This window comes from Bacillus sp. LSHTCR4, assembly GCF_057197025.1.
This window is the reverse complement of record NZ_JBXUNO010000001.1, coordinates 184,451-299,793: the sequence shown is the minus strand read 5'-3', so window position 1 is coordinate 299,793 and position 115,343 is coordinate 184,451. Positions and strand designations below refer to the sequence as shown.

Below are 115,343 nucleotides of genomic sequence, written 5' to 3'. Positions count from 1 at the left end.
CTGCATCTCTCCCTTATGATGGAGATAATATATCTTTATACTGTTCTACAAACACTTTTCGATCTTTCTCATATGTATCCGCATCAAATTCATCTCCGTTATAATGAATACACCATAAATTTGATTGATTTGGGATACCGATTAAATAACCAGCCCTTTGAAACTCTAAAGACTGTGATACATCATAAAAGTGGAACCCTTGAAACAAATCTTCTCGCCACGGAATATCATACTGCGTTGCCATGAATAAGCCATCGATTGCCTGCACCGACATAAAAGATTGGCTTCCATAAAACCCCTGATCTAAATTTAATAATTGATAATTCCGTCTTCTATACTCAATCACTTTCCCTACTAAATTTTTCCCTTCCCACCATATCCCGTTACTCGGTAAAAATTGGGCTCCAGCTACTCCAATTAAGCCGAGCTTTTCATTATCTTTAAAAAGGGAAATAAGTGTATAAAACATCTCTCGATTAATAAGATAAGTATCCTGATGTATATAAACCTTATACTTCGCGGGATATGAAAGTGCTCGGTTATATGCGCTTGCCATACTTTTCGCATCTCGTATCGGAAAAATTTGTACGACATAATCTGGGGGAACAAAAAGGTTTTTTATTTGTCTCTCGCATTGTTCAAATAGCTCTTCATTATTTACACAAACAACAACTAATATTGTGCGATCCTTCATTTTGTAGCCCCTCTATTCGTCTTGATTTACATCTGACATATAGTTCTCCACAAATATCTTTCTATACTTGTCATAGTTGGTCATATTCACATCAATATGATAGTGAATGCACCACGCATCACGCTGTACAGGAACCCCAACTGTATAGCCTGCTTTTCTAAATTCAAATGACTGAGATACATCATAATAGTCAAATCCATCAAACAAGTCTTCTCGCCACGGAATATCATATTGCGTGGCCATCAATAAACCATCAATACATTCCACCGGCATAAATGTTTTTGACTCATGGTACGGCTGTTCTTGAGTTGCCATATAAAATAAATCGTTCATATAACCAATTACTTTCCCAACAACTCCCTTGCCTTCATTCCATATCCCGTTTGGAGGAACATATTGGGCTCCAATCATTCCAATCATTCCAAGATGCTCATGTTCGTTAAATAATTGAAGTAATCCGTATAAAAATGCCACATTCATAATGAAAACATCTTGGTGTATATATACTTTATATTTCGCTGGATGCGAAATCGCTTGATTATATCCGCTCGTCATACTTTTCGCATTCCGAATTGGCATAAATTGTACAGTATACCCTGGAGGCACTGCTAAGCTCAATATATGTCGTACACACTGTGCATACATTTTCCGATCATTTATACATGTAACAAATAATATTGTTTTTTCAGCAGCACTCATAGCTGTGATTTTTCTGCTTCAATAATATACTGAAATACGACCGTCTCAGCCATGAAGCCACTTCCAAGACGATATTTCTTACAAATTCCATATAATTCCTCAATTAACGGTTCATACACTTTATAATCAACATATACACGATCTACTTTACTAATCGAATAGCCTGCTTTTAAAAACATTCGGAGCATTTCATTAAATGTAAAGAAACGAATATGTGTTTTATCTAATAAACCATATTCTGTATACGTCCAATTTCCAGCAAGTAACGGCGCTAATACTGAAATGTGAGCAACGTTTGGTATACTTGCTAAAATCACACCATTTTCTTTTATATATGGCTTTACTTTTTCTATTACAGCCCAAGGATTAAATAAATGCTCTAATACGTCACCAAATATAACGCAATCAAATTGTTCCTCCTCGTACGGCATATCCATTGTTTCTATATCGCCTAAAACAACATGATCTAGTTTTTCCTTTGCTTGTTCTGCCGCCTCTGGGAATGCCTCAATTCCTGATACACGTGTGCCATTTTCTTTTATGGCAGCTCCCAACGCACCACTCGAGCAACCTATATCAAGAACTTCTTTCCATTCCTTTTTTATATGCTTTAATAAATTCGGATTCACTGCATTATAATAATGCCCAGACTTTTCTTCGTATAAAGAATTTTTTGGGGAATTCATTTTACACACTCCTTATGCAAATTGAATTTGAAATATAAATCTCATCTAAAATCTATAGATATAACCAGTACTAGTTACATTGCAGATACTTTACTATATAGCCAATCTATTAGAGTTAGAATCGCGATGAGCCATTTCTAAAAAAAGCTGCCTATAACGATTTATATTGTTTATCAAAAACACTCCGAAAATATTTGCGGTTATATTCGATTGCAGCATTATTTGGAACATAAGCAGCCGCTAATTCGTTGTAATAATAAGCTTTGTCTTGCTCTCCTAACTTGCTATAACAAATACACATTTGTAAATAGGGAAGCCATGTGTAGCTCGCTGGACTATGAAATGGACTCTCCGTCGCCATTGGTACTTCCGTTGCAAGTTTAAACCAAAATATCGCTTCGTTATATTTTTGTTGTTCCATATATATATATCCTATTCTTGTACAATTCTCTCCTCTAGGAACATCATATCGAAACGACTTCACGCAAGATTCAATTGCCTTTTCCCATGATCCAAGCTTTGCATAGCAATCTCCTAACTTACCACATGCATAAATTTTCTCTTCATACCATCCTTCGTCTTGATTAAGAAATGTTTCATATAGCATAACTGCATCATCATATTTTTGGTTATCCATAGATTCATTTGCGTAATAAAATAAATCTCTCGGACTCAATTCTTCTCCTGCAGCTACAGCATTTTGAAAAATTTTCAAATTACGATTTGTTACCTTTTTTTCCTTTTTATGTGTAATAGCAACATTACTACTAAAAGTTTCACCAGAAATAGCTAAATACTCATGAACCTTTCCAAACCATTGGAATTGTTTTTCACGCTTTACAAGTCGATTTCTTTTTGTACAATATAAAGGTTTCCCGCTAGAATCCAATGCAAGATGATAAGGCATCGAAACAGCATCAATTTTAGGATCTAATTCTCTTTTTAAGAGTTTCAATGCTTCTTGAGCATCTTCTAATAATACGTCATCTGCATCTAGCCACAATATATACTCTTGCGTTGCTTTTGAAAAAGAAAAATTTCTCGCTGCCGCAAAATCATTAATCCATGGAAAGTCATATATGTTAGAGGTATATTGAGCTACAATTTCTTTCGTTCGATCAATGGAACCTGTATCAACTATAATAATTTCATCAACAATTTTTCCGACTGCATCTAAACATCGACCTATTGTATCTTCCTCATCTCGAACAATCATACATAAACTAATTGTAATTCCTTGCTTGTTCAACATAATCACCCTCTTCCAAATCAATCATATGTTATACATACAATAAACTTTCCACTTTTTTAACTTGCACAAGCAGTTTAAGATTTCTTTTCAATAATTCAAATGTCCGTGTCATTTTCTTCCGGTTTTGCATCTACTATATAATGAACGCTTTATGGAGGTGAATTTATGTCAAATAATAATTATTCAGATGGATTGAATCCCGATGAATCTTTATCAGCTAGTGCATTTGACCCTAATCTTGTAGGACCAACATTACCACCAATACCACCGTTTACCCTTCCGACTGGGCCAACTGGACCGACTGGACCAACTGGGCCTACTGGGCCTACTGTGCCAACTGGGCCAACTGGGCCGACTGGACCGACTGGACCAACTGGACCGACTGGGCCTACTGGACCGACTGGTGACACTGGTACAACTGGACCAACCGGGCCAACTGGTGACACTGGTACAACTGGACCAACCGGGCCAACTGGTGACACTGGTGCGACTGGACCAACTGGGCCAACTGGTGACACTGGCGCGACTGGACCAACTGGTGACACTGGCGCGACTGGACCAACTGGGCCGACTGGACCGACTGGACCGACTGGACCGACTGGACCGACTGGACCATCAGGGCTAGGACTTCCAGCAGGATTGTATGCATTTAACTCCGCTGGGATTTCTTTGGATATTGGGCTTAATGCTCCAGTACCATTTAATACTGTTGGATCTCAGTTTGGTACAGCAATTTCTCAATTAGATCCTGATACTTTCGTAATTAGTGAAACTGGATTCTATAAAATTACCGTTATCGTATACACTGCAGCAGTAAGTCTATTAGGAGGACTTACAATCCAAGTAAATGGGGTATCTGTTCCAGGTACTGGGGCCACTTTAATCTCAGTTGGAGCACCTATCGTTGTTCAAGCAATTACGCAAATCACGACAACTCCATCATTAATTGAAGTAATCGTTACAGGGCTTGGGCTATCATTAGCTGTTGGTACAAATGCATCTATTATTATTGAAAAAATCGCTTAATTTTTTACTTAGCAGTAAAACTGATATCAGTTTTACTGCTTTTTCATTGGTAAATTCAATCATTAAATCCTTCTTTTCTACATAGTCATAATGTTGTATGACATTCTTCAGGAGGCACTTATATGGAAAATAAATCGGCTGTCCAGCTTTATCTTGAGTTATTAAAGAAAACAATTTTATTTGAAATATGGTTAGAATACGAACCATACTTACCTGCTTCGTTACATATATCTAAAGAACTATTATATGAACCAGTTACGGTTCCACTTCCTTTATTCCTTAAGCAGTATATAGAAAATCACAATTTAAAAATCGTTAATCCTAACGTTTCAAACAATGAGCGTCAAGGTGGCAAGGATTGGCCAAGAGCTGCACACAGTATGGTTGGTCGAAAACGTATGAATCAATTACAAGAGGCGATGGAAACTGTAGTCAGGGAAAATATAGAAGGCGATTTTATTGAAACTGGTGTATGGCGCGGAGGATCATGCATTTTTATGAATGGGTTTTTACAAGCAAACAACATTAAGGATCGTACTGTATGGGTTGCCGATTCATTTGAAGGTCTGCCCGCACCTAACTTAGAACAATATCCGAAAGATTACGGTGATTATTTACACACATTCGATTACTTACGAGTTTCTTTAGAAACAGTGCAAGAAAACTTTAGAAAATATGATTTATTAAATGATCAGGTGAAATTTTTAAAGGGTTGGTTTAAAGATACATTGCCTTCAGCACCGATAGAAAAAATTGCAATTGCCCGCCTTGATGGTGATATGTATGAATCAACGATGGATAGTCTTGTAAATTTATACGATAAAGTTTCAACAGGTGGCTTTATTATTATTGATGATTATGGATTGATAACATGCGCAGAGGCTGTAACAGATTTCAGAAGTGAAAGAAACATAAAAGCTCCTATGACTCAAATTGATGATTTCGGTATTTATTGGCGAAAGGAATAGAATACAATTTTATTCTTTTGAGGGGTTCTATCACACTACGGATTCATAAGAACCAATCGTGTAAAGTTCCCCTCACTATAAATGATTAACTTATATATGCAATAAAAATTTCTTACTTTACTACAAGGACGGAGTGAATGTATGAACGAAAATGAGAAAAAAACCACATTAATTCCACCCCCAGAACTCGTTCAATATGTAGGTGGTGACTTTGAAGAAGTCGGAAAAGAGTTTATGCAGTATTTTATTGAAATTGGCAATTTAAAATCAAATGAAACAGTGTTAGATGTAGGCTGTGGTATCGGCCGGATGGCTGTTCCATTAATGAACTATTTAAGCGATGATGGTACTTATTATGGATTTGACTTATTTAATAAGGGAATTACATGGTGCAAAAATAACATTTCAACACGCCGTAACAATTTCCATTTTGAACATGTCGATATATATAACCAATTTTACAATCCCGATGGAAAAAAAGATGCTTCTCAATACAAGTTTCCATATGAAGATGAATCATTTGACTTTATTTTTTTAACGTCTGTATTTACCCATCTTCTTCCGAAAGAATTAGAGCATTACTTAAGTGAAATTTCTCGAGTTTTGAAAAAGGATGGGAGATGTTTTATTACTTTCTTTTTAATTAATCCTGAGTCTTCCTATTATTTAAATGCAGGTCTAAGTGCGTTAGGTTTTTATCATCAAATTGACAATTGTTATGTTCTAAATAAAGAGATCCCAAATTTCGCAGTTGCCTATCCTGAGGAAGATGTTCGTACCCTATTAAATAAGTATGGACTAGAATTGCAGACTCCTCCCCATTATGGTTCATGGTGTAGCAGAACTGAACACACAAGCTATCAAGATATTATTCTTACACAAAAAATTTCCGAAAGGTAGTTGTATATGAATAATATAAAAAATCCACCTCTCGTTTCCATCCTTATTCCAACCTATAATCGGCCTCATTATTTTAAAATCGCTCTAGAAAGTGCATTAGCACAAACCTATCCAAACATTGAAATTATTGTAGGGGACGATAGTACAAATGATGAAATAGAGATTCTAATGCAGACAGATTATTTACCTAATCATAAACACATAACGTACATTCGAAATGCCACTACTCTAGGACAATTTAATAACTCACTTATGCTATTAGAGCAGTCCCATGGAGAGTACATAAATTTCTTAATGGATGATGATATATTTTATAATAGTAAAATTGAAAAAATGATGTTTTATTTCCAAAAAGACTTAGATCAAAATCTCGCACTTATTACATCTTATCGTACTTGGATTAATGACGATGGAGAGATAATTGAACAACATCCCTCCATGAAAAGATTATATGATGAAGATACTCTACTAAATGGGACAGATCTTGGAAACCATATGCTTATACTAGGACAAAATATTATCGGTGAACCTACGACTGTACTCTTTCGAAAACGCCTATTAACAGAACCTTTCGGTACTTTAAATGGGAGAAATTATAATTGTAGTGTTGATATGGCCTCTTGGATCAATTTACTTTCCAAAGGTGACGCGATCTACATCACGGAACCTTTAAGTTCCTTCCGCCTTCATACTGGACAGCAAGTACATCACAAATACCTTGAAGGCTGCGAAGATTTTTCACATCTCGTTTTAAATTCAAAAAAATATGGTTTCCTACAAGAGATTGACTATTACAAAACGAGTCTGTTAAAGGCTTGCGAATGGTATAAAAATGCTACAACATTTTATCAGCTATATCCAGAGCTCATTCCAACGACCGATACACATATACGCCTTTCTCATTGTTTGAATATAGTTACAAAAGAACTCCGTGCCATATAGTCCATCACACGGTAGGTACTATTCCTTCCGTGTGATGTATGACTTCCCACAAATAGTGGAATAAATGTATGCATAGTCTGCTTGTATATTATTTTTATCATGACATGATCCGTATACTTACTAGGCGATAGAAAGGAATACACACATTGAAAGATCCAAATTCTCAATATCAAATAGACTACGTATTACTAATCATTTTATTTGCCATTGGGATTGTTAGTTGCTTTGCAATTGCAAGTGCACAAGCCTCTTTACCACCATTTTTGCAAAATGTAAATTTTGTATTAAAACAAATCCAGTGGTACTTCATTGGATTCATAGCCATTGGCATGATTATGATTATTGATTTCGATCGTTATCAAAAAATTGCTTGGTATTTATATAGCTTTGCATTGGTACTACTTATTGGGCTAGAATTTCAAGTACCAGGTGCCATTACAATTAAAGGTGCGACCGCTTGGTACAGGCTCCCAGGCATCGGAAATTTCCAGCCTTCCGAAATTATGAAGTTGTTTTTAATTATCGTCACCGGACGAATTATAGCCAATCACAATGAGAAATATTTTTATCGAACAATACACGCTGATTTTTTATTACTCGGAAAAATATGCGCAACAAGTTTGCCACCCCTGCTCCTTATTGCAAAGGAACCTGATTTAGGAAACACAATGGTAATTTCAGCTATGCTCGCAGCAATGATACTAGTTTCTGGTATACGTTGGCGTTTTATTTTCGGGTTAGTTTCCGGTATTTTTGCAGTTGGCGTTACATTAACCTATATTTTTTTTACTCATACAAAATTCTTTAAAGCACACATTTTACAAGAATATCAACTAAATCGCTTCTATGGCTGGTTAGCGCCATACAAATATGATGCGCAAGGCTATCAATTAAGACAAGCTTTCTTAGCTACTGGATCTGGAGAAATGCAAGGAAAAGGTTGGGAAAATGGACAAGTATACTTTCCAGAACCACATACAGATTTTATTTTCACTAATGTCGCTGAGCAATTTGGATTTTTAGGCGCAAGTGTCATTATTGCACTTTTTTTCCTACTTATTTTCCGCATGATTCATATCGCTTTAGAAAGTAATGACCCTTTCGGTAGTTACATCTGCGCTGGTACAATCGGAATGTTTACTTTTCAAGTATTTCAAAATATCGGGATGACAATCGGATTACTACCTATTACAGGAATCACATTACCCCTTATGAGCTACGGAGGAAGTTCCTTACTCACGTACATGATAGCGATTGGATTTGTTTTAAATGTCCGCTCAAGAACGAAAATCTTTATGTTCAACTGAAGCACAAAAACATGATATTTTTATCTCTATCCTTTTTTAGATATACTAATGAAAAATATGATGGAGGTTTACATATGAAATATGACATTATAGGGGATATTCACGGATGCTTCCATGAGTTTCAAGATTTAACGAAGAAACTCGGATATAGCTGGAATAGTGACCTGCCGATTCACCCTGACCGACGCAAACTTGCGTTTGTTGGTGATATTACAGATCGCGGCCCTCATTCATTACGTATGATTGAAATTGTATGGGAACTTGTCATAAATAAAAAAGTCGCTTATTACGCTCCAGGAAATCACTGTAATAAACTATACCGATTTTTCCTTGGACGTAATGTAACAATCGCTCATGGACTCGAAACAACTGTTGCCGAATATGAAACACTACCTTCTCATAAACAAAACATGATAAAAGAAAAATTCATCACACTTTACGAGCACTCCCCTTTCTATCACGTACTCGATGAGAAAAAGTTAATTGTGTGTCACGCCGGCATTCGGCAAGATTACATAGGAAGACAAGATAAAAAAGTACAAACCTTTGTATTATATGGCGATATCACAGGAGAAAAACATGCTGACGGCTCACCTGTCCGTCGCGACTGGGCGAAGGAGTATAAGGGAACAGCTTGGATTGTATATGGACATACACCCGTAAAAGAACCTCGCTTTGTAAATCATACAGTCAATATTGACACTGGCGCTGTATTTGGTGGCAAACTAACCGGACTACGTTATCCTGAAATGGAGACTGTTTCCGTTCCTTCCTCCCTGCCTTTTGTCCCAGAAAAATTCCGCCCAATTTCATAACCCCTATGCAAGACTTACGAAGGATTGCCTTATCATTTAGGCGTCTCTCATATAAAAATTGGGTAAAGTCATTAAAAAAAGATGCAATAAAGTGCATCTTTTTTTAATGACACGGCATATACTGTCGCAGGAGGTGACAGAATGAAGAAAAAATCTTCTAAACAAAAGAGAAAATGCCCGCCTTTTTATCTGCCCATGTACGGAATTAACAACTGGTGCAGCATTCGAGCTGCAGCTTTAGAAGAATTGGAGGGACAAGAGGCTTCCCCCAAAAACAAAGCTAGACCCAAATATGTCTCTTTAGAAAATGCTGTAATGAGCCGCATAATTGATAATCGAAAAACAAAGATGAAGCAAAAAACTACCCCTCTTCCTACTCATAATGAACAGATTGTGCCTTCTGAGCAAACAGAGAAGAATATAGAAGAAAATATCCCTGTAGCAATAAATAAAAAAGCGGAATCAGAAATTCCAGCTGCTATTATAAAACAAGTAAAAAAAATAAAAGAAGCACTAGCACCATCAGGTGATATACAAACAGAAAAGACTATCATAATTCAAACCCCTACACCTGAAAATACAAAAGTAAAAAAAGGGGGACGGTATGCACATGCAGAGGGGCTTCACTCTAATGCAGAGGGTACAGCTTCACATGCAGAAGGGCTTCTGACACATGCAAAAGGGTCTTTCTCTCATGCAGAAGGATCAAAAACGAAAGCAACTGGACATAGTTCCCATAGTGAAGGAAGTGAAACGACAGCAGGTGGCTCTTATTCTCATGCGGAAGGTAAACATACAATCGCTTTAGGCGAAGCAGCACATGCAGAAGGAACCGCTACTATCGCTAACGGATTCTCTTCTCATGCGGAAGGTAATCATACATCCACAGCTCACTTTGCAGGTAGCCATATTATGGGACGCTTCGGCAAAGCAGAAGAATCTTATTCGTGGTTTATTGCAAATGGAACAAATGAAACCGATCATAATATCGGTGCAAAGTGGCTTGCTCATAATGGAGAAATGTACATTGATGGCGCTTCTTACAATGCAAGCGGAACTGATTTTGCACAAATGTTTGAAACAGTAGACAATACTCTTATTGATGTAGGCTATTTCGTTACATTTAGTAGCGAAGAAAAAATTCGAATCGCTACTTCAAACGATTCATTCATTTTAGGAATATCTAGTGCAACCCCCGCTCTTATAGGAAATAGCGGTGCTTTAAGTTGGCAAAAGCGCTACAAAACAGATAGCTTCGGAAAACGCCAATATGTACGTTCGGAATCGCAAGACATACAACCACTTTTAAATACAGAATGGGATCCAGCTTGCAAATATATAGCAAGGAAAGATCGTACCGAGTGGCTTCCTGTCGGATTAATTGGACAAATGTTAGTACGTGATGACGGTACTTGCGAAACGCATGGATATTGTCGTCCAAATGATGATGGCATTGCTACAAAATCCGAAAGTGGATTTTTCGTTATAAAGCGCACGAGTGAAAATCAAATTTCAATATTATTCCGCTAAGAAAAAAGGGAACAAAATTCTTCGTTACATAAGAATTTTGTTCCCTTTTTAAGTATGTCTTACTACCGCTTGCATATCGTTTGGAATTGTTGTAGTGAAAGACATTTCCTTCTCTAAAATAGGGTGATAAAACGCCAAAGATGTACTGTGAAGTGCTTGTCGTTTCATTTCATCCCTTTTTCCACCATATAAATTATCGCCAAGTAGCGGGTGTCCTATATGCGCCATATGCACACGAATTTGATGCGTTCTTCCTGTATCAAGCTCAAGCGATACATGCGTCTTATGATTGGCGCTATCAATCACTCTAAAATGAGTAACGGCTCTTTGCCCCTCCTCACAAACGGTTCGCTCAATAATGCTATCGGATTTTCGTCCAATCGGTGCGTCAATCGTTCCTTCCCGTTCTACCATCTCACCATGAACGATCGCTTCATACGTTCTTTTCACAGCTTTTTGTTGATGCTGTTTCGATAAAAGATGATGCACGAAACGATTTTTTGCAATAAGCATAAGCCCTGAAGTATCACGATCTAACCTCGTTACGATGTGCACCGTACTTGCAAGATGTTGCTTATCATAATGAGATAAAAGCGCATTCGCAACACTTCCTGCCGGATGTTCTCTAGACGGAATCGTTGACATGTTCGCCTCTTTGTTTATGACAAGAACTGCATCATCTTCGTATACAATACATAAAGGAATATCTTCTGCAATCATCCCTTCACTTCTTTCCTCCACCGGAAAAAAGACACGTAATTCTTCACCAGCTTGCAACTGATGACGGACACTCGCATATTGACCATTTACTTCAATAGCTCCGCCTTGAAACTTTATATCCGTTAATGCGGCCTTGGAAATCCCTTTTGTTTTTAAAAATTCTCTTACTAAAGTTCCTTCCTCAGCCAAGTCTATATCCCATTTCAATGTAAATCTGTTCAAATATATAAACCCTTTCTATTTATCTGCAACAAACGAGTCACGAACTCGTTTCCAGAACGGAAATGGACGAAAACGAACAAATCGTACTTTCTCGTTTGCCACGCGATACTGAATTGATTTCACATCTTGATGAACCATCGTTAAATGGTCCACCGTAATTTGCAAGTTCATTCCTGCAGTCGGCTTCAATACACATGTATGATGTTTCGGCAATACAAGCGGCGAACCTACCGTACGAAACACACGGTTATTGATAGATGCCATTTCTGCAATTTGAATCGCTTCAATAGAAGGGTGAATAATTGCTCCGCCAAGCGCCTTATTATACGCAGTACTTCCCGAAGGAGTAGAAATACAAAGGCCATCCCCGCGGAATGTTTCAAAGTACTCTCCGCGTATTTCCACTTCTGTTACTAATGTACCTTCTGCACTCTTCACAGTCGCTTCATTCATCGCTAAATACTGTGACTCTTTACTCCCATTCACATAGCGAATAATCACTTCTAAAAGCGGATATTCCACCACTTGGAATGGTGTTTTAGCAATTGCAATTACTAATTTCTCTACTTCTGTCGGTAACCAATCTGCATAGAAACCTAAATGCCCTGTATGTACACCAACAAATGCTGTTTCATCCAATCGATTATAATAACGATGAAACGCATATAAAAGCGTTCCATCTCCCCCAACAGAAATTACAATATCGGGTTCCTTTTCATCCATTATAAATCCAAAATCTAGCAAGTACTCTTTCATCGTACTTGCCAGTGCATCTGATGATTGATCTCCCTTTGACATAATTGTAAATTTCATCGCCCAACACCCTTTAGTTTATGATTCGGAATCTTTCGTTTCTTGCTTTCTTGAAAAAGCTTTCTGCGCTTCTTGAATTTCAAGACGAATAGAAGACATTTCTTCATCTAATAAAAATGCTGCCTCCGCTGCACGTTGTAAGCGTATTTTTATATCTTCAGGAAAACGTCCACTATATTTATAATTTAAAGAATGCTCAATCGTTGCCCAAAAATTCATTGCTAACGTGCGTATTTGGATTTCTACCAATACTTTTTTTTCTCCCTGAATCGTTTGAACTGGGTAACTAATGACAACGTGATAAGAGCGATAACCGCTATCTTTCTTTTGCGTGACATAATCACGTTCTTCCACGATTTCAAAGTCATTTCGTTTTCGAAGATATTCTACAACAGGCTTAATCTCATCAACAAATTGACACATCATTCGAAGGCCCGCGATGTCTTGCATATCTTCTCGTAGCCGGTCTAGCGGTACATTTCTCTTCTCTGCTTTATCAATAATACTTGCAACCGACTTTACCCTTCCTGTTACAAACTCAATTGGAGAATGCTCTGTTAACATTGCAAATTGAGTACGCATTCCTTTTAGTTTCACTTTCAGCTCTGCCACCGCTTGGTGGTAAGGTGCTAAAAACTCTTCCCAATTTCGATTCATTTCAACCACCACCAAAATCAATCCATTTGCTTATAGAAATACTTTTTCTACAGCAGTTACTAGTTCTTCTCCGTAATTTGCATTACCTTCAATATTTTCAACTAAATATTCTACTTCTTCTTTTAATCCTTCTAATTCCATTTCAATGTCATTTACGCGAACGAACATGACCATATCATTATTCATCGCTTCATGCATTGCTTCCCAGCATGTATGCGGAATGCTTACATAAATGAAAGATGATTCGTTTTCTAAGATATATAAAAATGATAAATTGTCTGAGTCTACAAGTACGTGATTACGCGCACTTAACTCCTTTACCTCTATTTCACTATTTTCCGCACAAAAAATAAGAGCATTCTCTCTCTTTTCTACGCTCTTAACTTGGATTTTATTTTGCATGCTCTAACTCCTCCATCTCAACTTCCTGTCTTACTTAACAGTATTATTGTATCATAACATGGACGCAAACAAATAAAACATTGAACCAAATTTGTGAAAAAGCGATAATGTGTAAAGAATTATTTTTCAAAAGGAGCGCATACAATGACACAAGAAATTGAAATTGAATTTAAAAATATGGTTACAGAAGAAGAATTCAATACATTATGTAAATCATTCTCTATTGAAGTATTTACGAAACAGGTGAATCACTACTTTGAAACACCGAACTTCTCATTAAAAGAAGCTGGCTCTGCACTTCGTATTCGTCATAAAGGAGAAACTTATACATTAACATTGAAACAACCTGCAAAAGTCGGCTTGTTAGAAACACATCAAGTCGTAACAGAAAACGAAGCAAGAATGATGATGGAAACAAACGTAATTATTTCAGGGGCTGTACTGGATCAACTACGCAAACTACAAATTCCTGTTTCTGCTTTAACTTATATGGGTAGTTTAACAACTGAAAGAGCTGAAACGTTATTTGAAGGCGGAACGCTTGTCTTTGATCATAGTTTCTATTACAATCACGATGATTATGAAATTGAATTTGAAGTGCAAGATGAAGAAACAGGAAAAGCTGCCTTTATTCATTTATTAACGCAGCATAACATACCTATCCGTCATACAAATAACAAAGTAAAACGCTTTTTCCTTGCCAAACAAAACAAAGCACGCTAAAGTGAAAATTCCACTAGTGAATACGTTCTACTAGTGGATACATCTCACTTTTTGAAAAAGAAAAGATTCTTTTACATCTGTAGAATAAGCAAAGAACGTTATGAAGGCTGTTTATTTGCCCTCCCTAACATTCCATTGCTACAATAGATATACATTTCATGGAAAAAGGAGTTTAAAAGGATGAGCAAGCAACCGATGACACCATTTGAAGCAATTGGCGGTGAACAATGCATTGCAATATTAGTAGACACATTTTATTCCTATGTCAGTAAACACCCTGACCTATCTCCCATCTTCCCGGATGATTTAACAGAAACAGCTAGGAAGCAGAAGCAATTTTTAACACAATATTTAGGTGGTCCTAATTTGTACACTGAAGAACATGGTCATCCTATGTTAAGAGCACGCCATCTCCCGTTTGAGATTACTCCAAAACGAGCAGAGTCTTGGCTATCGTGCATGGAGCAAGCAATGGATGATACAGGAGTGCACGGTCATATAAGAGAGTTCGTTTTTGAACGTTTAGCATTAACTGCTCAGCATATGGTTAATACTCCAGACGAAACAGGTGAAATATAATGGATAAACAGGAAGCAAAGCATATCAATATGCCCTCTCCTTCCGCATGTGAGCATAAGTCTGTAGAAGCATATTTATTTATTGATCCACTTTGTAAAGATTGCTGGGAAATTGAGCCCTTTATTATTAAACTATGGCTTGAATATGGGAAATACTTCTCTATTCGTCATATCGTAACAGGAAAAGTGGACGGAACGAACGCTTCCTCACACAAATGGAATAAACCTGCTAATATTCGATTTGTGTGGGAAAAGACAACAAGTTTACAAGGTTTTTCATGTGATGGAAAGGTACATATGCAAGAGGCATCGTCAACACCATATTTAGTTTCGATGGCAATTAAGGCAGCGGAGTTGCAAGGCCGAAAAGCAGGTTCGAAGTTTTTGCGAAAACTCCAAGAATACATTTTCCTTGAAAATGTATCAAATCCTAACTGCGAATTATTACTTGCATGCGCAAAAGATAGCGATATTGATGTAGAAGAATTTAAAAAAGACCTATATTCAGCTAGCGCAAAAAAAGCTTTCCAATGTGACTTGAAATTTACAAATGAGATGCATATTACAGAAATACCTTCTCTCGTATTTTTTCATGCAAATTCAGATGAAGAAGGTATTAAAATCGCTGGAACGTATTCCTATGACGTATACGTACAATTATTAAAAGAACTTGTAAAATGTGAAATTGAGCCAGAACCATTACCATCTTTAGAGGTATTACTAGAAGCAACGCAATTTATATCTTCAAAAGAAGTAGCATTTATATATGACTGCTCGAAGCAAGAAATTGAGCGTGAACTAAAAAAATTACAACTGAAACGAAAAGTACAAATGATTGATGTAAAATGTGAGCGTTATTGGAAATGGATAGCAAAAGAAAAAGACCTGGTGTAAACACCAGGTCTTTTTCTTTACGGCTTATAAAAATATTAAAGGGGATGGGAGAAATTTTCACGTTCAAACAAAGGGGTATATGTTTGTATGTGAATTCGTTCACGCTTATTATATTACAAGATTCGACGTCAGATGACAACCCCTTTTGTCGAATTTCACACTTTTGTCACATTCTAAACGTTTTCATTTTTGAATAAGCTATAAAAAAGCTATTTTGGAGGTGTTCTGTATGAAAAAAACGTATATTTTACTTATCATTCTAGCTATCATTGTTTCTTTTTTCTTGTACATCCTCTCTCTACTACAAGCTTTTCCTAAAATGATTGCCTTCCCTCTTTTATTTGGAGTCATTGTCATCGCTCTCTCTTATTTCAACCATAAGAAACGATTTAAAGGGTTTTAATGGACTGTAAAACTGCCTTCTAATTTAGAAAAAAGAAGACAATTCACTTTATTTTCTCGACAAATATCGACAAAATGACATTAAGAAAAAGACGAGGCAAATTCCTCGTCTTTTCTATTACTTCTCTTCAAATAATAATGCTTCTAATTCATTTAATTTCTCTTCAAATACTTGCAATGCTTCTTTTACTGGTTCTGGAGATGCCATATCTACTCCAGCTTTCTTCAGCACTTCAATTGGATAATCTGAGCTTCCTGCTTTTAAGAACTCATTAATGTAACGTTCTACTGCTGGTTGCCCTTCTTCTAAAATTTGTTTAGATAGAGCCGTTGCTGCACTAAATCCTGTTGCGTATTGGTATACGTAATAGTTGTAGTAGAAGTGCGGAATACGAGACCACTCTAAACCAATTTCTTCATCAATTACTAAAGCATCACCGAAATATTTCTTATTTAAATCATAGTAGATCTCCGTTAACATGTCTGGCGTTACCGCATGTCCCTCTTGTACTTTCTTATGAATCATATGCTCAAACTCTGCGAACATCGTTTGACGGAATACAGTACCACGGAATCCTTCTAAATAATGATTTAATAAGTATAGACGCTCTTTCTTATCTTCTGTCGTTTTTAATAAATAATCGTTTAGAAGCGCTTCATTACAAGTTGATGCTACTTCCGCAACGAAGATTGAATAGTCACCGTATACGTGCGGCTGCGTTTTTCTTGTGTAGTAACTATGGACAGAATGGCCAAATTCATGAGCAAGTGTAAATAAATTATTTACATTATCATGCCAGTTCATTAAAATATAAGGATTTGTTCCATATGCACCAGATGAATATGCTCCGCTTCGTTTTCCTTTATTCTCATACACATCTACCCAGCGATTTTCATATGCTTCTTTCAAAATATCAACATACTCATCACCAAGTACATGTAAAGACTTTAATAACATGTCTTGCGCTTCTTCATACTTCACATTCATTTTCACTTCTGGTACAAGTGGTGTATATAAATCATACATATGAAGCTCATCAAGCCCTAGTGCACGCTTACGAATATCAATGTAACGATGTAGCAAGTGTAAATTATCATTTACAGATTCAACGAGTTGATCGTACACCGCTTCAGGAATATTATTATTACTTAATGCTGCTTGACGTGCAGAGTCATATTTACGAACGCGTGCATTAAAATTATTACGCTTTACAGCTCCGCTTAACGTACTTGCAAATGTGTTCTTATATTTTCCGTACGTTTCATATACAGCTTTGAACGCATCTTCGCGCACACGACGATCATCACTTTCTAAAAACTGAATGTAACGACCATGTGTGATTTCTACTTCTTCTCCATCCTCACCTTTAATAGATGGGAATTTCAAATCCGCATTATTCAACATACCAAATGTATTACTTGACGCACTCATTACTTCAGATGCTTCTGCTAATAAAGCCTCTTCCGCTTCAGATAATACGTGCGGACGTTGGCGCGTAATTTCTTCTAATGCATGTTCATATACACTTAAGTCTCTATTTTCTTTTAAAAATGTTTGTAGCGTATCTTCTGATATCGATAAAATTTCAGGCACAATATATGCTGTGCTACTAGATACTTGTGAATATAAATTTGTCGCGCGGTCATTTAATGCTTGATACACAGAGTTTGTTGTATCTTGATCGTAACGCATATGTGCATATGTATATAGCTTACCTAATCGCATTGAAATTTCATCTTCATATTGCAATGCTTCAAGTAAATTGTTCGCAGAGTCACCAAGTTTCCCTTTAAATTCAGTTAACTTCGGTAATAGCTCTTTAATAGCTTGGAATTCTTTTTCCCATTCTGCATCTGTTTGAAAAATATCTTCTAATCGCCAAGTATTTGATTCTTCAATCTCGTTACGATCTGGTAATGTTTTTGCTGTGTTTTGTTCAGACATCCTTTAAGCCCTCCTTTAAATATCTCTACTTACATACAATTCGATTTTTCTTATGTAATTCCTTCACGATCAGTCTTTATTATATCCCCTTTTCCTTCTCCCATGTTGTACTTTTCCTCAAATAAAGATAAGGCATACGCTAAGCAAACTTCATCATATTTCATAACTTCCTCCTCTGTTTTCAGCATAACTATCCTCCTTTTTTTCCGGTACTTATACGTCCCTACTTTCTGCAATACACCTACATAGCATAAAAATGTCATATATTCAGTAACTGCCACTTTCCATATATGCTGTGAAAAGTATGGGAGCATACGCCTTTTCGTATACTTTTTTATATAACTACACACGTATGGAAGGGAAATATAATCCCCTACCGCAAGCTCACCTATACACTTCATATATAAAAAAGCTTGCCATATAAATGGATTTGTTTGAAAAGCAAATGAGGACGGAAGCGGCACACCAATTTCAGAAGGGAAATTTGCTGGGGTATATTTACATTGATACAAGAGGCGTAATAGTGACTTATGATTATAATTCCAAATAGGCAAAGCATTTTTTCGAAAATAGTCCTTTCGCTTCTTCCATTCTCGTTCTAATATTTCCTTTTGAAAAGGAACAGAAGAAAAGAGCATTTCAAAAGTAGTCGTTTCAGTTGGTAAATATATAATATGTGAGAACGAGACGCTTGTAGAAAATGAAGTGAGAAACGTGCATTTCATAAATGATTTTTGTTTAGAACAGAAGAAAATAAGAAGTGGCTGAGGATAAGATTGTAAGGAGAAAGCCATAAGTGAGGAAAATTTCATCCAATATGCTGATTGCTTCTTCAATTGATTTCCACCAATGATCCAAACGACCTGTATACTGGCTCGCCAATACGAATGGGTTCGTTTGTACAGCTGTTCTATAGAGAGATTTGCGCACTGGTATTCAATCGCGATTTTTCTCCCTGCTCTCTCTATGAAAATATCCGGTCGTTGCTGAATCGCTGGCAGATAATGCTCTATCTCTACATGAAAGTTTTGACGTTTTAGCCATCTATATAACAATTCTTTACCGTGGATATGGTATATCGATTCTGCTTCATAAAAAGCCAAACATGAATCCACTTTCTTATGAGCAAAATGCCACTTTTTTTGTTTCCCTAATCTCATTTGTACTTCCTTCCCGCAAGCTGTGCAAAAGAAACTCTCCCTTTTACGCATACGGTGTAAAAGCTCTTCATCATGATGATCGAGTAGATGAATTTTTTCTCCGTTTTCTCTTTTGGCGATAAACATCGTAATCACACCCTTTCAGCTCCTTATATTCTACAATTTATTACAAATTCCTTTTAAAAAAGAGATGTCCCAATTTCGGACATCTCTTTTTATAATAAAGGCGATAATAACCGGTACGTTGATTCAACAATTCGTCTATGAAGACGCCTTTTATGAAAACGATCAACATGAATTTCACTTGATTCTTCTAAATCATCTTTAAAATCTTGAACAAGTTTTCGAATGCTATCTGTATCATATAAAAAGGCATTTACTTCAAAGTTCAAATGAAAACTTCTCATATCCATATTAGCAGTCCCAATTGAAGCTAAATCAGAATCGACAATAACAACTTTACTATGGAGAAAACCTTTTTCGTATTCATATATCTTTACCCCTGCATCTAAAAGCTCTGGGAAGTACGATCTCGATGCGTAAAAGACAGTTCGTTTATCAGGCTTACTCGGCATTAACAACCGAACATCAATACCAGCAAGTGCCGCTACTTTTAATGCGGATAAAATATCATCATCCGGGATAAAATACGGCGTTGCAATCCAAATGGATTTCCGCGCAGAAGCAATCATGGCAAAATATAAATGTTTAATTGTTTCCCATTTATTATCCGGCCCACCTGCAACGAGCTGCACGCCGCCCCAATGCTCGCCCTCAACTGCTTTCGCTTGTAAATATTCAGGGGCTAGCACAGCCTCACCAGTCATATAAAACCAATCCTGAAGGAAAATAAGCTGCAAACTTTGTACAGCTTCACCACGCAAATATAAATGCGTGTCTCGCCAAAAGCCGAAGTACTTATCCTTCCCTAAATATTCATCACCAATATTTAATCCACCTACAAATCCTTCATTCCCATCAATAATAACGATTTTCCGGTGATTTCGATAATTAATCTTATCGTTTAAAATCGGAAAGCGCACAGGGAAGAACGGAATCATTTCTACACCTGCATCGTTTAATTCTTCAATATACGATTTTGATAATTTAAAACTTCCAACCGCATCATATAAAAAACGAACGACTACGCCCTCTTTTGATTTTTGTATTAAAATATCTTTAATTTCTGTTCCAAGCTTATCATCACGCACAATGTAATATTCCATATGAATGTGATGTTTCGCTCGTTTTAATCCATCTAAAATGGCCTGAAACGTTTCATCTCCATTTGTTAATGTTCTCGTTTCAGTTTGAAATGAAATATTTAAAGCGCCTAAGCGATCCGCTAAACGAAATAACAGCTCTTGATGCTTATGATTGCGCAAAATCCGCTCTTCGTAATCTTCATGCCCCTTATATTGTAAAAACGCTTGTTCATCGAGCAACGCCTTCTTTTGGAACATTCTCTTCCTCCGAAAGTTCTGTCCGAATAATAAATAAGCGAAGAATCCAAATACCGGAAAAATACCTAACACAATGAGCCATGTAAGTGTTTTTGAAGGATGACGGTTCTCTAAGAAAATAACGCAGCCAATTAAAAATGCAGATACCGTAAATAAAATACTAATAATACCTAAAATCGAAACATCCTTTATCCCAATTACATCCGAATAAAATGCTACATCAATAAACATACGTAATGAAACAAATAATGCGAACAATAGTAAAACAAAGAAAATCAACTTTAACGTATTTTTCATCTCTTACCTCCTTACTAAGAAAGCTTTCCTATTCTTCATATAAAAAGCCGATTTCATACTACAGAAATCGGCCTACGTTTTAGCAGGAAAATTATTGCGAATTGTTTCAAGCGCATGCTCTTTCACAATTTGTTTCCCATACTCACTTACACGATGAATGGTTAAAGTTGATTCTTCTCCGTATTCTAAAACAATACTTAAAATGCGGTCAATTTCTTCTTCATCATGTAGCACTTCATCGAATTCCACATATACATAATAGCGGTTCTCAAATGAATACAGCTCATCTTTTATATCTTCAAAGATAAGACGGTGGCTTAAGGAAATGACATCTTCAAAATCATTAAACTTAATTAAAAAGCCAAACGTACCATCTTCGTTAAAGTTTGTACCTGCTTGTTCTTCTACCTCTTCCACTAATTCTTGCTGGAATAATGATTCAATGCCTTCATCTAAAGGAATGTCTATAATTTTATCTACACCTATTGGCAGTTCTAGCTTTTGTCCATCCTTTGAAAGTTCTGCTTTCGTTACAAGTACTTCAATCCCTTTATCGACTGCTTGCACTTGAATCCATAACGGCCCATCAATAAAGAAATCGTCATGATCACGAGCTTCGTCCATCATTTCCCAAAAGAGCTCTTCGCTTCTTTCGCGGTCATACCAAATTTCCTCACGATTAAAGCCTCTGTCCTCTATATCAATGTACGTAATAAAAAATTTCATCGTATGATCATTAATTCTTTCAATATCCAAAATACAACTCTCCCTTCCTGCTTAGAATTGTTATGAAGGGATTCCCCACTCATATGACAAATCAATAGATTCTTGTACTCTCATTTTATGATAAGATTCTCCATAATGGAAATAAAATCGATTTATTTTACAAAAATAGTTATATGCCTATCTTCATTTGATGGTATACACAAATATATCATTATGGCGATTTCTCACTCATAAAAAATTTGGACATACATTTCCACCTTCCCCCGTACACTGTAATAAAGTGAAACTTTTACTAGATCTCTCTTCACCACATACATATAGTTCGCTTATTAAAACATCATAAATGGAGGCAGACGAATGGACTTAGAGTTTTTAACATCCGTACTAATGATTGTCGGTATCGATGTTGTATTAGGTGGTGACAACGCAATTGTCATCGCACTAGCTAGCCGAAATTTACCTGAATCAAAACGAAATAAAGCCATTTTGATCGGTACTCTTTTAGCAATCGTACTAAGAATTGTCCTTACTATACTAGCTGTCTATTTACTCGACATTCCATTTCTGCAACTTATCGGCGGCGTTTTACTTACATTAATTGCAGTAAATTTACTAACTGATAATAGCAACGATCTTTCTTCTATTCAAGGAAAAACAACTTTATTTCAAGCTGTGCGTACAATTGTATTCGCGGACCTTGTTATGGGATTTGACAACGTTATTGCTATTGCAGGGGCAGCTCACGGAAGATTTTTACTCGTCATAATCGGCTTACTCATTTCTATCCCGATCATTATTTGGGGCAGCAAACTCATTTTAATACTTATGGAACGCTTTCCATTCCTCATCTATTGCGGGGCCGCAATTCTCGCTTATACAGCAGGAAAAATGGTCACACATGAAGACAGACTTGCAACCTTTTTTCATAACAATCCAAGTTTCACTGCAAGCATTCCGTACTTGTTTATTTTCACCATTTTATGCATCGGTTTTATCGTTCAACAAGTTCGATTACGAAATGTGAAACATTAAAAAAAACCTTCTACTATATAATAGGTAGAAGGTTTTCATATTATTATAATTAATTTACAAGACGCTGTGCTTCACGCAATTGGAACGTTCTTACTGTACGCGGTAAGAAGCGGCGGATTTCGTCTTCATTGTAACCTACTTGAAGGCGTTTCTCGTCAATCATAATCGGACGACGTAAAATCCCTGGATAGTCACGAATCATCTTATATAAATCTTGAAGTGGTAAAGACTCTAAGTTTACATTTAATTCTTGGAAAACTTTCGAACGAGTAGAAATAATCTCATCCGTTCCGCTTTCTGTCATACGCAAAATCTCTTTAATTTCCTCGATCGTTAATGGATCTGAGAAAATATTACGTTCTGTATAAGGAATATGATTTTCCTCTAGCCATAATTTCGCCTTTCTACAAGACGTACAGCTTGGAGAACTATATAATGTTACCATACAAAGCTCACTCTCCTTAAAGAGTACAAATTCTGTACTAATTACAGTTTAAATTTCTAAATTCAGCAATTTTTCGCGATACCTTGTCTTAAAACAAAGTAAAAAAATCGCATTTCATGTAAGCAACAACTTTTAGCAAACAACAATTACTTTTAATAAGTAACTTCTATAATCATTATACAATAGATTTTGCAAGAAATATACAGTAAATTTCCTTCTAATTGAGAAAACTCTTCCGTGTATTCCACTGCTATGTAACATGATCACACTTACATCAACTGTCTTTTAACAATAACCTTCAATCCTCTTAACACTTGCTTTTCATAGATTTTTCATGTGATATATAGTTATTTTCTCATAATCTTCCCTATGAAAAAGAGAACGTTTTCTTACCTTTTCCTGATAAATCAATTATGAAATGTAAGACTATCTAAGTGAGAACCACAAAGAACATTTGTTCTTATTTTAACAAACATTCGCATCCATGTCTATAAGATTTCTAAAATAAACCGAACATTTTTCTGACATTTCTTTCTTTTTTATCTTTTATCTCATACAATAAACATACAGACAGGCAAAGGGGGAATTTGCGAATGATTGCTTTTTTTATTGATTTTGTCACTGTTGCTGCCCTCATCATCGGAATAACAGCATTGATTGGCGTCATTACAAATAGTATTGGTGAAAAACTCTTTGGCGGAAAAGAAAAAATGAAGTTTGTTAATAAAAGTTTGGATGTCCAATCCGGCTGGAACGAAGTTGGCGGGAAAGGTATTTATAAGAAACGTACGTATTAAAAAAAGCAGGTAATCACCTGCTTTTTTCTTATTTCTCTACTGACGCCCATTTAAAGCTTAAATCGCCGCCATATTTATGGTTGTACATATTTTTAATTGATTCTCTTTGTAAGTATGCTCTACCACGTTGATATACCGGAACAATCGCAGCGTCATCAAGTAACATTTTTTCTGCTTCTAGTAAACTTTTCCAACGAGCATTTACATCACTTCCATCTTTTTTCGCTTTCATGATGATCTCATCATATTTCGGATTAGAATATTTCATTTTATTTTGTGATCCATCAGTTACAAACATATCAAGATATGTAATTGGATCTGGGAAGTCTGCACTCCATCCAGAGAATGACATGACGAAATCGCCCGCATCTTCTAATTTTAGTTTTTGCGCAAATGGTTGTTGTTTAATTTTCACTGTTAAGCCTGGTAAATTCTTTTCTAATTCACCTTTTAAATACTCACCTGTTTTCTTCGATAATTCAACGTCTTCATTTAATAGCTCTAATTCGATTTCATTTTTGCCAAGCTCTTTTTTACCAGCTTCCCAATATTTCTTCGCTTCTTTCACGTTTGGTTTTACAATATCTCCATTTACAGCACGGAAGTCTTTTTTATCCGGTCCTTTAATGAAGTTATCAGGAATTAATCCTGTCGCTGGCTTAGAACCGTTATTTAATAAGGTATCAACGAACGGCTTACGTTCAAAAGCAAGTGAAATTGCTTTACGAATATTTTTATTTGCTAACGCTGGATCTTTTTGATTTAAACGAAGGAAGAATACAGATGTATCTTCTACTGTTTGGAAATCTGGTTTTCCTTTATATTTATCGATGAACTCTGCTAATAACGTCGCTCGATCGATTGCATTTGTTTCATATAAATTAATTGGCGTAGACGTATCTTTTACAATATTAAAGTTTACTTCCTCAATTTTCACTTCTTTATTGTCCCAATATGACGCACTCTTTGTCATTTTAAAGCTACGTTCATGTTGCCAATCACTTAATGTAAATGGTCCGTTATAAAGTGTTGTATTCGCTTCCAAACCAAACTTTGTACCTTGCTCTTTCACAAACTTTTCATTCACAGGATAGAAGATTGGATATACCATTAAATCTACAAGGTATGGAATTGAATTATCTAATTCCACTTCTAATGTATAATCATCAATTGCCTTTACCCCTAATTGATCCGGACTCATCTCTTTTTTATTAATTTTTTCTGCATTTTTTATATCATACATAATGTACGCTGATTTCGCAGCCGTATCTGGGTTAATCGCTCTTTGCCATGCGTATACGAAATCTTTCGCCGTCACAGGCTCACCATTTGACCATTTTGCGTCTTCACGTAATTTAAATGTATATTTTTTACCGTCTTCTGACTTTTTGAATTCCTTCGCTACACCAGGAACTAGCTTATCATCTTTTCCTAAACTGTATAAGCCTTCCATCGTATTACCCATTACTCTTGAAGAAACTGCATCAGCTGATAACGCTGGATCCATCGTTGGAATTTCTTGCGTTTCAATTAAGTTAATAACTTGCTTCGCACCGCTTTTCCCGCTATCCCCTTTTGCGTTCGCTTGCGGTTCATCTTTTTGGTAGCTACATGCCCCTAACATCATGCTCATTGCTACTGTTGATACTACAAAAACTGGCATCTTTTTTTTCATACTTCCACCCTCCACAAAAATGTTAGCCCTTTCATTTTCAAACAAAAAGAAATATATATATATGTTCTAATAATTCATATTATACACACAAATATATTTTTTGTATATTTATATTTCTATTTTATTAAAATTTTCTGTTAAAAAATAAACCTTTGTAAACGTTTTATATTGCTGATTATCCTTACTGAAGTGTTGAAAATAACTATTTTTATATTTTTCTAAATTATCAGAGAAAAATGAATTTTATATCTCATAATACTTTCTGTATAATTATCCTCCTCTTTTTTATCATAAAATAGCACTCCCTTCATAATAAAGATATGTAGGTTAAAATGAGTGCAAAGGTTAAGAAAGTATGTTACGATACACTTTGCTAAAAATAGATATCGGTAAAGAGGGGACGGACATGACAGCAATTCAGGCAAAAAACGGGCCTACTGAGAAATTAAGTTTATTCTTATTAACATGGCCTATTTTTCTAGAAGTTTTTCTATTTATGTTAATGGGGATCGCTGATACTTTCATGTTAAGTGCATTATCAGACGATGCTGTATCTGGGGTTGGTGCAGCGAATCAATATCTCCATATCGCTATTTTGGTACTAGAAGTCATCGGGAACGGCGCAGCGATCGTCGTATCTCAATACCTCGGTTCCAAACGTTTTATGGAAGCATCTAAAATATCAGCTTTAGCCGTCACATTAAATTTAGTGGTCGGACTCGTAATAAGCGCTGGTTTTCTTTTATTTTCAAAACATATGATGATGGCGATGAACTTACAAGGCGATGTACTTATGTATGCACAGAGCTATTTATCCATCGTCGGAGGCGCTATTTTCCTTCAAGCTATTATTAATTCATTAGCCGCAATTATCCGCGTACATGGCTTCACAAAGCAAGCGATGTTTATTTCTCTTGGAATGAATATTATTCATATCGCTGGAAACTACGTACTCATTTTCGGAAAATTTGGTTTCCCAGAGCTAGGTGTACAAGGGGCTGCCATTTCTTCTGCTGTCAGCCGACTTATAGCGCTTATCGTTTTCTTCTGGTTACTGTACCGCGTTATGGAGTACCGTGTAAAATTACAATATTATTTCACCTTATCAAAAGAATATATCGGGAAAATTTTAAAAATCGGGATTCCATCTGCATTTGAGCAGGTTATGTACCAAGCTTGCCAAATTGTCTTCTTATACTATGCAACATATTTAGGAACGGAATCGTTAGCGGCTAGACAATACGCTACGAACATTTCTATGTTCACTTATTTATTCGCTATTGCAATCGGTATGGGAACTGCAATTATTATCGGACGCCTCGTTGGCGGTGGTGAAAAAGATGAAGCGTATGAACGTGTATGGAAAAGTGTAAAGTGGGCAATTGGTGTCACTTTATGTATGGTTGCTCTCGTTATTACATTCCGCACACAATTAATGGGACTATTTACAGATAATCCACACATTATTACATTAGGTGCTTCGGTTCTTTTACTAAGTGTACTACTTGAAACAGGGCGTACGATGAACATCGTCATCATCAATTCACTTCGCGCAGCTGGTGATGCAAAATACCCAGTTTTAATCGGCGCATTCTCTATGGTGTTAATGAGTTTACCACTCGGTTACTTTTTCGCCTTCCATTTAGATATGGGACTCGTTGGTATTTGGCTAGCAATAGCTATTGATGAATGGACACGTGCCATTATTATGTTCTTCCGCTGGAAAAGTAGAGCGTGGGAGCGTTATGCACTTGTTAAACCTGAAGAACAAGAGGAGATTGTTTCGCTTCAGGTGCAATAATACTCGTTTAATTAAGGCGTAGTCTTTAGTATAGGAAACTTATATCTGCGATTCTTTAAATATATCGACTTACCGAAAAATATTTACAACTCTTGTATATAGTAGAAAAAAGCCATTCTTCCGTAACGGAAGAATGGCTTTTTTATTATTGATAAATCTCTTTATATTTCTTATACTCCGCTTCAGAACATAGTACGAAATGTCCTGGGCGAATTTCACGCATTGTCGGTTCTTCACTACCATAATTGTGCTGAGATGGATCGTATACGATACGTTTACGATTGCGCTCATAATCTGGATCTGGAAGTGGAATTGCTGATAATAGTGATTTTGTATATGGATGAATTGGATTCGCATATAACTCATCACTTGTTGTTAATTCAACGATTTGACCACGATACATTACGCCAATGCGGTCACTAATGTATTTTACCATCGATAAATCATGGGCAATGAATAAGTATGTTAAACCTTTTTCTTTTTGTAACTTTTTCAGTAAGTTTACAACTTGCGCCTGGATTGATACGTCAAGTGCTGAGATTGGCTCATCGGCAATGATAAATTCAGGTTCTACAGCAAGCGCACGAGCGATACCGATACGTTGACGTTGTCCACCTGAGAATTCATGTGGGAAACGGTTTGCGTGCTCTTTATTTAAACCAACTGTGTTTAATAGTTCATGAACACGGTCCATACGCTCTTTTTTGTTTTTCGCTAATCCGTGAATATCAATACCTTCTGCAATAATATCCCCTACTGTCATACGAGGATTTAATGATGCATATGGATCTTGGAAAATCATTTGCATTTTACGGTTGAATTTCTTCAATTCTGCGCGTGATTTTTTACCATGTACATTTTCACCATCAAACAATACTTCACCAGCAGTTGCATCATATAAACGAATAATCGTTCTTCCAGTTGTTGATTTACCACAACCTGATTCTCCTACAAGACCAAATGTTTCTCCGCGGTAAATATCAAATGAAATATCATTAACCGCTTTGACAACACCACCACTCACGTCGAAGTGCTGCTTTACATTTTTTACTTCAATTAATTTCTCACGTTGTTTAGTCATGTTGTTCACCTGCTTTCATTTGAAGAATGCGTTTTTCAACGACTGCCGGCGGTTTTACTTCTGGAGCTTGCTCATGAAGTAACCAAGTTGCCGCATAGTGTGTATCACTTACTTTAAATAAAGGTGGGTCCATTTCAAAATCAATTTTTAATGCCTGTGGGTTACGTGGTGCAAAAGCATCTCCCTTTGGCGGCTTCAATAAATCTGGAGGCGTTCCAGGAATTGCGTATAATTCTTCCTCTGAACCATCTAAACTTGGCATAGATGCAATTAAGCCCCAAGTATACGGATGTTTTGGATTGTAGAAAATTTCATCTACAGTTCCAATTTCAACAACTTTACCAGCGTACATAACTGCTACGCGGTCCGCAACGTTTGCCACTACACCTAAGTCATGTGTAATGAAAATGATTGCTGCTTCTGTTTTTTGCTGAATGTCCTTCATAAGTTCTAAAATTTGCGCCTGAATTGTAACGTCTAGCGCTGTTGTCGGCTCATCGGCAATCAATAATTTCGGGTTACAAGCTAACGCCATCGCAATAACTACACGCTGTCTCATACCACCAGAGAATTGGTGCGGATATTGTTTTAACCGAGCTTCTGGATTTGGAATACCTACAAGGTCGATTAATTCCAACGCAACTTTACGTGCGTCTGCTTTACTCATCCCTTGGTGTTTAATAAGGCCTTCCATAATTTGATTTCCAATTGTCATCGTTGGATTTAATGATGTCATTGGATCTTGGAAAATCATCGCGATATCTTTACCACGTACTTGCTGCATTTCTTTTTCTGTTAATTTCGTTAAGTCACGACCTTCAAATACGATTTCACCATTTTTAATGCGTCCAGGAGGATTCGGAATTAATCCCATTAACGCTTTAGAAGTAACTGATTTCCCAGAACCAGATTCTCCTACAATCGCTAATGTTTCTCCTTTTTTCAAATCAAAAGTAACGCCGCGTACAGCTTGTACTTCACCTGCATGTGTATCAAAGGAGACTTGTAAATCTTTTACCTCTAACAATGTTTTCATCTTTGCCTCTCCCCTCTTTTACTTACGCATTTTTGGATCTAACGCATCGCGTAATCCGTCTGCCATTAAGTTAAACGCTAAAATTAATATACTGATGACAACCGCAGGGATGAACATCATATGCGGATACGTTTGAATTGATTTATAACCGTCATTTACAAGAGAACCAAGTGATGCGAATGGTGGCTGAATACCTAAACCGATGAAGCTTAAGAACGCCTCACCAAACACCGCTGTTGGGATTGTAAACATTGTCATTACGATAATTGGTCCCATTACGTTCGGGATTAAGTGTTTTACAATTAATTGTGTATTTGTTGCACCTAATGTACGAGATGCTAATACGTATTCTTGATTTTTTAATTTTAGGATTTGTCCACGAACGATACGAGACATCCCTATCCAACCTGTAATTGCCATTGCGAGTGTAATTGACCATATACCAGATCCCATAATGATTACCATTAAAATAACGATGATTAAGTATGGAATACCGTTAATAATCTCCATAATACGTTGCATAATGTTATCTACTCTACCGCCATAGAATGCTGAAATACCCCCATATGCAACCCCAATTACTAAGTCAATTGCTGCTGCTAAAAGAGCGATATATAATGATACACGCGTACCTTCCCATGTTCTTGTCCATAAATCACGGCCAAGATCATCTGTACCAAACCAGAAATACTCTTTAATATCACGTTTTTCATATTGGTCAACACCATATTGATCAGTACCGTCAAATGGTAACCAATGAACATTTTCAATAACTGGAATTTTCGGTGGTAATTTCGCACGTCCTAAATCTTGCTCTTTATACGAGTGCTTACTTACCATCGGTCCTAAAATTGCTAGTAAGATAATAAGCGTTAATAAAACGAAACCGAACATTGCTCCTTTATGTTGGAACAAACGTCTTCTTACATCTTGCCAAAACGTTAAGCTTGGACGGGCAATGACTTCATTATCCACATTATTTTGATTGGCTTGTTGAAATAAATCTGGAGATAATTTTTGTACATCTTTCATCATTTTTTCCCTCCCGCTAAACGAATTCGAGGATCAATAATTCCGTATAAAATATCAACAATGAAAATAACTAAGATGAAGATTGCACTATAGAAAATTGTAGTTCCCATAATAACTGTATAGTCATTCACTGTAATAGATTTAACGAACTGTTCCCCTAGTCCTGGTACAGCATAGATTTGCTCAATAACTAATGTACCTGTAATTAATCCTGCAACCATTGGTCCTAAAATTGTTACAACTGGAATTAACGCGTTACGAAGTGCGTGTTTAATAATGATAACACCTTGGCTAATTCCTTTCGCTTTCGCTGTTAAAATGTAGTCAGCTTGCATAACTTCAATTAACTCTGCACGAGCGAAACGTGCGATTGTTGCGATAACTGCCATCGATAAAGCGATTGTAGGCATTACTGTAAACTCTGGTCCTTTCCAGAATGCTACTGGGAACCATCCAAGTTTTACCCCTACGAAATATTGTAGTAATGCGGCGAATACGAACGATGGTACCGACATCCCGAGTACGGAAATAATTGTCGCTCCATAATCGACCCACGTATTGTTACGAAGTGCCGCAACGATTCCTAAAATTAAACCGATAAATGTTCCTAATATAATCGCTTGTAAACCAAGTTGTGCTGATGGTCCAATGCGATCCACAATCATATCTGTTACTGGACGGTTATCATATTGGAATGATACCCCTAAATCACCTTTTGCTAAGTTACCTAAGTAACGTGCATATTGAACTGGTACTGGATCATTTAAACCATATTTTTCAAGAATGATTTCTTTTTGTGCCGGTGATAACTTCTCCTGGTTTTTAAGCGGAGAACCCGGAAGTAATTTCATCAAAAAGAAAGTCAGTGTAGTAATTAAAAATAATGTCAAAGCCATGTACACGAAACGTTTTAATACATAACGTCCCATAGTCAAGCACCTCCCCGTTTTTCTCAAAAGCAATAAGATAGTTTAAAATATTCTTACTTTTATTTTTTTAAAATAAGAGCATATGCCCATCATAGGCATATACCCTTATTCATGATGGAAACCATTTTTAATTTTTTAGTTCAACCCACTTATAGCTAAATTCCCCGCCATATTTATGTTCTAATAGGCCAGTAATTGAGCCACGTTGTAAATAAGCTTTTCCTGGTTGATATACTGGAGCAATCGCTGCATCTTCAAGCAGTTGTTTTTCTGCTTGTAATAATGCATCCCAACGAGCTTGTACATCAACTTCTGTTTTTGCTTTTTTAATTAAATCATCATACGCTGGGTTTGCGTAATGTACTTTGTTTTGCGCATTACCTGTCGTATACATTTCAAGGAATGACATTGGATCCATATAATCTGGACTCCATCCCGCATATGACATTGCATAATCTCCACTTGCTTCAAGTTTTAATTTTTGTGCAAATGGCTGCATTTTCGTTGGAACTGTTAAACCTGGTAAGTTCTTTTCAAATTGGCCTTTTAAATACTCTCCGATTTTTTTAGCATCATCAGTATCAAAGTTTAATAGCTCTAACTCTACTTTGTCTACACCAAGTTCTTTTTTACCAGCTTCCCAGTATTTTTGTGCTTCTTTCATATCCTCTTTTATAAGCTTTCCGTTTTCTTCACGGAAGTCTTTTCCAGTCGGACCTTTTGCTAAGCCTTTCGGAACAAAACCATATATCCCCTCTGAACCATCGTTTAAGATCACTTTTCCGATGTTTTCACGTTCAAAGGACATTGCAATTGCTTTTCGGATATTTTTATTTGCTAAAAATTTATTCTTTTCATTTAAGCGAATAAATTGTGTAGATGGTCTCTTAATCGTTTTAAAGTCAGCATCTGATTTGTATTTATCTACAAACTCTGATGTTAAGACTACACGATCAATTGCTTTCGTTTCATATAGATTTATAGCAGTTGAACGATCCTTAACAATATTGAAGTTTATTTCCTCAAGTTTTACTTCTTTATTTTCCCAATACGTTGGATTCTTCTTAAGTTGGAAACTTTGTTCGTGCTTCCATTCATTTAATACGAATGGACCATTATAAAGTGTCGTATTGGATTCTAATCCAAATTTTGCTCCTTGTTCTGTTACAAACTTCTCATTCAAAGGATACAATGTTGGATAGACTGTTAAACTTACAAAATAAGGAACAGGGTTATCTAATTCCACTTCAAGTGTATGATCATCAATTGCCTTTACACCAAGTTCTTCAACTGGTAACTCTTTTTTGTTAACTTTCTCCGCATTTTTAACATCAAATAGTATGTAAGCAAACTTGGCACCCGTGTTTGAATCTACAGCTCTTCGCCAAGAATAAACGAAGTCCTTCGCTGTTACAGGTTCACCATTAGACCATTTCGCATCTTCACGTAACTTAAACACATACTTTTTGCCATCCTCTGATTTCTCATAAGATTTAGCGACACCCGGAACAAGTTTATCATCTTTCCCCAGACGATATAACCCTTCCATTGTGTTATTCATGATATTAGAAGATGTTGCATCTGTTGATAACGTCGTATCCATAGTTGGGATTTCAGCTGTCTCAGTTAGATTTAACACTTGCTTGTTTGAGGATTTTTCTTTCGCGCCTGCTTTATTATCCTCTTTTTGGTAACTACAAGCTCCTAACATACTGACAGTCAACGTCGATGCAAGTAATAACGGTATCTTTTTCTTCATGTTGTGTTGCCTCCCCTAATTGCACTTCCTGTACCCTCACTTGTAAAAAAGTAGAATTGAAAGAATAATCTCCAAGTTTCTACAATTTTCATTATACATATAATATAACAATTGTGAATATAGTTTTTTGTTTTTTTGTTAAAATTTTTAATAAAATGTTTATTTTTTTATTTTTTCGTAAAGGGATACGTTAACATTGCTACCATCATCTTGAAATCAGACCTTTAATTGCGTATAATTTTCAAAAAATTAATTCTAGTACATATTATAGCTTTTATAGTATAATAATTCTAGTAATATTTTGACGGAGGGGAACATTTTGAATAAAGTTTTTTTTCATACTTGTATACTAATTTTCATAGCGATAATCGCTTCTAGTATTGGCGCATTCCTCGTTTCATCGCATTTTTTGTTGAATTTTGTCAACATCTCGTTTTATATTGCACTATTTTTTATTCTTATAGGCGGTTTTTTATTCATATTTCAAAATGGATTTTTTAACGTAACAATTTACGCCTTCCAAAGAGTCTTTGGTACGAACAAAAAAATTGACTCTTTAATTGAAGAAGTAGAGGAACCTGTCGATAAGAAAGAACGTATTTATAAAACATATTCATTCAAATGGACGTATCCAATTTGCATTACCGGTATCGTTCTTGGGTTGTTCTCGACCTTCATTAGCTTTACTATTTTGATGTAGTTTGCAAACACTATCCCATATGATATAATAATCAGCAAAACATTTTGTTATAAAACTTTAGTTCTTTCATATTTAAAGAGCTCAGGTAACAATAAATAAATTTATATGTATGCGATGATAAAGAAGAGTACATATTGAGGCAATTTCAGAGAGCTTGTGGCTGGTGTGAACAAGTAATTGTACAGTATGGAATGGGCTTTTGAGCTCCAAACCGAACCGAAAGTAGTAGGCTTTGGCGTTATATCCAAACGTTATTATGGATTAGAGAGATTTCACAGTAGTGAAATAATTAGGGTGGTACCGCGGTCCATTCGTCCCTATAGTTTTTTGGGATGAATGGGCTTTTTTGTTTGCCTTCTCTTCTCTATCACGCATTCAAATTTAGGAGGAATTACTTATGTCAGTTATCTTTTCTGGTATTCAGCCGAGTGGAACGATCACACTTGGAAACTATTTAGGAGCTATGAAGCAATTTACAGAGCTTCAAAATGAACACGACTGTTATTTCTGTATTGTAAATCAACATGCGATTACAGTGCCTCAAGATCCCGTACAACTTCGTAAAAACATCCGCAGTCTTGCTGCACTTTATGTAGCATGCGGTATCGATCCTGAAAAAGCTACGTTATTTGTACAGTCAGAAGTACCGGCACACGCTCAACTAGGATGGATTATGCAATCAGTTGCTTACGTTGGAGAATTAGAGCGTATGACGCAATATAAAGATAAAGCATCAGGTAGAGATTCAGTTCCAGCTGGATTACTAACGTACCCACCATTAATGGCTGCTGATATTTTACTTTACAACACTGAAATCGTGCCTGTTGGTGATGACCAAAAGCAACATATGGAATTAACACGTGACCTAGCAGAGCGTTTCAACAAACGCTTCCGTGAAGTATTCACAATTCCTGAAATTCGCATTCCAAAAGTAGGAGCTCGCGTTATGTCACTAACAGAGCCTACGAAAAAAATGAGTAAATCTGATCCGAATCCAAAATCAATGATCAGCATGCTTGATGAACCAAAAACAATTGAAAAGAAAATTAAGAGTGCTGTAACTGACTCTGAAGGTATCGTGAAATTCGATAAAGAAAACAAACCTGGCATCTCTAACTTATTAACAATTTACTCTTCATTCTCTGGAAAAACAGTTGAAGAAATCGAAGCAATGTACGAAGGAAAAGGATATGGCGACTTCAAAGGCGACCTAGCACAAGTAGTCGTAGAAGCGATTCGTCCAATCCAAGACAAATATAACGAACTAATCAACTCACCAGAACTAGACGAAATTCTAGACAAAGGTGCCGAAAAAGCAAACCGCGTTGCATTCAAACAACTACGCAAAGTAGAAAACGCAATGGGATTAAGTAGAAAACGTAGGTAACATATAAAGCGGAGGCGACTGCTTAGCCCTGACGGCTAAGGTTCTTTCCCACAGAAGGTGCTTTTTACCTTCTTGTTGGGAAGGTTCTTAGACGCGAAGGGTTAGGAGCCGGAGCTGGATTTCATATAAAGCGGAAGCGGCTCGTTTAGAATGTGAGGGGGATGGAGCTCCTGACGTAGAGGCGCTTTTTGCCTCGCAGGAAGGCGCGAAGCCACCGAACATTCTTGCCGCCGGAGCTGGATTTCTATATAAAGCGGAGGCGACTGCTTAGCCCTAACGGCTAAGGTTCTTTCCCACAGAAGGTGCTTTTTACCTTCTCGTGGGGAAGGTTCTTAGACACGAAGAGCTTGCTGCTGAAGCTAAGTTACAACAAATTAAAAAAACCGCCAATCGGCGGTTTTTTTAATTTACCTTTTGCTCGTTTTCCATTTCCCATAACTTTTCAAAAAATGGCTGTCCTTTTACGAGACGCTCGCATAATTGTTCGTGCTTCTCAGACCAACCTGATTTCGCTTCATCATACAGCTTAGCCCAAATATCTTCAAATTCCATATGCTGAACCATTCCGTATGCTGATGGATCCCACTCTGTGAACCAATAGCGAATTTCTGCTGTGTTTTTCGTTGTATGTAATTGATCTAATGCCATAAACAATAATTGTTTAAGCTGTCTTTCTTTACGAGTTAAGCCATTCATAATGAAAGGAGATGGCGATAAAATATGATGTTCTTTTTCCATTTCTTCTACTTGGAACTCATACTTTTCTGCTTGTACGTTTTCTACCATCTCATATACCATCTGCTCTTGGCGCGGTATAAGTCTACTTTTTCGAATCGGTACATTGTAACCAATTGTGTCGATCGCAATAATTCCTTTTCCATCTGTAACTACAAAGCAATACTCTTGCTGCAAACGTTCATGATTTTTACGAATATAAGCCTTATGATGTACGTCTTCCAACATTTTTTGCGGAAGCTCTAACAATTCGTTCTCGATGTAATGATATAATGTGGAATCTACTTTTAATAATGGCACTTGATCTAATAGCTCAATCGTATCATCTTTCCGCCATTCGTAAAAATGACAAACGTTATACCCATTCTCTTCACCTTCAAACCAATTTACCCATACATCATGTAGATATAACATTCACTACCCCTCACTTCACTACTGTTTGTATCAATCATTATGTTCAATTTTTCTTAACTTTATTCCACCTAAGGAAATATATTCTAATTATTATTTTTTCTTCTATTAATACTAAAAAAACAGGAAAGAGACTCCTGTTTTTTTATATATGAAATGTATTTGCTTTATTCAATATTTCTTTTGCATCTATAGGTAATAAAGAAAGTGTATCTTCTCCTTCCAAAGTTACACAATCTTTGACAATATGAAATCCAAGCGCATAGCCAAGCATCTTCGGATAAGAGTGAAATCCATTTAATAAGATGTCATGCTCCCTTGTTCCTCGCTTTATACTTATTCTTTCATGTACAACGTTTTTCCAATAATATATAGCCTCTTCTTTTGAAAGATACGTCGTCCACGGTGCATTGTTTTTTTCTGAATATCTTTCCGTTACCGCTTGCTCAGCCAATCCTTCCATAATCATCGTATCAAGTAATGTATATTCCGTTTCTTTCGTCTCAATTTGATGCAACCTGCATATGTGATGATATTCATGCGCCAATAGCACTTTTAATTCTTCCACCGAATTCCGTCCACATACGAATAAGAAAATAACGTGACGCATAGATAATCCAGCCCTGCCGTTATACTCTTCTTGTACAGTTCGATTATAGGAATCTGATAATAAAATAAAGACAGGGACATCTGGACCTTTTAGCCAATTTTTCAGTTTCTCATACTCCGCACGTAACTCTTTCCAAACTTCCTTTTTCTCTAACTCTTTAATTTCTCGTTCTCCTCGCATAACAGGGCGATACATACCTTTAGAAATTAAAAAGCGATACAACCTTTCTTTTGGCAGCGGGATATACTTCGTAAACTTCTCACACAGCTTTTCTGGCCGTCCATAATATAGATGTAACCACTCAGCAGTTTCAACAACCCCCATCTTTATCCCTCCTTTTTCTTATATATATGCAAAAGGAGAAAAAGACGTAAAAATAAATAAGGAGTTTTTTCGCAATATATTGCGAAAAAACTCCTTATTTTATCTATTATTTATACGATTTAAATACTAATACTGCGTTATGACCACCGAATCCTAATGAATTACTTAACACCGCGTTTACTTCTTGATGTCTCGCATTATTCGGTACGTAATCTAAGTCACATTCTGGATCTGGTGTCTCATAGTTAATTGTTGGAGGAATTACTCCGTCTGTAATTGATTTAATAGAGAAGATTGCTTCAACAGCACCAGCTGCTCCTAATAAGTGACCTGTCATTGATTTCGTTGAGCTGATTGCTACTTTATACGCATGCTCACCGAACGTTTCTTTAATTGCCATCGTTTCATACTTTTCATTCGCATCCGTACTTGTACCATGCGCATTAATGTAATCAATATCTTCTGGCTGTAGACCTGCATCCGCTAAAGCTTGACGCATTGCGCGCACGCCGCCTTCACCGCCAGGAGCTGGCATTGTAATATGGAATGCATCACCAGTTGCACCGTAACCAGCGATTTCCGCATAAATGTGAGCACCACGAGCTAATGCGTGCTCTAATTCTTCAAGAATTAAAATACCTGAACCTTCACCCATTACGAAACCACTACGGTTTTTATCGAATGGACGGCAAGCTGTTGCTGGATCTTCATTGAATGTTAATGCTTTCGCTGAGCTAAATCCTGCGAATGCCATACTTGTTAACGGTGCCTCTGCTCCGCCTGTAATCATTGCATCAGCATCCCCGCGCTGAATTGCTTTAAACGCATCACCAATTGAGTTTGCACCAGATGCACAAGCCGTTACAGAACAAGTGTTAATTCCTTTTGCCCCTGTTGCGATTGATACTTGGCCTGCTGCCATATCTGGAATCATCATCGGTACGAAGAATGGGCTGACGCGGCGCGGGCCTTTCTCAGTAAAAATCTTAAATTGTTCTTCGTATGTTTCCATACCACCAATACCAGAACCAATCCATACACCAATTCGAGGTCCATTTTCTTCTGTAATCTCAAGCTTTGCATCTGCAACTGCCATTTTCGCTGCTGCTACTGCATATTGTGTAAAGCGATCCATACGGCGCGCTTCTTTTTTATCAATATATTTCTCGACTTCAAAGTCGTTAATTTCTGCTGCTACTTTTGCTGGAAATAGTTCCGGATCAATTCTTGTAAGTCGTCCGATTCCAGATACACCCTTTTTAATGTTTTCCCACGCTGTTTCAACATCTGTACCGACCGGTGTAACAGCTCCTAGTCCTGTAATTACGACCCTCTTTTTTTCCATACAAAATACACTCCTTTTTTTCTCTCAGTCCTTATTTACCCCAACGAAGAGCGACTGCTCCCCATGTTAATCCGCCGCCAAAACCAACAAGTATAATTAAATCACCATCTTGAATACGTCCGTTTTGCAATTCCTCTACCATTGCAATCGGAATGGAAGAAGCTGATGTATTACCGAACTTCTCAATTGTCATACTCATTTTTTCTTGTGGTAAATTTAATCTCTCTCTTGCAGATTCCATAATACGAATATTCGCTTGATGCGGTACTAAGAAATCCACATCTTCTTTCGTAAGACCAGCTTTATCTAAAACGCGAAGACAAGAATCCCCAAGTTGACGAACAGCAAATTTAAAGACTTCTCTGCCATTCATCATAACATACTCATCTTGATAAAGATGCTTACCGCCACTTCCGTCCGCTCCTAATTCGAAAGATAGAACGCCTTTACCTTCTGAAACAGCTCCCATTACGATCGCACCGGCTCCGTCTCCAAATAGTACTGCTGTATTTCGATCGTTCCAGTCTACAATTTTAGATAGTTTATCACTACCAACTACTAGTATATTTTTATAAGTTCCCGTTTGAATAAATTGCTGCGCTGTAATCATTCCGTACATAAAACCAGCACATGCTGCACTTAAATCCATTGCTGCTGCATGTTTTGCGCCAATTGCTTCTTGAATGACACAAGCCACTGCTGGAAAAGCACGATCCGGCGTTACTGTTGCCACTAAAATAAGATCGATATCCTCTCCGCTAACCCCTGCATCTTCAAGCGCTTTTTTAGAAGCCTCTACGGCCATATATGAAGTATCTATTGTATCATCGGCAATGCGTCTTTCCGCAATCCCTGTTCTCGTACGAATCCATTCATCGGATGTATCCATTATTTTCTCTAAATCGTGATTTGTGACTACTTTTTCCGGCACATATCTTCCGATCCCTAAAATGCCCACGCTCACATCGCAGCCCTCCGTTTTATATCAATTATTATGACTTGGTACTAATTTTAAAACATAAATGTATTTTTGTCTAGAATATATTTCAGCTAAAACATAAAGCGAACGCATTATTCACCTTATTGTTTATGAAAAGAAACGGAAACATACCTTTCCCTCTTTCTTTCGAAATATAAAAAAGCCCGAACCGTTTCTACTTACAGTTCAGGCCTCTCTTCCATCTAAATTTTTATTCTTTATCTGCTTTCCTTCTAAACTAGAGGGTTCTCCTCACTACTTTCCCTTTAGCCTCTTCATATATCTGGTTTTCCCCCAGGCGAGAATAAAAAAGGCCCTGACCGCTTCTATCCACGGTTCGGGCCTCTCTTCCATCTTAAAAAGATGCTTTTTGTGCTTTTTATTCTTGATCTGCTTTTCCAAGCTCATATGCTTCGCTCATAACTTTCATCAATAACTCTAATACTGGCTGAGCTTTCTCCATGTCAAGCGCAATTCCATTATCATCTAAAATGGCCTTTGCTTCTGGTAAATGCTTCATTGCGATTTGTAAAAATTGCATGCTTTTCTCATTCATATTATGTTCTTCCTCTCCATTAAAACTTTCACATACATAGTGTAACACGCTCGCTATCCTTCGTATAACTCTTTATATTTTTTCATATGTGCCAATTGTTTATTTAAACCGTATTCTAACGGAGTATTTCTTTTTATCGAAATAACCTCTACAGTTCCATCTCTTTCTTCCACATTCTCTTTCTTCACTTTATCCTCTGCACGTAAAAGGTTCATACCTTTTTTCCATAATGATTTTTTACCACTAAGTAAATTATATATACCGAGATGCTCCTCGTTCCTTCCATTTTCCCATAAGTATTCACATACATCTTCAACGTACAGTAGATCACTGGCGTTTTCCTCACTCGTATAATGGCACTCTTTCTCACCCAGTTCTGATAAAATGAGCTGATGATACATCATAAAAGATGGTTGCCATGGCCCATATAATGTGGGAACTCGAAATACACTATATTGTACCTCTCCTTTTTTCAATCCTTCTTCCACTTTCGCAAATAGACGTTTATTTTCGGACTCATCTACGTTTCCTACTTCAATAGAAGAAATTAGATTTAACTTCACTTTATGTTCTTCACACAGTCTTATAATTCGCTTTAAATACTGTAATATAACTCTTTCATTTCGAAAGCCATTTTGTTGGTTAGGCTCATACAGACAAAAGTAAACGGCATCAAATTTTTCTTCCTCTACGGATCTCCATCCATCTTCATCTCTTATCGAATAATACGTAAATAACGCATTTCGCCCAATTAACAATAACTTCTCTTCATTAATTTTTGTCATACTATCGAATTCATCAAAATCAAGACCATATACTTCTACTTCTTCTGCAATCATTTTATTCACAAGGTGATAACCTACAAACGTAAGTGCACCTATAATTAGCACGCGTTCCATACCACCAACCCTTTCTCCTTGAAACAAATAGCTCCTCATTTATGTATATGGGAGCTTCACAATTCTTCTTCATATTTTTTAAAGAAATCAGTCGTTTGCCTAACCATTTTATATTTCACATCTTGCAGATGGAATAAGACAGAAGTATCACATTGATTGAATTGCCTCATTTTCTCATATTTACGTAACAACTGTTTTCTTCCTCTTTTTTCTTGTGTTGATACGAAAACTTTAACAGGTACACAAGACGGAAGAAGCGTAAATGATTTCTTATTTATTTTGGATTCTAATTCTTCTTCTTTGGAATCATACGCTAAACATAATTCCTTCACGAGTCTCTTGTAAAAAAACTTATGCTCTTTCTCAAACTCGACATATTCTGGTAAATCTAAACAAGGATTCAGCATAATGACAGAGCGTATACATTCAGGGTATTTATTCATCATTTCAAGTGCTACAAGTGCCCCCATACCATCTGCCATAATGTGCATTTTCGCATTCAATGTCTCTTTTCTCAAAACAACGTCATATAGGCGTTTTGCTAGACGAACAGATTGATCGTTTCCCCAATGTCTTCCGTATAAATTAGAAGAAAAGACCGTATAGCCTTCCTCAATAAGGCCATGTAAAAAATAAGATCTACCCGCATGCTGTGTCCATAAACTTGTACCATTCTCAATAAAGTAGTTGTAATCACCAAGAAGCATGACAGAAAATCCATTTGGCTTCTCCGGTAAATAAATGACACATGGTTCTTTTTCTAAGTAAAAAAAACGTTCCGTAATACTCATTTTTCCCCCGCCTTATTTTCTAAACGTATAAAAGTACTCTTTTATAATGTATGAACGGAATGCAAATTTGCGTTGAAAAATCTACAAATATTTTTCTATATTCTTTTTTCAATTGTGTTACAATAAGGACAGATTGAACGAATAGAGGTGTAAAATATGCGTTTCATTTGGGCATTAATTTGGTCGTTCTTGCTTGTACATATGATGAGCTACGTAATCGGCTCTATGACTGGCGGTACATACGATTTTAACCAAGCGTCTATTTTCTCAGTTGTTCTTGCGGTATTAGTACTAGCAATTTCAGCTGCAATTCCAAACGAGCCAGTAGAACAACACTAAAAAAAGAGTCCGGATTTTATCCGAACTCTTTTTTATTTTACTTCACATGCACAACTAATTCGTTATTTTCTACATCAACCACTACATGACTATTGTCAGTGATCGTTCCTGCAATTAATTCTCTCGCTAATTTCGTCTCAACTTGACGCTGTACATATCGTTTTAACGGACGAGCTCCGTACATTGGATCAAAGCCAGCTTCGACAACAAACTCTTTCGCTGCGTCTGTTAATTCTACCGTAATATGACGGTCAGCTAAACGGCCTTGTAATTCTTTTACAATTTTATCAACAATACCTTTAATTTCATTCGTTGTAAGAGGTTTGAATAAAATAATTTCGTCGACACGATTTAAAAACTCTGGTCGGAAATGTCCTCTTAATTGCCCCATGACAAGTTCTCTTGATTCCTCTTTAATGGAGCCATCTTCTTCTAATCCATCTAATAAATGAGCAGATCCAATATTTGACGTCATAATAATAACTGTGTTTTTAAAGTCTACTGTACGTCCTTGCGAATCTGTAATGCGTCCGTCATCTAACATTTGTAATAAAATGTTGAATACTTCTGGATGTGCTTTTTCGATTTCGTCTAACAAAATAACGGAATACGGTTTACGTCTTACTGCTTCTGTTAATTGACCACCCTCTTCATATCCAACATATCCAGGAGGTGCACCAATTAAGCGTGACACAGCGTGTTTCTCCATGTACTCAGACATATCAATACGAATCATTTGCTCTTCACTATCAAATAAAGACTGCGCTAACGTTTTTGCAAGTTCTGTTTTACCAACACCTGTTGGTCCTAAGAAAATGAAGGAACCAATTGGACGGTTCGGGTCTTTAATACCAGCACGAGCACGAAGAACTGCGTCTGATACTAGGCTTACCGCTTCTTCTTGTCCGATAACACGCTCTGATAAAATTTGCTCTAAGCGTAATAATTTCTCACGTTCACCTTCAACGAGTTTTGCGACAGGAATACCAGTCCAGCGTGAAACAATATCAGCAATCTCTTCTTCACTTACTTCCTCACGTAATAAACGATTTTCTTGTTTATTATTCGCACCCATTTCTTCTGCTTCTTTTAACTCTTTTTCAATTGCAGGAATTTTTCCGTGGCGAAGTTCCGCTGCTCTATTTAAGTCGTAATTACCTTCTGCTTCTTCTAATTCACGGCGCAGACGCTCTAAATGTTCACGTAAGTCACGAACTTTGTGAATATCTTCTTTTTCTTTCTCCCATTTGGCTCTCATACCACTTGCCACTTCTTTTAAATCCGATAATTCACGTTGCAATGTTTTTAGACGTTCTTGGCTACCAAAGTCTTTCTCTTTTCCAAGAGCTGCTTCTTCAATTTCCAGCTGCATAATGCGGCGCGTTACTTCATCTAATTCTGTTGGCATAGAATCAATTTCTGTACGAATTGTTGCGCACGCTTCGTCAACAAGATCAATTGCTTTATCCGGTAAGAAACGATCCGAAATATATCGATCTGATAAAACTGATGCTGCTACAATCGCGCGGTCATGAATATTTACACCGTGATAAATTTCAAAGCGCTCTTTTAAACCACGTAAAATAGAAATTGTATCTTCAACAGTTGGTTCTTCTGCTAATACTTGTTGGAAACGTCTTTCTAGCGCTGGATCTTTCTCAATATATTTGCGATATTCATCTAGTGTTGTCGCCCCGATACAATGCAGTTCACCACGCGCAAGCATCGGTTTTAACATATTTCCTGCATCCATCGCACCTTCTGTTTTACCAGCGCCGACGATTGTGTGAAGTTCATCAATGAATAGTAAAATACGACCTTCACTCTTTTTAATTTCATTTAATACAGCTTGGAGACGCTCCTCAAACTCACCGCGGAATTTCGCACCGGCTACAAGCGCACTCATATCTAACGCAAAAATTGTTCTATCTTTTAATCCTTCTGGTACGTCCTTTTTCACAATACGCTGTGCTAATCCTTCAACAATTGCTGTTTTACCTACACCTGGCTCCCCGATTAAAACCGGGTTGTTTTTTGTTTTACGTGAAAGAATGCGGATTACGCGGCGAATTTCACTATCGCGTCCGATAACAGGGTCAATTTTCCCCGCTCTTACTTCCGCCACTAAATCACGACCATATTTTTCTAACGCTTCATAAGTTGCTTCTGGATTTTGACTAGTCACTCTTTGATTCCCCCGAACTGTCATTAAAGACTGTAGTAAGTTATCTTTCGTAATATGAAATCTTGTAAATAATTGGTTTATATCGCCTTTTTCTTCAGTAAAAGCAAGTAATACATGTTCAACTGAAATGTAATCATCTTGCAATTTCTCTGCTTCTTTTTCTGCTCTTACAAGTAGTTGTTGCAAAGCACCTGTTATATATAATTTACCTGCTTCTGCACCGCTTCCCGTTACGGAAGGCTTTTTCTTAATTAAATTTTCGGCACCTTGTTTTAACGCTTCTATATCGACATTCATTTTTTGAAAAATACGTACTGCTAACCCATCTTGCTCTTCTAATAATGTAAACAAGAGATGAACAGTATCTACTTCTTGATGATGATGAGATACCGCTAAAGATTGGGCACTCATAATCGCCTCTTGTGTTTTTGTTGTCATTTGATTTAAGTCCATCTTTACAGTCCTCCAAATGTTTGACTTTCTTTGACCTTTGATTTGATTATACGCCAACTGACTTTTTTATACAATAATTTTGCTTATGTATTTTCAAACTTATTATTTGAAAAAGAAAAAAGGAGCATGCATGATACAACTGAAAAATATACGGTAAATGAAATTAAAATGTGTAACGACAAAAAAGCCGCAATAATGATTGCGGCTTCTGTTACGGTTTTCTTTTATATGTCCACTGGCGGTTATGATTTGTGTTATCTGGAAACTTTTCACCAGCAGTTAGTTTCACCATTTGCGGGTCTTTTACCATACTTCCCGTTTCACCAATTTCTACGTAAATGCCATCATTCGGCGCTTTTTGTCCAGAACGAAACCTGCGATTTTGTCCCATTTCCATTCTCCTTCCATGACGTCTTTGCCTCATTAGTATATCCATTTTAAAAGAAAGCTTTTCTGTCATGTTTAGGAAACAGGTACTACATTTCGTTCTTGTACATATACATGAATGACACAAGCTTAAAGCAGGGATTTCTTTCCTATTTGTAGAAAAAAAAGAAACCAACCTACTATAGGCCAGTTTCAAAGGAGAGTCAAACATATACGAGAAGATTACATGTTCATTATAAGCCTCATCATACGAGCAATGTAACCCTTTTCACAATTTGTCCATAATGAAAGAAACATTGTTTGAACTTTCTAAAAAGATGTTGACTTTTCTTAATTTCCAACGAGAAATAGTAGACACCGCAGCACTTTGCGACGTAAGATGGATATATAGTGAACTTTCCATCTTTGGTGGTCTCATCCAGTCTAACCTCTTATTTCTGCATATTAAAAACGGAATACAGATAAAAACAAAAAATATTATAAGAGGTGAAATTATGAACAAACAACATTTAATCGCATTAGACTTAGACGGTACATTATTAACAGACAACAAAATAATTTCCACTCGAACGAAACATACAATTGCAAAAGCAAAGGAACAAGGACATATTGTCGTTATTTCAACAGGACGTCCATTCCGCGCTAGTTATGATTACTATAAAGAACTTGGTCTGAATACACCAATCGTAAACTTTAATGGCGCTTACGTACATCACCCTCTTGATTCAAAGTGGGGAACACATCACTCTCCTCTTGAGCTAGCAACAGCCCAAGAAATTGTCCGAGCTTGCTTTGATTTTGGCGTGAAAAATATATACGCTGAAGTAATGGACGATGTGTATGTTCGTGAAATTGATGAAGATAAAAAACATATTTTCGAATTCGGTTCTCCAAACATTTTTACTGGAGACTTATTAAATATTTTAAACGATCATCCAACTTGCTTATTAATTGATGCACATGACGAGCATTCCAGTGCAATTCGTCAACATTTAACTGATATGCATGCTGAAGTAATCGACCATAGAAAATGGGGCGCACCTTGGCCGATTATTGAAATTGTAAAAAGCGGATTAAATAAGGCTGTTGGACTGCAAAAAATTTCTAGTCATTACAACATTCCACAAGAGCGAATTATCGCTTTCGGTGATGAAGATAACGACTTTGAAATGATTGAATTTGCTGGTCACGGCATCGCAATGGGAAATGCCATCCCTGAATTAAAATCACTCGCAAACCATACGACATTAACGAACGAAGAAGATGGTATTGCACTATATTTAGAAGAGGTTCTTGGGTTGTAATCTAAAAATTCCCTACTTATAGTTTCTCGCCAAACGCTCATACTATGATTAGACGCACAAGTCAGCGCGTCGATTGTTTTCAGCTAAATAAAGGGGGTTTTTCGAATGGGTAAAAAGAACAAATCAAAACGTTTTATCCAACAAGGAGCCGATGCTGTTATGAAGCATGATGCAAGATTCCCGTACCGTGGTACATTAGCTGAGGCAGAAAAAGCGAGAAGCAACTCTTCTTTTGGAGGGGTCTAAATGGGGAACTTACTATTCCAACAAGCTAGAGATGCTGTTGCAAATGCCGTATCTTGTTCAAGCGGCGCCGAGCAGCAAGATCTCGTATATAGAGCAAAAAACGCTTTGCAATCTGCTTACGCAAACTCTTCAACAGCTGAAAAAGCTCAGCTACGCGAAATGCAAGAGCAATTGCAAACTATTACGAATTTACATTAAAAAAGAGGGCCAACTTTGGTCCTCTTTAATCTTTTCGAAACAATCCAAATACCCCAACCGTTTGCAGGACGTTTGTAAATGCACCTGGGTCCACTTGTTTAATAACCCGCTCTAATTCATACAATTCGTAACGAGTAATAACAATCATTAACATTTCCTTATTTTCATTCGTATAAGCACCAGTTGCCGGTACAGTTGTAATCCCCCTCACTAAACGTGAGTGAATCGCCTTTCGTACATCCGCCCCATTCTTCGTAACGATTAATGCCGTAATCTTTACATGACGCGTATGAATCGCATCGATGATTCGCGTTGACACATACAAAGTCACCAAAGTATATAATGCTTTTTCCCATCCATACACATAGCCAGCGGCGATAATAATCAGTGCGTTGAAGAAGAAAAAATACGTACCGACAGGCTTGTCTTTAATCTTTGATAAAATCATGGCGATAATATCTAAACCACCTGTAGAAGCCCCCCACTTCAACGCAATTCCTACTCCAATCGCTGAAATAATCCCGCCAAAAATCGCATTTAATATGATGTCGTTTGAAACCGCTCTAACTGGGATAATTTCTAAAAACAAAGTCATAAATATAACGCAAAGAAAACTAAAGAAAGTAAAAGCCTTTCCAACCTTTTTCCATGCTAAAATAACGACAGGAACATTAAATAAGCTAAACAATACCCCAGTTGATATGTGAATAGATAAAAAATCACCTAATATTTGTGATAGCAATTGAGACAATCCAGCAAAGCCACTTGCGTACACTTTCGCTGGTGTTAAAAATAAATTCATTCCAATCGCGTTTAACAAACCTGCGATGATTACAACGATTAACTTCTTTATAAGTTCGGTATAATTCAACTTCAAATCCATTTCTAATCCACCCTTATTATTCATGAATGCACTGCTATACATAGTCTTTACGAAAAAGGAAATGATAAACGTACAACGTTTAGAAATGGAGTTGATACATATGCCACATACGAGTGATAACGACAAAAAAGCACGCGATAACAATGCAAAGCGCGCACAAAAAAATGAGCAAGAACAAAAGAATATAGAACAAGGTAAGCGTGCTTATTCCAAAAAGACCGATCACCTTTGATCCCATCGTACATCAACAATATTGTTGATGTACTTTTTTTACATTTTACAGGAAAAAACATTAAAAATTCACTTCATGTTCACTTCTATATTCTACAATAGCGATAACATATTCGGATGAGGTGTTAGCATGAGAGGGAAACACATTTTCATTATTACTGCACTAATAAGTATATTAATGCTAGCTGCTTGCGGACAAAAAAACGGATCAGCTACAGTCGCCACAGCAACAGACTCGACTGTTACGAAGGACGACTTCGAAAAACAATTGAAAGATCGTTACGGAAAAGACATGCTATACGAAATGATGGCACAAGACGTTATCACGAAAAAATATAAAGTACCTGATGAAGAGGTAAATAAAGAAGTAGAAAAAGTAAAAAAACAATATGGAGATCAATTCAAAAAAGTACTAGAAAACAATCGTTTAAAAGATGAAGAGGATTTCAAAAATCAAATTAAGTTCAAACTTGCTATGAATGAAGCAATTAAAAAAAGTGTTACAGAAAAAGACGTGAAAGACCACTACAAACCAGAAATTAAAGCGAGCCACATTTTAGTAAGTGACGAAAATGAAGCGAAAGAAATAAAGAAAAAATTAGATGCTGGTGCTTCATTTGAAGAACTAGCAAAACAAGAATCGCAAGACCTACTATCAAAAGAGAAAGGCGGAGACCTCGGATACTTCCATTCAGGTGCAATGACACCTGAATTTGAAACTGCTGCCTACAAACTAAAAATTGGTCAAATTAGTGATCCTGTCCAATCACCAAATGGTTATCACATTATTAAACTAACTGGTAAAAAAGACTTACAACCTTACAATGAAGTGAAAGATTCCATCCGCAAAAACTTAGAAGCAGAACGTATTGCCGATCCTACATTCAGTCACAAATTACTGCAAAAGGAATTAAAAAAGGCAAATATTAAAATAAACGATAGTGAGTTGGAGGATACGTTTACTCTTGCGCGTGAACAAGAAAATTAAAAAAGCACCACCTTATATTTTACAAATATAAGGTGGTGCTTTTTATTTCCTTTACTTCTTAAAGTAAGTCCAACCTTCTTCTTGATAAACCTTTTCTTCTTTCATCAACTTACCAAGTGCACGCTTAAATGCAGCTTTACTCATATTGAAACGTTCTTTAATGTCTTCTGGGTGGCTCTTATCCCAAAACGGCATTGCTCCGCCTCGTTCTTCCATATATGCATAAATCACTGCAGCATCATCTTCCATTCCTTCTTCTTTACGAGGAAGAAGTGAAATGTTAATTGTACCGTCATCTTTTACATCAATAATTCGTCCCGTTACGCGCTGACCGATGCGAACTTGTTCTTTTCTTTCTGTATGATGTAAAAATGCACGGAAATGCTCATCTGTTAATACGAATGAACCAACTTGAAGTGAACGATACACACGTCCATTTACGTTTTTATTACGCATAGATGGCGTCGCCTCTACAACGATTTCTTGCATATCACTATCCCTTGCTGGAAGAGCAATTAAACGATCACGATTCGTTAATTTTAACGTACAATATAATTCGTCTCCAACTTCTGGCCATACTGGCATATAAATTGGGAATTCATCAGCAGGAATTAGTATATCTTTTGATACACCAATATCAACAAACACACCTAGACTAGGAATAACTTCTACAACCTTTACCCAGTTCCAATCATATGTTGTAATAATTGGCTCCTTCATTGTTGCCGAAATACGATTTTGGTGATCAAGGTATAAGAATACATCAATCGTATCGCCTTCTTCAATTTCTCCAGCTACTTCATTTTTATGTAGAAAAATTTCTTCTTCTTCATTTCCAACCATATATCCGATTTCCGTTTCGCGTAAAACAGTTACCTGTTCAATCGATCCTATTTGTAAATACATATTTTTTAATTCCCTTCTATATATATAAAATTAACTTTTTTATCTTTTTATCATTCCAAACAAAAGTTAATTATAACACGATTTTTCCTTTATTTGTCCAACTGCCCAAAATTCACTATAATAAAATGAGGTTACATCATTTTAAGTATGAAAACACTTAAGTCTAAGCTCGTTTTCAGCTATACTTTAGTATGTACAGTACATAAAAAGATTAGAAATATATTTGGAGGTGCTAACTATGGCAAAAGATAGTTCTTTTGACATCGTTTCGAAAGTAGAATTACCTGAAGTAACAAACGCAATTAATATCGCATTAAAGGAAATCCAAAACCGATATGACTTTAAAGGAAGTAAAAGTGATATTAAACTTGAAAAAGAAGTACTTGTTTTAACTTCTGACGACGAGTTCAAATTAGAGCAAGTAAAAGACGTTCTTATTTCTAAACTTGTAAAACGTAACGTTCCAATTAAGAACTTAGATTACAGCAAAGTTGAAGCGGCAGCTGGTAACACTGTTCGCCAACGCGCAACACTTCAACAAGGTATCGATAAAGATAACGCGAAAAAAATTAACAACATCATTAAAGAAATGAAATTAAAAGTAAAAACACAAGTACAAGATGATCAAGTACGTGTTACAGCAAAAAGCCGTGATGACTTACAAGCAGTTATCGCAGCAGTTCGCAGCGCTGATTTACCGATTGACGTACAATTTATTAACTACCGCTAAAAAGAAAAACATCCTCTGTGCAGAGGATGTTTTTCTTTTTAGCGGTAGGGGTCTAAGCTTACAGGTAACCGAATAACTAGAATAAAGATTGGATGATTGTAGAATTTACTTTTACACGTGAAATTATTTTTATACATGAATTGAGTAGTCCCTTTTGAAAATCGTCGTAAGAACCGCCCTCCCCACTCAAATGTAACAAATTATGATTATAAGAATATTTTCCACCCTTTCATGTAATGTAAAATAAGTAAGGAATGGATTTTATGAAAAAATGTTAATTAAAAAGAGTTAGAAGTGGTTATTTGAAGAAATTAATACTATGGTTTTTATTAACTACATTCTGTCTAAATATTGCAGGATGCTCTAATAATATAACTACACCAATTGATAAGTCTAAATGTATCCACAAAGCTTGGTACAAAAAACCTACGTTATGTAATAACAAAAAAAAACATTACATAGTTGATGATAAAAATCATTAAAAAAAGACACCTCAAGGCACCTTCCGCTGACTTGAACCAACGTAACTTTAATAATATTTGGATGGAAGTGAAAAGAAGCATGAGCTGTTAATAAAGATGCAGACTTCAAAATAAAAAGTACATTAAATAATTTTTCATTCAAAAATTTACATTAAACGATACTGTTTCAGAACTAAGTTTATAAAAAATAATAAGATGTTTATAAGTATAATGTAAAACCTACAGGAATTTTTCCTGTGGGTTTTGCTATATATAAGTAATTCCGCAGAACTTATGGATGTTTTTTCAAATATTTTTCTTTAATCATTTTTATATAATGTTCTTTTTCTGTTATTTCAAATATAAATAATGCTTTTTTCATGTTATTAGCAGCATCTTCTTCATTATGTTGTTTCAACCTTAATAAATTCCAACCCTTTAAATAGTATAGTTCACCGAGTAAGTATAAAGTGCTTAGATTAATAGCCAATTTGATGCCCTTATCAAGGTATTTTACCGCCTCCTCATGTTGATATACATGCCCTAAACAGTTCGCTAAATTAAAAATAATTTTTAATTTAATTTCTCTATCTCTAGGAAAATCTAACTTATCAAAATTAGTTAAACATTTTCTTAATATATTAATACTTTTTTCATATTCTTTGTTTTCCGCATAAAATATAGACATTGTCTGCATCATATCTATTTCTCTTTCTGATAGAAAATCAGTATTGGTTAAAGTTAGTTTTAATGCATGATTCAAAAGATGTAAAGCCTTTTTTGTTGATCTATTCACCATAAATATAGCAATTGCTTCATGCCATAATAGAAATTGTTTATCTTCTTTTGTCTGGAAAGCATTTTCATCTTTCTCTTTCTTTACTATTTCATAAAGTTCTTTATATTGTTTTTGCTTTATGCAATCTCTTATTACACATTTTACATTTTCTACATATTTCAATCTTTTGTTTTGAGTTAGTGCAAATATATTATTCGGATCAATACCAAGTCTCTCAGATAATTGATATAACAATATACTAGATGGAAAAATCATACCTTTTTCTATTTTGCTAATTTGACTTTGTGAACATATTCCATGACACAATTCGGATTGTGATATATTTTTTTTAATTCTAAGTTCTTTAATGGTAATACCCAAATCGTAAAATTCCATTTTCGCTCCTCAAATATAACCCTTAATGAGTATAAAATTATTTTTCATCTTTTAATGTAATGTAAAATTAGTATAGTTGCAATTATTGCTTTGTTCTAAAGTTTTTTTCACTTATTTGTGCAGCAAAATTTCGAGGTGAGATTCTTAATTCACACAAATAGTAGAATAAAGTTAAAACAAACAGTTACCTCCCTCATGAGAAATCTCTTCTTCTCTTTTTATCGACGTTGACACAAAAACAGGCTAGGAAGAAAGTCTCCTCCATAGCCCAGGAACCCTTCTCATTAGAGGTGTTTTCGCATTTATTAAGAGCAACACCATATTGCTTTATCAAATGATTTTTCAGGAATGTATACTTTATCATTTTCGATTTTGTATTTTATATCGTTTCTCTTCAGCACTTCCGTATCAACAGAATGAACACTATCACCCCACCGAACAAATTCCCCCTCATCACGATTGTCCCAAAAACACAGAAGTACGAATACGATAAGAAGACTCAAACATATAGCGAACAACTTCTTTCCCCTCAAACATCTCACCTCATCACGCACTTTTAATTGAACACACAAGAGAATGTTCCCTTATTTCCGTCTCTTTTTAACCGCAACTAAAAAAACAATAAACAATACGTTCACACCGACGATTAAAGAGATAAATAACCAATTCACACCTGTTTCTCCATTAACTTTATACACATTTGATTCTTCACGCTTTAAAACGAGATAAAATTTTCCGTTTTCTTCTCTTATAATTTCATCTTCTAACAATCCTCTTAACTCTTGTTTTTCACCAATCGCACTTGCAGGTAAAGCAACTTTTTGCGTTTCTTTCGTATTATTAATCGCTACTAATGTGACTTCATCTTTATACTTTCGTTTTAGTACACTCATTCCATTTTTATCGTATAAGAGTTCAAATGCACCGCGTCGTAAAGATGGTCTCGTTTGTCTAAGCTCACCGAGTTTCGTTATGTGCTGCATAAACTTTTCATCTGATTTGAAATCCATTAATCGTCTATTATCTGGCGTATCCCCTCCATCTAATGCAATTTCAGTTCCGTAATAAAAATTTGGAATACCCGGTGATGTTAATACATATGTAAGAGCTAGTTTCAAACGAGATGGCGGATAATTCATATTCTCCTTTGCAATACGAGCAAATCTTTTTGTATCTTGATTATCTAAAAATGTAACGAATTCCTCGTCTTTTTTACTCACATCATATAAAGATTTTACCGATACGTCCGCTTTGGAAAACGATTCTACTATTTTTTCGTTGTATTCACTATCTTCTTTTGCCATAACCCGAAAATCTTTCTTTATCACTTGCATATCTTTTTGCACATCATCCCAAAAAGCAGGCGACTTTTTTTCACTATGTATTACATAACTTGCATCTAAATCAACTTCTTTGATCCACCATTTCATCGAATCGATTACTTGTTGTTCGTTTTCTCCAAGTGGAAATTGAAATACAACTTTCATTCCTTTTGCATGAGCTTCTTGCACAAGTTCTTTCACATCATTTTCTGTTCCGAAATGTTCATTTACCTGCTGAAAATTGCGCACGTCTAATCCATCGTATTTTACACTTTCAAAAAGCGGCGAAAGCATAACAGTGGTAAATCCCATTTCTTTTATGTAATCTAGTCTTTTTATAATGCCTCTTATATCTCCGCCCTGATACCCTTCTAAATTGCCAACTTCTAACTGTTTGTCATTTTTTGGTTCCCCATTATTAAAACGATCAATCATAATGGAATATATAACTTCGTCTCGCCACTCTCTTTTTTCGTCTGCAAATGTATGTATTGGTACAAACAAAACAACAGCTAAACAAAAACAAATGAATAATTTCCTAGTATGTATTTTCCCCACACGCATCCCCCATGTTTTTTAATTATAAGAATATTATACCAATTATCCAAACGAATCGCATACGTTGATTTCACTCTTCTTAAAATACTACATGTTAGATTTTCTAACATGATACATAAAGTTTTCTGAATTTTTAGTTGATTTTTCATTTCATTTCGAATATGATATGAAACATAACAAATTGATGTTAATTTTTCTAACATTATAGGAGGAGAGAGAATGAATACGGGAGATACGGTTTTTATGTTTGTAGCGACAGTAATGGTCATGTTAATGACACCAGGATTAGCACTTTTTTATGGAGGTATGGTTCGCAGTAAAAACGTACTCAGTACAACAATGCATAGTTATAGCGCAATGGCTATCGTTTCGATTCAATGGATTGTAATTGGTTATTCTTTATCATTCGGACCAGATTGGCACGGACTTATCGGCACACTCGATTGGTTCGGTTTAAACGGAGTTACCTACGCACCAAATTCAGACTACTCATCTACCATTCCTCACAATTTATTTATGATGTTTCAACTCATGTTCGCTATTTTAACTCCCGCTTTAATTTCAGGAGCATTTGCCGAAAGAATGCGATTTTCAGCTTTCCTTATTTTCATCCTTCTATGGACAACAATCGTTTACAATCCTGTCGCTCATTGGGTATGGGGCGTTGGCGGATGGCTAAGAGAACTTGGTGCGTTAGACTTCGCTGGTGGTAATGTCGTTCATATTACATCCGGCGTGGCTGGCCTTGTATTAGCTATTTTCCTTGGAAAACGAAAAAACATAAGCGGTACTTCTCCTCATCATTTACCATTTACGATGTTAGGCGCTGGTTTACTGTGGTTCGGCTGGTTCGGTTTTAACGTCGGAAGCGCCTTATCTTTAAATGATGTAGCTTTAACTGCATTTATTAATACAAATATAGCCGCCGCTGCCTCTGCATTAACTTGGATGCTTTCAGAATGGTTCTTCCAATCAAAACCGACTGCGATGGGAGCTGCTTGTGGTGCCGTTTCCGGTCTAGTCGCTATTACGCCAGCTTGCGGGTTCGTTACACCTTTCTCGGCTCTTCTTATCGGAGCAATCGGCGGCGTATTATGCTTCGGAGCGGTCTTTTTCTTAAAAACAAAATTCGGATACGACGATACACTCGATGCATTCGGATGTCACGGCATCGGCGGAACTTGGGGCGGTATTGCGACAGGACTATTTGCAACTACTGCCGTAAACAGCGATGGTGCTAACGGATTATTTTACGGAAACGCCGCGTTACTGTTGAAACAACTTGTAGCAATCGGCGCAACATATGCATTCACAATTATCATGACGTACGCGATTATTAAAGCAATTAACTTCTTCCTCCCTGTCCGGGTAGAGGAACATATGGGACTTGATATTTCAATGCATGGGGAGAAAGCTTATGAGTATACTGAGCGAGTGAACTAAAAAAAGAGATGCAATCTATTGATAGTAGATTGCATCTCTTTTTATCACACTGCCGATATCATACCCCGAGCGGTATTAACATAAATATATCAGCGATTCTTCGGATATATCGACGATTTTTCAAATATATCAGCGATTATTTCAATATATCGACGTTTCGACACAGGATATCGATTTACCAACAAATTCCGACATAATGAAACTGAAGAATACCCGCGTGTAACTTTACATAAACAAAAAAGACGACCGTTTCATAACAGTCGTCTTTTCCTATTTATTTCGGAGCATTTCCTACATATTGCGTAATATCAACATTTAGCGATTGTGCTAAACGCATACCGTACTCTTGATCTGCACGGAAGAAGTTACAAACAGCTAGTAATTTCGTGCGTTCATTTACGTCTTTTAAGTCATTTGTTAAGTTTGCAATTAAGTTATCTTGCTCTTCTTTAGAGAATGAACGGTAACGCTCACCTGCTTGTTTGAAGTCATTTGGTTTGTCAATTTTCTCACGAGATACATAACCTTCTACTTTCATAGTTGAATCGCGGTAAGCTGGGTCTTCAACTGGATTTTCAGCATGACGGCTCGGTTCGTAGTTGATTGTAGATGGGTTTTGATTGATTTGCATCGCACCATCACGTTGTTGGTTATGGACAGCTGCATATGGGCAGTTGACAGGAATTTGTAAGTAATTTGCACCAAGGCGATAACGCTGTGTATCTGGATAAGAAAATAAACGACCTTGTAATAATTTATCTTCAGATGGTTCAATACCATTTACAGTTGCACTTGGAGAGAACGCCACTTGTTCTACTTCCGCAAAGAAGTTTTTCGGGTTACGATTTAACGTCATTGTCCCTACTTCCATTAATGGGAAACGATCTTCTGGCCAAACTTTCGTTGGATCTAGCGGATCGAAATCTAAAGAATCCGTTTCTTCTAGTTGCATCACTTGTACGTGTAAATCCCACTTTGGATAATTCCCTTTTTCGATTGCATCGAATAAGTCACGAGTTGCATGGTTGAAGTCTTTTCCTTGTACTTCTTGCACTTCTTTTGCACTTAGGTTACGTACACCTTGCTGTGGTTTCCAGTGATATTTAATGTAGACAATTTTACCTTCTGCATTAATCCATTTAAATGAATGTACACCGAACCCTTCCATTTCACGATAGCTTGCTGGTGTACCGTAATCAGAAAATACCCATGTCATCATATGTGTAGATTCTGGACTTAACGTCATGAAATCCCAGTAACGATCTGGTGTTTGAATATTTGTATCAGGTGCTGGTTTTAAAGAATGCACCATATCAGGGAATTTAATTGCATCACGAATGAAGAAGACTGGTAAATGATTACCTACGATATCATAGTTTCCTTCTTCTGTATAAAATTTAACAGCGAACCCACGTGGATCACGAGCTGTTTCCGGAGAACCTTGACCATGAATAACCGTTGAAAAACGAACAAATACAGGCGTTTCAGTTCCTTCATTTTGTAAAAATGCTGCTTTCGTATATTGCTTCATGCTATTTTTCGTAACGAATACACCATGAGCACCTGCACCACGTGCGTGCACAACACGCTCTGGAATACGTTCACGATCAAAGTGAGCCAATTTTTCTACTAAATGATAGTCTTCTAATAATACCGGTCCACGGCGACCAGCTGTACGAGAATTTTGGTTGTCTCCAACCGGAGCACCTTGGTTTGTTGTTAAGCGATTATTTGGATTCATCTAGGGGGATCCTCCTCTTTCTTTCATAGTAATTATTATTTATTTAAAATTATTATAAACTAATTATTATTCAAAATTAAATCTTTGTCAACTACTTCTTTCATTTTTTTGGAAACAATTGTAGCTAAACAATCAATAAATGTAGATTGTGCATTCGGCATATTTGGTCTAAAATAAGCTACATTTATTTCATCCGTTACAACTTTACACTCGTAATCATTGTCATATAAAACTTCTAAATGCTCTGCCACAAAGCCAACTGGGCAATATATGAAAGATTTATATCTATGCTCTTCAAATAAATCTCTCGTTAAATCTTGCACATCCGGCCCAATCCATGGATCCGGTGTATTTCCGGCACTTTGCCAACCTATTGTATAATTTTGAATGTTTGCAGCTGCTGCGATTAAATCCGCTGTACGCTGCAATTGCTCCACATAAGGGTCACCCGCTGCAATAATTTTCTCTGGTAAACTATGTGCTGAAAAAATTACAACTGCTTTCTCTTTATCTTCAATCTTTGTAAACATTTCTTTTATTTGATTTGCCCAATACGAAATAAATTTCGGTTCATCGTACCATTGTTCAATTGGTTCAATAACAGGACCACCAATTTCTTCAGAAAGACGAATAGCACGGTCATTATATGCTTTAATGCTAAATGTAGAATAATGCGGCGCTAATACAATACTAATCGCTTGCTCAATCCCATCACGCTTCATCTCTTCAACTGCATCTTCTATAAATGGAGCTATATGTTTTAATCCTAAGTAACAATTAAATTCATACTCTGTAAACATATTATTCATTGAATCTGTTAATTTATGCGCTTGCTCTTTCGTAATTTTTGCAAGTGGTGAAATTCCGCCAATCGCTTTATAGCGTCCGATTAAGTCTTGGAGTGCTTCTTCGGAAGGTTTACGCCCGTGGCGAATATGTGTATAGTACGCTTCTACATCATCTAATGATTCTGGCGTTCCATATGCCATTACGAGTAAACCTATTTTTTTCTTTGCCATCTATATAACACCTCAATTTTATAAAGTGAAACTTTAATCAGTGGGGAGGTTCTTCATCCCCCACTGATTATTCGTTGAACCAATCGGACTTTTATGGGCAGTTGATCCCCCACCTAAATTCTTTTCTTTCGCTGCATTTTGAGGTAGGGGTCTTACTGCCCATTAAAGCGGGATAAATGAGAATCTTTTTCAAGAACATTTGTTTCCAATTATAACAACTAATAATAAGTACGTCAAAATAATTATTCTAAATAAGTATTTTTTCTAATATGATTTTGAATTTTATTTGACAATTCATTTAATAAAAAGCGACTTACATATAAAGTAAGTCGCTTTTCTCCTATTCTTTAATATTTACCCCATATTCTTTAAACCAAACATGAATTTGCGCTAAATGAGCTAAAAGCTGAGGACCAGTCATTAATTGACCAAACCACGGTGTTTGAAATGCACTGCCGCCTGACTCAATTAATCCGCTCAGCTGTTCTTTATCAAATAGTTCGTGTAAAATTGAGCCTTTATCCGTTAATAAATCTTGTAGCCATACTGTTACTGCTTTCGTATAGTGCGGATTATGCGTTTTCGGATACGGGCTCTTCTTTCTATATAAGATGTCATTCGGAAGTAATCCTTCTAACGCTTTACGTAATAGACCTTTTTCGCGATTTTTATACATTTTCATTTCCCAAGGAATATTCCAAGCATATTCGACAAGTCGGTGATCCGCAAATGGAACGCGTACTTCTAAGCTTGCACCCATACTCATACGATCTTTTCTGTCTAATAATGTTGTCATAAACCATACCATATTTAAATAAAATAATTGGCGTCTCTTTGCTTCAATTGGGCTTTCTCCCTCTAAAATAGGAACTTCTTGAATGGACTCTTCATAGCGCTGCTGTACATATTGTTGTAAGTTTAATTTATTTCTCCATTCTTTCTTTAGCAGTTGTTCACGTGCTTCTGTAGAGCGCATCCACGGAAATGCACTCGATTGTAAATCATCCTCTCTATAAAACCACGGATAACCACCAAATATTTCATCTGCACATTCCCCAGATAGACCGACGACAAAATCTTGTTTAATCTCACGACAAAACCATAATAATGACGAATCAATATCTGCCATACCAGGTAAATCGCGAACGAGCACTGCTTCTGTTAAATACTGCGCTAATTGTTCATTTGAAATGACGCAGCGATGATGGATTGTTTGAAACGTTTCAGTCATCAAATGAATAAATGGTGCATCTGAATTTGGCTGAAACGCATTTGCTTTAAAGTATTTGTCATTATCTTCGTAATCAATCGAATATGTGTGTAATTGCCCTTTTCCTGATCTTTCGTATTCTTTCGCAGCAATTGCTGTAATCGCGCTCGAGTCTACACCACCTGATAGAAAAGTACACAGTGGTACATCAGAAACGAGCTGCCTTGTAATCGCATCTTGTAATAAAAAGCGTGTTTTCTCTACTGTTTCTTCAAAAGAATCTTCATGCTTTTTACTTTCCACATTCCAATATCTCCATATGCATAAACCGTTCTTTGAAAATGTCATCGCATGACCTGGACGTAATTCTTTTATACCAGCATAAATACCGTGACCAGGCGTTCTAGATGGTCCAAGTCCGAATATTTCAGATAATCCTTCTAACGTCACTTCCGCCTTCACATCTGGATGCGCCAATATCGCTTTTAACTCTGATCCAAATAGTAATCGCCCACTGTCATATTTATAAAATAGCGGCTTTACACCTAATCGATCACGCGCAATAAACACTTGTTCTTTCTGTTCATCCCATACAGCAAACGCATATATACCGTTTAAATGATCGACACATTGTTCTTTCCATTCCATATATGATGCTAATAGTACTTCCGTATCAGAATGACCTTTGAACGTATATCCTCTTCTTAATAGTTCCTTTCGAATATCTTCCGTGTTATACAGTTCGCCGTTATAGCAAATTGCATAATTCGTTTCATCTTTTAAACAAGTCATCGGCTGTTTACCACCCTCAGGATCAACAACGATTAACCGTTTATGCCCAAATGCGACATTGCCTTTAATCCAAACTTTATTATCATCTGGGCCACGCTTCGCTAACGTCTCAGCCATCTTCGTAACGACGTCCCGTTCTCCTTCTAACGAGCGTTTATAATCCACCCATCCTGTAATCCCGCACATATAAATCATCCTTCCATCTTATTTCTTTTCTTGAACGTGCAGTAATCCCCACCCTAAGAGGTGCGGATTTAAAAATGAAAAACTTGACGATAACCTACTATCCACATATGGAATAGCATTTTCACTCAGTAAAACGTGTTTTATTGTATGCCCACCTATGTGTAGATGTGTCTAGTTATAAAGAATGCACGAACTGTCTATAACAGGAATAACTACTTTTCAAAAAGGAGAAATCGTGTATGATACAACGTAAACATATTTTGTATAACCAGCCTCGTGCTCATACGGTCGGTAATGTAGAATGTATAAACAATGAATGGGTATTCTTTGATGATGAAAATGAAGAAGCATTTTTATTAGAAGATATTGCCGAAGATGGATTCGAGATTTTATATAACAACAACTGGCTACCGGCTCGTTTCTACGAACAAGATATATTACAAATCGCCAACGAACAGCACCATTTGCAAAATGGGGAAATGATACGTATTCGTAAAAAATTACTCCTTAGCTATACAGAATGGCTTGAGGAATTACCTGACTCTGTCTTTGCCTTATTAACAGAGGCATTGCAATCACTTCATTACTCTTTATATGATTGCATGTATTGTCATAATTATTTATCCTTTTTACCGAAAGAGGAAGCATGTGAAGGAGTAAATATTCTTTTGTTTGATAACGAAGAGATGATTTGTACACTGCAGCACCATTTCGTCCGTCACGCTACGTCAAATAAAAATACGTTTCGTTTTACGAAAGTAAACGGAGAAGAGTTGCATATCGATGCAACATAAAATAAAAAACCACCTTATTTCCCAAATATTTGAGATTATAAGGTGGTTTTATTTTCTTTATTAGAATACTTGCCAACCAATCGGTAATTTCAGTCCTAGATAAAATACCGCTACAAGCGCGATAATAAATAATCCCCAGAATGCCCCCGTTGCCTTGTTTTTGCTCATTTTCACAAGAACCATTTCCATTCCAGCGATAACTAAAATACCAGCTAGCATTTTTAGACCGTACCACATGTGATAGCTCTTATCGACTATAGTTTGATCTAGGTATAACCAAACGCCCGTCACAATAATGATAATGTACATAAGACGAAGCCCCATATGTACGCCTTTCCCTTTTCTTCCTGCTGAATAAAGTGAATACGCAACGAAGAATAAAATTAAACCTAACGCCCATGCTGTAATATGCATATGTACCATCGTATCCCTTACCTCCTCTTTTCACACTTTTTCACTCTATATGATAACATGTTCATTTATTTTCAGGAAATGTTTCGCTTTTTTACATTTAAATGCTATAATATTTAGAGTATTTACAAACTTCTTGTAATAACAAAAGGGGGAACAATCATGATTCAAACTAAGGATATTATCGAACTTACAGACACATACGGAGCAAATAACTATCACCCACTTCCAATCGTTATTTCTAAAGCAGAAGGCGTTTGGGTAGAAGATCCTGAAGGAAATCGCTATATGGACTTATTAAGTGCATATTCTGCAGTAAACCAAGGTCATCGTCACCCAAAAATTATTAACGCTTTAATTGACCAAGCTAATCGTGTTACGTTAACTTCTCGTGCTTTCCATAGCGATCAATTAGGTCCTTGGTACGAAAAAGTTGCGAAACTAACTAATAAAGAAATGGTACTTCCAATGAATACAGGTGCAGAAGCTGTTGAAACTGCAATTAAAACAGCTCGCCGCTGGGCTTATGACGTGAAGAAAGTAGAAGCAAACCGTGCTGAAATTATCGTTTGTGAAGATAACTTCCACGGCCGTACGATGGGTGCTGTTTCTATGTCTTCAAACGAAGAGTACAAGCGTGGATTCGGTCCAATGCTTCCTGGCATTATCGTAATTCCTTACGGTGATTTAGAAGCGTTAAAAGCTGCAATTACACCAAACACAGCTGCATTCATTTTAGAGCCAATCCAAGGTGAAGCAGGAATTAACATCCCACCAGCTGGTTACTTAAAAGAAGCTCTTGAAGTATGTAAAAAAGAAAACGTTTTATTCGTAGCAGATGAAATCCAAACTGGCTTAGGCCGTACTGGTAAAGTATTTGCTTGTGACTGGGACGGTGTAACTCCTGACATGTACATACTTGGTAAAGCACTTGGCGGCGGCGTATTCCCAATCTCTTGCGTTGCAGCAAACCGCGACATTTTGGGCGTATTCGAGCCAGGTTCTCATGGTTCTACATTCGGTGGTAATCCACTTGCATGTGCTGTTTCTATCGCAGCTCTTGAAGTGTTAGAAGAAGAAAAATTAACAGAGCGTTCTCTTCAATTAGGTGAAAAATTAGTTAGACAATTAAAAGAAATTGATAACCCAATGATTACTGAAGTTCGTGGTAAAGGTTTATTCATCGGTATCGAATTAAACGAGCCAGCTCGTCCTTACTGTGAACAACTAAAAGCAGCGGGTCTATTATGTAAAGAAACACATGAAAATGTAATTCGTATCGCACCACCTCTAGTAATCTCTGAAGAAGATTTAGAGTGGGCATTCCAAAAAATTAAAGCGGTATTATCGTAATAATAGAGAGGCTGTCCTACATGTTAGGACAGCCTCTTTCTTTTTTTAGTAGTTTATCGTAAAATAAATTTCAATATTCTGTTTATTTTACGAAGGAGGTAGTTATATGCTTTTGAAATATGGCAAACATATTAACTATTTAGCTACTATTCTCATTTCCATTACATTCATCGGATTCTTATTATATACAACATTACTCCGTCACTACTCAACACCTCATACATTCATGCTACTTAAAATCTCATTTTGGGCTTCCGTTTTCCTTACAGCTATCGGGTTTGGCCGTGAAAGAAGTTCTCTTGCCGTTATACTAATCGGGATTTGTACATTAATACTCATCGGATTATATATTGTTGCTATTTTAGATTTTTTCAATAACCCATGGCCATAAAAAAGAGCTATCTATTAATAAGATAGCTCTTTTCTTCACTTCACCACATTTCGCAAAGTGCCAATTCCTTCTACTGTAATGACCACTTCATCACCCGCATGCAAAAACTTCGGTGGTGTGAAACCTTTTCCAACACCAGCCGGGGTTCCTGTTGCGATAATATCTCCTGGTTCTAATGTCATTCCTTTACTTATCGTTGAAATGATTTCTTCTATTGAAAAAATCATTTTATTTGTATTTGAAGTTTGTCTTACTTCCCCATTTACTACCGTTTCAATGTGTAACGCATTTGGCGCACTAACCATCGATTTATGAATTAAATACGGTCCCATCGGACAAAATGTATCGAAACTTTTTCCAAGGAAAAATTGTTTATGCTTCCTTTGAATGTCGCGAGCAGTTATATCATTTATAATGGTATAACCAAAAACATGCTCAAGCGCTTTTTCTTTTTTTATTTGTTTCCCTCGCTTACCAATGACGATAGCCAGTTCTCCTTCGTAGTCTAGTTCATTTGTTGCGTGGGGATGACTATTAATTTTTTCATCCATTCCAATAACTGTCGTTGGTGCTTTCGTAAAGATCATTATATTTTCTGGAATTGACTCTACGCCGCCCATTTCCATCGCATGCTCACGATAATTTTTTCCAACGCAAAGAATATTCTTCCTTGGCCTTGGAATTGGTGCTAATATTTTCACCTCATTTAATGGATAATACGCCGTTTCCCCATGCTCTTTTGCCCAATTTACAATTTCACATACTTTCTCAAAGCATTCAGCCCCTCTTTCAATGCACTCTAACATTGTAATAGGGATAGTAACTTTTTCTCCCTTTTGCCTTTGCGCTTCTCTTAAGTGTAATACCTTTTCTTCTTCTTCATCCACAATACCTACAAATACCTTTTCATCTTTTTTCGCCGTTACCAAACGCAATATTTCCACTCTCCATCCTAAAACTCATACCCTTTAATTGTATTCGCATCCGTAAGAAAAAAACCTTCTCATACACGCTAATTTTTACAATATTCTTCCCATATCCTATTCGTTACTCCTTTATTATTTGGCATAAAATGTAGAAATTTTACTTTTTTTAGCGAAGGTATTTCTTTTTTATGGGGTTTTTGTATAATATGTACTACATATATACTAAAAATTTCATTTAGAGATGGAGCCGATTTCAATGTTTGAGCAAGCGATTGAAAAAAAACGTGAAAAAATGATTTATTTTGCTGAACGCTACGGAATGACTTCTCAAAAAACAGTGGATTGTAGCCAAGAACTGGACAGGCTCTTAAATGCAATTTGGCATGTACATACGGATTTTCACCCTAATCAAACACTCGAAACACACACGCAATAACGTGTGTGTTTCTTTTATTTCAAAAAAACACACATTTTATTGAAAACGCCCATACAATAGTAGAAAAGAAAATTTTAAAAACGAAAGGTGTTTTGTATGCCAGCTATGGTCGGACATATTCGTATCGTCAATATTGGATCAAGTGGTATTTTTCATATTGGAGATGTATTTGCGATTAGGCCTATTAGTTATTCACGCGCTTTCGCCGGGGCCGGCTCTTTTAATGTTGGAGATAACGTTTCTGTCTACAATTATCAAAGCGCAACGACTGTTAATGATTCAGATGTCATTGATCAAGCGATAATTGGTTCAACTTAGAGGAGGCGATTGTATTGAATTTCTACGTAAACCAAAGTATCATCATTAACAGCATTAAAATTGATAGCATTACAACCTCTTCTGTATTCCAAATTGGTACTGCTGGAAGTATTAAAGCTCTATCTAAATTCTCAAATACTGGCGGATTTACAGAGCCCCTTCGCCCATTACAGGCGAAAGGACAAATTATTTCTATCAAACCATCAACTAGTTCTTCTTAAGACATCCTTGTCATAAATATATAGCAGGAATATATTTCCCCTCCCTATTGAAAAGGAGGTTTCACAAAATGAATCAAGATATATATACTTACTTACACCAACTTCAACAAGCTCTTCAAACACAACAAGCAGCCATCCTGAATTTAGAAGATCAAGTGCGCCAACTCCAAGAAGAGCTTAACGAATTAAAAAATCGCCCCTCCTCTTCTGTAGGAAAAGTGGAATACAAATTCGATCAATTAAAAGTAGAAAATTTAAATGGCACTTTAAATATTGGTTTAAACCCATTTTCAGCAAAAGGACAGCAAATTGAAGATTTTCAAGTTGATACAGAAACTTTGAAGGTCAATCCTGAAACTGACACAAATCCAGATTTTTACCAAGGCATCCTTCAGGAAATGCATCGTTACTTAGATGAAGAAGCATATAATCGAATTCTCCATTTTGAACAAGAAGAGAGAACGCCGCTCGATGAAATGTATCGACAAATGATGGTGGATGACATAAAAAAACAGATGGAGCATAGACTTCCTTATTACTTATCACAAGCACAATCACATGAAGGGATTTCAACAGATCCAGATTATTTACGAGATATCATTATCCAGGCAATGAAACATGATATCGACAAAGCCTTTCTATCTTTTATTCAACACATACCGGGCAATTTCCGAAAGGAGTAAGTATGTATGAATGTTAACGTTGTAAATCGTGAATTAAAAGTCGGACAGATCAAAATGAACGGTGTATCGTCGTCCGCACTCTTTTTAATTGGGGATGCAAATTTCCTCATTCTATCTTCTATTCTTGATACGCCGTTTGAAACAGTTACAGAGGGTCCATTTGTACCGTTAGTAACAGATGTCCCTCCTACTCCAGGTTAAGGAGACTGATAAATTATGTTACATCATGTGTCTGTTGTCCAAAATGTTTCTATTATTTCTTTAGGGATTACTGCCGTATTTCAAGTTGGAGACGCAAATCAAATGGAATTAAAAAGTAGAGCTCTTGCCGTCCACAGGGAAATTCCTTGTTATATAAAAGACGAAGGTCGCTTAGACGCATTTGAAATCTTTACAGATGAACACATCACAATCCCAAAACGGACGACAGATGTTAAATTAAACATTGTAAATGAATGTCCTTTTATTGAAGTAAATAATGTTGAATTGCGAACACTTTTAAATTCTGGCTGCTTTCAAATTGGAAATGTTGATTATGTTTTTAATAACTCTCGTATTATGCAAATCCGTCAATATATTACGGATGAACCTTCCACTCAATAATTCATATAGTAATTAAAAAGCTTAGTAAAGTAGGTGGATGGTATGCCTTCTGTTGTTGGAAATCTCGTCGTTCAAAACAGTAATGGTTCTTTTAATTTAGGGGATTTTTATAACGTGTCTCCGAAAGAAAATACGAAAGCTTATAATGGATCCGGAGCTTCCAATGTTGGATTTGTCGTGAATACTTTTAACGGTGTTAGTGCAACAAATACGTTTGATTCTGATGTGGCCGATCAAGATCAGATTGGAACAGCGTAAAAAAAAGTAGGAGAATATCTCCTACTTTTTTCTTTTACCTCATTCAAGTTTATCAAAAACTCCACTGTTTACTGTTTCATTTTATTTAAATGATAACCCATTCTCCTCCAAAGCCTTTCTAAGCTTTGGCAAAGATGCTGGTCCCATGCCATGTAGTTTTAAAATTTCTTTTTCACTATACTTTGAAAGTTCTTCTATAGTATGAATTCCATGATGCTCTAGTGCATTTCGTGCTGGTGATGAAAGAAGCGAAAGGAATCCTGTTTGTGGTTTCTTTTCTTTCTCACAGGTTGGGCAAGTTGGACAATCACTACTTTTGTAGTATTCATGACCTTTTTCACACGTTCTTAACGTTTTTTCCGTTGCCATTTTCAAGTTCCTCTATTCTTCGATTTTTACAACATGATTACCATCAAAGAAGTATAAACATTTCTCTTTCACAGGATGTTGTAAGCTTTTCTCGAGCGCTTTTGCATATAACGAAAGCTGCACTTTATATCGCTCTTCTAAAATTGGTTTCGCTTGTTCGAATCCACCTGGGAATTTCCCTTCAATCGTATCTGTTTTGAAGTCGATTAACGTAATGCCATCTTCCTCTTCAATCATGCAGTCGATAACCCCTTGGACAAGAATCGATTCCCCGCTCTTCCCTTGCCAATCTTGATATGCTTCTTCTGCTGCAAGCATCATCGTAAATGGTACTTCACGCTCAACACTTTTCGCCGCTAATACCCTTTTACCTAGGTCACTGTCAAAGAATGAAATGACTTTTTCGATTGCTATTTCTTCTGCTTGTTCAAATGTTAATAATTCCTTATTTACCATTCCAGCAATTTGCTCTTGAAGAACTTCAATCGTAATCGGCTTCTTCAAATCAACATGCTGCATAACGGCATGGACTGCAGTTCCACGCTCTGCGTACGTTAAACCTTTTTTCTCCATAAAACGAGGACGTGTTTTAATTGGTGCACGTAATTTTTTAATAAAGGCATTATCGCTACCTTCTTCAGATTGATAATTTCTCTTTATTTCTGTAACAGACTGCTTCGCACGATGAGCTGTCGCTTCCTCATATCCGTACTTCCACATTAATCTATCGTACACTTCATCTTTTCGTTCACTTTGCAACGGAACAGCTTTTTTCTCACGGAGTGCTTCTAACAATTCTTGTTTCTCTTCTTGAACGGGTTCTGGCGCAAGTAACGTGTTACCGTCAACAACTTCTACTTTCCAGCTCGCACTATACCCATAAATTTCATCCGGAATGCTTCCTTGTCCTAATTCAAGAAGTATTTCACTATCACGGTGTCTATATAATGAAGGTGCAATCCAGTCTAAGTAGCAAGACGCTCCGGCACGTATATGATCTGGTAATAACCATTCACTATGCTCCCTCGCATCAAGCCACTTTTCCATTTCTTTATTTGCATCCTTAACCGTTCCAATTAAAATTAACTTCTCTTTTGCACGTGTTAACGCTACGTATAATACGCGCATTTCTTCCGCAATTAATTCCATTTTCATTTTACGCTTAATCGCAAGTTGCGATAATGTCGTATATTTAATTCGTTTACGAGGATCGATAAATTGCGAACCGAAACCGAAATCTTTATGCAGTAAGAAACGTTTCATTAAGTCTTGTGTATTAAAGCGGCGACCTAGTCCAGCTACGAATACGACTGGGAACTCAAGTCCTTTACTTTTATGAATTGTCATAATGCGAACGACATCTTCTTGTTCACCTAAAGCTCTCGCCGTACCCATATCATCACCGCGCTCTAAAATACGCTCAATAAAGCGTAAGAAGCGGAATAGGCCTCTAAACGATGTTGCTTCATATTGTCTTGTGCGGTCATATAGTACACGCAAGTTTGCTTGCCTTTGCTTTCCAGCTGGTAAACCACCGACAAAATCATAATAACCTGTCTCACCGTACACTTTCCAAATTAAATCAGAAAGAGACTGTTGGCGCGCGAATTCACGCCATCCTTGCAGTAAGTTGTAGAACCATTCTAATTTATCATGTAGTTCTTTTTCTTCTTCAAGCGGTGCCCCTTTTAAGAATGAGCTCATTACTTCATAAAACGAACCTTTCTTCCCGTGAGCACGAAGCGTTGCAAGTTCTTCATCGTTTAATCCAACGATTGGTGAACGAAGTACTGCTGCAAGCGGAATATCTTGCATCGGATTATCAATAACGCGGAATACGTTCATCATAATATTTACTTCTGTCGCTTCAAAGTAACCAGTCGCAAGATCAGCGTATACTGGAATTCCTTGCAGCTTTAACTCTTCCATAATTTGTGGTGCCCACGGCATGGAGCGGAGCAAAATAACGAAGTCGCGGTATTGTACAGGGCGCATACTATCCGTTTTACGATCATACACTTCATAACCGGAATCGACCATCGCTTTAATGCGCTGCGCCATAAGACGAGCTTCAAGCTGCGCCTTTTCTACTTCCGCACCTTCTTCACCGTCTATTACCTCTTCTTCCGTTTGCTGAATACATAATAGCTCAGCTGCTACATCTTCACCATCTGGATAGGTAGCACCTAGCTTTAATTCAGCGTCAGCATCGTAATCGATTTCCCCAACTTCTTCGCCCATAATTTGTTTGAAGATAAAGTTCGTGCCTGCTAACACTTCATGACGACTACGGAAGTTTTTCGCTAAATCGATCTTCATTCCGCCGCCTAATCCTTCTTGCGTGAAGCGTTTATACTTTCCTAGGAATAATCCTGGTTCTGCTAGTCGGAAACGATAGATTGACTGTTTCACGTCGCCAACCATGAACAAGTTTCCTTCACTCTCAGAATCTTTCGTTACGAATTTAATAATCGATTCTTGTACGAAGTTCGTATCTTGATATTCATCGACTAATACTTCAGCAAATTTATTGCGATATTGAAGCGCTACTGCTGATGGCTTCATTTCACCATCTTCACTTTGTTCACTTAAAATTTGTAAACAAAAATGCTCTAAATCCGTGAAATCGACCATTCCTTTATCTCGCTTCATCGTTTGGAAACGTTCTGTAAATACTTTTACAAGCTGTACAAGTTTTTCTAATACAGGATGCATATCTTGAAAATCTCGCAAGAAACTTTCTGGCTTGCGGCTAAATAGCTCTTCTTGTAATTTCTTCACTTCATCTTTCGCTTTATTACGAAGAGAGTCTACTTGCTTTACAACATCCTCGTTGTAATCACTTTTCTTAATACGCTTTAACGTTTGCCACGATACGTTTTGCATCGCTTCATACACGCTTGTCCACGATTCACGAGCAGCTGATGATAACGTTCCAAGTAAAACTAAATCTACTTGCAGGGTTTCAACGCGAGGCGCTGGACCGTCAGGAAGCATCGCGAGCTCTGTCGCTTTACGAATATGCTGTTCCGCTGTTTCAAGTTGGAATTTCACATCTTCTAATAAGTAGGAAGCGTACACTAAATCTTCAATTGTCTTTCCTTCCACATCGTATGCTTCTACTAATTTATCAAGCCATTTTTCCGGATTTGGATGTGCTCTTGATTCTGTATGAAGTGCTAAAATCATACGTTGTAAATCATCGTCACTACGGTCACTCGTATAACGATCAACGAGTTCAAAGAATATCGTATTATCTTCTATTCCATACTCTTCTTCTAATATGTCATCTAGCACTTCTTCTTTTAACAATTCATTTTCTGTTTGATTCGCTATGCGGAAACGAGGATCAACATCAAGCATATAATAGTATCCTCTAATAACTTGTAAACAAAAGGAATGGATCGTTGAAATGGAAGCTTTATTTAATAAGCTCAGCTGCTTTCGAATGTGCTGAGAACCTGGCTCATCAATTAATACTTTTTCTAACGCTTCCCCAATTCTGTTTTTCATCTCTTGCGCCGCTGCATTCGTAAATGTTACAACGAGCAGGCGGTCGACATCGACTGGGTTTTCTTCATTTATAATCTTTTTAATAATACGTTCAACTAATACCGCTGTTTTCCCTGATCCAGCTGCTGCTGCGACTAAAATATCACGCCCATTCGCTACAACGGCTTTCCACTGGTCATCTGTCCATTGACTACCTTCTGGTTTTTTAGGCCAATTTTCTATCATTCTCCGCCAACCTCCTCTCTAATTTTCTCCATCGCTTCGCTATCTTTCATATCTTTTAACGTACGGAACTGGTTATCTTCAAGTGATTCATCGAACTGACAAACCGATTTGAAGTTACAGAACGTACACGCCGCCTTATTCCCCTTTTTATAAGGAGCAATATCGATAACACCTTCTGTAATGTCTTTTCCGATATTTTCAAACGTATGGTGTACATATTTTTGCAGGACGTTAAACTCTTGTTCACTGGCAATACTTGAACGTGCACTAAAACTACCGTCTTTTTTCAGACCAGCAGAAATAATATCAGAGCTCCCTGTTGAAAGTTTGTTATCCATTAAACGAACAACATCAGCATCTCCTAGTACGAGACCTTTCATTTTGAATTTCTTTAAAATTTCCTTTTCAATTTCCGCTTCAGATGCATCACCTTTCACCTCAACAATTGGGTTATGAATGTGGAAATACAATACACCAGCGGGTGATGCTGTGCCGCCTTTTTTCATCCACGTATGTGCATTTGAAGTAACAACATCTAAATACGTTAACATTTGAAGTGCTAATCCGTAATACACTTCCGTTAAGTCTAACGCTTTTGAGCTTGATTTATAGTCAATAATACGTAGGAAGGTTCCGTTTTCATCTTCTGCCTTATCAACACGGTCAATACGGCCAACTACTTCCATCTTCACACCATTTGGTAATGAGAATTCCATTGGCGGAAGCGATCCTGTACCGCCCATACCGAATGGCACTTCTAAATCAACTGGTACGAAACCGCTCGATTTCGCATGTTCACGTAAAATGATTGACGTACGGAAAATGATTTGTTGTAGTTTTTGTTTTAAATAGAAGTGACGGTTTGAACTTAATAAAATTTGTCTTTGTAATAACGGTGCAATCTCTTCTATTACTACAGCAGAAAGATGCTCACACTCTTTTATTGATAAATCCGCCCAAGTACGGTTTTCACGTAATAGCCTGTCTGCAATTCTCTTCAGCGCTGCATGGAAGAGCTCTCCGATATCTGGCGCATCCAGTTTGAAAATATCACGCTCTCTTAACGATAAACCGTGCTGCGCGAAATGAGCATATGCGCAACGGTTAAATAGTTCCATACGCGAGACGCTTCCTTTTATTTTATCTCCGTATAAATCTCTACTTACAGCTGTACTTAGCTTTTGCGCACGATTTCGGTAGAATAAACTTGATAATACGCGGCTACTTTTTTGCTTCCATTCATCTGAAGTAACGTAGAAATTATATACATCCCACCAAAAGTCTAAATTCCCTTCAAATCCATATCGCTTCCACGTTTGAAGTTGCTGCATAACATATGACAACGTTACTTCTGGTGTTGCTACGTATGAAATTTGTTCCGAACGTGATAAATCATTTACATCATTCGTAATAAATGTATCTTTCACATCAGGGAACATTCTTTTTATTTTCTTAATAAAGCTAGACGCAAGTAACGTCTTTCCTTCTTCATCTGCTAGTGGACATGAAATATACAATTTTTCAGTTGCTCTCGTTACCATTTGGTACATAACGAACTGTTCTTCTAATAAAGTTTGTCTCGTCGTTGGTGCGAGTTCAATACCTGCAGCGCTAAGAACATCTCTTTCCTCATCAGAAAGCATACCTTCATCCATCGGTGCTGCTGGAATCACACCTTCATTCACGCCAATGACGAATGTTGCTTTCACATTTGATAATCTAGAACGATCAATATTCGCAATTAACACTTGGTCTAATGACGGCGGAATGTTTGCGAATTGAAGCGCCTCAAGACCTGTCGACATAACGTCTGTGAACATAGAAAGTGACATTTTTTCTTCGCCAAGCATCTCAACGAACGTATCAAGAAGACTCATAACTTCTTCCCATACTTGTTCATGGTCTGTCGCAAATAAGAAATCTCCACTCTCTTCTGCACGAATACGTAATGCTTCTAGTTTTTTCGGAACGTCCAGCTCTTCTAAAAATAAGTAAACAGCTTCGCACATTTGCATAACCGTTCCCGCACGCTTCAGTCTTTTTTGCATACGAATAACTGGCGTTCTTACAACGTCACGCAATCGATTTATTTTCTCTTCCATTTCACGTTCACTGTCTGTAATCATCCCGTTTGTATCGTCAAGAGAACGATAGCGGCGATACATCCACGGATCCTCAGAAGTCCATCTCTTCCCTTGTACACCGTATGCTAAACAGTAGTTTTCAAACTCATCCATCTCTTCGCGCATCGTTTCTTTTCTTACGTCTAATGGATATAAAAGCTCTGTTTTCACGCAGCGAAATACTGCATCATAACGCCAATTCCCGCTAATAATCTCTAACGCAGAACGAATGCATTCTACTAGCGGATGATGTGACATCGGGCGTTTTTCATCGATGAAGTGCGGGATATTATAATCTGTAAATAGCGTTCGCATCACATCGTAATAACTTTCACCATTACGAAGAAGAACCGCAATATCTCGGTAACGGTAGTCTTCATCTGCCACAAGTCTACGAATTTCACGTGCAACACCTTCTACTTCAGCTCGTAAATTCGCGGCTGTATGAATCGTTACACTTGCTTCTCCGTGAAACTTTTCATTTGGACGTGCTTCATAGTGTGTTTCTAAATGCGCTAACGCCGGAGAATGAAAACGCGGCTGTTCCATAAGTGGAATCGTTTTTTCAATTTCTATCTTCTCTTCACGCGCTACTTGTTTTATTTTTTCATACGTTAACGTCGTTTCATAAAATAAATCTAGTTCATTTACTGGCTGCGCTAACGTTTTTTCGTCTATCGTTAACGTGATTGTAACCCTCGCTCCGCAAACCATAAGCTGTCTTACAATTTCTAGCTCTTGCGGTGAAAAAGAATGAAATCCATCTATATAAATTTCAGCTCCCTTTACATATTCAGATTGCGGAAGCTTTTCGACTAGCAATTGTAAGTAGTCTTCTGAATCTAAATATTTTCCGATTAAAGCACGCTCAAAATCATCATATAATAGTTGTAAATCATACACTTTATTCGCTAATAGCTTTTGTTCGGCACTGCTACTATGCGCATCTAATTGTTGCCACATTTCATATACGTTTGATGGCGTCACGTTATATCGTTTAAACTCCGCAATCATACCGCCAAGATGTTCAAAGAAACCGTTTTGCTCCGCTGCTTTTTGGAACACCGATAATCCATCTTTACGAGACTCTACAATTTTACGAAGTAACATATGTACGCCCGCTTCATCAATGTGAAGACGACTCGCTCCGCCAACTTCTTGCAATACTTTCCACGCTAATCGTGAAAAACTAAAAACTTGTGCCCGAATAGAACCTCTAACATCCTCACTACCAATTAACGCCTGCTGCGTTTGGAATGTCATCTGTTCTGGCACAAGATATAATATTGTTTCTCCTCTTGGACGCTGCTTTAACTCTTCTTGCACTTCGTGTAAACAAAGTGTACTCTTTCCACTTCCCGCTCTACCAATCACAAATCGAAGTGACATGTAACCCCACCTTTCACTTACATAACGAACGTTAGTTTGCTACTATAATTGTATTATAGGACACGAAAAAAGACAAACGGAGTAGTTTGTCTTTTTCTATACTTCTACCTATTATATCAACCTTTTGAAAAATTCGTTTGTACCTCTTGAATTGGCCAATATCGTAAATCAACTTTACCGACAACTGTATCAGCTTTTACAAACCCAAAGTGTCTACTATCCCAGCTCCCAAGGCGGTTATCACCCACTACAAAAATATATCCAGGTGGCACCGATTTTTCCTTCGTTAACTCTTCTAGTTTAAAATCACCTGTCAGTTGTCGTCCATCTATCTCTTTCTTATACGTTTCTAAATAAGGTTCTTCTACGAATTGCCCATTTATATATAACTTATCATGCTTATATTCAATATGATCCCCAGGTAAACCGATAATTCGTTTTACATAGTCCTCTTTTTTATTCGCATGAAACACAACAACGTCAAATCTATTCAAGTCCCCCACTTGATAACTCACCTTATTTACAACGAGCATATTGCCATCTTGCAATGTCGGCATCATTGACTTCCCCTCTACAACATACGTTGAAAAGAAAAACGTTCGAAAAAATACAGCTAATAATACACCAATTAAAATTGTTCGTATCCACTCTATGCCTTCTTTTTTCAAAGTTTTCTTCATCCGCTTCTCCCCTTATCCTTTAATAATGAAGCTTCCCTTTACAAAGAAGACTATTCTTAATGTAGTTCTAACTTTACTTCGATTTTCTTACCGACATACCATAAAATAAAAATACCAATCGCTACAATGACTGATTTCACCGGATTATGAATAAATGACATTAAATCATGACCGATATAAGTTAAAATAAAAATCATCACAAGCTTTCCGAACGCGAGCGCAAGACCAAACTGTTTTACACTAATGCGTGATAGACCAGCAACAACATTTATAAGCGCAGACGGTGTAAACGGAAAACAAAATATGACGAAAATCGGCGCGAACCCTTTTCTTTCAATCCATCCCATTGCCTTCCGTACTTTCTCATGCTTATTCACAAAAGAAAAGAAACGACTTCGGCCAAAATGGCGGATTATGAAAAAGACAAGTAAGGCACCCATTACTGATCCAAGCCAAGAATAAAGAAAACCGAGCCAAAATCCAAATGCAACAGCATTCGCCAGTACAAATACGATGAGTGGCAATGCTGGAATTAGCGCCTCTATCATCGGTAACCCAATACCAAGAAGTGGTCCGAACGCTTTATAGCTTTCAACAATATGATCCATATTTTCTGGTGAAAAATACTCTTTGATTGTCTGAAAATCCATTCTACACTTTACCCCTTTACTCTAAGTACTACCTCTACTGTATCATTGCCTATATGAAAGAGGAAATGGTAGATACGACATATGGAGATGTAATTATTAAGTTTCCATATCTTTCATTAGAATTCCTTCATTATTTAACTATAATAATCCATCAATATTCGACATGATGTGTCGTTACTTGGGCGTTTTTTCAAATATATCGACTTACCGACAAAACTGAAAAGTAAAAGGATGGGGAGCCCCCATCCTTTTACACTTCACCTTCTTTCACAAAATACACTTTCTCATATGCCGGTTTCAATTTAGATTCTTCACTTTTATCAACCTCTTTAAAGCAAGGATTCCCTTGTTTTTTTCTACGGTCTTCATATTCAGTACGCAATTTCGCTGTACGATTTTGTTGATTTTCAAAACTAGTTTTCGATATCTCTAACTTCACCGCAAAGCCATTTATAAATCTAATAATAAGGTTTCCATCTTTTAATTCTTTATTATTTTCAATATAAAAATGAGACAACCACGCGCATTCTTTTCTAGAATACGAATAGGTAGGGAAAAAATAAAGTTGATCTGTCGGACTAATCGCAATCGGAGCTTTGTGTGTAATATGAGTTAACTCTTTCGTTCCTTCTTTTCTGCCTAAAAAACTAGAACCATGCTTGCGGCAACTTCTTTCTATAATATCTAAAGGCTTTTGAAATACGAAAAAAGAGTCTTGCACTTCAACAACTCGCGTAACAATTTTCTTTTCACTGAGAATTATAGGAAGTAAGGCCATTGTATTTTTATTAACAACGTAGTTTTCGACATAGCGTTCCACTTTACTTTCCATATTCCACTATCTCCTTTTTTCTATTTATATTAGCAGCTGCATATATAATTTTAGCATCTATGAAAAGGAAATGGCTTACAGATTCCGCTTTTTTACAATACTTTATCATTTATCAAATTTCTTTTAAATTACAAAATATAAATATAGTGATTAGGTAATAATAATCCACATAAAATGTATTTATACTACCAATAAATTTTTATAATTGCTTCCTCATTTCACATCATTATGACAGTTAACTTTGCTATAATTAAAAGAAAAATCCAATATATGGAGGTCCACTATGGAAGAAAAAGAAAGGCAACCAACGATTCAAATGAAAAATAGTAGCATTGTGATCGTAAAAAACTCAGCTAGTATTATATTCGGCTTATTTTTCATACTACTATTCTTTGCAAAACCTTTTCGTACATCGAAATGTTCTGAATGTAAGAAACGCGAGAAGAAAAAGGTTGAAAAAGAAAAGTAAAAGACCTTCCATTTTGGAAGGTCTTTTACTCTTTTCATGTTTTCTTCCGAGTGTCCATATATCCCGCTTTTAAAATATTATTATATATTAAAAAACGATTAAAAATGATCCACTAGGTTAAAAATTACTTGTACGTGTTACCCGTTTTTATTTTTTAGTAAGATCTTCAACTTTTTAATTGTTAAATCTGCAATATAAGTTTTGTATATAATTCCACTTCAAAACACAAAATATGTAAGTGATTATGTATGATTACATTCGTTTTTTATCTAATTCCAAAAAGGAGCTGTATAATATGGAGAAAAAAAGTCTATTAAGCCAACAGATTAATAGCGTCCCATCAGATGCTCTGAATACCCCTAGTAAGGAGCAAGAACAAATGTTAGAAACATCATCTCAAGACGAACAAAATTCTAACAAAAAAGATATGAATCAAAGCCTATATGGCGCAGATTTACCCATTTCAGATGTAGACAAAACAACAAATAAAGTGAAACTTTAATCAGCCCTCAACAATTGGGCGTTAACAAGAAGTTGGTCTCCCGCCGAATTTTAAGATGGAAAGACTTTCTCCACAACAAAAAAAGGATGGCAGCAGCCATCCTTTTTTCCATAATAAACTATAAAATTATAGTTTGATTACGTTTTTAGCTTGAGGTCCACGGTTACCATCTTCGATTTCGAAGCTAACTTTTTGACCTTCTTCTAGAGATTTGAAACCGTCAGTTTCGATTGCAGAGAAATGTACGAATACGTCGTTTTCGCCTGGAACTTCGATGAAACCGAAGCCTTTTTCGTTGTTAAACCATTTTACTTGTCCTGTTACTGCCATAATTATTTCCTCCTAAGAAAATACATTTTTTAAAATTTTTAGTTTTCCTATCTAAAAAAAGAATCCACACATTATCAAATACGAAACATAAACTAGTTCTCACATACTTTTTCTCGTTCGTTTTCAGCACTTGATAATATATGGATTGCTTAATTTAACTATTCAACTGACATTATCATAGCACATTAAAATAAAATGTACAATCTTTTTTGAAAATAACTGACAAATTAAATCACGTATGCAATTATCAATATCTTATTTGAATAAAAATAAACAAATCTTCCAAATGCCACTATATTCCTTTTTCTAAGTGTTAAAATGTAATCTGACAGTACTTACTGGAGGGGATGAAATGTCAAACTACGCCAACGAAGAAAAGCTTACAGGGGGAAACGTCTCAAACGTATATCGTTCTAAAAATACTGTTCGGCGAGAATTGAAGCCAGACAGTGTAAAAATTCATAAGTTATTACAGCATTTAGAAAACAAAGGTTTTCATTACGCACCAAAGTTTTTAGGTATAGATGAGAAAAATAGAGAGATTTTATCTTTTATTGAAGGAGAGGCTGGGAATTATCCGTTAAAAGAATATATGCGATCTAATGATGTGTTAAAAGAAATAGCAAAGATGCTTCGCCTTTATCATGATGCTGTAAGTGACTTTCCGCTATTAGATGATTGGAAACCTATGGACCATACCCCAAATAATATTGAGGTTTTATGCCACAATGATTTTGCTATATATAACATTATATTTAATAACGAGAAGCCAGTAGGAATTATTGATTTCGATGTTGCTGCTCCTGGACCAAGAATTTGGGATATCGCTTATACGCTATATACTTGTGTACCTTTAAGTAGAGTGTATTATACAGAATCAGGCGAGACAATTCATTATGAATCGACACAACATGCTGGCCGTATGAAAGAAAGAATAAAATTATTCGCCCAGTCCTACGGTAAAAGTATGGATGAAGATTACTTAGGAATGGTGTTACTGCGATTAGAAGCTTTATGTACATATATAAAACGAAAAGCGCAAGAAGGCGACGTAAATTTCCAAAGAATGATTGACGAAGGACATTTAGAACATTATGAAAAAGATATGAAGTTTATTCGTGAGCATAGAGCTGAGTGGATTTAATCATATTGTCTTTTTTTGTCGGTAAGTCGATATATTTTAAGTTATGATAGCTATATCGAAAAATCGTTGATATATTTTTATTTACTCTCGCATCGTTTAAAAAATAACAAGGGGCACCTTTTAAAAAGGTGCCCCTTCCTTTTATTTCGTAAACTGCGCCTCTTCCGTAGATCCTTTTAATGCTGTCGTTGATGAAGTACCGCCTGTAATTACTTGTGCTACTTCATCAAAGTAACCTGTTCCTACTTCTCGTTGATGACGAGTTGCAGAGTAGCCGTGTTTTTCTGCTGCGAATTCTGCTTGTTGTAGTTCAGAGTAAGCTGCCATGCCGCGCTCTTTATAGCCGCGTGCTAATTCGAACATGCCGTAGTTTAATGAGTGGAATCCAGCAAGTGTTACGAACTGGAACTTATAACCGTAAGATGCGATTTCTTTTTGGAAGCTCGCAATTGTTTTCTCATCTAGTTTTTGTTTCCAGTTAAATGAAGGGGAACAATTGTATGCAAGCAATTTCCCTGGATGCTCTTTATGAATTGCGTCCGCAAATCGTTTTGCATCTTCTAAATTTGGTTCAGATGTTTCACACCAAACGAGGTCTGCGTAAGGAGCGTATGCTAAACCACGTGCAATCGCTTGATCAAGACCTGCTTTCGTACGGTAAAATCCTTCTGGTGTTCTTTCTCCTGTAATAAACGCTTTATCAACAGGATCGATATCACTCGTAATTAAATCTGCTGCATCCGCATCTGTTCTTGCAACGATAATTGTCGGTACTCCCATTACATCTGCAGCAAGGCGTGCCGAAATTAAATTACGCACCGCTGTTTGCGTTGGTAGTAATACTTTTCCGCCTAAATGACCGCATTTTTTCTCTGAAGATAATTGATCTTCAAAGTGCACGCCAGATGCACCTGCTTCAATCATACCTTTCATCAGCTCAAATACATTTAATTGTCCGCCAAATCCAGCTTCTGCATCTGCTACAATCGGTACGAAATAATCTGTATCACCGCTTCCTTCCATATGCTGAATTTGATCCGCACGTTGAAGTGTTTGATTAATTCGTTTTACTACAGCAGGTACGCTGTTCACTGGATATAAACTTTGGTCTGGATACATATGGCCAGAAAGGTTCGCATCTGCTGCTACTTGCCATCCACTTAAATAAATTGCTTTTAACCCAGCTTTTACTTGCTGCATCGCTTGGTTTCCTGTTAATGCGCCAAGTGCATTAATGTAATCTTCCGTATGAAGCGATGCCCAAAGCTTTTCAGCACCGCGGCGCGCTAACGTATGTTCAATATCAATTGACCCGCGCAGGCGAATTACATCTTCTGCCGAATATGGACGTGTGATCCCTTTCCAACGCGTATCTAGTTCCCAACTCTCTTGTAATTTCTCGATTCTTTCGTTTTTCATTTGTTCCATCCCCTTTTCACTTTTTATAAAATTTCATAACCCGGTAATGTTAAAAATGGTACAAATTCATCATTCCGAACGAGATTTGTAAATAACGTTGTCGCCTCTTGGAATCTCCCTTTCTTAAAGGCTTCTTTACCAATCTCTCTTTCTATTTTTGCTAACTCTTCTTCTTTTAGCTCTTCCATTAATTCAAGTGTAATATTACGGCCATCATTTAATTTTCCACCTTCATGGCGAATCCATTGCCATACTTGTGCCCTAGAAATTTCCGCTGTTGCCGCATCTTCCATTAAGTTATAAATTGGTGCTGCTCCCCGTCCGCTTAACCAAGATGCTATATATTGAATGCCTACGCTAATATTCAGGCGAAGCCCCTCTTCTGTAATCGTTCCCACTGGTACTTCTAATAAATCCTTTTCTGTAACATGTATTTCTTCACGTTTTCTAAAAATTTGATTCGGCGTTTTCATAATATGATTAAATACTTCCATCGCGACTGGTACAAGTCCCGGGTGGGCAACCCAAGTCCCGTCATGACCGTCTAAAGCTTCGCGCTCCTTATCCGCACGTACTTTTTCAAAAGCTGCTTCATTCGCTTCTGGATTGTTTTTAATCGGAATTTGTGCTGCCATTCCCCCAATAGCCGGTGCATTACGACGATGGCACGTTTGAATTACTTTCAAAGAATACGCGCGCATAAACGGCGCCGTCATCGTGACTTGCGCTCTATCTGGAAGTAAAAATTCATTATGATTACGGAAACCTTTTAGAAAACTAAAAATATAGTCCCATCTTCCGCAATTTAATCCAGCAGAATGTTCTTTAAGCTCATACAAAATTTCATCCATTTCAAACGAAGCGTGAATCGTTTCCAGTAATACGGTTGCTTTAATCGTTCCGTGTGGAATACCGATATATTTTTGAGCAAATACGAAAACATCATTCCATAACCTTGCTTCTAAATAGCTTTCCATTTTCGGTAAGTAAAAGTATGGACCGCTTCCTTTTGCTAAAAGAGCTTTCGCATTATGGAAAAAATAAAGTCCGAAATCTACTAAGCTACCAGACATATTTTTCCCATCAACTTGCATATGTTTTTCTTCTAAATGCCATCCTCTTGGACGCACAATTAACACTGCTGTTTTACTATTTAAACGATATTCTTTTCCGTTTTCATTTTTATGTGAAATCGTTCCCTTTACTGCATCTCGTAAGTTTATTTGACCTTCAATCGCATTTTCCCAAGTTGGTGAATTCGAATCTTCAAAATCCGCCATAAAAAGATGTGCTCCTGAATTTAAAGCGTTAATAACCATCTTTCTATCTACTGGGCCAGTAATCTCTACGCGGCGATCCTCTAAATCTTTTGGCAATTTAGCAATTGTCCAATCCGCTTCACGTATGTGCTTCGTTTCTTCTAAAAACTTCGGAAACTCCCCTGCATCAATTCTCTTTTGTTTCTCCGCACGCTTTTGTAAAAGTTCTATGCGGCGCTCATTGAAATTTCCATGTAGTTCCTTCAAAAAACAAAGCGCCTCAGGTGTCAATATTTCGTTGTACGCTGGCAACATTTCTCCGGGCAATGTAACCCGTGAAGTTTGCGTCGACATATTAGCATCCCCTTCTTAAACTGTTTTATAACAGATTTGATTTTATGTTTTATATTATATAACAAATCTTCAGAAAAGGAAGTTTTTTTTGAAAATTTAATTGATTTTTTATAAAACTGTATTCTTTCACTGGTATTACACATAAAAAAAAGGCCAGTGTTATACAACACTGACCCCTTTTTTATTAAAGCGCTCTAAATAAGAACTGCGCATATTGTTCACGTGTTACTTTCATGTTCGGAGCAAAGTTACCCTTCCCATCTCCTATTGAAATACCATTTGAACCTACTGCATTAATCGCATTTTCTGCCCAATGTCCTTTTGGTACATCTTTAAATCCTGCTGATCCTTTTACTTGTAGTCCGAATGCTCTCGTAAGAACTTGCGCCATTTCTGCACGTGTTAACGTATCTTTCGGTCTGAAGTTTCCTTTCTCGTCACCTGTAAAAATACCTAATTCTGTTACTGCTAACACTTCGAAAGGAAACATCGTTGAGTTATCATCAACAATATCATTATACGGGCTTTCTAATTCCTCATCTTCACCAAATTCTTCATCAAGATCAAGCGCACGATAAATTAAAGCAGCTACTTGTTCACGAGTTACATTATGTCCAAAACCAAACATCCCGTTTCCATAACCAAGCATAATTTCTTGCTCTGCTAAAGTTTGAATTGCTTCATAAGACCAATGTCCTGCTGGCACATCTTTAAAAATTGCCTGACTTGCTTGTTGTGGCTTTGCAGCTAATTCAGCTTTTGCTGTTGTCCCTTCAGCACCAAATGCTACTCCCCCCATAATTGTTAAAGCTGTTGCTACTTTTAGAATTTTTTTCTTCAAAGTATTCTCTCCCTAAAAACATATTTTTTTCTAATATAAAGAATTAATGGAATCGTAACAATACAATTCCCATGTGATTTTTGTCTAATTTATGAACTATATTTCATATACTTTTATTTACACCCTATTAATAATAAAGTTACTAAATCGTATATTTAACCATTAAAAAGTTACTTTATTCATTTTCTCCTTATCCACTAAATTCCAACAACTAAATTACAAATAGCAAATCGATATACTTATAAATAACTTAAAATAAGAAAAAAGCGTGGAATTCCCACGCTTTTTTCTCGATATATATTATATTAATATAATTTAAACATCCTTATATTTTAACTTTCATTCATAATTCTCATCTTTTACTGGAAAATAAAAAACAGCTTTATTTAAAAACGTTGCATATTGCTCACGTGTTACAACTTTATTCGGTTCAAATTTCCCATTCCCTGTTCCTACTATGACATGATTAGACTGCAGTGCACTAATCGCATTTTTTGCCCAATGATTATTTGGTACATCTTTAAATGTATGGTTCTTCTTCACTTCAAATGTAAATGCCTTCGTAAGAATTTGCGCCATTTCTGCACGTGTTACTGGTGCGGCTGGTCTAAAATTTCCTTTTTCATCGCCTTCAAAAATACCATGCTTTGTTAATACTAAAATTTCATCTAAAAAGAATGTAGCCCGCTCTGAAATATCTTTGTATGGATTTTTTAAAGGTCCTTCTTTTTTCAAATTCAATGTACGATAGAGTACTGCAGCTACTTGTTCTCGTGTTACATTATCTCCTACACCAAACTTACCATTTCCATAGCCTAACATTACTTTATTGTATACTACGTCCATTATATCGTCATATGCCCAGTGGTTTACTGGAACATCATCAAATACAATCATTTCTGGATATTCTTCTGCTTTTACGTTTGGAACAGTCGTACTTATAAACAAGCCGCCCATAATAGTTACCGTTGCCATTATACGTAACATGTTCTTCTTCATTGCCCTCTCCCCTTTATCTCCATTTGAAAAAACGGAAAATAATAGACTGAAATCCTTTCCAATATTACATATGTTGCTTTTGTACCCATTATGCAATATATTACATTTAAAAAATCTATTATTGTGAAAATCACTACTAAAGGAGAGCCAATTCGCTCTCGATTTCAACTTTTATGCCGAATTGTACGCAAATCACTTCTCTTTCCTGTATTCATGTAAAGGTGTTTCTATAGTATAAATATTCTACTTTTTTCAAAAGAAATCCTTCACATTTTAAACGTTCATTTTCTAGACAAAAAATGCATTTATATCGACTTAACTACAACATACGACAATATTAACCTCTCTATTAATAAAAGCTCATAATAAGCGGCAGATACCTCTCCTACACATTATGAGCTTTCACTTTATCTATTCCATTTTCCCTGGAGAATTATCAATTGATCGTTGTAAAAACTTCGCAAATTGCCCGCGTGTAACAAGCATTTCTGGCTCGAACTTGCCATCTCCCGTTCCTACCGCTACTTTATTAGACTGTAATGCGCTAATTGCATCTCTTGCCCAATGGTTTTCTGGTATATCTGTAAATGTATGCGGACTCTTCGCTTTCAACTCATAAGCTTTCGTTAAAATTTGTGCTAATTCTGCACGAGTCAGTGTATCTTTCGGACGGAAATTTCCATTTTCGTCGCCTTTAAAAATACCGATATTTGTTAAATGTAAAATTTCGTAAGGGAACATTGTTGACTTCCCGCTAATATCCCCATATGGATTCGCATCAAATACACTTCTTTTTAAACCAAGTGCACGATGTAGCACTGCCGCTGCCTGTTCACGTGTGATATTATCTTCTGTCCCAAACTTACCATTTCCATAGCCATACATAATGCGATGATATACTAAATTTGTAATTTCATCATATGCCCAATGATCTGTTGTTACATCATCAAACTCTATCATAATATTAGGACTAGATTTTTGCGTAACATCTGTATTTGCAGACACACCATTTGCACTTACAAATATCCCCCCCATTAAAGTTAGTGATGTCGCGATCTTTACTAGCTTTTTCATCTCTCTCATCTACCTTTTCCTTTATTTTCCTACTCGTTTGTTTTACAGAAAATATGGAAATTATCAATAGAATACAATCAAATTATTTACAATTCCGAATACATTTTTTCTTCTACCACTATTTTTTCACCTTTCGTTTTTCGAAAAGTAAAGGCCATTCCTACAAATATAAGGATAATCCCTACTACTTGCATACTAGTCGGTCTAAATCCAGTAAAGACTGTATCTAATAGTATTGCAACAGCAGGATCTAAAAATACTAACACAGAAATCATTCTAGTAGATAAATCTCTTAAACTGTCAAAAAATAAGTAATATACAAATCCAGTATGTATAAGACCTGTCGCTGTAATCATCATCCAGTTCATCTCTGTTAACCCTTGAAACTTGCCAAAGTCTACGAATGGTAGCAATAAAAATATACCTAAAAATGTTTGTAAAAATGTCATCGCATATGCGCTCGTATGTTGAATTCCTTTTCCTAGTAAAGTAGTAAAAGCATAAAATAGTGCCGCAAGGAGTGCCCATACCATACCAGATGACATCAGTTTCTCAAGCGATACATTTCCATCTACACCAGCTACTAGAACTGTACCGATAAAACAAATGGCAATAGACAAAACAGCAAACATTGTAAGTCTCTCTTTAAATACGATACTACCAATCATTAATACGATAATGGGTGCCAGATGGTAAACTGAAATCGCAATTGTAATCGACATAACTTCAAACGCTTTAAATAGAAATACCCAATTAAAAACGAGAAATACACCGCATGCTAATATTTGCATAACTTCTTTTTTATTCCATTGCTCACTTTTATATTGTCCTGTTACGAGCCAACATAATGCTAAAAATATTGTCGCACAAATGCAACGAACGAATACTAATTCAAAAGACGGTAAACCTGTTTGAACAGAAAAAAATCCAATTGACCCGAAAATAGACATCGAAAGGATCATTTTTATAGCTGGCATTGATTTTGAATGAAACAAAATATTAACCTCCTAAACATTTCACTGAATATTCCATATATTATACACTATAATTTTCCAAAATTCGAATAACCCACAAAAAAGAAGCAGTACACTACTGCTTCTTTTCTTTTTCATATTGTTCAAACGTATGAATTCTTTCAAAAATCGGTGGATGTGTGTATAAGAAAAACTTCACTAACGCAGGCGGATTTACTTGGCTTAAACTCGTTTTTGATAAATATTGAAATGTCTTCACACCAGATTTTCCGTCCTTCGTCATATCTAGAGCGTATTGATCTGCCGCTCGTTCTTCTATACGAGAAACATAGTTTGTTGCTGGCTGTGATGCAAAAGAGAGTACAGAAGAAATTAAGAAAAATAAAGGTAAAATTGAGAAACATGCTACTTTTGAAATTTGCAGCGTATTCCCCCATTTTCGAATACACATATTTATAATACGACTAATGAGGTACATCCCTATAAACGATAGCAACACATAACTCGCAACGCCCCAATATATATGTTTCATAACATAATGTCCCATTTCATGAGCCATTATAAATAAAATCTCTTTATCTTTTAATTGCTTAAGCGTTGTATCCCACATTACAATACGGGCATTAGGCCCAATTCCTGTTACGTAAGCATTTAACGCATTCGTTTTTTCCGACATATTTACTTCATATACGTGTTTTGCTGGAATATCGGCTTTGTCTGCTATCGCTAAAATTTTCGTTTCTAATTCTTTATTTTTCAGCGTCGAGAAGTCGTTATACAGTGGATCAATCACGACAGGCTGTATGAAGGTTAAAAAGATTGTAAACGGAACAGAGAGTGCCCATCCTGCTAACCACCATCTCTTCGGGAATTTACGGATAAGCCATAACAGAACGGCAACTACAATTAACATAGTCGCATAGCTCTCCCAAAAACCGATAACATGATCTTTTATCCAGCTTTGTGTACTTTGCGTGGAAATACCGTAATCAACAGAAACTTTTCGGCTAATCCATTGCATTGGCAGGGCAAGAACTGTTGTAAGTAATGATAAATAAAAGAAATAAATCGCAACTTGCAGGATACTTATTTTCGTCGTTTCCTTCGACCATTTCTCAAACTTTTTTGAAATACTGAGCACAAGTACAAATAATAAAATAATCCATTCAAGAGGCGTTGCTAAAAAATACAGTAAATTTTTCACGCGCGAATAATCTTGGCTTAGCGTAAGCTCTCTTGCATTCATAAACGTTTCTGGATCTGCACTCGTTCCTTTATACATGTCCGGAATCAGTTCATGATTCCATCCAAATAAATACCAATATATAAATAATGCAAACCCAACGTACAAAAAAAGTGACCACCCGATAACCTTCCTCACGCTATTCCCTCCTCTATGCTGCCTGTCTATTATTATTGTAAGTTCGTACATGCTAAATTAGAACAAGCTTATTACGCAACTTGCTCGAGAACCCTCTATTTGATATAAAAAAACTCTTCTACATAAAGAAGAGTTTTACCTACCTTTAGACACTTTCTTCGGTTCATACTCTGGGATAAGAAACGTACTTACAACCCAACATATTAAGCCAACACCTTTTATATAGCGTATATATTCATAGTCTTGAAAAAATAAAGTCGTTACAATAAGCGTAAAAAATCCAATTAAAACTAGTACGTATCCTATTTGCTTCTTAGATAGCATAACGCGCCCCCTTAAGGAAGTACATCCACTAATAAACTAAAATCTTGTAAAGAAAAAGAACTATATTTCATAATACCTTGTACAGCTAAAAGTAAAATAAGACCGGTCACACACATATAATTAACGCTTTCTTCACTCTTTTTTTCAGCAACTACTCCGCCACTAATACATAAAATCCCTAACAAATGAAGTGCTAAATACATAAAGAAATAAGCTTCCTCCCAGCGAAGAATAACATTAGCTGTCGTTATCAGTACTATACTAAGCACAATCAAATAAAAAAACTTATTTGATGATATCGTTTCATTCATATAATTTTATACATCCCTTTCAAATTTAGAATGAATGATGTTTCAAAGCTATAAAGTAAATGATTGTTTTCATACTATAAAACAAAAGGAAAGCCACTATTACTTTCTCGAATACTTTATCAACCCACATATACTTCTCTTCATTTTTTCTGAAGATGCGCTTCATCATTTCTTCTATAACTAGACCAAATATTAGTAACCCCCCTAACACAATAAGAAGAGAAATAATACTTTCTTTTACATGCGTACTAGAAAATAAGTAATACTCTGGAAACACAATCGTATCTACTACAAGGTTGCAGCCAATGACAAACGCTTTTATCACACATATCTGTAATAGACGTAGCATCTATAATGTCTTTCAATATTCTTTCAATCGTCTTCTTCATCTCATTTACTCCCCACTACGTCTGAAAAGCTTTTTTCCTGCTCTACATATATAGCGGGCATTTCTTTACTCCAATACTTTCGGTTAACAAATAAAAAGATAAGTACTAAGTTTAATCCTGTTATAAAAATAATAAGTCCTGGAAAGAACGTCGTATAATTTGAGAAATCTGCAAAACTCATTATCTCTTCTTTATTTATTAAAAAAGAAACGCCGATTACAAATGCATTGTTTAACATGTGAATAGCAATTGGCATGAGTAAGCTGTTCGTACGAATATATACGATTGATAGTACAACGCTAAATACAACTGCACCTAGGAAATCAACGTGTAACAATGCAAATAATATCGCTACAACAATGATTGCTATACTCGTTCCCCATTTTGCTGCAAAGCGTTGCAGTAAAAATCCCCGAAAAACGAATTCCCCAATGATTGGTGCGATGAATACGACCATAATAACTTGATAGACATATCCCCCAGTGCTATCTATAATCGGTTCACGTAATGCGTTCATAATAAATGCCGGTGTAATCCATGCAAAGCTATACATGTACAAAATAAGATATCCATAACTAAACACACATAACATAATCGTAATGTATAAAACTTGCACCAGGTTAAATGTTTCATTTCTATTAATAAATAATGAAAATGAAACACGGTGTTTTCTATACTCAAAAAAGATCCACATAATCGGCAGAATATAGAATATAAGAATATTTATAAAAGTAGAATTTTGCATATGAAATGTATTTTCTATCAATTCATTACTGGCTCTTGCAACTAAAGTTAATAGTGTAAATACAATTAAAAAATATCTAGCTCGCATCGTTTGAAACGGATTCACACTCATCTCCTCCCCTATGTTACTTTTATCATATCATTTGATTCTTAATTTTTTGAGAAAGAAAACCTTAAAATTTCCTTAAAAATTCCATAAGTTACAGAAAGATGATATGATATTCGAGGAAATTAGGAGGGATTTTTTATGTATGAAGCAAATATTTTGCTCGTTGATGATGAAACAGCAATTTTACAATTACTAACTACCATTCTTGAAAAAGAAGGTTTTTCTCATATTACAACTGCAACATCAGCTGAAATGGCTTTATCTCTTACTCAGCAAAACGATTACGATTTAATTATTTTAGATGTCATGCTTCCTGGACAATCTGGATTTGATATTTGTCCGGTCATTCGCCAAAAAACAGATTGTCCTATCTTCTTCCTCACAGCTAAAACATCTGATTTAGATAAAATATCTGGATTTTCACACGGTGCAGATGATTATATTACGAAGCCATTTAATCCACTTGAGGTAGTAGCTCGTATGAAAGCACAACTCCGAAGACATATGAAGCAAGTCATGCCACACGAACAAAAAGCACACGCCAGTTCATTTGGTAGATTTGAAATTGATCAACATTCCGCAGAACTTACAGTAAATGGACGTATTGTCGAATGTTCCGCCCAGCTATTTCAGCTACTACTCTTCTTTTGCGAGAATCCGAACTACGTATTTTCGAAAGAAGAAATATACGAAAAAGTTTGGGGAGCACCTGCCTATAATGGCGATGATAATACCGTTATGGTTCACATTCGAAAACTACGTGAAAAAATTGAACAAGATCCAAGTAAACCCGAATATATAAAAACCGTTCGCGGACTTGGCTATAAGTTCATTACAAAGTAGGGTGACGATATGAACTTTAATAAACGACTTATTATCCAATTTATCCTGCAACACGTATTCGTTTTAGTTACATTACTGATTGCTGTAGTAGCTGCTTTCACTTATTTAATTTTTCTTGTTACGAGTACTTCATATGAACCGAATATTCCAGATTCTGATAATTTTATGATTGCAAGATATATCTCTTCAGAAGATGGCGATATTTCGTTAAAAGCTGAAGTAAAAGACTTAATTAAGGAGAAAAATGATTGGATTCAAGTTGTAGAGGAAAACGGAAAAGTTCTCTATCACTTTAATACACCTAGTGACGTACCAACATCTTATACGAAAGCATCTTTATTCTCGTATATACAGAATCACATAGAAAGCCCTTATACATTTACATATTGGGAAATTGAATTAGAAGAAAAGAATGTACTTGTTATTTACGGCGGTATGTTAAAAAGCAATGCATTACTAAAAACAATCCAAAAAACGCACCCTTCTGTATCTACGGATTCGTTCACATTAACAGAAGAAGAAAAACAGTTACTTTCTAAAGAAAAAGCAACACTTCAAATCTTTAATAGCGTTGGCGAAGAAGTATTCTCCTATCCAAACGGAAAGAAAAAAACATTTTCTGTTATACAAGCCGCTCTTAGTGAAAAAGAACCGTGGAATCATAAAGAAAACACGTCTAGCTTTTATGACACAAATAGCAATCATCTCCTTGTTGTAACTGCCAAAAATGAGCACTACTACCCAGATGATGAAATAGACGATGTATTTACTAAAAAGTTTCTAATCGGATGCGGATTAATCCTTCTTATCGTATTTGTTTATTTAGTCATTCTTTCTATTTGGTACGGTAATAAATTTGGAAAACCGTTATTACATGCGATGCGCTGGCTTAAAAATATCGCTGGTGGAAAGTACGAAGAACCTGTTAGTAAAAAAGGGAAACCTATCAGATTCAGGCGATCTGGTAAAGAAAAATGGTCATTCCGCTTGTTTCGAGATGTTACAAGTTCACTAGAGCACCTTTCTATTACACTCCAAAAAAATGATGCGATGAGGCAAGTACTGCAGCAAACACGGGAAGAATGGATTACTGGTCTAACGCACGATTTAAAAACGCCACTTAGTTCTATATATGGCTATGCATTATTACTAGAATCAAAACAGTATAACTGGACTGATCGTGACATTCAACAATTTGGTAGTGTTATGAAAGAGAAATCTCAATATATGACTACATTAATTGATGATTTAAGCTTAACGTATCAATTAAAAAACAACAGTCTTCCTGCGCAGCATGTAAACATTGAAATGAATCAATTCGTCCAAAAAGTATTATTACAATTCATTAATAATCCGACACTTCAAAATCAAAATATTGAATTCGTACCAAGCTCAAATAAAATTCAATATTTCATTGAAGAAAAATGGTTCCAGCGTATTATCGAAAACTTACTCGTAAACGCGGTAAAACATAATAATGAAACGACTAATGTCATCGTAAAACTTTCGCAAAACGCTACTTCATTTACACTCTCTATTTCAGATAACGGAAAAGGAATGGATGATAAAACGAAAGAGCTTCTATTTGAGCGATATTACAGAGGAACAAATACAGAAGAAAGCAACATCGGAACGGGACTTGGCCTCGCCATTACAAAACAGCTCGTTCATGCTCATAACGGAACGATTTCTATCGATAGCGAACTAGGAAAAGGAACGACAATTATACTTGTATTTCCGTTTCGTTCGTAGAAAAGGCGCTATGTGGCGTCTTTTCTTTTTGGGGAGAGTTCAGCGGTATATGAAATTATATCGGCAATTTTTTTGAATATATCAGCGCAACTCGAATTATATCGGCGATTTTTTGAATATATCAGCGCAACTCGAATTATATCAGCGATTTTTTGAATATATCAGCGCAACTCACAATATATCGGCGATTTTCTAAATATATCGACTTACCGACAAAAATCGACAATAATAACCTACTACTATACAAAGTAAAAATAACCTTCCATAACCCACTATGAAAGGTCACTCCATATTTCAGCTATTTTCCTACCAACACAAACACATTCTCATCAGGTGCTTCCATTACCGCAACATGTCCTGATTCTGTTGGAAATGGTTCGCGAATCCATTTTACATCTTTATTATCTTTTAAACTATCATACGTTTGTTGCACATCTTCTACTAATACTTCGACTTCTATAAAATGAATATCCGGATGATTGCTTATTACTAACTCCGAACTTTTCTCATCTGGAAACTTCAATCCGATTAACGTCCAAATAACCCCTTCTTCTAGTTCTCTCTCTATAACCCAGTTTTGCTCCATTCCCATTTCTTTATAAAAAGAAACGGATCTTTCTATATCCTTCGTATGTATAGATACACATTCTAATTTTTTGAACATCTTCCCATTTCCCCCTTTATAAAAAAGCGAACCATTTCTCAATGACTCGCTCTCACTCTATTATTTTTTCTTCACCGGTATCCAAAGTTCTACTTGAGCGAACTCACTTTTATCTTCGTGGCAACGCTCATCGTATAATTCAAACTCTGTAACGCCGCAATGTTCATAGCCTGAATGCGGGAACCATTCTGAGAAAACAGCATTCCACGTTTGGTGAATAGACGATACCATTTCTTCATGAGGAACTTTCGGCGTTGTAAATACTGCATATGTCGCTGCTGGGAACGTACGCTTTGCAATTTCATTTGGTACATTTTCAAAGTCTGTAACTTCCATTCCAATAATATAAGTGAAGTCCCCTGTTTCTAAATTAAAATCAGTACATAATCCAAGCTCTACCCATTGACTCGTATCTTTACGATTCGGAATCGTCGTTCCAAGATCTTTTTGTAAATATTCTTGCCAAAATGCTGGAATGTCCTGATGGTTCTTCCCTTCTTTACTTGTCGTCTTCAGTTCATAACCCGCCACTAAAAATTCTGGTTTATTTACAATACGATATTCCATTTGTATGCCCCCTAAATACGGATTTAATTTTCTTTGCTTTACATTCACGCTGTAATACATCGGTGTTTCTATTTCTTGCTTTCGATATTCACTCGGTGTCATTTGAAATAATTTTTTAAAGGCTCTCGTGAACGTTTCGTGAGATTGAAAGCCATGCTCAAATGCAATATCAATAATTTTTTCATCCGTATGAGAAAGTTGATAAGCTGCCCGGGCTAACCTCCTCTTTCGAACATACTCCATTACCGTATCACCTACTAACGCCTGGAATACACGATGAAAATGCGACTCAGAAAAACCTGCAATGCGAGCTAAATTACGCAGCGTTTGTTTTTCCATTACATCTTCCTCAATATAATCAATGGACCTTTGAATTTGTGTTTCATAGCTTTCCATCTCTGTTCACCCGCCTTATATGTATTATGATAAAAGAGAATCTTATCCAATTCTTGACGTTTTTTACTATAATTTTAAAAACAAATGTAACTTTTTTATATGTATTTCGTTGTTATGTATGAAGGGAGGGAAATTAGTGAAACGCAAACAATCATTAGAAGACATTTACTCAGAGCATATGCATGATTTATTTCGCTATCTTCTCTCCCTAACCGGAGATTCTCATTTTGCTGAAGATCTCATGCAGGAAACCTTTTACCGAATGCTCGTCCATATTGATTATTACAAAGGCGAAGAAATTAGACCGTGGTTATTTACGATTGCCTACAACGCCTTTATCGATTGGTACCGAAAAGAGAAAAAATATAAAACAACGAAAATTGAAGAATTCCATTTACCAAACGTGCCAAGTACAGAGCACTCTTATTTCGTAAAACATGAGATCGCTAGTTGGTTAGAAGGTTTATCTTCTCTTCCGCTTGAAAGACGAAATGTCCTGTTACTACGAGATTACTACGGATTCTCGTATAAGGAAATAGCAGAAATGACCGGTCTCTCATTAGCGAAAGTAAAAATTGAATTACACCGCGGACGAAAAGAAACGAGAAACATAAAGGAGTGATACAGATGGGTTGTACAGCATTTAAAAAACTATGGGAGAAGTACGAAAACGGAACGCTCACGCATGATGAACAAGAGCTGTTAGAAAGTCATATTGAGACATGTGAAGAGTGTGAAGCTTATTTAGATGAGTTGCTTTTGAAGAATGAACCAATAAAGAAAAGACTACCACCACAAAACCTGAAAATCCCGTTTTGGAAAATAAAATGGAAACAACGTTGGCAAACCGTTAGTTTTGTTATCGCTGTTTGTATAGCAATCTATTTTGTCGGTCACTTTTCATCTTCTCTTTACTTCTATAATATGAAAAAGTTAACTGAAGTAGATGAGATTCCAGCACTCGCACTAGAAGCAACAATTCCAAATAGTCGTTCCACTGGAGGCAGTACAAAAATCAAACCCTTTTTCCGTACAGAAAATGAAATGGATTTATATAAAACGGTCGGCAAAAAAGAAATTCCAATCGGTACAGTAACAACGCGTAGCTTCTTATCATCTGTAACTGTCAAAAATAAATCATGGGAAAACAAACCCTATTCCAACAAACTTTCCTTTGTTCACCCAAAAATAAAGCAAGATGATCATTTGAAAGAAATCTCTAAAAAAGTTTGGGATACACTCGGAAAGATACATGAGGGCACCGTTGCAGAAGTAGCGATATCTTTTGACAAACCTTACACGTTACAAGAAGTAGAATCCCTTTTATATAGCGTATTTGAAGCACAAGAAATGCCGCCTACTCCTTTATGGTACGCTTTAAACACAGGGCAAGAAAGAATAGATGAAGAAGATTTCATCCTACATGGCGGAGAGGTTATCGGATTTTCAGAACATATAAATCTCCCCGATAATGAAGCAGAACGACCAAAGACAAAAGAAAATGAAGTAATCGAAATGATGCGCATTCTCTCTACACATAAAGAAACTGTAAGTAAAACTACTCGGACTCCTGAAAAAGAGCTGAACTTAGATAAGCGTTATGAGTATGTAAAAGATAACGGCGTAAAAGTATACGGGATTGTCATTACAGGCCCGTCAAAAGAGTTATTAAAATTACAAAGCTCACCTCATGTTCGTTATGCGACTCTTGGAGATATTGAGGTTTGGAATTGGTTTGATCAGTGATGAGAAAAAGGAGAGCATCTAGGGGTGATGCTCTCCTTTTTTATTCCTTCTCTACAAACTTCCAAACTAAAAGTGCTGCACATAGATAGGAAAGTCCAATAACTAAAAAACTATAGCTCGCTCCGCTGTACCAACTTGATGATTCATTTAAATTGATTCCCATAATTGCTATACCGACTAATGCACCGATTTGACGATTTACATTTAAAATTGCCCCAGCCATATTTCCATTTTCACGACCGGCAGATTTCATTACAATTGTAGTCATGGCAGGTACAGCTATACCTATTCCAAGGTTAACCATACTATATATAACTGCAATTCCTATGTAACTCACATTATTTACTAAAAGCATTAATAATACAGATCCTATACTCGCTATAAATAACGCTATAAATAATAACGATTTTGAGCTAAACTTAGTCACCATTTTTGCAAATAATACATTGCCAATAACAAATACACTCATCATTGGCAATAGTTGTAGTCCTGCTACAAACGGGCTTGCTCCATATGCTTTTTGCAAAAAGAGTCCAAACATAAATATGCCGCCAAATAACGCAAAGTTTATTAGAAATCCAACTATATTCGCCGAGCTAAATGTCTTGTTTTGGAACAACACTCTTGGTACAACCGAGTTTTTTGATTTTCGTTCTGTATAAACAAAGAGAATAGTAGTTAATACCGTTCCCACTACTCCTCCTAAAATTTGAAACGAGGACCATCCATAACTTGGACCTTCAATTAGAGTAAAAGCTAATAATGTTATTGTAGTTATACCGATTAAATGATTTAATACATTTATTTTCTCCTTTTTCGGTAATACATTAGGAATAATTACAAAGGCCATTAGAACACCGATAACCCCAATTGGAAGGTTTATAATAAAAATGCTCCGCCAACCAAATGTATTTACTAAAAGGCCACCAATAAAAGGACCCGTACCAGAAGCAATGGAGACAATTGCGGACCATATCCCAAACATTTTAGCTCTCTTCTTTTCATCCGGAAACGATAATACTAATAAACTAAGTGAACTTGGCATAAATAAAGCCGCTCCAACACCTTGAATTATTCGCCCTATAACAAGAGCGTTCCCCGTTGTAGCAACCGCACATAAAAGAGACGCGAACACAAAAATGATTAAACCAACCATATACATATTTTTTGCTCCATATTGGTTAGCCAATGCCCCTCCAGCGAGTAATAATGCCGCAAAAGATAAAATATATCCGTCGACAATCCATGTCGAACTATACAATGCCAGTCCTAATGTTTCCTGAATATTCACTACTGCAACATTTACTACTGTCACATCTAATGTAGCCATAATAAAACCCATTGCCAAAGTTATTAAAATGACGATACCTGATTTCTCTTTTGTTTGAACATCTAAATTTCTACTAGCCACCCCATTCACTTGCTTACTCCCCTTTCAAAAACTAGTAATTTACCTATATATTCCTTTAGGACTATAATAAAGAAAGTACTTCATTTATAAAAGTACTGATTTTTTATATAGTACCTATACTTTTATATAGTAAGGAGTGTTTATATGGAAAATGTAAATGAAGAGATTTTATTAAAATGCCCCATTGAAAAAACAATGTCTGTAATAGGTGGAAAGTGGACTTTCTTAATTTTAAGAGATTTATTCTATGGTCCTAAACGTTTTGCTGAGCTTGAAAGATGCCTAAACGGTATTAGCCCACGCACCCTATCTCTTCGCTTAAAAGAACTTGAACAAGAAAATATTATAAAGAGAACAATCTATTCAACTATGCCACCTCATGTGGAATATTCACTAACAAAAAAAGGGGAGACACTCCGTCCTATTTTTGACGCAATGAAGGATTGGGGAAATGAGTGGAAAATATTAAATGAATAGAAAGAAGGTATCATCTTATGTGATGATACCTTCTTTCTGTTAATCCGAAATCACTTTCACATACATCCCTCTCACCGCTTTTTCATAAGCTCTATCACTTATCCGTCTTATGTTTTCTGACACAACAGACGATGGAACAACTTCCCCTTCACGAAGTAACGGAGGATCAATAAGACGTACTTTATTGTTCTGATATAAATCATAATCATTTCTATCTTCTTTTACTTTTACATTCGGATGGACTTTTCTTAATAAAGCATGTACTTCTGCATCACTACATTGCTGCAATTTCGATATTAGCTCATCATCTTCAAGAAGAAAATCATCTGCATGAATAACCTTTTTGTGTAGAGCTAACTTTAGCGTTTTTGCTAACATATCATTTCCATAAATATTCATTGGTTGCATAAAGAAATCGATTACCTCTTTGTAATACGTTTCTGTAAACCACTCTGCCATTTCAATACTTTGAAGAACCATTTTCCCATCTACAGCGATGACATCCTCTAAAAAGCTATGAACCTCTTCTAAAGAAACATATCCGTATGTATACATATCTCGTAACGTATAATCCACTCTGTCTGCGCATAATTCTGGTGCTGACCTTTCAAGTAACGTCCACTTCGAATCATCTAACAAAATATCCTCATAGTTATAACCATACTTTGCAAGAATCGCTGGAATTTCTGAGTTTTTCACGACAGAACTAAATATCTCTTCATGATAACTTTCATTTCTATTATCAAAAACGTAATCAATCACATGAGAAAAAGCAGTATGTGATACGTCATGCAGTAAACCTGCAATTTGTTCCTCTACTGAGCCACCGAGTTTTTTAATTAACAACATAACGCCAACTGAATGATCAAAGCGCGTTACATTCCAGTTCTCATTTATTAAGTAGCTTGCGCCATTTTGATGAATACCTTTAAGTCTTTGCACAGACTTACTTACAATTAATTCTTCTACTACTGGATCCACTTCAAATTCTCCGTATAGTACATCTGATATGATCACTTATAATCCCCCTTTATTTCAGCCGAGTCTTATAATCGTACCTCTTTTATGAAATGAACACTATAAAAATAATAAATCTAAATATATTTATATTTAACTTTTAATATTGTATATTATACATGTCTGTTATTTGTTTTAATTTATTTATTTTTATTGCGTGCTCCTTATGTGGAGCCTTTTTTTATTGAAAAAATAGAGAGCAATTCGCTCTCTATTTTATACACCTATTCAAACGTAACTTCCACCTGCACAATCTCAGATCTACTTCCAAGTCGAAGCGGTGGTCCCCAGAATCCGAAACCAGAAGAAACAATTGCGTGGAACGCACCTTTTTGTGCGTATCCCCAGTCTAGTTCGTACATTCTTCTCGTTACAATATGATTTGGCGCCATTTGTCCGCGGTGCGTGTGACCAGATAATAGTAAATCTACGCCAGCATCCGCTGCTTGTTTTAACTCGAATGGTTGATGATCCATTGCGATAACTGGCATCGTTTTATCTACCGTACTCATAAGATTTTCAAAACTTTGGCGATCTCGCTCAGTTTTATCTCTTCTTCCAACGAGATAAAACTGATCTTCAATTGTAATTACTTCATCTAATAAAATGCGAATATCAATCTTATCCATCTCTTGTATAAATTCTGGAACTGCTCGCCCGTAATATTCGTGGTTTCCTAACACACCATATACGCCTAGTGGAGCTTTCATCTGTTTCATAATATGTCCCATATTTTTTTGAATGAACACACCTGGATGATCATCGATAATATCTCCTGGCAGTAAAATAATATCAGGCTCCATTTCATTTACATGATGGACAAGTCTTTTTAAATGCGAAACGCCAGATAGTTTACCAAAATGCATATCAGAAGCCATCGCAATGCGTAAGCTTTTACGCCCCTCTACTTTTTTCGGTATGTGCACCTCGTATTTTCTTACTACCGGGCTATATGCGTTGAATACTCCGTACGCAAAGATTAAAATAAATGCAGCTAACACAGCCGCCCCTGTCCAAATAATTGCCGCTTCTTTCTCCACTGAAAACTGTAAAAGAAAGACCATAATATTAGCTAAAGGCAATAGCATAAGCGCGTATTGTATAACCGCAAACCAAATCGAACCTATCGTTCGTAGAAATGGCAAAAACTTAAACACTTGCACGAGAATGTACGCATATGAAATGAAGCCAACAACGAAAGCGTAATATCCCCAAGACTCCCAGCCAAATACCGCATGAAGCCAAACCCATCCGTTCCAGCCGATGTAAAACATAAGTAGTGTGTATACAAGTAACATAGTAAATATATTGAAATAACGACGATTCTTCACAGCGTGCCTCCTTATGTATTTCTTCTATTATATCTTGTTATGCACGTTTAGCGTAAATATTAAGCACAGCAATCTTCACAATAAAGACCTCTAATTGCTAGATGCAAACCTAACAATTAGAGGTGCAATTCAAAACAACATTCCTTTTACAGATTTTCGTTATAGAAGCTTGTTAATTTTTCAACTGCAATTTTTACTGGTTCTGGTTGATCATATAAATCGTAGTGACTCGCACCTTCCACAACAAGTAAGTCTTTCTTCTCTGAAGCTGCTTTCTCATAAAGCTCATGACCATCTTTATAAGAACCGAATGCGCCTTGCTTGCTGCCGACAATAATTTGCAGCGGCTGCGTTAATAACGTATCTGCTAAATGGAACGCATCAAAACCAATTACCGATCCCATACTCGTAAAGTTTAATTTGTTTGGAGAGTTCACACTTTGACCTCGCGGCGTTGTGTAATACTCAACCGCTTCTACAATATCTATATCCGTCATACCTGCTGCCGCTAACTCTTCCTGATTTTTAGGAATCCAATTTGTAATCATTTCTTCTGCTCCGCGCGCTTCAGCAGTACGTTGTTTACCAATTGCCTCTAACACACCAATCGGGTTAGACTCACGATTTAAACGACCGATATTTGCACCAACAACTGTACCAACCGCTTTAATGCGACGCTCTGTCATCGCAGCATTTACTGCATAACCACCGCCTGCACACACGCCTAACACACCGATACGTTCTTCATCTATATAAGGTAGGGTAGTTACATAATCTACTGCTGAGCGAATATCCTCAACTCGCGCAGCTGGCTCTTCTATATATCTCGGTGCACCTTCACTTTCCCCTTGATACGATGCATCAAACGCAAGCGTTACATATCCTTGTTCTGCTAACTTTTCCGCATACAACCCTGCTGTTTGATCTTTACAGCTACTACCTGGATGCACACAAACAATCGCTGGATTTTGTTTCTTTTCCTCAGCACCTTCAGGAATGTTCAAAATACCTGCAACTTGTAAACCTCTTGCATAAAATCTTACATTTTTCTTCGTAACTGACATATATAAAACCACCCTTATCTCATTTTTAATATTACACTTGTGAGAGTTATTACTCACGTGTATATTTATAATAAAATGAGTAGCACCTTGTTTCAATGACCACATTTACACATTTGGGTGATAATACACACATAACGAAATATGTGTATCAACAACGGAGGAACACCATATGGAGAAAATCGATCGAAGAATTATAAAATCACAAAACGCTATTCAATCGGCATTTATAGAAATGCTAATTGCAGATGGCTTTGACGAAATTACCGTAAAAAACATTACCGAAAAAGCAAACATCGGGAGAAAAACTTTTTACTTACACTATCTAGATAAGTACAATTTATTAGATAAAATTGTTGACGATCATTTAAACCAATTAAAAGAAATATGCTACAAGAAGCAAAACAAAGAGTTTATAGAAGGAACGATTATATGGTTTGAATACTTCAAAGAACACAAACCATTTTTCGCGGCGTTATTTAACAGTAACAGCACCTTATCATTTCAAAAAAAATTACTAACTTTCATCATGGGCGAAATAGAGAAAAAACTAAACGCAAACACATCAGTAAATAAAAACATCGATAAACACATCATTTTAAAGTTTTTAGGAACGGCTGTAATGGGCATTTTGGAATCTTACGTGTTAGACGAAATTGATAGTGATGTTGCATTTGTTGCAACGCAAGTTGGGGAGTTGATGAAGAGGAATATATAAACAATACAGCGGCGATTCCCTTGAGAAGGATTCATAAAATTTCACTATCCAAAACTCACCTATGCAATTATGCATAACTATCCCTTCCGTTTTATTTTCATGTTACGATATAAACGAAATACGACATATATCGACAAAAATAAAAGGAAGTGATTGTATGAAATGCTCTAAAACGTATTTAAAATGTTTAGCATTATCCGCTGTTTTTGCTAGTAGCGCTTTAGCACTTTCAACACCTGCTGCTTACGCTCAAACGACGCCACAAGTTGTAACAGATATCGGGCAAAATGCAAAAACACATACGAGCTATAATACATTTAATAATGATCAAACTGATAATATGACAATGTCTTTAAAGGTAACTTTTATCGATGATCCGAGCGCTGATAAACAGATTGCCGTTATTAATACAACTGGTAGTTTTCTAAAAGCAAATCCTACTATAAGTAGTGCGCCTATTGATAACTACCCAATCCCTGGCGCTAGTGCAACATTACGCTACCCTTCACAGTATGATATTGCCTTTAATCTTCAAGATAACAGCGCCCGTTTCTTTAACGTAGCACCTACAAATGCTGTAGAAGAAACGACTGTAACCTCTAGTGTATCATATCAACTTGGCGGTTCTGTTAAAGCTTCTGCAACGCCAAATGGACCTAGCGCTGAAGCTGGCGCAACTGGCCAAGTAACTTGGTCTGACTCTGTAAGCTATAAACAAACTAGTTATAAAACAAACTTAATTGACCAAACAAATAAAAACGTAAAATGGAACGTATTCTTTAACGGATATAACAATCAAAACTGGGGTATTTACACACGTGATTCCTACCATTCTTTATATGGAAACCAACTGTTCATGTACTCTCGCACATACTTATATGAATCTGATGCAAAAGGTAATTTAATACCGATGGATCAACTTCCAGCGCTAACAAATAGTGGTTTCTCTCCTGGTATGATCGCTGTTGTTATCTCTGAAAAAAATACAGACCAATCTAACCTACAAGTCGCTTATACAAAACATGCCGACGACTACCAACTTCGTCCAGGCTACACATTCGGAACTGCAAACTGGGTTGGTAACAACGTAAAAGATGTTGATCAAAAAACATTTAATAAATCGTTTACATTAGATTGGAAGAATAAGAAATTAGTAGCGAAAAAATAGATAAAGAAAACCGAACCGCCATTTAGATGGTGGTTCGGTTTTTATTTAAATTACAAACTCTTTCACTTCACATTAAAATAAAACTTTCAATACTACAGAACAAACTTAAGTGCTCTGCATGGAAGTTTGTATGATTAGACATTCTTTACATAGATAAAAATATAAAAAACTCTCTCCTATTTGAAAAGTTATTCCTCCTGTAAGTCCCCCTTCATTCCCATAATCTTCTCCGGTCAACATAGCCACATAGTTCATACTTTTCGAGCAACAAGGACACGTTGCCTCTATAAAATCGTCTATGTATAGGGGCGCTCCAAGTATTCTACAAATATAATCTCTTCCCATCGCATCAAAAGCTTGGTCATTTTCATCTTCATCACAAGGGACATCATATTTCTCCATCGTTATTAATTTCATATCATATTTCGGCAAAGGAACTGGTATCTTATCAATTAATTCATACTTCCAATCAAACATCTCACTTTGAGTAATGGTATGTATAGAACGTTCCATTATATTTATTTTGAAATTTTGTATATCTTCATATAAGGAACAATTTAAACAAGTAATTAACGGCAACTCTCTTAATTCTTCTGTCTTAAGTTCCTCTAATCTCGAATCATTCAAATCAAAGGTAAATATTTGATGCGCTTGTTCATTACATTGCGGACATATAGGAACTTCCCAAGTTGCTCCACCAAAATAATGGCTATATCCCTCTTCCCCGCGAATAACTCTAAATCCTAATTTATTCATACATTTGCCTCCACTTTATAAATTGTAGGTTAGGTATACTTCATATGTAATCATCTATTACTATCTGTCTCGTACAGCGGGTGAATACTATCTCTATTATAGAAGTAACAACACATTATCATTTCAGAAGAAGTTACTAACAAACTAGAGAGAAAGTTATATACGCATACGTCAGTACATAAAAACATTGATAACAACACAGGTTAGAGAGTTTATAAAGTGAAATACATAAGGTTGTAAAAAAATGCACCCAAAATTTGGGTGCATTTTCATTTTCAACGTAAAAACTTCATGTGTTGCTGCTTTGATTTTAGTCCATAATACTTTCTTCAGCATAACAAACAAATACTTGCTTTTCCGAACGTAAAGATACTACATAATATTCATCTTCAAAATGCCCTACTATATACCCCTTTTCCCCCGCCAGTTCAATTGTTTCTTTATTAAAATATACTCTTGATCGATCAAATTTTATATGTTTTATAATACTCTCTAACTCATTTTCGTTTACTTCCATACATACAGGAGAAATCACATCGAAAATATCAGTTGCAGGATCATACTAGTTTATTAAAATTGTACTCTTTACAGTGGATTTTCTCCAATTTAACTCTTTTAATTCTTTTTCAAAAACGTAATTTTGTACCTTTGTTAATTCCTCTTGAATCCCTTCACAATTCACTAAAATATATAAATGAAATTTCGACATCATTGTTTTCATAAATTGTTCCATGCTTGTATCAACATCAACTATATATCTATTAATTTTTGATAACAAATTCAAGATTTTATCATTTTCAAAATTATCATGTTCATCTAACACTAGAAAATATCCGTTTTTTTCGGTTGCAGGTTTGTGTATTTCAATGTATGTGCCCATCGTTTCTCCTTAAAAACAATTTTTATTTGCCACTACATTCCCATGGCATATATAAAGAAAGAAGAGCCAACATCAGCTCTTCTTGCTATCATATACTTAATAAACCTATTTTTCCCTAAACAGCTCATAATCATATATCACGCACAATACAACTGTATAAACAATAGCTATAATATAAAAAAATATGATCGGAGTCCCCTTTAAAATAGGAGTTAACAACTCAGTAAATACCACAATTATCACTAATATAATTGGCACCAAGGTCAATAAGGCTGATAGCATATACTTTTCTTTTATACAATACAACACAATTCCTATTGCAAATAGAACTATAATTGCACGTATCGGATATTCTAAAATTATATAAATTAAATGCTCTATATATTTGAAATCCAGCATAATTATCTCCTACGTTTCTTTTTATGTGTTTTCTTTTTATATGCTTTTTTAGCATAGCCATGTTTTTCATCATATTCTCTATACGCTTTTCGATAACCATCATACGCAGCTTTACCAAATGTCCAAGCATCTTCTAACAGACCGATTCCACCTAAAGCTTTAAATCCAACTTTTAATCCAGCTTTCCTAGCTCCCTTATTTATATATGACTTATTAAAAGCTGGTGTATTTTTCTTTTTATACATAGCTTTCCCCGTAAAATACCCACTCGCAAACTCAAAACTAGACGATATAGCCTTCCAGCCACTTGTATATCCATCTGCCCAAGCCTTAAAACCAGCTTTAGCTCCGGCCTTTGTTGAATACCAAAACTTTTTCCATGCTTTATGTCCATCAGGATCAATATTCATAACGGGGTTATTATCACCATAAGTATACCCATTCATTGTAACCGGATCATCTTCATCACCCGGATCAGGATCCACCGATAAGAACACACCATGCTCTGGATTATAATAACGCGCAATCAGATAATACATCCCAATTTCTTTATCATACATGTATCCCGCATATCCAAATGGATTGTCTGCTGCAATACCTTTTACGTCGCTCTTTAATACGTTCCCCCACGAATCATATTCATACGTTGCAACAACTTCTCTATTTTGATCCGTCATCGCAACTACATCACCACGAGGATTGTAGTGGTAGTATAGCGTTTGTCCTTTTGATTTCATCGCTAGGCGCGTACCACTTGTTGAGTATACATATTGACGAAGGACATTTCCACTACCATCCGTCTCATATAACGGATTAATGCTGTCTCCATCATAGAAGTAGCGTGTTACTTGACCATTCACACTCTTTTCAATACGACGATTATCCTCATCATACTTATAAGTTGCGAATGCATTGCTTTCACCTTGTTTTGTGATAGCTACAATTTGGTCATGTTCATTCCATGTATACTTGTACTTTCCATCTGATGTACGATTGCCATTCGCATCATACGTTAACGATTCATTTCCGAATTTTACAAGTTGATTTCCTTCATTGAATGTTGCCACTATAGATTTTGTTTCTTTTCCATTCTCTACAACTTTCACACTTGTACGGTTTCCAAATCCATCATATGTGTATGATTTAGTTGTTCCGTTTGGTAGTGCTTCATTTAATAATTGATTAATCGGGTCATATACAAAGTTTGTCTCTGTTACTTTCCCGCCCGCACCTTCATGTTTAATCTTCGTGCGGTTACCCGATTGGTCATATTCATATCGTTCAGAAAGTAGAATACTGTTTGATGTACCTACTACTAAATCTTTAATCTTGTTCGCATGGTCATAGTTGAAGGTAGAACCGGAACCATTACCAGCTGTATACGTACGAACATTTCCTTGATCGTCATAATCAAATCGATACGTTTGCGAACCGTCTGTCACACGTATGTTTTGATCTAACGTGTTGTAGTCATACGATACTTTATTTGTATATCCACCTTGCGTTACTGTTTGTTCTTTTAGCTTTTCTGTCTTACTGTTTGCTTTGTCATGATACGCCCAGTCTACTTTTCCGCCTCGGCTATCTGTTGCACTTGTAACGCGGTCTGCCTTGTCGTATGTTTTTGTACGTTCTACGCCATTGACATGGTCTTTTACTTTCGTAACCTGTCCATTTTGATCACGTTCAAATGTAAATGAATCTTTTCCATTTCGCTTTTCACCAATGACGCGATCTGCAGTATCATATACAGATTCTAAGATAGAACCGTTTGGCATTTTCGTTTTAATTTTGTTTGCATTTTCATCGTACGTGTTTTCAATACGACGGTTTAATGCATCGATATACACTGTATTTTTATTATCTACATCATACTCATATTTGTGTGTTTGTGTTTTCCCACCAAACATGACAGATTTCTCTGTTGTATTTCCATTATGATCATAACGATAATTTACAGACGTACCATTTTTTAATGTAACCTTCGTTAATAGATTATCTTTGTTGTAATCATATAGTTTTGTATTTCCTTTTTCATCTGTTTCGCTCTTTTTATTTCCAGATGCATCATATGTGAATGTATTCTTCTGTCCTTCTTCATCATACGTCGCAACAACATTTCCATCGTTGTCGTACTCGTTTTTAATAAGAGCGTTACCTTCTAGTAAACGTATATCATCAAACCATACTTTCCCTTTATTCTCTCTTCTAAATAGAAGGTAGATTTCCATACGTTTAATTGGCTTCGTGGCAGGGATTACAACCGCACTACGGTTCCAATCATTCGTACCACTTGGGAATTTCGCTTGATAGTTCGTACCACTACCATCTTGATAATACACATCTGCCCAAATAGAGTAATCTCGTGAGAGCTTATCTGGTGCGGTATTTTCTACATTTTGAGATTTAGACATCCCTGTTAGCGTAATTGCTTCTGCTTTTTTCTGGTTTAAATGTATATGCTTAGCATATCCTACATCTGAACCGCCATATTGGCTACGTTCTAATACAATAGATGAATGTCCCGTAAAGCTCTCTTGCTGAGAAACATCTTTTGGATCACAGCTTGTTCCATCTCCTCGAATCCATCCTGGAATACAACCTTTTTCCGTCATATTCTCTAAACTACTATTTTCAATTGGGTTAAAACTAGAAGAAACTTCACCTTTTTCTAGTTGAATTTTATCAAACCAGACTGAACCACTCGTAGCAGAACCGCCATTTTCTACTTGTAAATAAATTTTTACTTTTCTCGTTTGTTCTGTTGTTTTAAAAGTAACTTGACGATTAACCCAATCCCTCGTTCCTTGAACTTTATTGTGACGAGTATCATGCCATCCACCATCTACACCAGCACCGTTTTCATTTAATAACTGTACATTGAAGAAAGCAGCACCATTGGCTAAATCCGTCTTCATCATACCGCTTAACGTATACGTTGTATTTGGTTCTAACGTTACTTCTTGAATTGCAGCAGTATAGCCCCAATCATTATTCGTTGCTTTCGTTGTAATCTTAAGTGATGACTCTCCTCCAAGGCCACCTGGTGCCGGTGTTGCATCTTTTGTAATAGTTCCGGAATTATTCACATTTACTGGTACCCATTTTTCCGTACCATTCATTTCAAAGCTTGGATTTTGAATCAGGTTTTCTCCTGTTCCTAGCTCTCTAGTTGTTGCAATTGGATTTCCAAACTGATCATACTGCATGAAAGATGATGTATTTGCAGCTTGGTCTGTTTCAGATACTTCTGTATTCGCCGCTTTATAAGCAACAGTTGTTTCACGATTTTCGTTATCTGTTGCTTTAACAATCCCATTATCTTTATTGTACTCAAACTTCTCAGTTCCCATTTCATCAGTAACAGAAGTTACATTCCCATTACCATCATAGGTCGCTGTTTCTGTTTGATTTTTAGGTGTTGTTGTTTTTACTAAATTGTTTGCATTATATTCATACGATGTCGTTAAATTCAGACGTCCCGCATCTTCAACTGTTTTCACTGGGTTTCCAGCATCGTTATACGTATAAACAGTTTTACGACCTTTAGGATTCGTTAACGTAACTTCTTTCGTATCTGTATTATATGCTAATGTCGTAGCTTTTCCTAATGGGTCCGTTACTTTTACTAATCTATTATTCTCGTATGCATATGATGTTTTATATGGTTTTGCATCTGTATGTTGCGGATCATAAATAGATGTTAGTAAACCATTATCATATCCGTATTTATATACTTTTCCTTCTGGCGTTGTAGAAGAAACGAGTAGATCTCCATCATAATTAAAGGTAATCGTTTTGCTATCTGGGCCGATTACTCTTGCTGCTTTTTTATTATTCCCATCATATTGTACGACTAACTCTTTACCAGAAGCATTCTTTACTTTTGATAAACGGGATGCACCATCATACTCATACGTCGTCGTATTTCCGTATTTATCTTTTGTATACTCAATACGGCCTTGTGCATCTCCAGATTTATAGAAAGTAACAGTTTGATCTTTATCTTTTATTTCATATCCGCCTGATACTTGCTTAATCTCTAAATATATACCAGTAGGAGCTTGGTACTTATTATCTCCTGTTCTAGTAAAGGTAATATTCGCACCGTCAGCAGAAATTAAAAGTAAGTTTCCATTTCCATCGGCCCAAACTCTTTCCTCTAATCCACTAGACCAACCCGTACCAAATAAACCTACCTTTTTACTTTGGCTATTGTACGTTCTTTCTACTGATACATCCGGTCCGCGCCCTGATAATGTAATATCTTTCTCACTCATGATAAAGTTACCATTTGTAGCATTTACTTTACCATTTAACACAGGAATTGATGCCCAGTAATCAAACATCCCTATAAATCCAGAATCTTGGGAGAATCTAGGTACAAACTCATGAGAAATTTCACTTTCAGCATGTCCAACTTTACTATATGCCGTTACACGGAACCAATAGTTTTTCGTACCTGCATAGATTCCACCAGAATTTTTATACACAGGTGATGGATCAACTGCTAATTCTGCACCTTTTTTATCATGATGAAGTAAATATTGGCCTTTTGCAATTTCATCTTTCGTTGGCCAAATTTTCTCATTTTGCGTTGTCCAATTCGTTTTATTTCCTACATCGAACGCTTCATAATCTTTTCCGTTATAAATCCAAACTTTATAACCTGCTGCTTCTGGTACTGCATCCCATTTCAATGTTACATAACCAGTTGTTTGATCTGTTGCATTGATATATGCTGATCCATCTGGCTTTTTCACTTGCTCCAATGGAATATAAACAATTGCTTCATCAGAAAGCGGACTATCCTCACCAGTTGGGTATGTTGCTATGATACGAATCCAATATCCACGTGCACTACTATAATCTCCATACGGACTTTTATCTAAAAATGCATTTTTATAAATTGGACCTGGATTGACTGGTGCTTCTGCACCTTTTCCGTCATCATGCACCCAATAACGGCCTTGTGCAATCTCTTCTGGCGTTGGGAATATTTTTTTATCTTTTGTTGTCCAATTTGTTACATTCCCAACTTCGATTTCTTCATATTCATGTCCATTAAATATTGCTACTTTATAGCCGTTCGCTCCTGGAACTGCATCCCATTGTACATTGAAGTGGCCTGAACTACTACCACTACCATTTGAATAAGTTTGTACTCTTGGTTTATTCGGTTTTGCGTAAGAATACTTTACTTCTAAGTATGGTGCATTTGTTCCATTTTCGGCTGCAATAAATTTCTTCCAATGGTTTTGACCATTTCCGTTTGCATGTAGCTTAAAGCCATTATTTTGCTTTGTGCCTTCCACCCATGCTTTTACTGTGTTAGTTACGTTAAATCTCGCCCATTGCCCTCTTGTTACATCAGCATGCGCAATATTATTTGAACCAGGCTTATTATTCCAATTTAAACTACCTTCATTCCAGGCACCCGTCACTTCGTCTAACCAAACACCATTTGGTTGATTCGTATAATAATGCCAAATGGTATGTGCATTGAATGTTGCACTTTCAATATTTGCCCCTTTAAAATTTGAAACGTCTGGTTTAATAAATGCAAAGTTTGTCCCAGATGCGCCATCATAATATCCGACTTTTAATGTATAAGCATTTTGGCCAGCATCCCAAAGCTTTCCTCCTGAATAGTTTACAGTTGGATATGCACTAGAAGCATATGCATTATCAAAATCTTTCAACTGAATCGAAGGGTCTACATATACCGGATATTTTCGCTCTGGTGCTTGTAACCACTGCGGGTCTGCAGTAACAGTTAATGTATATGTTTTTTCATCTTTCTTCTCAATATTGTAGCGAACTGCATCTGACGTTACAGCCTCACCTGATTGTTGATCCACATTTGAATCGTTCATATACGGTTTCGGTAATGTAAAAACTTTTTCTTTTTTCTCATTTTGGAAGTCGATTGAACCATCTTCCTGTAAGCTCGGTGTTAAATCTGTTTCTAATGCAAACGTAAAAATGTGATGTCCTGTATATTCACGTAATACAAAATCTTCTTTTACATTTTCGTTAAACGTCGTACTCTTTAAATCAATATTTGGAAAAATTCCTTTATACCATACTGTATTCTTTTCATGTGTTGCAGTGACTGGTGACGGCTTCAATTCACCTTTTTCACCATTTGCACTTGTTAGTTTATATTGAATATTGTGATTTTTTACTTTAAATTGAACGTACTTTCCATCTTGTGTTGCTTTCTCAAATTCTGGTTCTAATGTTGTATTTTCCGTTACAATTTTTTCATTTGGTGCTTCTACTAATTTCGGTGAAACCTCTTCTAACTTTCCATCTTTCTCAATATGAATCGGTTCCGTATATACCCTTTTCGTATACGTACCATCATTATTATCGAAAACTTTTTCTGTTTCCGTTCTTTCTTCTACAACCTCAGTCGGACTCGCCTGTGCTTTAGCTTTGTCCTTCTTTAATTGATCTGGATGTGGAGCTGGTAATTCCTTTTCCTCTTTCTTTTCTGTTTCTGGACTTTGTTCTGAATTTGGAGATGGTGTAAACGGTGGTGCCGTTTCTGCCAATCCATTCAGTGGTACGGAAGTAACGATTAATGCAACTACGATAAGTTGGATTAAGTACCTATACCATTTCTTTGCTTCCATAAACTCACCTCGCTGAAATATTTTTAACATATATAATGTTACATATCACAATTTAAACAAATGAAAGAGTAAAGTAAATATAGTTTTAAAGTTTTGAAGATTTTGTGCACAAAATCCGACAATTTAACAACAATTTTATAATTATTATTCACAGATTATTAACCTCATATTATAATATAATATTTATCATATTTTAGACTGAAATAAAGTTTATCTGCCCCCTTACCCAAAGAGGCAATACTTTATCTACCTCTACTTCATTAATGAATCCCACAATAAAAAAGCACACAATCCATCCACAAAAGTGAACGTTGTGTGCCTTCATTTCTCATTCTATTTCATTTATTTCTTCAATTTATCCGCCTTCGCAATAAATTGCGCTGCTTCCGCACGGCTTACCGTTTTATCTGGAGCCCAGCCATTATCTGTTCCAATTGAAATCTTTTCTTGGATTAAAATATTGGCATACTTCGCACCCCAATGATTGTTTAAGTCAGCAAATTCTTTCGGTAGTTTTATATTTTCATTTCTTTCTAATTTATATGCATTTACTAGCATAGAAGCCATTGATGCACGGTTAATTAACCCGCTCGGATTAAAGTTCCCCCTCTCATCACCTTTTACAATACCTGCTTTTTCAACAGCAGCAATGTATGGGGTTGCCCAGTGATTTTGTGCATCAGGGAATGATGGCTTTGCATCTTTCTTAATTTCTAACCCTAAAACAGTTGCTACTATTTTTGCAGCGGAACTACGATCGATACTTTCAGCTGGTGCAAACGTACCGTCTGGTTTACCGTTTACTGCTCCTTTATCTACTAAATATTGAACTGACTCTTGTGCCCAAGTTGGTACGTCAGAGAATTTAGGCTTCTGTTCCATTACACTCGCATCGATTTCAAACTGTACTTGATATGTATGATCATATTTAATTGCTGGAATTAATATATGCATTTGCATATTATATTTTTTTGAAAACTCATCAATTTCAAATTGAACAACTTTCGTACCGTTATTTGCTTTATCTTCGGAAATTACTTTTACATCATGGAATGTCCCTAATTTTTTTGGATTTTCTACTCTAAGATACTGGAAATAGCTACTATCTTGAACTGTTAACGTAACGATTTTTTTATCACCTTGAATCGTTACTTTTGCATTTTTTAAATATGTAGAAGCAACAGATGTTTCATTCGTTTGATCTTTATAAGTCTTTAAAATAACGTCATACGTGCCATCTGCTAATTTGCTAGCTGCTTTCATTTCTACTGCCGCTTCTGCTTTCGCAATCGGTGCCATCATACCGCTAAATGGAACTGCTAACGTTGCTGCTATAACGAATGCATTCATATATTTTTTCTTAATCATTATCAATATGACATCTCCCTTTATATAAATATACCTAACACAACTATCATATTGATAATGATTATCAATGTCAAATAAAAATAATACTATTATTTCCTACATAAGTACGCTTTCCGCTCATTTTTAAATAGTAAATAATGCGCCGTATGAACTTTCCTCTCTAAATAATCGATAGAATACGAGCTTGATGGATCCACTAAATCACCTATCGCACCGGAAAGATGATCAATGACTTGCTGCAAAATCTCTAAGTTTTTCTTCTCACTTTCAGTATTCATTTCATCCATAATGTCACAAATAAGATATTGTACTCGCCGCAAACGTAATTCCTTCTGCTCCACTTATATCTCCTCCTTATTAGTCATATTACGGTTTAAATATATGGCATCATAGCTTAACCAATGCTAAAAAATAGAAAGGCAACCATCTTCATAAAGATGGTTGCCCCTATATTTAAACTTGCATCGCTTTTTCTCTCAAAGCTCTTCTCAGCAACTTACCTGTCGTATTCTTCGGCAATTCTGTTAAAAACTCGATACTCATTGGCACTTTATATTTCGCTAAATGTAACGTGCAATAATGCATCAGTTCTTCTTCTGTTACGTTCGTTTGTTTCAGAACGACGTAAGCTCGCACTGCTTCTCCTAAGTTTTCATCAGGAACACCAATTACGACAACTTCTGCTACGGATTCGTGTGTGTACAATACTTCCTCTACTTCACGAGGGTATACGTTATAACCCCCAACTAAGACGATATCCTTTTTACGATCAACGATATAGAAGTAACCTTCTTCATCCATTTTCGCTAAGTCTCCTGTATACAGCCAGCCGTCCTTTAATGTCGCCGCTGTATCTTCTGGCGCATTATAGTAACCTTTCATAACGTTAGGCCCGCGAACAATTAATTCACCGACTGCACCAACAGGTACTTCTTCCCCAAGTTCATTTACAATTTTATTTTCTACATGCCAAATATTTGTACCGATCGATCCTGGCTTACGCGGACGATCTAGCGGGTTGAAACAAGTAACTGGTGATGCTTCTGATAAACCGTATCCTTCTGAAACGATAACGTCAAAACGTTGTTCAAAGTTTTGCAGAAGAGCAACAGGCATTGAAGCACCACCTGAAATACAAAGGCGAAGCGTCTTCACATCTTCTGCGCTTGCTTCTTCGAATAAATATAAATAATTGTACATTGTCGGTACACCGGCAAAAATCGTCGGTTCATACGTACGGCAAATGCGGAATACTTCTTTCGGACTAAATTTCGGTAACATTAAAATGGTCGCTCCGTTCACAATTGGTGCATTGACCGCCACTGTTAAACAGAATACGTGAAACATCGGCAATGCCGCAACGACGCGATCATCAGCCGTATATTGTAAATACGACGCCACATCGTTCGCATTACTATATAAATTTTTATGTGTTAACATAGCGCCTTTCGGTTTTCCAGTTGTGCCTGAAGTGTATAGAATAACCGCTACATCTTCTTCATCTAGCTCTGGGCCTTCGTAAGTTAAATCTCCAGCCCCTATCATTCTAGTAAACGTTTTCATTTTTTCGGTTTCTGTATGGTTAAAATCTGATGAGGTTTCGCATATGATGATGTTCTCAAGTGAAGGAAGTCTAGTTGTAAGAGATTGTATAACAGGTAGAAGGACGTCGAGTACGATGATTGTTTTTACATCTCCATTTTGTAAAATGTAATGCATTTCGTCTGCTGTATAAATTGGATTAACTGGAATAACAGTTGCTCCCGCTTTCATTGTTCCGTATAAACCGACCAAAAAATGTGGTGAATTTCCAACAACTAATGCAACATTGTCCCCTTTTCCAATGCCCATTTCTGCTAAATTGCTAGAAAACCTTGTGACCATTTTGTTTAATTGGTCATATGAGACCGACTGATCCATAAATATATAAGCCGGTTTATCCCCCTTCTTTTTCGCCGTCTCAGCCAAAGATTGAACGAGATTCACACAAACCCCACCTTTATAAAATTTAGAATATTTAAAAATTCTAAATTAATTATATTAAAAGAAAATTAAAGTGGCAAGTGTTATTCTATTAACTGCATATACACAGATCACCTCCTCTTCATTTACTTTGGAAGGATAAGGGGATTTTGTTTGCAAGTAATTTATGAAACTAGACCAAAAATCATTTTAGGATAATATGCACTCATCTTTTCTCTAAGTTTAGTAAGTTCCTCTTTATTTAACGTCGTATGCTCTCCAAACAAATTAATCGCGTCCGCTCCATCTTCATGAAAATACACCGTAACATATAATGTCGGTAACCCTGTATTGTCTGCATCTATTGAAAAAACGACATCTGGTGTCTTATTAACAGTGCTGAATGTTTCATTTCTTTTCCACTTCTTATTTTGAAACATGTCTTGTATTTCCTGTATCTTTCGTCTGTTATCTGTATGCGTAAAAT

111 protein-coding genes, 2 pseudogenes and 1 other annotated feature (1 of these 114 cut by a window edge) are annotated in these 115,343 nt (G+C 36.3%); of the genes and pseudogenes, 44 read left to right on the top strand and 69 right to left on the bottom strand.

Annotation, left to right across the window (positions count from 1 at the left end):
• Positions 1-13 precede the first annotated feature (13 nt).
• The 4 genes from AC2CGR_RS01480 to AC2CGR_RS01465 form a co-directional block, all read right to left on the bottom strand.
• Positions 14-694 (bottom strand): glycosyltransferase family protein, encoded by a 681-nt coding sequence (locus AC2CGR_RS01480; protein ID WP_087965467.1) that lies wholly within the window; start codon positions 692-694, stop codon positions 14-16.
• A gap of 12 nt (positions 695-706) precedes the next feature.
• Positions 707-1,393 (bottom strand): glycosyltransferase family protein, encoded by a 687-nt coding sequence (locus AC2CGR_RS01475; protein WP_042515566.1) that lies wholly within the window; start codon positions 1,391-1,393, stop codon positions 707-709.
• Complete coding sequence (locus tag AC2CGR_RS01470) at positions 1,390-2,079, bottom strand: class I SAM-dependent methyltransferase (protein ID WP_131101649.1); 690 nt, start codon at positions 2,077-2,079, stop codon at positions 1,390-1,392. Before AC2CGR_RS01470 ends, AC2CGR_RS01475 begins: the two co-directional genes overlap by 4 nt.
• A gap of 151 nt (positions 2,080-2,230) precedes the next feature.
• A complete protein-coding gene (locus tag AC2CGR_RS01465) occupies positions 2,231-3,331 on the bottom strand; it encodes a glycosyltransferase (RefSeq protein ID WP_087965475.1) in 1,101 nt (366 codons plus the stop codon).
• A gap of 165 nt (positions 3,332-3,496) precedes the next feature.
• Between AC2CGR_RS01465 and AC2CGR_RS01460 the strand changes: the two genes are divergently transcribed.
• The 7 genes from AC2CGR_RS01460 to AC2CGR_RS01430 all read left to right on the top strand — a co-directional run bounded on the left by AC2CGR_RS01460 (position 3,497) and on the right by AC2CGR_RS01430 (position 10,819).
• Positions 3,497-4,357 carry a BclA C-terminal domain-containing protein gene (locus tag AC2CGR_RS01460; RefSeq protein WP_484480454.1) on the top strand — a complete coding sequence of 287 codons (861 nt, stop codon included), beginning with the start codon at positions 3,497-3,499 and terminating at the stop codon, positions 4,355-4,357.
• Between the two features lie 122 nt (positions 4,358-4,479).
• Positions 4,480-5,325 carry a TylF/MycF family methyltransferase gene (locus tag AC2CGR_RS01455; RefSeq protein WP_484480453.1) on the top strand — a complete coding sequence of 282 codons (846 nt, stop codon included), beginning with the start codon at positions 4,480-4,482 and terminating at the stop codon, positions 5,323-5,325.
• A gap of 141 nt (positions 5,326-5,466) precedes the next feature.
• Positions 5,467-6,225: a class I SAM-dependent methyltransferase gene (locus tag AC2CGR_RS01450; RefSeq protein WP_087965481.1), complete on the top strand. Its 759-nt coding sequence runs from the start codon at positions 5,467-5,469 to the stop codon at positions 6,223-6,225.
• Positions 6,226-6,231: 6 nt separating this feature from the next.
• A complete protein-coding gene (locus tag AC2CGR_RS01445) occupies positions 6,232-7,167 on the top strand; it encodes a glycosyltransferase family 2 protein (protein WP_131101641.1) in 936 nt (311 codons plus the stop codon).
• Between the two features lie 146 nt (positions 7,168-7,313).
• Entirely contained in the window at positions 7,314-8,474 is a 1,161-nt protein-coding gene (locus tag AC2CGR_RS01440; protein WP_131101639.1) for an FtsW/RodA/SpoVE family cell cycle protein, read from the top strand.
• 74 nt (positions 8,475-8,548) lie between these two features.
• On the top strand, positions 8,549-9,289 hold the full coding sequence (prpE, locus tag AC2CGR_RS01435; protein ID WP_131101638.1) for a bis(5'-nucleosyl)-tetraphosphatase PrpE: 741 nt from the start codon (positions 8,549-8,551) through the stop codon (positions 9,287-9,289).
• 141 nt (positions 9,290-9,430) lie between these two features.
• Complete coding sequence (locus AC2CGR_RS01430; protein ID WP_087965490.1) at positions 9,431-10,819, top strand: peptidase G2 autoproteolytic cleavage domain-containing protein; 1,389 nt, start codon at positions 9,431-9,433, stop codon at positions 10,817-10,819.
• Positions 10,820-10,867: 48 nt separating this feature from the next.
• Here the strand turns inward: AC2CGR_RS01430 and AC2CGR_RS01425 are convergent, their stop codons facing one another.
• From AC2CGR_RS01425 to AC2CGR_RS01410, 4 genes are read right to left on the bottom strand one after another with little or no spacing between them, the layout of a single operon-like run.
• Positions 10,868-11,761 (bottom strand): RluA family pseudouridine synthase, encoded by an 894-nt coding sequence (locus AC2CGR_RS01425; RefSeq protein WP_087965492.1) that lies wholly within the window; start codon positions 11,759-11,761, stop codon positions 10,868-10,870.
• Between the two features lie 15 nt (positions 11,762-11,776).
• A complete protein-coding gene (locus AC2CGR_RS01420; protein ID WP_000673184.1) occupies positions 11,777-12,574 on the bottom strand; it encodes an NAD kinase in 798 nt (265 codons plus the stop codon).
• Between the two features lie 18 nt (positions 12,575-12,592).
• Positions 12,593-13,231, bottom strand: coding sequence for a GTP diphosphokinase (yjbM, locus tag AC2CGR_RS01415; protein ID WP_001081480.1), 639 nt, complete (start codon positions 13,229-13,231; stop codon positions 12,593-12,595).
• 30 nt (positions 13,232-13,261) lie between these two features.
• The gene (locus AC2CGR_RS01410) at positions 13,262-13,633 is read right to left on the bottom strand and encodes a UPF0738 family protein (protein ID WP_001180001.1); all 372 of its coding nucleotides are present in this window, start codon (positions 13,631-13,633) and stop codon (positions 13,262-13,264) included.
• Positions 13,634-13,777: 144 nt separating this feature from the next.
• Between AC2CGR_RS01410 and AC2CGR_RS01405 the strand changes: the two genes are divergently transcribed.
• The 4 genes from AC2CGR_RS01405 (at position 13,778) to AC2CGR_RS01390 (ending at position 16,231) form a co-directional block, all read left to right on the top strand.
• Positions 13,778-14,356, top strand: a complete 579-nt coding sequence (locus tag AC2CGR_RS01405; RefSeq protein WP_087965495.1) for a CYTH domain-containing protein — start codon at positions 13,778-13,780, stop codon at positions 14,354-14,356.
• A gap of 180 nt (positions 14,357-14,536) precedes the next feature.
• Positions 14,537-14,935 carry a globin domain-containing protein gene (locus AC2CGR_RS01400; RefSeq protein WP_087951668.1) on the top strand — a complete coding sequence of 133 codons (399 nt, stop codon included), beginning with the start codon at positions 14,537-14,539 and terminating at the stop codon, positions 14,933-14,935.
• Complete coding sequence (locus AC2CGR_RS01395) at positions 14,935-15,828, top strand: ClpXP adapter SpxH family protein (RefSeq protein ID WP_087951667.1); 894 nt, start codon at positions 14,935-14,937, stop codon at positions 15,826-15,828. The genes AC2CGR_RS01400 and AC2CGR_RS01395 overlap by 1 nt, the downstream gene beginning before the upstream one ends.
• Positions 15,829-16,057: 229 nt before the next feature.
• Positions 16,058-16,231 (top strand): hypothetical protein, encoded by a 174-nt coding sequence (locus AC2CGR_RS01390; RefSeq protein ID WP_000754592.1) that lies wholly within the window; start codon positions 16,058-16,060, stop codon positions 16,229-16,231.
• Between the two features lie 117 nt (positions 16,232-16,348).
• Here AC2CGR_RS01390 and pepF read toward each other — a convergent pair whose 3' ends face one another.
• From pepF to mecA, 4 genes are all read right to left on the bottom strand, one after another.
• The gene (gene pepF / locus AC2CGR_RS01385; RefSeq protein ID WP_270185385.1) at positions 16,349-18,175 is read right to left on the bottom strand and encodes an oligoendopeptidase F; all 1,827 of its coding nucleotides are present in this window, start codon (positions 18,173-18,175) and stop codon (positions 16,349-16,351) included.
• 50 nt (positions 18,176-18,225) lie between these two features.
• On the bottom strand, positions 18,226-19,470 hold the full coding sequence (locus AC2CGR_RS01380; protein ID WP_131101628.1) for a competence protein CoiA: 1,245 nt from the start codon (positions 19,468-19,470) through the stop codon (positions 18,226-18,228).
• Between the two features lie 80 nt (positions 19,471-19,550).
• Complete coding sequence (locus AC2CGR_RS01375) at positions 19,551-21,095, bottom strand: cardiolipin synthase (RefSeq protein ID WP_000799204.1); 1,545 nt, start codon at positions 21,093-21,095, stop codon at positions 19,551-19,553.
• A 72-nt stretch (positions 21,096-21,167) separates the two neighbouring features.
• Positions 21,168-21,851: an adaptor protein MecA gene (mecA, locus tag AC2CGR_RS01370; protein WP_000350711.1), complete on the bottom strand. Its 684-nt coding sequence runs from the start codon at positions 21,849-21,851 to the stop codon at positions 21,168-21,170.
• Between the two features lie 327 nt (positions 21,852-22,178).
• Between mecA and AC2CGR_RS01365 the strand changes: the two genes are divergently transcribed.
• A complete protein-coding gene (locus tag AC2CGR_RS01365) occupies positions 22,179-22,853 on the top strand; it encodes a TerC family protein (protein WP_000362615.1) in 675 nt (224 codons plus the stop codon).
• A gap of 49 nt (positions 22,854-22,902) precedes the next feature.
• Here the strand turns inward: AC2CGR_RS01365 and spx are convergent, their stop codons facing one another.
• A complete protein-coding gene (spx, locus tag AC2CGR_RS01360) occupies positions 22,903-23,298 on the bottom strand; it encodes a transcriptional regulator Spx (protein WP_000258267.1) in 396 nt (131 codons plus the stop codon).
• A 593-nt stretch (positions 23,299-23,891) separates the two neighbouring features.
• Here spx and AC2CGR_RS01355 point away from each other — a divergent pair.
• Complete coding sequence (locus AC2CGR_RS01355; RefSeq protein WP_000559976.1) at positions 23,892-24,095, top strand: hypothetical protein; 204 nt, start codon at positions 23,892-23,894, stop codon at positions 24,093-24,095.
• 28 nt (positions 24,096-24,123) lie between these two features.
• Here AC2CGR_RS01355 and AC2CGR_RS01350 read toward each other — a convergent pair whose 3' ends face one another.
• Positions 24,124-25,770 carry a peptide ABC transporter substrate-binding protein gene (locus AC2CGR_RS01350; protein ID WP_087965503.1) on the bottom strand — a complete coding sequence of 549 codons (1,647 nt, stop codon included), beginning with the start codon at positions 25,768-25,770 and terminating at the stop codon, positions 24,124-24,126.
• A gap of 355 nt (positions 25,771-26,125) precedes the next feature.
• Between AC2CGR_RS01350 and AC2CGR_RS01345 the strand changes: the two genes are divergently transcribed.
• Positions 26,126-27,571: an MATE family efflux transporter gene (locus AC2CGR_RS01345; RefSeq protein ID WP_484480452.1), complete on the top strand. Its 1,446-nt coding sequence runs from the start codon at positions 26,126-26,128 to the stop codon at positions 27,569-27,571.
• A gap of 145 nt (positions 27,572-27,716) precedes the next feature.
• Here AC2CGR_RS01345 and AC2CGR_RS01340 read toward each other — a convergent pair whose 3' ends face one another.
• The 5 genes from AC2CGR_RS01340 to AC2CGR_RS01320 form a co-directional block, all read right to left on the bottom strand.
• A complete protein-coding gene (locus AC2CGR_RS01340; RefSeq protein ID WP_000166346.1) occupies positions 27,717-28,652 on the bottom strand; it encodes an ABC transporter ATP-binding protein in 936 nt (311 codons plus the stop codon).
• Positions 28,645-29,688 carry an ABC transporter ATP-binding protein gene (locus AC2CGR_RS01335; RefSeq protein WP_000854346.1) on the bottom strand — a complete coding sequence of 348 codons (1,044 nt, stop codon included), beginning with the start codon at positions 29,686-29,688 and terminating at the stop codon, positions 28,645-28,647. Before AC2CGR_RS01335 ends, AC2CGR_RS01340 begins: the two co-directional genes overlap by 8 nt.
• An 18-nt stretch (positions 29,689-29,706) precedes the next feature.
• The gene (gene opp3C / locus AC2CGR_RS01330; RefSeq protein WP_000974099.1) at positions 29,707-30,723 is read right to left on the bottom strand and encodes an oligopeptide ABC transporter permease; all 1,017 of its coding nucleotides are present in this window, start codon (positions 30,721-30,723) and stop codon (positions 29,707-29,709) included.
• On the bottom strand, positions 30,720-31,649 hold the full coding sequence (opp3b, locus tag AC2CGR_RS01325; RefSeq protein ID WP_000534165.1) for an oligopeptide ABC transporter permease: 930 nt from the start codon (positions 31,647-31,649) through the stop codon (positions 30,720-30,722). Before opp3b ends, opp3C begins: the two co-directional genes overlap by 4 nt.
• Before the next feature lie 127 nt (positions 31,650-31,776).
• Positions 31,777-33,408: a peptide ABC transporter substrate-binding protein gene (locus tag AC2CGR_RS01320; protein WP_484480451.1), complete on the bottom strand. Its 1,632-nt coding sequence runs from the start codon at positions 33,406-33,408 to the stop codon at positions 31,777-31,779.
• Positions 33,409-33,727: 319 nt separating this feature from the next.
• On the opposite strand from AC2CGR_RS01320, the gene AC2CGR_RS01315 reads away from it, so the two are divergent.
• On the top strand, positions 33,728-34,108 hold the full coding sequence (locus tag AC2CGR_RS01315; protein ID WP_071727854.1) for a DUF3899 domain-containing protein: 381 nt from the start codon (positions 33,728-33,730) through the stop codon (positions 34,106-34,108).
• 105 nt (positions 34,109-34,213) lie between these two features.
• Positions 34,214-34,430, top strand: a binding site (T-box leader).
• Between the two features lie 75 nt (positions 34,431-34,505).
• Positions 34,506-35,495 (top strand): tryptophan--tRNA ligase, encoded by a 990-nt coding sequence (gene trpS, locus AC2CGR_RS01310; RefSeq protein WP_000110993.1) that lies wholly within the window; start codon positions 34,506-34,508, stop codon positions 35,493-35,495.
• A gap of 402 nt (positions 35,496-35,897) precedes the next feature.
• Here trpS and AC2CGR_RS01305 read toward each other — a convergent pair whose 3' ends face one another.
• The 7 genes from AC2CGR_RS01305 to AC2CGR_RS01275 all read right to left on the bottom strand — a co-directional run bounded on the left by AC2CGR_RS01305 (position 35,898) and on the right by AC2CGR_RS01275 (position 42,145).
• Positions 35,898-36,644 carry a YjbA family protein gene (locus AC2CGR_RS01305; protein ID WP_029437838.1) on the bottom strand — a complete coding sequence of 249 codons (747 nt, stop codon included), beginning with the start codon at positions 36,642-36,644 and terminating at the stop codon, positions 35,898-35,900.
• Between the two features lie 142 nt (positions 36,645-36,786).
• Positions 36,787-37,575 (bottom strand): DUF2268 domain-containing putative Zn-dependent protease, encoded by a 789-nt coding sequence (locus AC2CGR_RS01300; protein ID WP_029437837.1) that lies wholly within the window; start codon positions 37,573-37,575, stop codon positions 36,787-36,789.
• A gap of 106 nt (positions 37,576-37,681) precedes the next feature.
• Positions 37,682-38,920 carry a beta-ketoacyl-ACP synthase II gene (gene fabF, locus AC2CGR_RS01295; RefSeq protein ID WP_000412652.1) on the bottom strand — a complete coding sequence of 413 codons (1,239 nt, stop codon included), beginning with the start codon at positions 38,918-38,920 and terminating at the stop codon, positions 37,682-37,684.
• Positions 38,921-38,951: 31 nt separating this feature from the next.
• The gene (gene fabH, locus AC2CGR_RS01290; protein WP_087965508.1) at positions 38,952-39,884 is read right to left on the bottom strand and encodes a beta-ketoacyl-ACP synthase III; all 933 of its coding nucleotides are present in this window, start codon (positions 39,882-39,884) and stop codon (positions 38,952-38,954) included.
• 394 nt (positions 39,885-40,278) lie between these two features.
• Entirely contained in the window at positions 40,279-40,455 is a 177-nt protein-coding gene (locus tag AC2CGR_RS01285) for a ComZ family protein (RefSeq protein ID WP_087965781.1), read from the bottom strand.
• A 53-nt stretch (positions 40,456-40,508) separates the two neighbouring features.
• Entirely contained in the window at positions 40,509-41,381 is an 873-nt protein-coding gene (locus tag AC2CGR_RS01280) for an NAD-dependent epimerase/dehydratase family protein (protein WP_131101622.1), read from the bottom strand.
• 29 nt (positions 41,382-41,410) lie between these two features.
• Positions 41,411-42,145, bottom strand: a complete 735-nt coding sequence (locus tag AC2CGR_RS01275) for a lipase family protein (protein ID WP_000028705.1) — start codon at positions 42,143-42,145, stop codon at positions 41,411-41,413.
• 156 nt (positions 42,146-42,301) lie between these two features.
• Here AC2CGR_RS01275 and AC2CGR_RS01270 point away from each other — a divergent pair, with 156 nt between their 5' ends.
• The gene (locus AC2CGR_RS01270; protein ID WP_001211116.1) at positions 42,302-42,484 is read left to right on the top strand and encodes a YjzD family protein; all 183 of its coding nucleotides are present in this window, start codon (positions 42,302-42,304) and stop codon (positions 42,482-42,484) included.
• A 37-nt stretch (positions 42,485-42,521) separates the two neighbouring features.
• On the opposite strand, the gene clpB is transcribed toward AC2CGR_RS01270, so the two are convergent.
• Both clpB and AC2CGR_RS01260 read right to left on the bottom strand, forming a co-directional pair.
• On the bottom strand, positions 42,522-45,122 hold the full coding sequence (gene clpB / locus AC2CGR_RS01265; protein WP_087965510.1) for an ATP-dependent chaperone ClpB: 2,601 nt from the start codon (positions 45,120-45,122) through the stop codon (positions 42,522-42,524).
• A 211-nt stretch (positions 45,123-45,333) separates the two neighbouring features.
• On the bottom strand, positions 45,334-45,513 hold the full coding sequence (locus AC2CGR_RS01260) for a YjzC family protein (RefSeq protein WP_000531421.1): 180 nt from the start codon (positions 45,511-45,513) through the stop codon (positions 45,334-45,336).
• 490 nt (positions 45,514-46,003) lie between these two features.
• Between AC2CGR_RS01260 and AC2CGR_RS01255 the strand changes: the two genes are divergently transcribed.
• The 3 genes from AC2CGR_RS01255 to AC2CGR_RS01245 all read left to right on the top strand — a co-directional run bounded on the left by AC2CGR_RS01255 (position 46,004) and on the right by AC2CGR_RS01245 (position 47,257).
• Complete coding sequence (locus AC2CGR_RS01255; RefSeq protein WP_001041235.1) at positions 46,004-46,813, top strand: Cof-type HAD-IIB family hydrolase; 810 nt, start codon at positions 46,004-46,006, stop codon at positions 46,811-46,813.
• Positions 46,814-46,918: 105 nt separating this feature from the next.
• Positions 46,919-47,059 (top strand): hypothetical protein, encoded by a 141-nt coding sequence (locus tag AC2CGR_RS01250; protein ID WP_000516816.1) that lies wholly within the window; start codon positions 46,919-46,921, stop codon positions 47,057-47,059.
• Positions 47,060-47,257 (top strand): DUF3813 domain-containing protein, encoded by a 198-nt coding sequence (locus AC2CGR_RS01245; RefSeq protein WP_087965512.1) that lies wholly within the window; start codon positions 47,060-47,062, stop codon positions 47,255-47,257.
• A gap of 25 nt (positions 47,258-47,282) precedes the next feature.
• On the opposite strand, the gene AC2CGR_RS01240 is transcribed toward AC2CGR_RS01245, so the two are convergent.
• Entirely contained in the window at positions 47,283-48,140 is an 858-nt protein-coding gene (locus AC2CGR_RS01240; protein WP_484480450.1) for a YitT family protein, read from the bottom strand.
• 100 nt (positions 48,141-48,240) lie between these two features.
• Here AC2CGR_RS01240 and AC2CGR_RS01235 point away from each other — a divergent pair, with 100 nt between their 5' ends.
• Positions 48,241-48,372 carry a DUF3941 domain-containing protein gene (locus AC2CGR_RS01235; RefSeq protein WP_001120845.1) on the top strand — a complete coding sequence of 44 codons (132 nt, stop codon included), beginning with the start codon at positions 48,241-48,243 and terminating at the stop codon, positions 48,370-48,372.
• Between the two features lie 129 nt (positions 48,373-48,501).
• Positions 48,502-49,359 carry a peptidylprolyl isomerase PrsA gene (prsA, locus tag AC2CGR_RS01230; protein WP_087965516.1) on the top strand — a complete coding sequence of 286 codons (858 nt, stop codon included), beginning with the start codon at positions 48,502-48,504 and terminating at the stop codon, positions 49,357-49,359.
• A gap of 51 nt (positions 49,360-49,410) precedes the next feature.
• Here prsA and AC2CGR_RS01225 read toward each other — a convergent pair whose 3' ends face one another.
• The gene (locus tag AC2CGR_RS01225; protein WP_000281268.1) at positions 49,411-50,265 is read right to left on the bottom strand and encodes a CvfB family protein; all 855 of its coding nucleotides are present in this window, start codon (positions 50,263-50,265) and stop codon (positions 49,411-49,413) included.
• A 238-nt stretch (positions 50,266-50,503) separates the two neighbouring features.
• On the opposite strand from AC2CGR_RS01225, the gene AC2CGR_RS01220 reads away from it, so the two are divergent.
• The gene (locus AC2CGR_RS01220; protein WP_001040152.1) at positions 50,504-50,995 is read left to right on the top strand and encodes a YajQ family cyclic di-GMP-binding protein; all 492 of its coding nucleotides are present in this window, start codon (positions 50,504-50,506) and stop codon (positions 50,993-50,995) included.
• 753 nt (positions 50,996-51,748) lie between these two features.
• On the opposite strand, the gene AC2CGR_RS01215 is transcribed toward AC2CGR_RS01220, so the two are convergent.
• The 3 genes from AC2CGR_RS01215 to AC2CGR_RS01205 form a co-directional block, all read right to left on the bottom strand.
• Positions 51,749-52,630: a helix-turn-helix domain-containing protein gene (locus AC2CGR_RS01215; protein WP_087965518.1), complete on the bottom strand. Its 882-nt coding sequence runs from the start codon at positions 52,628-52,630 to the stop codon at positions 51,749-51,751.
• A gap of 305 nt (positions 52,631-52,935) precedes the next feature.
• On the bottom strand, positions 52,936-53,163 hold the full coding sequence (locus tag AC2CGR_RS01210) for a hypothetical protein (RefSeq protein ID WP_087965785.1): 228 nt from the start codon (positions 53,161-53,163) through the stop codon (positions 52,936-52,938).
• Between the two features lie 51 nt (positions 53,164-53,214).
• Positions 53,215-54,516: an alpha-amylase family glycosyl hydrolase gene (locus AC2CGR_RS01205; RefSeq protein ID WP_484480449.1), complete on the bottom strand. Its 1,302-nt coding sequence runs from the start codon at positions 54,514-54,516 to the stop codon at positions 53,215-53,217.
• Positions 54,517-54,729: 213 nt separating this feature from the next.
• Here AC2CGR_RS01205 and AC2CGR_RS01200 point away from each other — a divergent pair, with 213 nt between their 5' ends.
• On the top strand, positions 54,730-55,953 hold the full coding sequence (locus AC2CGR_RS01200; RefSeq protein WP_484480448.1) for an ammonium transporter: 1,224 nt from the start codon (positions 54,730-54,732) through the stop codon (positions 55,951-55,953).
• A 274-nt stretch (positions 55,954-56,227) separates the two neighbouring features.
• Here AC2CGR_RS01200 and katB read toward each other — a convergent pair whose 3' ends face one another.
• The 3 genes from katB to asnB form a co-directional block, all read right to left on the bottom strand.
• The gene (gene katB / locus AC2CGR_RS01195; protein WP_001069174.1) at positions 56,228-57,694 is read right to left on the bottom strand and encodes a catalase KatB; all 1,467 of its coding nucleotides are present in this window, start codon (positions 57,692-57,694) and stop codon (positions 56,228-56,230) included.
• Positions 57,695-57,753: 59 nt separating this feature from the next.
• Positions 57,754-58,713 carry a ferrochelatase gene (gene hemH / locus AC2CGR_RS01190; RefSeq protein WP_087965525.1) on the bottom strand — a complete coding sequence of 320 codons (960 nt, stop codon included), beginning with the start codon at positions 58,711-58,713 and terminating at the stop codon, positions 57,754-57,756.
• A gap of 340 nt (positions 58,714-59,053) precedes the next feature.
• Complete coding sequence (asnB, locus tag AC2CGR_RS01185; RefSeq protein WP_484480447.1) at positions 59,054-60,901, bottom strand: asparagine synthase (glutamine-hydrolyzing); 1,848 nt, start codon at positions 60,899-60,901, stop codon at positions 59,054-59,056.
• 239 nt (positions 60,902-61,140) lie between these two features.
• Here asnB and AC2CGR_RS01180 point away from each other — a divergent pair, with 239 nt between their 5' ends.
• Complete coding sequence (locus tag AC2CGR_RS01180; protein WP_087965529.1) at positions 61,141-61,695, top strand: DUF2777 domain-containing protein; 555 nt, start codon at positions 61,141-61,143, stop codon at positions 61,693-61,695.
• Between the two features lie 60 nt (positions 61,696-61,755).
• On the opposite strand, the gene AC2CGR_RS01175 is transcribed toward AC2CGR_RS01180, so the two are convergent.
• A complete protein-coding gene (locus AC2CGR_RS01175; RefSeq protein WP_000233503.1) occupies positions 61,756-62,118 on the bottom strand; it encodes a YisL family protein in 363 nt (120 codons plus the stop codon).
• A gap of 150 nt (positions 62,119-62,268) precedes the next feature.
• Between AC2CGR_RS01175 and rocD the strand changes: the two genes are divergently transcribed.
• Together rocD and AC2CGR_RS01165 are read left to right on the top strand one after the other, a co-directional pair.
• Complete coding sequence (rocD, locus tag AC2CGR_RS01170) at positions 62,269-63,459, top strand: ornithine aminotransferase (RefSeq protein WP_131101619.1); 1,191 nt, start codon at positions 62,269-62,271, stop codon at positions 63,457-63,459.
• 106 nt (positions 63,460-63,565) lie between these two features.
• Positions 63,566-63,850, top strand: a complete 285-nt coding sequence (locus AC2CGR_RS01165; protein WP_000925339.1) for a hypothetical protein — start codon at positions 63,566-63,568, stop codon at positions 63,848-63,850.
• A 35-nt stretch (positions 63,851-63,885) separates the two neighbouring features.
• Here the strand turns inward: AC2CGR_RS01165 and AC2CGR_RS01160 are convergent, their stop codons facing one another.
• Entirely contained in the window at positions 63,886-64,785 is a 900-nt protein-coding gene (locus tag AC2CGR_RS01160) for a fumarylacetoacetate hydrolase family protein (RefSeq protein ID WP_029437820.1), read from the bottom strand.
• A 247-nt stretch (positions 64,786-65,032) separates the two neighbouring features.
• Between AC2CGR_RS01160 and AC2CGR_RS01155 the strand changes: the two genes are divergently transcribed.
• The 7 genes from AC2CGR_RS01155 (at position 65,033) to gerPF (ending at position 67,295) form a co-directional block, all read left to right on the top strand.
• Positions 65,033-65,212, top strand: coding sequence for an aspartyl-phosphate phosphatase Spo0E family protein (locus AC2CGR_RS01155; protein ID WP_029437819.1), 180 nt, complete (start codon positions 65,033-65,035; stop codon positions 65,210-65,212).
• 96 nt (positions 65,213-65,308) lie between these two features.
• Positions 65,309-65,530, top strand: coding sequence for a spore germination protein GerPA (gene gerPA, locus AC2CGR_RS01150; protein WP_001111187.1), 222 nt, complete (start codon positions 65,309-65,311; stop codon positions 65,528-65,530).
• A 14-nt stretch (positions 65,531-65,544) separates the two neighbouring features.
• The gene (gerPB, locus tag AC2CGR_RS01145) at positions 65,545-65,751 is read left to right on the top strand and encodes a spore germination protein GerPB (protein ID WP_001012508.1); all 207 of its coding nucleotides are present in this window, start codon (positions 65,545-65,547) and stop codon (positions 65,749-65,751) included.
• A gap of 68 nt (positions 65,752-65,819) precedes the next feature.
• Complete coding sequence (gene gerPC, locus AC2CGR_RS01140) at positions 65,820-66,434, top strand: spore germination protein GerPC (protein ID WP_087965531.1); 615 nt, start codon at positions 65,820-65,822, stop codon at positions 66,432-66,434.
• Positions 66,435-66,440: 6 nt separating this feature from the next.
• Positions 66,441-66,635, top strand: a complete 195-nt coding sequence (gene gerPD / locus AC2CGR_RS01135) for a spore germination protein GerPD (protein WP_001102341.1) — start codon at positions 66,441-66,443, stop codon at positions 66,633-66,635.
• Between the two features lie 15 nt (positions 66,636-66,650).
• Complete coding sequence (locus AC2CGR_RS01130; protein ID WP_000902340.1) at positions 66,651-67,037, top strand: spore germination protein GerPE; 387 nt, start codon at positions 66,651-66,653, stop codon at positions 67,035-67,037.
• 42 nt (positions 67,038-67,079) lie between these two features.
• On the top strand, positions 67,080-67,295 hold the full coding sequence (gerPF, locus tag AC2CGR_RS01125) for a spore germination protein GerPF (RefSeq protein WP_001141566.1): 216 nt from the start codon (positions 67,080-67,082) through the stop codon (positions 67,293-67,295).
• Positions 67,296-67,376: 81 nt separating this feature from the next.
• Here gerPF and AC2CGR_RS01120 read toward each other — a convergent pair whose 3' ends face one another.
• From AC2CGR_RS01120 to AC2CGR_RS01095, 6 genes are all read right to left on the bottom strand, one after another.
• Positions 67,377-67,664 (bottom strand): RNA polymerase alpha subunit C-terminal domain-containing protein, encoded by a 288-nt coding sequence (locus tag AC2CGR_RS01120; RefSeq protein WP_061403212.1) that lies wholly within the window; start codon positions 67,662-67,664, stop codon positions 67,377-67,379.
• 12 nt (positions 67,665-67,676) lie between these two features.
• A complete protein-coding gene (gene addA, locus AC2CGR_RS01115) occupies positions 67,677-71,402 on the bottom strand; it encodes a helicase-exonuclease AddAB subunit AddA (protein ID WP_484480446.1) in 3,726 nt (1,241 codons plus the stop codon).
• Positions 71,399-74,914: a helicase-exonuclease AddAB subunit AddB gene (gene addB, locus AC2CGR_RS01110; RefSeq protein WP_087965535.1), complete on the bottom strand. Its 3,516-nt coding sequence runs from the start codon at positions 74,912-74,914 to the stop codon at positions 71,399-71,401. The genes addA and addB overlap by 4 nt, the downstream gene beginning before the upstream one ends.
• A 116-nt stretch (positions 74,915-75,030) precedes the next feature.
• Complete coding sequence (gene lepB, locus AC2CGR_RS01105; RefSeq protein WP_000751904.1) at positions 75,031-75,594, bottom strand: signal peptidase I; 564 nt, start codon at positions 75,592-75,594, stop codon at positions 75,031-75,033.
• A 56-nt stretch (positions 75,595-75,650) separates the two neighbouring features.
• Positions 75,651-76,244 (bottom strand): TVP38/TMEM64 family protein, encoded by a 594-nt coding sequence (locus tag AC2CGR_RS01100; RefSeq protein WP_000347516.1) that lies wholly within the window; start codon positions 76,242-76,244, stop codon positions 75,651-75,653.
• Positions 76,245-76,494: 250 nt separating this feature from the next.
• The gene (locus tag AC2CGR_RS01095) at positions 76,495-77,076 is read right to left on the bottom strand and encodes a competence protein ComK (protein ID WP_029437813.1); all 582 of its coding nucleotides are present in this window, start codon (positions 77,074-77,076) and stop codon (positions 76,495-76,497) included.
• 283 nt (positions 77,077-77,359) lie between these two features.
• Here AC2CGR_RS01095 and AC2CGR_RS01090 point away from each other — a divergent pair, with 283 nt between their 5' ends.
• Together AC2CGR_RS01090 and AC2CGR_RS01085 are read left to right on the top strand one after the other, a co-directional pair.
• The gene (locus AC2CGR_RS01090; RefSeq protein ID WP_029437812.1) at positions 77,360-77,545 is read left to right on the top strand and encodes a hypothetical protein; all 186 of its coding nucleotides are present in this window, start codon (positions 77,360-77,362) and stop codon (positions 77,543-77,545) included.
• A gap of 295 nt (positions 77,546-77,840) precedes the next feature.
• Positions 77,841-78,047: a hypothetical protein gene (locus tag AC2CGR_RS01085; RefSeq protein WP_131101613.1), complete on the top strand. Its 207-nt coding sequence runs from the start codon at positions 77,841-77,843 to the stop codon at positions 78,045-78,047.
• Between the two features lie 126 nt (positions 78,048-78,173).
• Here AC2CGR_RS01085 and cspA read toward each other — a convergent pair whose 3' ends face one another.
• Complete coding sequence (gene cspA / locus AC2CGR_RS01080) at positions 78,174-78,377, bottom strand: RNA chaperone/antiterminator CspA (RefSeq protein WP_000301518.1); 204 nt, start codon at positions 78,375-78,377, stop codon at positions 78,174-78,176.
• 352 nt (positions 78,378-78,729) lie between these two features.
• Here cspA and AC2CGR_RS01075 point away from each other — a divergent pair, with 352 nt between their 5' ends.
• Positions 78,730-79,521: a phosphotransferase gene (locus tag AC2CGR_RS01075; protein ID WP_087965539.1), complete on the top strand. Its 792-nt coding sequence runs from the start codon at positions 78,730-78,732 to the stop codon at positions 79,519-79,521.
• A 141-nt stretch (positions 79,522-79,662) separates the two neighbouring features.
• Here AC2CGR_RS01075 and aceA read toward each other — a convergent pair whose 3' ends face one another.
• The 11 genes and pseudogenes from aceA to AC2CGR_RS01020 all read right to left on the bottom strand — a co-directional run bounded on the left by aceA (position 79,663) and on the right by AC2CGR_RS01020 (position 89,702).
• Positions 79,663-80,940, bottom strand: a complete 1,278-nt coding sequence (aceA, locus tag AC2CGR_RS01070) for an isocitrate lyase (RefSeq protein WP_087965541.1) — start codon at positions 80,938-80,940, stop codon at positions 79,663-79,665.
• A 23-nt stretch (positions 80,941-80,963) separates the two neighbouring features.
• On the bottom strand, positions 80,964-82,553 hold the full coding sequence (aceB, locus tag AC2CGR_RS01065; protein WP_484480445.1) for a malate synthase A: 1,590 nt from the start codon (positions 82,551-82,553) through the stop codon (positions 80,964-80,966).
• A 184-nt stretch (positions 82,554-82,737) separates the two neighbouring features.
• Positions 82,738-83,394 carry an S-layer homology domain-containing protein gene (locus tag AC2CGR_RS01060; protein WP_002194439.1) on the bottom strand — a complete coding sequence of 219 codons (657 nt, stop codon included), beginning with the start codon at positions 83,392-83,394 and terminating at the stop codon, positions 82,738-82,740.
• A gap of 339 nt (positions 83,395-83,733) precedes the next feature.
• Entirely contained in the window at positions 83,734-84,393 is a 660-nt protein-coding gene (locus AC2CGR_RS01055; protein WP_087965545.1) for an S-layer homology domain-containing protein, read from the bottom strand.
• 411 nt (positions 84,394-84,804) lie between these two features.
• Positions 84,805-85,476 carry an S-layer homology domain-containing protein gene (locus tag AC2CGR_RS01050; protein ID WP_087965548.1) on the bottom strand — a complete coding sequence of 224 codons (672 nt, stop codon included), beginning with the start codon at positions 85,474-85,476 and terminating at the stop codon, positions 84,805-84,807.
• A 77-nt stretch (positions 85,477-85,553) separates the two neighbouring features.
• Complete coding sequence (locus AC2CGR_RS01045) at positions 85,554-86,462, bottom strand: DMT family transporter (RefSeq protein ID WP_080448894.1); 909 nt, start codon at positions 86,460-86,462, stop codon at positions 85,554-85,556.
• 94 nt (positions 86,463-86,556) lie between these two features.
• Entirely contained in the window at positions 86,557-87,822 is a 1,266-nt protein-coding gene (locus AC2CGR_RS01040) for a M48 family metallopeptidase (protein ID WP_484480444.1), read from the bottom strand.
• 135 nt (positions 87,823-87,957) lie between these two features.
• Positions 87,958-88,146: a hypothetical protein gene (locus AC2CGR_RS01035; RefSeq protein ID WP_044792689.1), complete on the bottom strand. Its 189-nt coding sequence runs from the start codon at positions 88,144-88,146 to the stop codon at positions 87,958-87,960.
• A gap of 11 nt (positions 88,147-88,157) precedes the next feature.
• Positions 88,158-88,457: a hypothetical protein gene (locus AC2CGR_RS01030; RefSeq protein ID WP_277479699.1), complete on the bottom strand. Its 300-nt coding sequence runs from the start codon at positions 88,455-88,457 to the stop codon at positions 88,158-88,160.
• Positions 88,458-88,482: 25 nt separating this feature from the next.
• A pseudogene (locus AC2CGR_RS01025) lies at positions 88,483-88,846 on the bottom strand (hypothetical protein).
• Between the two features lies 1 nt (position 88,847).
• On the bottom strand, positions 88,848-89,702 hold the full coding sequence (locus AC2CGR_RS01020; protein ID WP_098224845.1) for a CPBP family intramembrane glutamic endopeptidase: 855 nt from the start codon (positions 89,700-89,702) through the stop codon (positions 88,848-88,850).
• A gap of 135 nt (positions 89,703-89,837) precedes the next feature.
• Between AC2CGR_RS01020 and AC2CGR_RS01015 the strand changes: the two genes are divergently transcribed.
• Both AC2CGR_RS01015 and AC2CGR_RS01010 read left to right on the top strand, forming a co-directional pair.
• Positions 89,838-90,542: a response regulator transcription factor gene (locus AC2CGR_RS01015; protein WP_087965560.1), complete on the top strand. Its 705-nt coding sequence runs from the start codon at positions 89,838-89,840 to the stop codon at positions 90,540-90,542.
• Between the two features lie 9 nt (positions 90,543-90,551).
• A complete protein-coding gene (locus AC2CGR_RS01010; RefSeq protein WP_484480443.1) occupies positions 90,552-92,294 on the top strand; it encodes a sensor histidine kinase in 1,743 nt (580 codons plus the stop codon).
• 298 nt (positions 92,295-92,592) lie between these two features.
• On the opposite strand, the gene AC2CGR_RS01005 is transcribed toward AC2CGR_RS01010, so the two are convergent.
• Complete coding sequence (locus AC2CGR_RS01005; RefSeq protein WP_484480442.1) at positions 92,593-92,958, bottom strand: VOC family protein; 366 nt, start codon at positions 92,956-92,958, stop codon at positions 92,593-92,595.
• Positions 92,959-93,018: 60 nt separating this feature from the next.
• The gene (locus tag AC2CGR_RS01000) at positions 93,019-93,921 is read right to left on the bottom strand and encodes an AraC family transcriptional regulator (RefSeq protein WP_061659211.1); all 903 of its coding nucleotides are present in this window, start codon (positions 93,919-93,921) and stop codon (positions 93,019-93,021) included.
• Positions 93,922-94,039: 118 nt separating this feature from the next.
• Here AC2CGR_RS01000 and AC2CGR_RS00995 point away from each other — a divergent pair, with 118 nt between their 5' ends.
• Together AC2CGR_RS00995 and AC2CGR_RS00990 are read left to right on the top strand one after the other, a co-directional pair.
• A complete protein-coding gene (locus AC2CGR_RS00995; protein WP_270185395.1) occupies positions 94,040-94,543 on the top strand; it encodes an RNA polymerase sigma factor in 504 nt (167 codons plus the stop codon).
• A gap of 5 nt (positions 94,544-94,548) precedes the next feature.
• Positions 94,549-95,667: an anti-sigma factor gene (locus AC2CGR_RS00990; protein ID WP_484480441.1), complete on the top strand. Its 1,119-nt coding sequence runs from the start codon at positions 94,549-94,551 to the stop codon at positions 95,665-95,667.
• 40 nt (positions 95,668-95,707) lie between these two features.
• Here the strand turns inward: AC2CGR_RS00990 and AC2CGR_RS00985 are convergent, their stop codons facing one another.
• Positions 95,708-97,087 (bottom strand): MFS transporter, encoded by a 1,380-nt coding sequence (locus AC2CGR_RS00985; protein ID WP_484480440.1) that lies wholly within the window; start codon positions 97,085-97,087, stop codon positions 95,708-95,710.
• 135 nt (positions 97,088-97,222) lie between these two features.
• On the opposite strand from AC2CGR_RS00985, the gene AC2CGR_RS00980 reads away from it, so the two are divergent.
• Positions 97,223-97,555: a winged helix-turn-helix transcriptional regulator gene (locus AC2CGR_RS00980; protein ID WP_484480439.1), complete on the top strand. Its 333-nt coding sequence runs from the start codon at positions 97,223-97,225 to the stop codon at positions 97,553-97,555.
• Positions 97,556-97,594: 39 nt separating this feature from the next.
• Here AC2CGR_RS00980 and AC2CGR_RS00975 read toward each other — a convergent pair whose 3' ends face one another.
• The 3 genes from AC2CGR_RS00975 to AC2CGR_RS00965 form a co-directional block, all read right to left on the bottom strand.
• A complete protein-coding gene (locus tag AC2CGR_RS00975) occupies positions 97,595-98,572 on the bottom strand; it encodes an HD domain-containing protein (protein ID WP_484480438.1) in 978 nt (325 codons plus the stop codon).
• Between the two features lie 224 nt (positions 98,573-98,796).
• Positions 98,797-99,903: a metallophosphoesterase gene (locus tag AC2CGR_RS00970; RefSeq protein WP_071723822.1), complete on the bottom strand. Its 1,107-nt coding sequence runs from the start codon at positions 99,901-99,903 to the stop codon at positions 98,797-98,799.
• A 146-nt stretch (positions 99,904-100,049) separates the two neighbouring features.
• Positions 100,050-100,967 carry an alpha/beta hydrolase gene (locus tag AC2CGR_RS00965; RefSeq protein WP_131101597.1) on the bottom strand — a complete coding sequence of 306 codons (918 nt, stop codon included), beginning with the start codon at positions 100,965-100,967 and terminating at the stop codon, positions 100,050-100,052.
• Positions 100,968-101,136: 169 nt separating this feature from the next.
• Between AC2CGR_RS00965 and AC2CGR_RS00960 the strand changes: the two genes are divergently transcribed.
• Positions 101,137-101,682, top strand: coding sequence for a TetR/AcrR family transcriptional regulator (locus AC2CGR_RS00960; protein ID WP_484480437.1), 546 nt, complete (start codon positions 101,137-101,139; stop codon positions 101,680-101,682).
• A 157-nt stretch (positions 101,683-101,839) separates the two neighbouring features.
• Positions 101,840-102,850, top strand: a complete 1,011-nt coding sequence (gene cytK2 / locus AC2CGR_RS00955) for a beta-channel forming cytolysin CytK2 (protein WP_484480436.1) — start codon at positions 101,840-101,842, stop codon at positions 102,848-102,850.
• 105 nt (positions 102,851-102,955) lie between these two features.
• Here the strand turns inward: cytK2 and AC2CGR_RS00950 are convergent, their stop codons facing one another.
• The 7 genes and pseudogenes from AC2CGR_RS00950 to AC2CGR_RS00920 all read right to left on the bottom strand — a co-directional run.
• On the bottom strand, positions 102,956-103,606 hold the full coding sequence (locus AC2CGR_RS00950; RefSeq protein WP_484480435.1) for a hypothetical protein: 651 nt from the start codon (positions 103,604-103,606) through the stop codon (positions 102,956-102,958).
• A 310-nt stretch (positions 103,607-103,916) separates the two neighbouring features.
• A pseudogene (locus AC2CGR_RS00945) lies at positions 103,917-104,486 on the bottom strand (hypothetical protein).
• Positions 104,487-104,887: 401 nt separating this feature from the next.
• The gene (locus AC2CGR_RS00940; protein ID WP_484480434.1) at positions 104,888-111,526 is read right to left on the bottom strand and encodes a DNRLRE domain-containing protein; all 6,639 of its coding nucleotides are present in this window, start codon (positions 111,524-111,526) and stop codon (positions 104,888-104,890) included.
• Positions 111,527-111,868: 342 nt separating this feature from the next.
• Complete coding sequence (locus AC2CGR_RS00935; RefSeq protein WP_484480433.1) at positions 111,869-112,894, bottom strand: S-layer homology domain-containing protein; 1,026 nt, start codon at positions 112,892-112,894, stop codon at positions 111,869-111,871.
• Positions 112,895-112,983: 89 nt separating this feature from the next.
• A complete protein-coding gene (locus AC2CGR_RS00930; RefSeq protein WP_000435479.1) occupies positions 112,984-113,235 on the bottom strand; it encodes a hypothetical protein in 252 nt (83 codons plus the stop codon).
• A 112-nt stretch (positions 113,236-113,347) separates the two neighbouring features.
• Complete coding sequence (locus AC2CGR_RS00925) at positions 113,348-114,880, bottom strand: fatty acid--CoA ligase family protein (protein WP_270185402.1); 1,533 nt, start codon at positions 114,878-114,880, stop codon at positions 113,348-113,350.
• Between the two features lie 161 nt (positions 114,881-115,041).
• Positions 115,042-115,343: the 3' portion of a hypothetical protein gene (locus AC2CGR_RS00920; RefSeq protein ID WP_087965576.1), read on the bottom strand. 127 nt of this gene lie beyond the right edge of the window; only the last 302 of its 429 coding nucleotides appear in the window; the start codon falls outside the window, past its right edge — the gene reads right to left on this strand; it ends in the stop codon at positions 115,042-115,044.

Excerpts from the sequence above, each read along its gene's own strand:
- AC2CGR_RS00940 (WP_484480434.1), bottom strand. The coding sequence starts at position 111,526 with ATGGAAGCAAAGAAATGGTATAGGTACTTAATCCAACTTATCGTAGTT.
- clpB (WP_087965510.1), bottom strand. The coding sequence starts at position 45,122 with ATGGACTTAAATCAAATGACAACAAAAACACAAGAGGCGATTATGAGT.
- AC2CGR_RS01005 (WP_484480442.1), bottom strand. The coding sequence starts at position 92,958 with ATGTTCAAAAAATTAGAATGTGTATCTATACATACGAAGGATATAGAA.
- AC2CGR_RS01390 (WP_000754592.1), top strand. The coding sequence starts at position 16,058 with ATGAAAAAAACGTATATTTTACTTATCATTCTAGCTATCATTGTTTCT.
- addA (WP_484480446.1), bottom strand. The coding sequence starts at position 71,402 with ATGATAGAAAATTGGCCTAAAAAACCAGAAGGTAGTCAATGGACAGAT.
- AC2CGR_RS01035 (WP_044792689.1), bottom strand. The coding sequence starts at position 88,146 with ATGCTATCTAAGAAGCAAATAGGATACGTACTAGTTTTAATTGGATTT.
- AC2CGR_RS01350 (WP_087965503.1), bottom strand. The coding sequence starts at position 25,770 with ATGAAAAAAAAGATGCCAGTTTTTGTAGTATCAACAGTAGCAATGAGC.
- AC2CGR_RS01395 (WP_087951667.1), top strand. The coding sequence starts at position 14,935 with ATGGATAAACAGGAAGCAAAGCATATCAATATGCCCTCTCCTTCCGCA.
- fabF (WP_000412652.1), bottom strand. The coding sequence starts at position 38,920 with ATGGAAAAAAAGAGGGTCGTAATTACAGGACTAGGAGCTGTTACACCG.
- AC2CGR_RS01260 (WP_000531421.1), bottom strand. The coding sequence starts at position 45,513 with ATGGGACAAAATCGCAGGTTTCGTTCTGGACAAAAAGCGCCGAATGAT.
- AC2CGR_RS01355 (WP_000559976.1), top strand. The coding sequence starts at position 23,892 with ATGATTGCTTTTTTTATTGATTTTGTCACTGTTGCTGCCCTCATCATC.
- AC2CGR_RS01300 (WP_029437837.1), bottom strand. The coding sequence starts at position 37,575 with ATGGGGGTTGTTGAAACTGCTGAGTGGTTACATCTATATTATGGACGG.
- aceB (WP_484480445.1), bottom strand. The coding sequence starts at position 82,553 with ATGTCGACGCAAACTTCACGGGTTACATTGCCCGGAGAAATGTTGCCA.
- spx (WP_000258267.1), bottom strand. The coding sequence starts at position 23,298 with ATGGTAACATTATATAGTTCTCCAAGCTGTACGTCTTGTAGAAAGGCG.
- yjbM (WP_001081480.1), bottom strand. The coding sequence starts at position 13,231 with ATGAATCGAAATTGGGAAGAGTTTTTAGCACCTTACCACCAAGCGGTG.
- AC2CGR_RS01050 (WP_087965548.1), bottom strand. The coding sequence starts at position 85,476 with ATGAGAGAGATGAAAAAGCTAGTAAAGATCGCGACATCACTAACTTTA.
- AC2CGR_RS01015 (WP_087965560.1), top strand. The coding sequence starts at position 89,838 with ATGTATGAAGCAAATATTTTGCTCGTTGATGATGAAACAGCAATTTTA.
- prsA (WP_087965516.1), top strand. The coding sequence starts at position 48,502 with ATGAGAGGGAAACACATTTTCATTATTACTGCACTAATAAGTATATTA.
- AC2CGR_RS01410 (WP_001180001.1), bottom strand. The coding sequence starts at position 13,633 with ATGCAAAATAAAATCCAAGTTAAGAGCGTAGAAAAGAGAGAGAATGCT.
- AC2CGR_RS01285 (WP_087965781.1), bottom strand. The coding sequence starts at position 40,455 with ATGAATGAGAAAAGCATGCAATTTTTACAAATCGCAATGAAGCATTTA.
- pepF (WP_270185385.1), bottom strand. The coding sequence starts at position 18,175 with ATGTCTGAACAAAACACAGCAAAAACATTACCAGATCGTAACGAGATT.
- AC2CGR_RS01345 (WP_484480452.1), top strand. The coding sequence starts at position 26,126 with ATGTTACGATACACTTTGCTAAAAATAGATATCGGTAAAGAGGGGACG.
- AC2CGR_RS01000 (WP_061659211.1), bottom strand. The coding sequence starts at position 93,921 with ATGGAAAGCTATGAAACACAAATTCAAAGGTCCATTGATTATATTGAG.
- AC2CGR_RS01180 (WP_087965529.1), top strand. The coding sequence starts at position 61,141 with ATGATACAACGTAAACATATTTTGTATAACCAGCCTCGTGCTCATACG.
- cspA (WP_000301518.1), bottom strand. The coding sequence starts at position 78,377 with ATGGCAGTAACAGGACAAGTAAAATGGTTTAACAACGAAAAAGGCTTC.
- trpS (WP_000110993.1), top strand. The coding sequence starts at position 34,506 with ATGTCAGTTATCTTTTCTGGTATTCAGCCGAGTGGAACGATCACACTT.
- AC2CGR_RS01460 (WP_484480454.1), top strand. The coding sequence starts at position 3,497 with ATGTCAAATAATAATTATTCAGATGGATTGAATCCCGATGAATCTTTA.
- AC2CGR_RS00990 (WP_484480441.1), top strand. The coding sequence starts at position 94,549 with ATGGGTTGTACAGCATTTAAAAAACTATGGGAGAAGTACGAAAACGGA.
- AC2CGR_RS01010 (WP_484480443.1), top strand. The coding sequence starts at position 90,552 with ATGAACTTTAATAAACGACTTATTATCCAATTTATCCTGCAACACGTA.
- prpE (WP_131101638.1), top strand. The coding sequence starts at position 8,549 with ATGAAATATGACATTATAGGGGATATTCACGGATGCTTCCATGAGTTT.
- AC2CGR_RS01020 (WP_098224845.1), bottom strand. The coding sequence starts at position 89,702 with ATGAGTGTGAATCCGTTTCAAACGATGCGAGCTAGATATTTTTTAATT.
- AC2CGR_RS01255 (WP_001041235.1), top strand. The coding sequence starts at position 46,004 with ATGAACAAACAACATTTAATCGCATTAGACTTAGACGGTACATTATTA.
- katB (WP_001069174.1), bottom strand. The coding sequence starts at position 57,694 with ATGAATCCAAATAATCGCTTAACAACAAACCAAGGTGCTCCGGTTGGA.
- AC2CGR_RS00960 (WP_484480437.1), top strand. The coding sequence starts at position 101,137 with ATGGAGAAAATCGATCGAAGAATTATAAAATCACAAAACGCTATTCAA.
- AC2CGR_RS01470 (WP_131101649.1), bottom strand. The coding sequence starts at position 2,079 with ATGAATTCCCCAAAAAATTCTTTATACGAAGAAAAGTCTGGGCATTAT.
- AC2CGR_RS01205 (WP_484480449.1), bottom strand. The coding sequence starts at position 54,516 with ATGCGTGTGGGGAAAATACATACTAGGAAATTATTCATTTGTTTTTGT.
- AC2CGR_RS01250 (WP_000516816.1), top strand. The coding sequence starts at position 46,919 with ATGGGTAAAAAGAACAAATCAAAACGTTTTATCCAACAAGGAGCCGAT.
- cytK2 (WP_484480436.1), top strand. The coding sequence starts at position 101,840 with ATGAAATGCTCTAAAACGTATTTAAAATGTTTAGCATTATCCGCTGTT.
- AC2CGR_RS01200 (WP_484480448.1), top strand. The coding sequence starts at position 54,730 with ATGAATACGGGAGATACGGTTTTTATGTTTGTAGCGACAGTAATGGTC.
- asnB (WP_484480447.1), bottom strand. The coding sequence starts at position 60,901 with ATGTGCGGGATTACAGGATGGGTGGATTATAAACGCTCGTTAGAAGGA.
- AC2CGR_RS01030 (WP_277479699.1), bottom strand. The coding sequence starts at position 88,457 with ATGAATGAAACGATATCATCAAATAAGTTTTTTTATTTGATTGTGCTT.
- AC2CGR_RS01365 (WP_000362615.1), top strand. The coding sequence starts at position 22,179 with ATGGACTTAGAGTTTTTAACATCCGTACTAATGATTGTCGGTATCGAT.
- AC2CGR_RS01240 (WP_484480450.1), bottom strand. The coding sequence starts at position 48,140 with ATGGATTTGAAGTTGAATTATACCGAACTTATAAAGAAGTTAATCGTT.
- AC2CGR_RS01480 (WP_087965467.1), bottom strand. The coding sequence starts at position 694 with ATGAAGGATCGCACAATATTAGTTGTTGTTTGTGTAAATAATGAAGAG.
- AC2CGR_RS01475 (WP_042515566.1), bottom strand. The coding sequence starts at position 1,393 with ATGAGTGCTGCTGAAAAAACAATATTATTTGTTACATGTATAAATGAT.
- AC2CGR_RS01420 (WP_000673184.1), bottom strand. The coding sequence starts at position 12,574 with ATGAAATTTACAATTATGTCAAAGGGAGATCAATCATCAGATGCACTG.
- AC2CGR_RS01430 (WP_087965490.1), top strand. The coding sequence starts at position 9,431 with ATGAAGAAAAAATCTTCTAAACAAAAGAGAAAATGCCCGCCTTTTTAT.
- gerPC (WP_087965531.1), top strand. The coding sequence starts at position 65,820 with ATGAATCAAGATATATATACTTACTTACACCAACTTCAACAAGCTCTT.
- AC2CGR_RS01095 (WP_029437813.1), bottom strand. The coding sequence starts at position 77,076 with ATGGAAAGTAAAGTGGAACGCTATGTCGAAAACTACGTTGTTAATAAA.
- gerPA (WP_001111187.1), top strand. The coding sequence starts at position 65,309 with ATGCCAGCTATGGTCGGACATATTCGTATCGTCAATATTGGATCAAGT.
- AC2CGR_RS01220 (WP_001040152.1), top strand. The coding sequence starts at position 50,504 with ATGGCAAAAGATAGTTCTTTTGACATCGTTTCGAAAGTAGAATTACCT.
- AC2CGR_RS01100 (WP_000347516.1), bottom strand. The coding sequence starts at position 76,244 with ATGGATTTTCAGACAATCAAAGAGTATTTTTCACCAGAAAATATGGAT.
- AC2CGR_RS01130 (WP_000902340.1), top strand. The coding sequence starts at position 66,651 with ATGTTACATCATGTGTCTGTTGTCCAAAATGTTTCTATTATTTCTTTA.
- AC2CGR_RS00980 (WP_484480439.1), top strand. The coding sequence starts at position 97,223 with ATGGAAAATGTAAATGAAGAGATTTTATTAAAATGCCCCATTGAAAAA.
- AC2CGR_RS01320 (WP_484480451.1), bottom strand. The coding sequence starts at position 33,408 with ATGAAGAAAAAGATACCGTTATTACTTGCATCGACGTTGACTGTCAGT.
- AC2CGR_RS01305 (WP_029437838.1), bottom strand. The coding sequence starts at position 36,644 with ATGTTATATCTACATGATGTATGGGTAAATTGGTTTGAAGGTGAAGAG.
- AC2CGR_RS01175 (WP_000233503.1), bottom strand. The coding sequence starts at position 62,118 with ATGGTACATATGCATATTACAGCATGGGCGTTAGGTTTAATTTTATTC.
- hemH (WP_087965525.1), bottom strand. The coding sequence starts at position 58,713 with ATGGCAAAGAAAAAAATAGGTTTACTCGTAATGGCATATGGAACGCCA.
- gerPF (WP_001141566.1), top strand. The coding sequence starts at position 67,080 with ATGCCTTCTGTTGTTGGAAATCTCGTCGTTCAAAACAGTAATGGTTCT.
- AC2CGR_RS01375 (WP_000799204.1), bottom strand. The coding sequence starts at position 21,095 with ATGAAAAATACGTTAAAGTTGATTTTCTTTGTTTTACTATTGTTCGCA.
- AC2CGR_RS00995 (WP_270185395.1), top strand. The coding sequence starts at position 94,040 with ATGAAGGGAGGGAAATTAGTGAAACGCAAACAATCATTAGAAGACATT.
- AC2CGR_RS01225 (WP_000281268.1), bottom strand. The coding sequence starts at position 50,265 with ATGTATTTACAAATAGGATCGATTGAACAGGTAACTGTTTTACGCGAA.
- AC2CGR_RS01075 (WP_087965539.1), top strand. The coding sequence starts at position 78,730 with ATGTCAAACTACGCCAACGAAGAAAAGCTTACAGGGGGAAACGTCTCA.
- addB (WP_087965535.1), bottom strand. The coding sequence starts at position 74,914 with ATGTCACTTCGATTTGTGATTGGTAGAGCGGGAAGTGGAAAGAGTACA.
- gerPD (WP_001102341.1), top strand. The coding sequence starts at position 66,441 with ATGAATGTTAACGTTGTAAATCGTGAATTAAAAGTCGGACAGATCAAA.
- AC2CGR_RS01085 (WP_131101613.1), top strand. The coding sequence starts at position 77,841 with ATGGAGAAAAAAAGTCTATTAAGCCAACAGATTAATAGCGTCCCATCA.
- AC2CGR_RS01055 (WP_087965545.1), bottom strand. The coding sequence starts at position 84,393 with ATGAAGAAGAACATGTTACGTATAATGGCAACGGTAACTATTATGGGC.
- AC2CGR_RS00965 (WP_131101597.1), bottom strand. The coding sequence starts at position 100,967 with ATGTCAGTTACGAAGAAAAATGTAAGATTTTATGCAAGAGGTTTACAA.
- aceA (WP_087965541.1), bottom strand. The coding sequence starts at position 80,940 with ATGAAAAACGAAAGAATCGAGAAATTACAAGAGAGTTGGGAACTAGAT.
- AC2CGR_RS01215 (WP_087965518.1), bottom strand. The coding sequence starts at position 52,630 with ATGGAATTTTACGATTTGGGTATTACCATTAAAGAACTTAGAATTAAA.
- AC2CGR_RS01120 (WP_061403212.1), bottom strand. The coding sequence starts at position 67,664 with ATGGCAACGGAAAAAACGTTAAGAACGTGTGAAAAAGGTCATGAATAC.
- AC2CGR_RS01445 (WP_131101641.1), top strand. The coding sequence starts at position 6,232 with ATGAATAATATAAAAAATCCACCTCTCGTTTCCATCCTTATTCCAACC.
- AC2CGR_RS01340 (WP_000166346.1), bottom strand. The coding sequence starts at position 28,652 with ATGACTAAACAACGTGAGAAATTAATTGAAGTAAAAAATGTAAAGCAG.
- AC2CGR_RS01450 (WP_087965481.1), top strand. The coding sequence starts at position 5,467 with ATGAACGAAAATGAGAAAAAAACCACATTAATTCCACCCCCAGAACTC.
- opp3b (WP_000534165.1), bottom strand. The coding sequence starts at position 31,649 with ATGGGACGTTATGTATTAAAACGTTTCGTGTACATGGCTTTGACATTA.
- lepB (WP_000751904.1), bottom strand. The coding sequence starts at position 75,594 with ATGAAGAAAACTTTGAAAAAAGAAGGCATAGAGTGGATACGAACAATT.
- AC2CGR_RS01335 (WP_000854346.1), bottom strand. The coding sequence starts at position 29,688 with ATGAAAACATTGTTAGAGGTAAAAGATTTACAAGTCTCCTTTGATACA.
- rocD (WP_131101619.1), top strand. The coding sequence starts at position 62,269 with ATGATTCAAACTAAGGATATTATCGAACTTACAGACACATACGGAGCA.
- AC2CGR_RS01090 (WP_029437812.1), top strand. The coding sequence starts at position 77,360 with ATGGAAGAAAAAGAAAGGCAACCAACGATTCAAATGAAAAATAGTAGC.
- AC2CGR_RS00950 (WP_484480435.1), bottom strand. The coding sequence starts at position 103,606 with ATGAATAAATTAGGATTTAGAGTTATTCGCGGGGAAGAGGGATATAGC.
- AC2CGR_RS01405 (WP_087965495.1), top strand. The coding sequence starts at position 13,778 with ATGACACAAGAAATTGAAATTGAATTTAAAAATATGGTTACAGAAGAA.
- AC2CGR_RS00935 (WP_484480433.1), bottom strand. The coding sequence starts at position 112,894 with ATGATTAAGAAAAAATATATGAATGCATTCGTTATAGCAGCAACGTTA.
- AC2CGR_RS01155 (WP_029437819.1), top strand. The coding sequence starts at position 65,033 with ATGTTTGAGCAAGCGATTGAAAAAAAACGTGAAAAAATGATTTATTTT.
- AC2CGR_RS01270 (WP_001211116.1), top strand. The coding sequence starts at position 42,302 with ATGCGTTTCATTTGGGCATTAATTTGGTCGTTCTTGCTTGTACATATG.
- AC2CGR_RS01455 (WP_484480453.1), top strand. The coding sequence starts at position 4,480 with ATGGAAAATAAATCGGCTGTCCAGCTTTATCTTGAGTTATTAAAGAAA.
- AC2CGR_RS01245 (WP_087965512.1), top strand. The coding sequence starts at position 47,060 with ATGGGGAACTTACTATTCCAACAAGCTAGAGATGCTGTTGCAAATGCC.
- AC2CGR_RS01275 (WP_000028705.1), bottom strand. The coding sequence starts at position 42,145 with ATGAGTATTACGGAACGTTTTTTTTACTTAGAAAAAGAACCATGTGTC.
- AC2CGR_RS01465 (WP_087965475.1), bottom strand. The coding sequence starts at position 3,331 with ATGTTGAACAAGCAAGGAATTACAATTAGTTTATGTATGATTGTTCGA.
- AC2CGR_RS01400 (WP_087951668.1), top strand. The coding sequence starts at position 14,537 with ATGAGCAAGCAACCGATGACACCATTTGAAGCAATTGGCGGTGAACAA.
- AC2CGR_RS01235 (WP_001120845.1), top strand. The coding sequence starts at position 48,241 with ATGCCACATACGAGTGATAACGACAAAAAAGCACGCGATAACAATGCA.
- AC2CGR_RS01165 (WP_000925339.1), top strand. The coding sequence starts at position 63,566 with ATGCTTTTGAAATATGGCAAACATATTAACTATTTAGCTACTATTCTC.
- opp3C (WP_000974099.1), bottom strand. The coding sequence starts at position 30,723 with ATGATGAAAGATGTACAAAAATTATCTCCAGATTTATTTCAACAAGCC.